This window comes from Nostoc sp. DedQUE05 (genome assembly GCF_034530955.1).
GTDB lineage: Bacteria > Cyanobacteriota > Cyanobacteriia > Cyanobacteriales > Nostocaceae > Nostoc.
The window spans coordinates 1-115,343 of the sequence record NZ_JAVRCB010000018.1 but is presented as its reverse complement, the minus strand read 5'-3'; the positions used below and the strand labels follow the sequence as shown (position 1 = coordinate 115,343).

Annotated in this window: 124 protein-coding genes and 2 tRNA genes (1 of these 126 running past the window's edge); 46 read left to right on the top strand and 80 right to left on the bottom strand. The window is 42.1% G+C overall.

What is annotated here, in order from left to right:
- Together RMZ42_RS15850 and RMZ42_RS15845 are read left to right on the top strand one after the other, a co-directional pair.
- Positions 1–526, top strand: partial view of a hypothetical protein gene (locus RMZ42_RS15850; protein WP_322672273.1) — the 3' end only. 1,019 nt of this gene lie to the left of the window's left edge; only the last 526 of its 1,545 coding nucleotides appear in the window; the start codon falls outside the window, past its left edge; the stop codon is at positions 524–526.
- Between the two features lie 320 nt (positions 527–846).
- On the top strand, positions 847–1,038 hold the full coding sequence (locus tag RMZ42_RS15845; protein WP_292774856.1) for a hypothetical protein: 192 nt from the start codon (positions 847–849) through the stop codon (positions 1,036–1,038).
- A gap of 186 nt (positions 1,039–1,224) precedes the next feature.
- Here RMZ42_RS15845 and RMZ42_RS15840 read toward each other — a convergent pair whose 3' ends face one another.
- The 6 genes from RMZ42_RS15840 to RMZ42_RS15815 form a co-directional block, all read right to left on the bottom strand.
- Entirely contained in the window at positions 1,225–1,629 is a 405-nt protein-coding gene (locus RMZ42_RS15840) for a hypothetical protein (RefSeq protein WP_322672272.1), read from the bottom strand.
- Positions 1,630–2,170: 541 nt separating this feature from the next.
- Positions 2,171–2,944, bottom strand: coding sequence for a 1-(5-phosphoribosyl)-5-[(5-phosphoribosylamino)methylideneamino]imidazole-4-carboxamide isomerase (gene hisA / locus RMZ42_RS15835; RefSeq protein ID WP_322672271.1), 774 nt, complete (start codon positions 2,942–2,944; stop codon positions 2,171–2,173).
- Between the two features lie 47 nt (positions 2,945–2,991).
- A complete protein-coding gene (locus RMZ42_RS15830; protein WP_322672270.1) occupies positions 2,992–3,291 on the bottom strand; it encodes a DUF3593 domain-containing protein in 300 nt (99 codons plus the stop codon).
- Complete coding sequence (locus RMZ42_RS15825; protein WP_322672269.1) at positions 3,288–3,623, bottom strand: DUF2499 domain-containing protein; 336 nt, start codon at positions 3,621–3,623, stop codon at positions 3,288–3,290. Before RMZ42_RS15825 ends, RMZ42_RS15830 begins: the two co-directional genes overlap by 4 nt.
- A gap of 124 nt (positions 3,624–3,747) precedes the next feature.
- Positions 3,748–4,746, bottom strand: a complete 999-nt coding sequence (locus tag RMZ42_RS15820) for a glycosyltransferase family 2 protein (protein ID WP_322672268.1) — start codon at positions 4,744–4,746, stop codon at positions 3,748–3,750.
- Positions 4,747–4,859: 113 nt separating this feature from the next.
- Positions 4,860–5,570, bottom strand: coding sequence for a TVP38/TMEM64 family protein (locus RMZ42_RS15815; RefSeq protein ID WP_322672267.1), 711 nt, complete (start codon positions 5,568–5,570; stop codon positions 4,860–4,862).
- Between the two features lie 457 nt (positions 5,571–6,027).
- Between RMZ42_RS15815 and csaB the strand changes: the two genes are divergently transcribed.
- Both csaB and RMZ42_RS15805 read left to right on the top strand, forming a co-directional pair.
- Entirely contained in the window at positions 6,028–7,074 is a 1,047-nt protein-coding gene (gene csaB / locus RMZ42_RS15810; RefSeq protein WP_322672266.1) for a polysaccharide pyruvyl transferase CsaB, read from the top strand.
- Positions 7,075–7,099: 25 nt separating this feature from the next.
- The gene (locus tag RMZ42_RS15805; RefSeq protein WP_322672265.1) at positions 7,100–7,552 is read left to right on the top strand and encodes a retroviral-like aspartic protease family protein; all 453 of its coding nucleotides are present in this window, start codon (positions 7,100–7,102) and stop codon (positions 7,550–7,552) included.
- Between the two features lies 1 nt (position 7,553).
- On the opposite strand, the gene pgeF is transcribed toward RMZ42_RS15805, so the two are convergent.
- Positions 7,554–8,339: a peptidoglycan editing factor PgeF gene (gene pgeF, locus RMZ42_RS15800; protein WP_322672264.1), complete on the bottom strand. Its 786-nt coding sequence runs from the start codon at positions 8,337–8,339 to the stop codon at positions 7,554–7,556.
- Between the two features lie 78 nt (positions 8,340–8,417).
- On the opposite strand from pgeF, the gene RMZ42_RS15795 reads away from it, so the two are divergent.
- Together RMZ42_RS15795 and RMZ42_RS15790 are read left to right on the top strand one after the other, a co-directional pair.
- Positions 8,418–9,236, top strand: a complete 819-nt coding sequence (locus RMZ42_RS15795; RefSeq protein WP_322672263.1) for a biotin--[acetyl-CoA-carboxylase] ligase — start codon at positions 8,418–8,420, stop codon at positions 9,234–9,236.
- A 90-nt stretch (positions 9,237–9,326) separates the two neighbouring features.
- Positions 9,327–10,919 (top strand): M23 family metallopeptidase, encoded by a 1,593-nt coding sequence (locus RMZ42_RS15790; RefSeq protein ID WP_322672262.1) that lies wholly within the window; start codon positions 9,327–9,329, stop codon positions 10,917–10,919.
- Positions 10,920–11,040: 121 nt separating this feature from the next.
- On the opposite strand, the gene RMZ42_RS15785 is transcribed toward RMZ42_RS15790, so the two are convergent.
- Positions 11,041–11,721, bottom strand: a complete 681-nt coding sequence (locus RMZ42_RS15785; RefSeq protein ID WP_322672261.1) for a riboflavin synthase — start codon at positions 11,719–11,721, stop codon at positions 11,041–11,043.
- 340 nt (positions 11,722–12,061) lie between these two features.
- On the opposite strand from RMZ42_RS15785, the gene RMZ42_RS15780 reads away from it, so the two are divergent.
- The 4 genes from RMZ42_RS15780 (at position 12,062) to RMZ42_RS15765 (ending at position 16,666) form a co-directional block, all read left to right on the top strand.
- Positions 12,062–12,559: a bifunctional nuclease family protein gene (locus tag RMZ42_RS15780; protein ID WP_322672260.1), complete on the top strand. Its 498-nt coding sequence runs from the start codon at positions 12,062–12,064 to the stop codon at positions 12,557–12,559.
- Between the two features lie 174 nt (positions 12,560–12,733).
- Positions 12,734–13,864 (top strand): aldo/keto reductase, encoded by a 1,131-nt coding sequence (locus RMZ42_RS15775; RefSeq protein ID WP_322672259.1) that lies wholly within the window; start codon positions 12,734–12,736, stop codon positions 13,862–13,864.
- A 296-nt stretch (positions 13,865–14,160) separates the two neighbouring features.
- Positions 14,161–15,864, top strand: a complete 1,704-nt coding sequence (locus RMZ42_RS15770; RefSeq protein ID WP_322672258.1) for an ABC transporter ATP-binding protein — start codon at positions 14,161–14,163, stop codon at positions 15,862–15,864.
- Positions 15,865–16,048: 184 nt separating this feature from the next.
- Positions 16,049–16,666 (top strand): Uma2 family endonuclease, encoded by a 618-nt coding sequence (locus tag RMZ42_RS15765; protein ID WP_322672257.1) that lies wholly within the window; start codon positions 16,049–16,051, stop codon positions 16,664–16,666.
- A gap of 28 nt (positions 16,667–16,694) precedes the next feature.
- Here RMZ42_RS15765 and RMZ42_RS15760 read toward each other — a convergent pair whose 3' ends face one another.
- Entirely contained in the window at positions 16,695–16,925 is a 231-nt protein-coding gene (locus RMZ42_RS15760; protein WP_109012102.1) for a type II toxin-antitoxin system HicB family antitoxin, read from the bottom strand.
- The gene (locus RMZ42_RS15755) at positions 16,925–17,137 is read right to left on the bottom strand and encodes a type II toxin-antitoxin system HicA family toxin (RefSeq protein ID WP_322672256.1); all 213 of its coding nucleotides are present in this window, start codon (positions 17,135–17,137) and stop codon (positions 16,925–16,927) included. The genes RMZ42_RS15760 and RMZ42_RS15755 overlap by 1 nt, the downstream gene beginning before the upstream one ends.
- Before the next feature lie 95 nt (positions 17,138–17,232).
- Between RMZ42_RS15755 and RMZ42_RS15750 the strand changes: the two genes are divergently transcribed.
- The gene (locus tag RMZ42_RS15750; protein ID WP_322672255.1) at positions 17,233–17,835 is read left to right on the top strand and encodes a hypothetical protein; all 603 of its coding nucleotides are present in this window, start codon (positions 17,233–17,235) and stop codon (positions 17,833–17,835) included.
- Positions 17,836–17,970: 135 nt separating this feature from the next.
- On the opposite strand, the gene RMZ42_RS15745 is transcribed toward RMZ42_RS15750, so the two are convergent.
- The gene (locus RMZ42_RS15745; RefSeq protein ID WP_322672254.1) at positions 17,971–18,852 is read right to left on the bottom strand and encodes a LysR family transcriptional regulator; all 882 of its coding nucleotides are present in this window, start codon (positions 18,850–18,852) and stop codon (positions 17,971–17,973) included.
- 688 nt (positions 18,853–19,540) lie between these two features.
- On the opposite strand from RMZ42_RS15745, the gene RMZ42_RS15740 reads away from it, so the two are divergent.
- On the top strand, positions 19,541–20,098 hold the full coding sequence (locus RMZ42_RS15740) for a hypothetical protein (RefSeq protein ID WP_094349133.1): 558 nt from the start codon (positions 19,541–19,543) through the stop codon (positions 20,096–20,098).
- Between the two features lie 77 nt (positions 20,099–20,175).
- The gene (locus RMZ42_RS15735; protein ID WP_292729213.1) at positions 20,176–20,820 is read left to right on the top strand and encodes a DUF3318 domain-containing protein; all 645 of its coding nucleotides are present in this window, start codon (positions 20,176–20,178) and stop codon (positions 20,818–20,820) included.
- A gap of 143 nt (positions 20,821–20,963) precedes the next feature.
- Here RMZ42_RS15735 and RMZ42_RS15730 read toward each other — a convergent pair whose 3' ends face one another.
- The gene (locus RMZ42_RS15730; RefSeq protein WP_322672253.1) at positions 20,964–21,761 is read right to left on the bottom strand and encodes a 7-carboxy-7-deazaguanine synthase QueE; all 798 of its coding nucleotides are present in this window, start codon (positions 21,759–21,761) and stop codon (positions 20,964–20,966) included.
- A gap of 198 nt (positions 21,762–21,959) precedes the next feature.
- Here RMZ42_RS15730 and RMZ42_RS15725 point away from each other — a divergent pair, with 198 nt between their 5' ends.
- A complete protein-coding gene (locus RMZ42_RS15725; protein ID WP_322672252.1) occupies positions 21,960–23,009 on the top strand; it encodes a sugar transferase in 1,050 nt (349 codons plus the stop codon).
- Positions 23,010–23,292: 283 nt separating this feature from the next.
- Here the strand turns inward: RMZ42_RS15725 and RMZ42_RS15720 are convergent, their stop codons facing one another.
- From RMZ42_RS15720 to RMZ42_RS15695, 6 genes are all read right to left on the bottom strand, one after another.
- Positions 23,293–24,747: a YcjF family protein gene (locus RMZ42_RS15720; RefSeq protein ID WP_322672251.1), complete on the bottom strand. Its 1,455-nt coding sequence runs from the start codon at positions 24,745–24,747 to the stop codon at positions 23,293–23,295.
- Positions 24,748–24,859: 112 nt separating this feature from the next.
- A tRNA-Met gene (locus RMZ42_RS15715) sits at positions 24,860–24,936 on the bottom strand.
- Positions 24,937–24,982: 46 nt separating this feature from the next.
- On the bottom strand, positions 24,983–25,936 hold the full coding sequence (locus RMZ42_RS15710; RefSeq protein WP_322667280.1) for an asparaginase: 954 nt from the start codon (positions 25,934–25,936) through the stop codon (positions 24,983–24,985).
- A 151-nt stretch (positions 25,937–26,087) separates the two neighbouring features.
- On the bottom strand, positions 26,088–26,588 hold the full coding sequence (locus tag RMZ42_RS15705; protein ID WP_322672250.1) for a CGLD27 family protein: 501 nt from the start codon (positions 26,586–26,588) through the stop codon (positions 26,088–26,090).
- A complete protein-coding gene (gene rsfS, locus RMZ42_RS15700; RefSeq protein ID WP_181928677.1) occupies positions 26,585–27,043 on the bottom strand; it encodes a ribosome silencing factor in 459 nt (152 codons plus the stop codon). The genes RMZ42_RS15705 and rsfS overlap by 4 nt, the downstream gene beginning before the upstream one ends.
- Positions 27,044–27,780: 737 nt before the next feature.
- Positions 27,781–29,055, bottom strand: coding sequence for a glycosyltransferase family 4 protein (locus RMZ42_RS15695; RefSeq protein WP_322672249.1), 1,275 nt, complete (start codon positions 29,053–29,055; stop codon positions 27,781–27,783).
- Positions 29,056–29,415: 360 nt separating this feature from the next.
- Between RMZ42_RS15695 and RMZ42_RS15690 the strand changes: the two genes are divergently transcribed.
- From RMZ42_RS15690 to RMZ42_RS15665, 6 genes are all read left to right on the top strand, one after another.
- Complete coding sequence (locus RMZ42_RS15690; RefSeq protein ID WP_322672248.1) at positions 29,416–30,594, top strand: DNA cytosine methyltransferase; 1,179 nt, start codon at positions 29,416–29,418, stop codon at positions 30,592–30,594.
- A 170-nt stretch (positions 30,595–30,764) separates the two neighbouring features.
- Positions 30,765–31,445 (top strand): deoxyribose-phosphate aldolase, encoded by a 681-nt coding sequence (deoC, locus tag RMZ42_RS15685; RefSeq protein WP_322672247.1) that lies wholly within the window; start codon positions 30,765–30,767, stop codon positions 31,443–31,445.
- 90 nt (positions 31,446–31,535) lie between these two features.
- A complete protein-coding gene (gene recO / locus RMZ42_RS15680; protein WP_322672246.1) occupies positions 31,536–32,480 on the top strand; it encodes a DNA repair protein RecO in 945 nt (314 codons plus the stop codon).
- Positions 32,467–34,107 carry an MFS transporter gene (locus RMZ42_RS15675; RefSeq protein ID WP_322672304.1) on the top strand — a complete coding sequence of 547 codons (1,641 nt, stop codon included), beginning with the start codon at positions 32,467–32,469 and terminating at the stop codon, positions 34,105–34,107. Before recO ends, RMZ42_RS15675 begins: the two co-directional genes overlap by 14 nt.
- Positions 34,108–34,463: 356 nt before the next feature.
- Positions 34,464–35,612, top strand: coding sequence for a glycosyltransferase family 4 protein (locus RMZ42_RS15670; RefSeq protein ID WP_322672245.1), 1,149 nt, complete (start codon positions 34,464–34,466; stop codon positions 35,610–35,612).
- Positions 35,613–35,823: 211 nt separating this feature from the next.
- Positions 35,824–36,159 carry a hypothetical protein gene (locus tag RMZ42_RS15665; RefSeq protein ID WP_322672244.1) on the top strand — a complete coding sequence of 112 codons (336 nt, stop codon included), beginning with the start codon at positions 35,824–35,826 and terminating at the stop codon, positions 36,157–36,159.
- Positions 36,160–36,174: 15 nt separating this feature from the next.
- Here the strand turns inward: RMZ42_RS15665 and RMZ42_RS15660 are convergent, their stop codons facing one another.
- The 6 genes from RMZ42_RS15660 to RMZ42_RS15635 form a co-directional block, all read right to left on the bottom strand.
- A complete protein-coding gene (locus RMZ42_RS15660) occupies positions 36,175–36,984 on the bottom strand; it encodes a peptidase (protein ID WP_322672243.1) in 810 nt (269 codons plus the stop codon).
- Positions 36,985–36,994: 10 nt separating this feature from the next.
- Positions 36,995–37,228 carry a preprotein translocase subunit SecG gene (secG, locus tag RMZ42_RS15655; protein WP_118167599.1) on the bottom strand — a complete coding sequence of 78 codons (234 nt, stop codon included), beginning with the start codon at positions 37,226–37,228 and terminating at the stop codon, positions 36,995–36,997.
- A gap of 121 nt (positions 37,229–37,349) precedes the next feature.
- Positions 37,350–38,948, bottom strand: coding sequence for a 2,3-bisphosphoglycerate-independent phosphoglycerate mutase (gene gpmI, locus RMZ42_RS15650; RefSeq protein ID WP_322672242.1), 1,599 nt, complete (start codon positions 38,946–38,948; stop codon positions 37,350–37,352).
- 224 nt (positions 38,949–39,172) lie between these two features.
- Positions 39,173–40,867 (bottom strand): ABC-F family ATP-binding cassette domain-containing protein, encoded by a 1,695-nt coding sequence (locus RMZ42_RS15645; RefSeq protein ID WP_322672241.1) that lies wholly within the window; start codon positions 40,865–40,867, stop codon positions 39,173–39,175.
- 167 nt (positions 40,868–41,034) lie between these two features.
- Positions 41,035–41,841 carry an Rpn family recombination-promoting nuclease/putative transposase gene (locus RMZ42_RS15640; protein ID WP_322672240.1) on the bottom strand — a complete coding sequence of 269 codons (807 nt, stop codon included), beginning with the start codon at positions 41,839–41,841 and terminating at the stop codon, positions 41,035–41,037.
- A 34-nt stretch (positions 41,842–41,875) separates the two neighbouring features.
- Complete coding sequence (locus RMZ42_RS15635) at positions 41,876–42,373, bottom strand: hypothetical protein (protein WP_322672239.1); 498 nt, start codon at positions 42,371–42,373, stop codon at positions 41,876–41,878.
- Between the two features lie 78 nt (positions 42,374–42,451).
- Between RMZ42_RS15635 and RMZ42_RS15630 the strand changes: the two genes are divergently transcribed.
- Positions 42,452–42,721, top strand: coding sequence for a hypothetical protein (locus RMZ42_RS15630; RefSeq protein ID WP_322672238.1), 270 nt, complete (start codon positions 42,452–42,454; stop codon positions 42,719–42,721).
- Positions 42,651–43,469, top strand: coding sequence for a DUF6745 domain-containing protein (locus RMZ42_RS15625; protein WP_322672237.1), 819 nt, complete (start codon positions 42,651–42,653; stop codon positions 43,467–43,469). The genes RMZ42_RS15630 and RMZ42_RS15625 overlap by 71 nt, the downstream gene beginning before the upstream one ends.
- Before the next feature lie 478 nt (positions 43,470–43,947).
- Here the strand turns inward: RMZ42_RS15625 and RMZ42_RS15620 are convergent, their stop codons facing one another.
- Together RMZ42_RS15620 and RMZ42_RS15615 are read right to left on the bottom strand one after the other, a co-directional pair.
- A complete protein-coding gene (locus RMZ42_RS15620) occupies positions 43,948–44,406 on the bottom strand; it encodes a DUF29 domain-containing protein (RefSeq protein WP_322672236.1) in 459 nt (152 codons plus the stop codon).
- A 203-nt stretch (positions 44,407–44,609) separates the two neighbouring features.
- Positions 44,610–44,972: a helix-turn-helix domain-containing protein gene (locus RMZ42_RS15615; RefSeq protein WP_094328443.1), complete on the bottom strand. Its 363-nt coding sequence runs from the start codon at positions 44,970–44,972 to the stop codon at positions 44,610–44,612.
- Positions 44,973–45,212: 240 nt separating this feature from the next.
- Here RMZ42_RS15615 and RMZ42_RS15610 point away from each other — a divergent pair, with 240 nt between their 5' ends.
- The gene (locus RMZ42_RS15610) at positions 45,213–45,659 is read left to right on the top strand and encodes a hypothetical protein (protein ID WP_322672235.1); all 447 of its coding nucleotides are present in this window, start codon (positions 45,213–45,215) and stop codon (positions 45,657–45,659) included.
- A gap of 9 nt (positions 45,660–45,668) precedes the next feature.
- On the opposite strand, the gene prfA is transcribed toward RMZ42_RS15610, so the two are convergent.
- From prfA to rplC, 31 genes are all read right to left on the bottom strand, one after another.
- Complete coding sequence (prfA, locus tag RMZ42_RS15605) at positions 45,669–46,766, bottom strand: peptide chain release factor 1 (RefSeq protein WP_322672234.1); 1,098 nt, start codon at positions 46,764–46,766, stop codon at positions 45,669–45,671.
- A gap of 103 nt (positions 46,767–46,869) precedes the next feature.
- The gene (gene rpmE, locus RMZ42_RS15600; RefSeq protein WP_109011936.1) at positions 46,870–47,112 is read right to left on the bottom strand and encodes a 50S ribosomal protein L31; all 243 of its coding nucleotides are present in this window, start codon (positions 47,110–47,112) and stop codon (positions 46,870–46,872) included.
- A gap of 183 nt (positions 47,113–47,295) precedes the next feature.
- The gene (gene rpsI, locus RMZ42_RS15595) at positions 47,296–47,712 is read right to left on the bottom strand and encodes a 30S ribosomal protein S9 (RefSeq protein WP_104906415.1); all 417 of its coding nucleotides are present in this window, start codon (positions 47,710–47,712) and stop codon (positions 47,296–47,298) included.
- Positions 47,712–48,167, bottom strand: a complete 456-nt coding sequence (gene rplM / locus RMZ42_RS15590) for a 50S ribosomal protein L13 (protein WP_322672303.1) — start codon at positions 48,165–48,167, stop codon at positions 47,712–47,714. The genes rpsI and rplM overlap by 1 nt, the downstream gene beginning before the upstream one ends.
- Before the next feature lie 135 nt (positions 48,168–48,302).
- Entirely contained in the window at positions 48,303–49,151 is an 849-nt protein-coding gene (gene truA / locus RMZ42_RS15585; RefSeq protein WP_322672302.1) for a tRNA pseudouridine(38-40) synthase TruA, read from the bottom strand.
- Positions 49,152–49,263: 112 nt separating this feature from the next.
- Positions 49,264–49,614: a 50S ribosomal protein L17 gene (rplQ, locus tag RMZ42_RS15580; RefSeq protein WP_100901254.1), complete on the bottom strand. Its 351-nt coding sequence runs from the start codon at positions 49,612–49,614 to the stop codon at positions 49,264–49,266.
- Positions 49,615–49,646: 32 nt separating this feature from the next.
- Entirely contained in the window at positions 49,647–50,594 is a 948-nt protein-coding gene (locus RMZ42_RS15575) for a DNA-directed RNA polymerase subunit alpha (protein ID WP_322672233.1), read from the bottom strand.
- A 402-nt stretch (positions 50,595–50,996) separates the two neighbouring features.
- Entirely contained in the window at positions 50,997–51,392 is a 396-nt protein-coding gene (gene rpsK, locus RMZ42_RS15570; protein WP_069070761.1) for a 30S ribosomal protein S11, read from the bottom strand.
- 54 nt (positions 51,393–51,446) lie between these two features.
- The gene (gene rpsM, locus RMZ42_RS15565; RefSeq protein ID WP_104906411.1) at positions 51,447–51,827 is read right to left on the bottom strand and encodes a 30S ribosomal protein S13; all 381 of its coding nucleotides are present in this window, start codon (positions 51,825–51,827) and stop codon (positions 51,447–51,449) included.
- A gap of 115 nt (positions 51,828–51,942) precedes the next feature.
- Positions 51,943–52,056: a 50S ribosomal protein L36 gene (gene rpmJ / locus RMZ42_RS15560; protein WP_015129703.1), complete on the bottom strand. Its 114-nt coding sequence runs from the start codon at positions 52,054–52,056 to the stop codon at positions 51,943–51,945.
- A 117-nt stretch (positions 52,057–52,173) separates the two neighbouring features.
- The gene (gene infA, locus RMZ42_RS15555; protein WP_006276978.1) at positions 52,174–52,398 is read right to left on the bottom strand and encodes a translation initiation factor IF-1; all 225 of its coding nucleotides are present in this window, start codon (positions 52,396–52,398) and stop codon (positions 52,174–52,176) included.
- Between the two features lie 234 nt (positions 52,399–52,632).
- Positions 52,633–53,187: an adenylate kinase gene (locus RMZ42_RS15550; protein WP_322672232.1), complete on the bottom strand. Its 555-nt coding sequence runs from the start codon at positions 53,185–53,187 to the stop codon at positions 52,633–52,635.
- A 2-nt stretch (positions 53,188–53,189) separates the two neighbouring features.
- Positions 53,190–54,500 (bottom strand): preprotein translocase subunit SecY, encoded by a 1,311-nt coding sequence (secY, locus tag RMZ42_RS15545; RefSeq protein ID WP_104906409.1) that lies wholly within the window; start codon positions 54,498–54,500, stop codon positions 53,190–53,192.
- Positions 54,501–54,574: 74 nt separating this feature from the next.
- Positions 54,575–55,018: a 50S ribosomal protein L15 gene (rplO, locus tag RMZ42_RS15540; RefSeq protein WP_322672231.1), complete on the bottom strand. Its 444-nt coding sequence runs from the start codon at positions 55,016–55,018 to the stop codon at positions 54,575–54,577.
- Between the two features lie 102 nt (positions 55,019–55,120).
- The gene (gene rpsE / locus RMZ42_RS15535; RefSeq protein ID WP_322672230.1) at positions 55,121–55,648 is read right to left on the bottom strand and encodes a 30S ribosomal protein S5; all 528 of its coding nucleotides are present in this window, start codon (positions 55,646–55,648) and stop codon (positions 55,121–55,123) included.
- A 93-nt stretch (positions 55,649–55,741) separates the two neighbouring features.
- On the bottom strand, positions 55,742–56,104 hold the full coding sequence (gene rplR, locus RMZ42_RS15530; protein ID WP_322672229.1) for a 50S ribosomal protein L18: 363 nt from the start codon (positions 56,102–56,104) through the stop codon (positions 55,742–55,744).
- A 2-nt stretch (positions 56,105–56,106) separates the two neighbouring features.
- Positions 56,107–56,655 carry a 50S ribosomal protein L6 gene (gene rplF, locus RMZ42_RS15525; RefSeq protein ID WP_322672228.1) on the bottom strand — a complete coding sequence of 183 codons (549 nt, stop codon included), beginning with the start codon at positions 56,653–56,655 and terminating at the stop codon, positions 56,107–56,109.
- A gap of 100 nt (positions 56,656–56,755) precedes the next feature.
- A complete protein-coding gene (gene rpsH / locus RMZ42_RS15520; protein WP_094349096.1) occupies positions 56,756–57,157 on the bottom strand; it encodes a 30S ribosomal protein S8 in 402 nt (133 codons plus the stop codon).
- Between the two features lie 20 nt (positions 57,158–57,177).
- The gene (rplE, locus tag RMZ42_RS15515) at positions 57,178–57,726 is read right to left on the bottom strand and encodes a 50S ribosomal protein L5 (RefSeq protein WP_104906405.1); all 549 of its coding nucleotides are present in this window, start codon (positions 57,724–57,726) and stop codon (positions 57,178–57,180) included.
- Between the two features lie 103 nt (positions 57,727–57,829).
- Positions 57,830–58,183, bottom strand: a complete 354-nt coding sequence (rplX, locus tag RMZ42_RS15510; protein WP_069070771.1) for a 50S ribosomal protein L24 — start codon at positions 58,181–58,183, stop codon at positions 57,830–57,832.
- Entirely contained in the window at positions 58,183–58,551 is a 369-nt protein-coding gene (rplN, locus tag RMZ42_RS15505) for a 50S ribosomal protein L14 (RefSeq protein WP_099101129.1), read from the bottom strand. Before rplN ends, rplX begins: the two co-directional genes overlap by 1 nt.
- Before the next feature lie 46 nt (positions 58,552–58,597).
- On the bottom strand, positions 58,598–58,846 hold the full coding sequence (rpsQ, locus tag RMZ42_RS15500) for a 30S ribosomal protein S17 (RefSeq protein ID WP_094349093.1): 249 nt from the start codon (positions 58,844–58,846) through the stop codon (positions 58,598–58,600).
- Between the two features lie 6 nt (positions 58,847–58,852).
- Positions 58,853–59,080, bottom strand: a complete 228-nt coding sequence (gene rpmC, locus RMZ42_RS15495) for a 50S ribosomal protein L29 (protein ID WP_094349092.1) — start codon at positions 59,078–59,080, stop codon at positions 58,853–58,855.
- A 3-nt stretch (positions 59,081–59,083) separates the two neighbouring features.
- Positions 59,084–59,509, bottom strand: coding sequence for a 50S ribosomal protein L16 (gene rplP / locus RMZ42_RS15490; protein ID WP_069070775.1), 426 nt, complete (start codon positions 59,507–59,509; stop codon positions 59,084–59,086).
- Between the two features lie 80 nt (positions 59,510–59,589).
- Entirely contained in the window at positions 59,590–60,372 is a 783-nt protein-coding gene (gene rpsC / locus RMZ42_RS15485; protein WP_322672227.1) for a 30S ribosomal protein S3, read from the bottom strand.
- Positions 60,373–60,423: 51 nt separating this feature from the next.
- Positions 60,424–60,780, bottom strand: coding sequence for a 50S ribosomal protein L22 (rplV, locus tag RMZ42_RS15480; RefSeq protein ID WP_069070777.1), 357 nt, complete (start codon positions 60,778–60,780; stop codon positions 60,424–60,426).
- Positions 60,781–60,888: 108 nt separating this feature from the next.
- Positions 60,889–61,167 carry a 30S ribosomal protein S19 gene (gene rpsS, locus RMZ42_RS15475; protein WP_012410721.1) on the bottom strand — a complete coding sequence of 93 codons (279 nt, stop codon included), beginning with the start codon at positions 61,165–61,167 and terminating at the stop codon, positions 60,889–60,891.
- 113 nt (positions 61,168–61,280) lie between these two features.
- Positions 61,281–62,144, bottom strand: coding sequence for a 50S ribosomal protein L2 (gene rplB / locus RMZ42_RS15470; RefSeq protein WP_322672226.1), 864 nt, complete (start codon positions 62,142–62,144; stop codon positions 61,281–61,283).
- A 154-nt stretch (positions 62,145–62,298) separates the two neighbouring features.
- Complete coding sequence (locus RMZ42_RS15465) at positions 62,299–62,613, bottom strand: 50S ribosomal protein L23 (protein ID WP_069070779.1); 315 nt, start codon at positions 62,611–62,613, stop codon at positions 62,299–62,301.
- Positions 62,606–63,244 carry a 50S ribosomal protein L4 gene (rplD, locus tag RMZ42_RS15460; RefSeq protein ID WP_322672225.1) on the bottom strand — a complete coding sequence of 213 codons (639 nt, stop codon included), beginning with the start codon at positions 63,242–63,244 and terminating at the stop codon, positions 62,606–62,608. The genes RMZ42_RS15465 and rplD overlap by 8 nt, the downstream gene beginning before the upstream one ends.
- 82 nt (positions 63,245–63,326) lie before the next feature.
- Positions 63,327–63,959, bottom strand: coding sequence for a 50S ribosomal protein L3 (gene rplC, locus RMZ42_RS15455; protein WP_289799260.1), 633 nt, complete (start codon positions 63,957–63,959; stop codon positions 63,327–63,329).
- Positions 63,960–64,228: 269 nt separating this feature from the next.
- Here rplC and RMZ42_RS15450 point away from each other — a divergent pair, with 269 nt between their 5' ends.
- Positions 64,229–64,396, top strand: coding sequence for a hypothetical protein (locus RMZ42_RS15450; RefSeq protein WP_322672224.1), 168 nt, complete (start codon positions 64,229–64,231; stop codon positions 64,394–64,396).
- 592 nt (positions 64,397–64,988) lie between these two features.
- Positions 64,989–65,465 (top strand): NAD(P)H-quinone oxidoreductase subunit N, encoded by a 477-nt coding sequence (locus tag RMZ42_RS15445; protein WP_322672223.1) that lies wholly within the window; start codon positions 64,989–64,991, stop codon positions 65,463–65,465.
- A gap of 119 nt (positions 65,466–65,584) precedes the next feature.
- Here the strand turns inward: RMZ42_RS15445 and RMZ42_RS15440 are convergent, their stop codons facing one another.
- The 3 genes from RMZ42_RS15440 to RMZ42_RS15430 all read right to left on the bottom strand — a co-directional run bounded on the left by RMZ42_RS15440 (position 65,585) and on the right by RMZ42_RS15430 (position 71,360).
- Positions 65,585–66,058 (bottom strand): GNAT family N-acetyltransferase, encoded by a 474-nt coding sequence (locus RMZ42_RS15440; protein WP_322672222.1) that lies wholly within the window; start codon positions 66,056–66,058, stop codon positions 65,585–65,587.
- Positions 66,059–66,524: 466 nt separating this feature from the next.
- Positions 66,525–69,836 carry an efflux RND transporter permease subunit gene (locus tag RMZ42_RS15435; RefSeq protein ID WP_322672221.1) on the bottom strand — a complete coding sequence of 1,104 codons (3,312 nt, stop codon included), beginning with the start codon at positions 69,834–69,836 and terminating at the stop codon, positions 66,525–66,527.
- A gap of 75 nt (positions 69,837–69,911) precedes the next feature.
- A complete protein-coding gene (locus RMZ42_RS15430) occupies positions 69,912–71,360 on the bottom strand; it encodes an efflux RND transporter periplasmic adaptor subunit (protein ID WP_322672220.1) in 1,449 nt (482 codons plus the stop codon).
- A 626-nt stretch (positions 71,361–71,986) separates the two neighbouring features.
- On the opposite strand from RMZ42_RS15430, the gene RMZ42_RS15425 reads away from it, so the two are divergent.
- On the top strand, positions 71,987–72,298 hold the full coding sequence (locus RMZ42_RS15425) for an RNA-binding protein (RefSeq protein ID WP_322672219.1): 312 nt from the start codon (positions 71,987–71,989) through the stop codon (positions 72,296–72,298).
- A gap of 94 nt (positions 72,299–72,392) precedes the next feature.
- Here RMZ42_RS15425 and RMZ42_RS15420 read toward each other — a convergent pair whose 3' ends face one another.
- From RMZ42_RS15420 to RMZ42_RS15380, 9 genes are all read right to left on the bottom strand, one after another.
- On the bottom strand, positions 72,393–72,794 hold the full coding sequence (locus RMZ42_RS15420; RefSeq protein ID WP_322672218.1) for a DUF4440 domain-containing protein: 402 nt from the start codon (positions 72,792–72,794) through the stop codon (positions 72,393–72,395).
- A gap of 192 nt (positions 72,795–72,986) precedes the next feature.
- Complete coding sequence (locus RMZ42_RS15415) at positions 72,987–73,163, bottom strand: hypothetical protein (RefSeq protein ID WP_322672217.1); 177 nt, start codon at positions 73,161–73,163, stop codon at positions 72,987–72,989.
- A gap of 314 nt (positions 73,164–73,477) precedes the next feature.
- Positions 73,478–74,236 carry a YebC/PmpR family DNA-binding transcriptional regulator gene (locus RMZ42_RS15410; protein ID WP_322672216.1) on the bottom strand — a complete coding sequence of 253 codons (759 nt, stop codon included), beginning with the start codon at positions 74,234–74,236 and terminating at the stop codon, positions 73,478–73,480.
- Positions 74,237–74,621: 385 nt separating this feature from the next.
- Positions 74,622–76,190: a metallophosphoesterase gene (locus RMZ42_RS15405; RefSeq protein WP_322672215.1), complete on the bottom strand. Its 1,569-nt coding sequence runs from the start codon at positions 76,188–76,190 to the stop codon at positions 74,622–74,624.
- Positions 76,191–76,428: 238 nt separating this feature from the next.
- Complete coding sequence (locus RMZ42_RS15400) at positions 76,429–76,854, bottom strand: type II toxin-antitoxin system VapC family toxin (RefSeq protein WP_322672214.1); 426 nt, start codon at positions 76,852–76,854, stop codon at positions 76,429–76,431.
- Between the two features lie 7 nt (positions 76,855–76,861).
- Positions 76,862–77,077: a hypothetical protein gene (locus RMZ42_RS15395; RefSeq protein ID WP_322672213.1), complete on the bottom strand. Its 216-nt coding sequence runs from the start codon at positions 77,075–77,077 to the stop codon at positions 76,862–76,864.
- 127 nt (positions 77,078–77,204) lie between these two features.
- Positions 77,205–78,419 (bottom strand): damage-control phosphatase ARMT1 family protein, encoded by a 1,215-nt coding sequence (locus RMZ42_RS15390; protein ID WP_322672301.1) that lies wholly within the window; start codon positions 78,417–78,419, stop codon positions 77,205–77,207.
- A gap of 203 nt (positions 78,420–78,622) precedes the next feature.
- Positions 78,623–79,024, bottom strand: coding sequence for a hypothetical protein (locus RMZ42_RS15385; protein WP_322672212.1), 402 nt, complete (start codon positions 79,022–79,024; stop codon positions 78,623–78,625).
- Between the two features lie 254 nt (positions 79,025–79,278).
- The gene (locus tag RMZ42_RS15380; RefSeq protein WP_322672211.1) at positions 79,279–79,503 is read right to left on the bottom strand and encodes a hypothetical protein; all 225 of its coding nucleotides are present in this window, start codon (positions 79,501–79,503) and stop codon (positions 79,279–79,281) included.
- 579 nt (positions 79,504–80,082) lie between these two features.
- Between RMZ42_RS15380 and RMZ42_RS15375 the strand changes: the two genes are divergently transcribed.
- Positions 80,083–80,367 carry a DUF427 domain-containing protein gene (locus RMZ42_RS15375; RefSeq protein WP_322672210.1) on the top strand — a complete coding sequence of 95 codons (285 nt, stop codon included), beginning with the start codon at positions 80,083–80,085 and terminating at the stop codon, positions 80,365–80,367.
- Positions 80,368–80,508: 141 nt separating this feature from the next.
- Here the strand turns inward: RMZ42_RS15375 and RMZ42_RS15370 are convergent, their stop codons facing one another.
- A complete protein-coding gene (locus tag RMZ42_RS15370; protein ID WP_322672209.1) occupies positions 80,509–81,438 on the bottom strand; it encodes a hypothetical protein in 930 nt (309 codons plus the stop codon).
- Positions 81,439–81,521: 83 nt separating this feature from the next.
- A complete protein-coding gene (locus tag RMZ42_RS15365) occupies positions 81,522–82,097 on the bottom strand; it encodes a Uma2 family endonuclease (protein ID WP_322672208.1) in 576 nt (191 codons plus the stop codon).
- A gap of 238 nt (positions 82,098–82,335) precedes the next feature.
- Here RMZ42_RS15365 and RMZ42_RS15360 point away from each other — a divergent pair, with 238 nt between their 5' ends.
- Positions 82,336–83,307 carry an ADP-ribosylglycohydrolase family protein gene (locus RMZ42_RS15360; RefSeq protein ID WP_322672207.1) on the top strand — a complete coding sequence of 324 codons (972 nt, stop codon included), beginning with the start codon at positions 82,336–82,338 and terminating at the stop codon, positions 83,305–83,307.
- Between the two features lie 167 nt (positions 83,308–83,474).
- Here the strand turns inward: RMZ42_RS15360 and RMZ42_RS15355 are convergent, their stop codons facing one another.
- The 7 genes from RMZ42_RS15355 to alr all read right to left on the bottom strand — a co-directional run bounded on the left by RMZ42_RS15355 (position 83,475) and on the right by alr (position 93,870).
- Positions 83,475–86,495, bottom strand: a complete 3,021-nt coding sequence (locus RMZ42_RS15355) for a hybrid sensor histidine kinase/response regulator (protein ID WP_322672206.1) — start codon at positions 86,493–86,495, stop codon at positions 83,475–83,477.
- Positions 86,496–86,733: 238 nt separating this feature from the next.
- Positions 86,734–89,541, bottom strand: a complete 2,808-nt coding sequence (locus tag RMZ42_RS15350) for a methyl-accepting chemotaxis protein (protein WP_322672205.1) — start codon at positions 89,539–89,541, stop codon at positions 86,734–86,736.
- Between the two features lie 61 nt (positions 89,542–89,602).
- Positions 89,603–90,100, bottom strand: coding sequence for a chemotaxis protein CheW (locus tag RMZ42_RS15345; RefSeq protein WP_322672204.1), 498 nt, complete (start codon positions 90,098–90,100; stop codon positions 89,603–89,605).
- Positions 90,093–90,482, bottom strand: coding sequence for a response regulator (locus RMZ42_RS15340; protein ID WP_322672203.1), 390 nt, complete (start codon positions 90,480–90,482; stop codon positions 90,093–90,095). Before RMZ42_RS15340 ends, RMZ42_RS15345 begins: the two co-directional genes overlap by 8 nt.
- A gap of 62 nt (positions 90,483–90,544) precedes the next feature.
- Entirely contained in the window at positions 90,545–91,612 is a 1,068-nt protein-coding gene (locus RMZ42_RS15335; protein WP_322672202.1) for a response regulator, read from the bottom strand.
- Between the two features lie 882 nt (positions 91,613–92,494).
- A tRNA-Leu gene (locus RMZ42_RS15330) sits at positions 92,495–92,576 on the bottom strand.
- A 106-nt stretch (positions 92,577–92,682) separates the two neighbouring features.
- On the bottom strand, positions 92,683–93,870 hold the full coding sequence (gene alr / locus RMZ42_RS15325) for an alanine racemase (RefSeq protein WP_322672201.1): 1,188 nt from the start codon (positions 93,868–93,870) through the stop codon (positions 92,683–92,685).
- A gap of 417 nt (positions 93,871–94,287) precedes the next feature.
- On the opposite strand from alr, the gene RMZ42_RS15320 reads away from it, so the two are divergent.
- The 13 genes from RMZ42_RS15320 to RMZ42_RS15260 all read left to right on the top strand — a co-directional run bounded on the left by RMZ42_RS15320 (position 94,288) and on the right by RMZ42_RS15260 (position 105,229).
- A complete protein-coding gene (locus RMZ42_RS15320) occupies positions 94,288–94,785 on the top strand; it encodes an HNH endonuclease (RefSeq protein ID WP_094349059.1) in 498 nt (165 codons plus the stop codon).
- Between the two features lie 684 nt (positions 94,786–95,469).
- Positions 95,470–96,753 (top strand): bifunctional oligoribonuclease/PAP phosphatase NrnA, encoded by a 1,284-nt coding sequence (locus RMZ42_RS15315; protein ID WP_322672200.1) that lies wholly within the window; start codon positions 95,470–95,472, stop codon positions 96,751–96,753.
- Positions 96,754–96,991: 238 nt separating this feature from the next.
- Positions 96,992–97,462, top strand: a complete 471-nt coding sequence (locus tag RMZ42_RS15310) for a DUF29 domain-containing protein (protein WP_322672199.1) — start codon at positions 96,992–96,994, stop codon at positions 97,460–97,462.
- Positions 97,463–97,567: 105 nt separating this feature from the next.
- On the top strand, positions 97,568–97,978 hold the full coding sequence (locus tag RMZ42_RS15305; RefSeq protein ID WP_322672198.1) for a RusA family crossover junction endodeoxyribonuclease: 411 nt from the start codon (positions 97,568–97,570) through the stop codon (positions 97,976–97,978).
- A complete protein-coding gene (locus tag RMZ42_RS15300) occupies positions 97,975–99,021 on the top strand; it encodes a hypothetical protein (protein WP_322672197.1) in 1,047 nt (348 codons plus the stop codon). Before RMZ42_RS15305 ends, RMZ42_RS15300 begins: the two co-directional genes overlap by 4 nt.
- Positions 99,018–99,278, top strand: a complete 261-nt coding sequence (locus tag RMZ42_RS15295; protein WP_322672196.1) for a hypothetical protein — start codon at positions 99,018–99,020, stop codon at positions 99,276–99,278. The genes RMZ42_RS15300 and RMZ42_RS15295 overlap by 4 nt, the downstream gene beginning before the upstream one ends.
- A gap of 53 nt (positions 99,279–99,331) precedes the next feature.
- Positions 99,332–99,826: a phosphohistidine phosphatase SixA gene (sixA, locus tag RMZ42_RS15290; protein ID WP_322672195.1), complete on the top strand. Its 495-nt coding sequence runs from the start codon at positions 99,332–99,334 to the stop codon at positions 99,824–99,826.
- Positions 99,827–99,935: 109 nt separating this feature from the next.
- Positions 99,936–101,072: a citrate synthase gene (locus tag RMZ42_RS15285; protein WP_322672194.1), complete on the top strand. Its 1,137-nt coding sequence runs from the start codon at positions 99,936–99,938 to the stop codon at positions 101,070–101,072.
- Positions 101,073–101,404: 332 nt separating this feature from the next.
- Positions 101,405–102,523 (top strand): NADH-quinone oxidoreductase subunit NuoH, encoded by a 1,119-nt coding sequence (nuoH, locus tag RMZ42_RS15280; RefSeq protein WP_194045704.1) that lies wholly within the window; start codon positions 101,405–101,407, stop codon positions 102,521–102,523.
- A gap of 102 nt (positions 102,524–102,625) precedes the next feature.
- Positions 102,626–103,210, top strand: coding sequence for an NAD(P)H-quinone oxidoreductase subunit I (ndhI, locus tag RMZ42_RS15275; protein WP_229462911.1), 585 nt, complete (start codon positions 102,626–102,628; stop codon positions 103,208–103,210).
- 111 nt (positions 103,211–103,321) lie between these two features.
- Positions 103,322–103,936 (top strand): NADH-quinone oxidoreductase subunit J, encoded by a 615-nt coding sequence (locus RMZ42_RS15270; RefSeq protein WP_322672193.1) that lies wholly within the window; start codon positions 103,322–103,324, stop codon positions 103,934–103,936.
- A 60-nt stretch (positions 103,937–103,996) separates the two neighbouring features.
- On the top strand, positions 103,997–104,302 hold the full coding sequence (nuoK, locus tag RMZ42_RS15265) for an NADH-quinone oxidoreductase subunit NuoK (RefSeq protein ID WP_006199065.1): 306 nt from the start codon (positions 103,997–103,999) through the stop codon (positions 104,300–104,302).
- Positions 104,303–104,308: 6 nt separating this feature from the next.
- Positions 104,309–105,229, top strand: coding sequence for an NAD(+) kinase (locus RMZ42_RS15260; protein WP_322672192.1), 921 nt, complete (start codon positions 104,309–104,311; stop codon positions 105,227–105,229).
- A 182-nt stretch (positions 105,230–105,411) separates the two neighbouring features.
- Here RMZ42_RS15260 and RMZ42_RS15255 read toward each other — a convergent pair whose 3' ends face one another.
- The gene (locus RMZ42_RS15255; protein ID WP_322672191.1) at positions 105,412–107,181 is read right to left on the bottom strand and encodes a pentapeptide repeat-containing protein; all 1,770 of its coding nucleotides are present in this window, start codon (positions 107,179–107,181) and stop codon (positions 105,412–105,414) included.
- Positions 107,182–107,725: 544 nt separating this feature from the next.
- Here RMZ42_RS15255 and RMZ42_RS15250 point away from each other — a divergent pair.
- The 3 genes from RMZ42_RS15250 to RMZ42_RS15240 all read left to right on the top strand — a co-directional run bounded on the left by RMZ42_RS15250 (position 107,726) and on the right by RMZ42_RS15240 (position 111,595).
- A complete protein-coding gene (locus RMZ42_RS15250; RefSeq protein WP_322672190.1) occupies positions 107,726–110,746 on the top strand; it encodes a zinc-dependent metalloprotease in 3,021 nt (1,006 codons plus the stop codon).
- A gap of 106 nt (positions 110,747–110,852) precedes the next feature.
- Positions 110,853–111,272, top strand: coding sequence for a XisH family protein (locus RMZ42_RS15245; protein WP_322672189.1), 420 nt, complete (start codon positions 110,853–110,855; stop codon positions 111,270–111,272).
- On the top strand, positions 111,260–111,595 hold the full coding sequence (locus RMZ42_RS15240; protein WP_322672188.1) for a XisI protein: 336 nt from the start codon (positions 111,260–111,262) through the stop codon (positions 111,593–111,595). Before RMZ42_RS15245 ends, RMZ42_RS15240 begins: the two co-directional genes overlap by 13 nt.
- A gap of 185 nt (positions 111,596–111,780) precedes the next feature.
- Here the strand turns inward: RMZ42_RS15240 and RMZ42_RS15235 are convergent, their stop codons facing one another.
- On the bottom strand, positions 111,781–112,515 hold the full coding sequence (locus RMZ42_RS15235) for a DUF1995 family protein (protein ID WP_322672187.1): 735 nt from the start codon (positions 112,513–112,515) through the stop codon (positions 111,781–111,783).
- 296 nt (positions 112,516–112,811) lie between these two features.
- On the opposite strand from RMZ42_RS15235, the gene RMZ42_RS15230 reads away from it, so the two are divergent.
- Positions 112,812–113,624: a DUF2382 domain-containing protein gene (locus RMZ42_RS15230; RefSeq protein WP_322672186.1), complete on the top strand. Its 813-nt coding sequence runs from the start codon at positions 112,812–112,814 to the stop codon at positions 113,622–113,624.
- Between the two features lie 430 nt (positions 113,625–114,054).
- The gene (locus tag RMZ42_RS15225; protein ID WP_322672185.1) at positions 114,055–114,960 is read left to right on the top strand and encodes a DUF2382 domain-containing protein; all 906 of its coding nucleotides are present in this window, start codon (positions 114,055–114,057) and stop codon (positions 114,958–114,960) included.
- Positions 114,961–115,343: the final 383 nt, after the last annotated feature.

Here is a 115,343-nt window from a genome sequence, read left to right as displayed (position 1 = left end):
TCAAAAATCTATAGTTTTACTTAATAAAATTTCTATTATTCCACGTTCAATTACATTTATTCACAAATGGCATTATCTGACTTTGATGCTCATTCTTTATGTCCAGTTTGGGGGAGGAATTTATAGTTTTTCCAGAGATTTAGTTATACCATTTTCTGCTAGTCGCGAAACAGCCCAATATATTTACAAATCTGGATTAGATAATGAGTTTATTGTTGCCAGTCGAGATGCGAATATGGCTCCTTTATCGGGTTATCTGAATCGAAAGTTTTACTATCCAGAAATTGCAAAAATGGGAAGCTTTACTTTATTTAAAAAAGGTCGTCAAGAAGTGGAACAAGCAGAGATATTAAGCCAGGTTAATTCTCTACTTCAAAATCAAGATGAGCGAAAGAAAGTTTTGCTGATTTTAAATAAAAAACTGAATGTCAACCGCAATGATTTGAAAATTGTTCCGATTAAAGATTTTCAGAGAGGCTGGGTGGATAATGAAAGATATTATCTTTATTGGGTAGATGAAGTATAAGAATAATGCGCCACAGAACTTTGTAGTTTAATATGGTATAAACTTTCTTGTACTAAAGGATCGGCATTTACATTTGAATGTGTCGCCAAAATACCTCAAAAATAACGCTTTTGCATCCTTTGACTAGCTTGCCACCCCTGATAACTAGCTGGGATGCGTGAGGCTAATCTACACTGGAATAAGAGAATGTGTGTTTAACTGGCTTATATATCCAAAACTGGGGAGTTTTGTCATACCTTCTCGGTGTTCCTTATGAGGTGATTACCTCGTGTGGTAAAACTTAACTTAAATTCTGTCAGTTACTAACGGAGTTGATGGGAATGAGTACCTTAATTTTTATTGGCTTGATAGGAGTTTACGGAGGCGGCGCTTGGAAATTTTGGAATGGGTTTGGACGGACTAATTTTAATCCAACTTTGACCAATCGGATTGGTTTATCTTTGCTATGGCCAGCTTTGTTTATTACAAATCAGTCTTATCGTCGAAACTTTAGAAAGGCGTTGAAGGGTTAGAGATTACTATTAAGCCTAACGTCATCCAATCCTGACGGTGGTATATATCTCAAATAAATCTAACCTACAACCTCGCTCCCCTTCTAGGGAAGCGAGGTTAGGTTTGCTCCTTTTACGAAAGAGAGCAATTAGGGAGGGATAAGTTCGTTAACCGTTGGAAAATATTTCAGCTGACCAATTTACCAATTATTTACCATTGGTTAATAGATGGATTGCTCCACCTACGGCTGCACCATCAATAGCATTGCCAAGAGTATCTCTTTTATCGCCAGTAATTACACCAGTCAATGCACTAGCGCCTGCACCGACTCCGACATCTTGAGCGGCGTTCCGGTGACGGCGATTGCGAGTATTTCTCAGACCATTTGCACCATTGACGGCTGCACCAGTGACACCACCTTTAACAGCATTCCCTAGTACACTGCCATTTCCCCTAACAGCTCCGGTTACGACGTTGGTAACAGCCCCAATACCTGCATCTCTTAGTACTTGGTCATCAGCAGCAGCGGGTTTGGCGGGAACTAAGGTTACACCAGCTAAACTTGCAGCCATGAGGCTGGGTAAAAGTGCGCGTTTTAGGATTTTATTCATTGTGTTACCTTCTCAAAACATCAAACAATTTTTTAAAAACCAAAGTTACTAGAGTCTGATAAAATTTAAATTTTTATCTCGAATCACAGCAACTATATTGTTTGAGAACACATTCATTATTGCATTTCCAAAGTCATAACTGCATCTACTGAAAGCATTAATATAAATTCAGTCCAGAGAAGGCCTTACTGATTTTTTAAATCATACAAGGGATTACATCTTGACAAAATCAATCAAATATGAAGTTTAGATTTTTCACAATTAACAAGGGATTTGCAATCAGAAATAAGGTAGTGTTTACCTTATCTATCTAAAGATAGTTGTCAAATTAATTAAACTAATATCAATTCAATTAATGATTGCAATACATTCTTGGTTAAAGACGCGACGCCAGTCGCTACAACGGGGGGAACCCCCGCAACGCGCTGGCTCATGAATCGCGTCTCTACAAGATGGTCTATTTGTCGCATCCTTGATTATCTATCCCACCAGCGCAACCAGGGTAATTCTAGATTTTGATAGCGAACTTGCCAAGAAAATGTCAAGCAAAGGTAGAAAAACCGAGATTGGGTGGAATATCCTGAATTCGCCCCGGCCCGATCGCTCGTAATGCTTCTTTGAGTAAAATATCCCCAGTATACAAGGCACGTCCGACAATTACGCCAGTCACGCCTTGGGGTTCTAACGCCAACAAACTCAACAAGTCGGTGATAGAACTTACCCCGCCAGAAGCAATTATCGGGATGGAAATTGCGGCTGCAAGTTCTCGCAAAGCTTCTAAATTTGGCCCTGTAAGTGTACCATCTCGGTGGATATCTGTGTAAATGATGGCGGCTGCGCCCAATTCTTGCATTTGTACAGCTAGTTGAGTGGCTAAAACTTCTGAGGTTTCTAACCAGCCGCGAGTTGCGACTCGACCGTTACGGGCATCAATACCGATAATAATCTGTTCGGGAAATTCTTGGCAGAGTTCTTGCACTAACTGGGGTTGTTCTACGGCAATGGTTCCGAGAATTGCCCACTGTATGCCTAGATTAAATACTTGTTGTACACTGGTGCGATCGCGCAATCCTCCACCAATTTCAATGGGTACTGACACTGCTTGAGCGATCGCTTCAATTGCCCCCAGGTTTACTACTTTACCTGCTTTAGCACCATCTAAATCAACTATATGCAATCTAGTAGCACCTTCATCTACCCACTGTTTGGCAACATCAGCGGGATTTTCGCTAAAAACTTGCGAGCGATCATAGTCTCCCTGATACAGTCGCACACAGTGACCTTCTAGTAAATCAATCGCTGGAATTACGTCCATTTAACTCTTCCTCATTGCAATCAAAACGCTATCTATAGCTGAATTTACTATTTTTCATTTTTCATTTGTAATTGCCTTACAGCTTGCCCAAAACCTAGCACAAGCAAGATGTTAGAAAGCGTCAAAAATACTTCTGCACCACCGTGCAACCAATCTACATTGGCCAAAGACTTACCATAATGCAATACAGCATAAATCCCCGCCGGGATGGTAATGGCAACAAAGACGAGAGTGCCGTAAAATCCATACAACGCCAAACGCGGCATTTGCGGACTGCGGCTGATAAACCACAAGAAACCCAAATAGGGAAACAGTGAAAGTGCAAACAGGGTTTCTTTAGAAATCATTGCTCTGATTTGATAGGGTTTGGTTCAACAGTGTTAACAGATTTGGTAGAACGCCAAATCAAATACGCTGCCGCCCAAAGTGTAAAATTACCAACTAAAGTCATGGTAGCTTGAAGCGTTACCAGCCATTCCAGAGATTCGGCATTGTCGAAATAATGCCAGGTACAAGCACACATAGCGCTGACTAAAGCTGGTAACATCGCCAGGGATAATCCCCACCAGCTGCGGTTATTGGTCAGTTCGCCGTAAGTCCAGATTAACCAAATGGCGACAATCCACTCTATAACGCTAGAAACATGAATAATCCAGGTAGGAATTGAAAGGGTGTGCATAAGTAAAGTTAGGAGTTGGGAGTTAGAGATTTGGAGTGGAGAGTAGCACTGTCAAGGTGATATGTAGCTTGAATTTTATATTTGTTTAAACAAACCTTTATTATGCAACGCCAAATAAAGATTTTTATTTGTAAGCGTCTTCTAAATTATCTAGTTTGTCAGAATTGCTCGTTGAGTTGGAGGATTTGCGCGCAAAACCACCTACCTCTGTCAAAGTATAGAGGGGTCTGGCTTTCACTTCTTCGTAGATGCGCCCTATATATTCACCTAAGATGCCAACACTAACTAACTGCACAGATCCGAGGAAGAAAATTGCCATCAAAATAATCGTAAACCCAGTTAAAGGGGAATGGGGGACGAAAAGACGCCAATACAAGACTAATAAAGCCATGAAGATGGCCGCTGCCGCTGCTATTAAGCCTAAGTAGGTTGATAACCGCAGTGGCACTATTGAAAAAGACACTAAACCATTGATCGCAAGGGCTAAGGATTTGCTAAAAGTGTATTTAACTTCCCCAGCAAAGCGGGGGTTGCGCTCGAACCGAATTGCTGTTTGCTGAAAGCCAACCCAAGAACGCAAACCACGAATATAGCGGTTACGTTCTGGCATAGAATTGAGAATATCTACAATCTGCCGATCCATTAGACAAAAATCACCACTATCAGTAGGAATCTCTACATCTGCAAGCTTCTTAAGGATTCGATAAAAGAAATAGGCAGTAAAACGCTTAAACCATCCTTCTTTAAGGCGTTGAGTGCGTTGAGCGTAGACGACTTGATAGCCCTGTCGCCATTTTTCAACCATGTCGGGGATTAGTTCTGGTGGGTCTTGTAAGTCAGCATCAAGGATAACAATAACTTGACCCCGGACAAAATTAAGACCAGCAGTTACGGCAATTTGATGACCAAAGTTACGAGCAAAGCTCAGATAGCAAATGCGCGGGTCTTTTTGATGAAGTTCTCGTAGTAATTGTAGAGAGCGATCGCGGCTACCATCATTGATTAAAATTAATTCGACAAGCCCATCCATCCGATTCATTACTGCACTCAGTCTGCGGTATAGTTCTGGAATAATTTCTTCTTCGTTATAAATTGGAACAATGAATGAATACTTTGGTAACATCTAAAAATATTGTTTAATTTTTTTTTACAGCCAAGATAACAGGCTGCCTGCGATCGAAAAGGTGTGGTTCACAGTATACCTAGCAACACTTAAGTTTCATTCTTATACTTTATTTATTTATTCTTCGGATTTATGTTATCTGAAGAGTCTGATTTTTTCAGCCTTTCTACAGCTTTTTTGGGAAAAGTTCGACGATGGCGATACCAAGTAGACCCTGCTACCAGGGTTCCAGTTAAGCCTAATGCAAGTATTAGCGGCAAAAAATCGCCTGTATTCACTGCCTTCAGACCAGAACTACCTAGTAGTACAAAAGGTAAAACACTAGGAACAGTACCAAGTGTTGTACCTAGAACATAATCTTTAAAACCGATTGAAGTCAGTCCTGCGGCAAAGTTGACCAAGCCATAGGGCATGATTGGTACTAATCGGATGGCAAACATATAAAAAAGCCCTCCACGACGCACCTCAGCATCCATAGCTTGCCAGCGTCCTGCTAATCGTTTTGCAACTGCTTTGCGTCCAATAGTTCGAGTAAAAACAAAGGCAATTATAGCCGCAACGACTGCTCCAACACTAGTCCAGACAGTACCCAGCCAAGGGCCAAAAATAGCACCTCCAGTCAAATTTAGTACCGTTGAGGGCAAAACTAACATGGTTGCCACAACGTACAAAGCAATATAAATAATAGGTGCCCAGATACCAGAAGATTTCAGCAAAGCTTGAATTTGTACTGGTTCAATGCCGCTAAAAAGATATACGGTTATACCAGTTGCAATTATGCAACTCAGCGTGAGTAGCATAATACCAGTTTTCAAGTTCCACATTAGAACTCTACTCCTACTTTTTGTGTAACAAAACCCATCTTTTGAAAATTTAAATCCTTGTAGAGACGCGAAATTTCGAGTTTCTACAAGGATTTTTCACTAGATGTCTATTGTATTAGCTAGTTTTAAAAAGAAGCGATCGCAACCTTGATTCAAGTATAAAAGTATCTAAGCACAAATCGAGAAACTGCAAGGTAGAAAGACTTTTGTCGATGAAACCGGAAATGAACACTTCGGAATCGAAAAAATGTAAGTAATCATAGCGGCTTATCCTGCTTAGGACAAGTCTGCTATGGATAGCTGTGACAGTAATTCTCTGACGATTTACCAATGAATATCCTAAGTTGTTTAACCACTGCTATAGAACTTGGGAATGAGTTTACCATCTATATGAGGGGCAGAGATTCATTTAACAATAGCTATTAATTAATCCAAAATCCAAAATCTAAAATCTAAAATGGTCAACATACGGGCATTATTGTCTGGATATTACGGTAAAGGTAATGGTGGTGACGAAGCTTTATTGGCAACGCTTTTGCAAATGTTGCCATCTCACGTAACGCCTGTGGTGCTTTCTGGTAATCCAGAAGAAACCCGCGATCGCTACAATGTAGAAACTTGCGATCGCATGGCTCCCTTAGCTGTACTACAAGCTTTACGCTCAAGTGATGCCTTAATTTGGGGCGGTGGGAGTCTGATTCAAGATGTTACCAGTACCATCAGCCCATTTTATTATGGCGGACTGATGGCATTAGCGCAGAAAATGGGTTTGAAAACTGTTGCTTGGGCGCAGGGTATTGGCCCTTTGGTGCGTCCACAAACTCGTTGGTTGGCACGGCAAACCTTTAGTAATTGTACCAAAGTTAGTGTACGCGATCGCGCCAGTGCCGCTTTATTATCTGATTGGCAAATTCCTTGTATTATAGCTCCTGACCCGGTTTGGGCGTTGGAATCTCAACCAGTACCAGGACTTTGGGATTTACCTGCGCCAAGAGTTGCGGTAACGTTGCGATCGCATCCCGAACTTACAGAAACACGTCTAGCAAACTTAACTCGTGCTTTGGTTGACTTTCAAAAAGCTACGCAGGCTTTTATTTTATTACTGCCGTTTCAAAAAAGTGAAGATTTAAGTATTGCCGAAGCCATTCAACCACATCTTAAAGATGTCAGCCAGATTTTGTGTCTAGAAGATCCGCAACTTTTAAAAGGTGTGTTTCGCGGCGTTGAAATGGCGATTGGGATGCGTTTGCACAGTTTAATTATGGCTGCGGCTGTTGGTTGTCGCTGTTTTGCTCTCAGTTATGACCCCAAAGTAAATCGTCTCATGGAAGACTTAGAAATGCCTGGTTGGGATTTAGCGAGTTTACCCGATGACCCCAATTTAATTGGTCTGACTTGGATGGAGCATTACGCCAATGGCGATCCTTTATCATCAGAGAAAATCCAATCTTTGGTGGATGGCGCTTTAATGCACTGCGAGTTGTTGAGTGAAGCTTTGAGTTAAAGAATTTCCCAAAATTATACAGATTATGGTAAATCTCAATCGTGCAAATTCTGCCAGCAATCAACCTATGGGTGCAGTTCGCGTCAAAATCAAGCTCACCAATGCCATTGATGAAGCGCTTGTCAGCCGAGGAATGCTCAATCAAAATATGCTGCGGGTGTATGAAACAGAAGCATTAGTGGATACTGGGGCAGTACGTACTGTACTACCCATGTCTATTGTCCAGCAACTTGGTTTGAGAATTCGAGGACAGCAGATTGCTCAATACGTCAATGGTAGTGAAGAATCTATAGGAGTAACTGAACCCGTAATTATTGAATTGGCAGGACGGGAAACTACCGAAGCCACATTAGTTACAGGGAATATAGTTCTGCTTGGACAGACGGTTTTAGAAACGCTGGATTTACTGGTGGACTGTAGAAATCAACGACTTATCCCGAATCCTGAACATCCTAACTATCCTGTAATGAGAATATAGGCTAGTCACTCGTTTTCTTGCTAACAATCCCTGACCACTGTACTTTTTTCTCTTTCTCCCGGCGGTAAGAAAAGAAATGCTCTGGAGTTTGGAAAGTACAATAAGGTGCGATCGCAATTTGTTCTGCACTAATTCCCATATTTTCCAGTTGTAAGGTATTCACTCGCCGCACATCTAGCCGTACCTTGCCAGGATTAGGATCTTCTAGTAAAGGTGAATTTGGTAATTCATGTAATGCAGTTACAATTTTTTCTTCGTCATTATGTGATATAATGCTAGCCCCGATTTCGGCAGCCACTTCAATCGAGACTTGGTAAACCTCACCAGCGATCGCTGGGCCCATCGCAATCCTCAAATCATCAAGTTTGCTGCCTTGAGATTGTAATCGAGCGATCGCCAAGGGAACAATCTTTTTAGCAGTCCCCCGCCAGCCTGCGTGTAATGCCGCCACCCGTCCAGTTTGCACATCCCCAATCAACACGGGTGTACAATCTGCGCTAGCTACCCAAACCGCTTGTAGAGGTTGTTCGCTGATTAAACCATCTGCCGATGCGAAATCTTCCTGTGCAGAGTTTAAGAAGCTTTCAACTTCTTGGGGGGTGAGAACAGTATTGCCATGAACCTGCTTTAAGCGATAGACTGATGCCTCTGGTTGCAATACTTCTGTGATAACTTGTGGCGATCGCGGCCAAAACTGCTGGGTAAAGAAGCCGTGGTGCCAACGTTCCAGAATACTACAAGTTAGATAGGGGAGTCCTTCCCAATTGTGCCAGTGCCAAGTGTGCATCTTCAACCAAACCTAAACGGAAAATCACTCATCAGCCAATCAATGCTAACTTGAACAACGGAATTTGGGTTAACTGCTGTGGGATTTAATCTGCAAAACTTGGAAGCAGCCTTGCAAACAGGGCGTAAGCATACATATTTACCATTTTCTCTTCACTTTTTTGAAAGCGTCTCCTCAACTAACGAAACCCTCTGGAACTTACTCAACCAAGGGGCTATTTCAGGGACAGTAGTAATCGCAACTGAGCAATCTGCTGGGCGGGGACAATGGGGCCGCCAGTGGATTTCTCCGGCTGGGGGATTATATATTTCCGTGGCGATTTCTTTCGACCACAAAATAGAAGCTACTGACAGCTATCAGCTAACTTTCGCTACTGCTTGGGGAATTGCGTTGCAATTACGCCAATGCGGTATAGATGTTGGGATAAAATGGCCTAACGATTTAGTTTTAAATGGTCGCAAACTAGGCGGCATTTTGACAGAAACCAAAGTAAACAAAGGACAAATTACCCAAGCAGTAATTGGTGTTGGTATTAACTGGACGAACCCAGTACCAGAAACTGGAATCAATCTGGAATCGTGGCAAGCTTCCCAAGATTTCAGACCAATTTCGTGTCTGGAAATGCTCACCTCTAAAGTCTTGCTGGGAATAGAATCCGGTATAGAGTGCCTTTTTCAAGAAGGAGTAAATATACTCTTGTCTGGCTATCTAGACTTGCTTACAAACATGGGCGATCGGGTGTACGTCAATAATCTTTTAGGTACTGTAGTTGGGGTGACATCTCAAGGAAATTTACGAATTGATTTAGAAACACATGATACAAAGGAACTAAATACACCGGAAATTTATATTGAACCCGGTACAATCAGTTTGGGGTACCATAAATCTTCCGTTTAAATTTGAGGTTTGTTCAAAATTTCGCTCTTTGGGCAAGACAAACCACTAGCATCATCTCTTTAGGCTAATTACACACAACTGAGAGAACAAATGACGCAGCGCAAAAATTCTGCCCATCATCGTTTGCATTACTTATGGCAGCAAGGTCTAACAAAAAAACGTTTTGCCTCAACACTACCAGCCCAGAGTCTCTGCTGGCTGAGTAGCGTTAGCCTCCTTAGCGGTGGCTTCGTGTTTGCCCAAACGGAAGCACAAATAGACAACATCGTTCCCACTGTTGAAAGTTCTCAACCAACAGCAGTTACAAATCCAGTTAACACTGAGCGAAGTCGAAGTGTTAAAAAACAGGCTGTTGCGTCGCCGGAAGCTGCTCAAGCGCAACCAGAATTTTCCCAACGGCGAGCCAGACTCAGACAGAGATTAGGCAAGCCAGACGTTGCTCAATCAAAAGAGCCAGTTAGGCAGTCTACACCCAAAATCGAAGCAGCTGAACCTGTTGTGATTATCAGACAATCAAAGCCCAAGGTAGAAGCCTCCCAGGTTACTCCTTTAAGGGTGAGACAGGAAAAACCCAATACCCCTGCCCGCTATGCACCGGAAAAACTTCCAGTAGTTGCTCAACCATCAAATAACTCTAACAGCCCTGTCAGTGCAACGGCGGAGAAAACCAAGGATTATAATAACGCTTATATCGATCCTAATAGTTATGACAGTGGTGCAACAGGTACTTATCAAGCACCAAACTCTGTAATTCTTACAGAACGCTCCAGTGGTTGTCGAGCCATTTTGCCGTCAGGGCAAAGTGTATTAGGCGGCGTTTGCGCCAAAGTACCTCAAAGGAGTGTAGCTGATTCTAATAGTAAACCAGCACCTAATTGGCTCAGAAGAAGTCAAAACGCTCAATTACCAGTAGTTCCACCTGTACGGCAGATTGCATCTTCTACTGGCAACACCAGCAGATGGCGTGCTACTCCAACTCAAAGTGATTCTAGCGGTGTCACTAAGAGCGCATTTCGCTCGAATCGGTTTATCCCGACTCCCGCTGAATTCAGTCCTACAAGAGTTAGTGCAACTCCCATTGCACCGAGTGGTGGTACTTTACCGTTACCAATGGCAGATGGTAACATTGCACCCCGCCCCAGCAAGGTGGCTTACGACTTCTCACTGGCATCAGTATTGCCACAAATCCCCTATATGGGGACAGTCGCCTATAGTGGTACGGGAATGATGTATCCACTATCTATTCCCGCTCCTATTACTTCTTTGTTTGGTTGGCGAATTCATCCAATCACAGGTAATCAACGCTTCCATGCTGGTACAGACTTGGGTGCGCCTACGGGAACACCAGTTTTGGCTGCTGCTGCGGGTCAAGTGGAAACTGCTAACTGGGTGGGTGGTTATGGTTTAACCGTTATCCTGAATCACAAATCTGCTGAACAAACTCTCTACGGTCACATGTCAGAAATCCTCGTTCAACCCGGTCAGTGGGTACAACCTGGAACTGTCATCGGGCGAGTTGGCAGCACTGGGAACTCCACAGGCCCTCACTTGCACTTTGAAGTCCGCCACCTGACACAAGATGGGTGGGTTGCTTCTGACCCAGGCGTGGAATTACAAAGTGCCCTCAGTCAGTTAGTGCGAGGCTTGCAAACCGCTCAGGTAAGCCGAGAACCAGGCAGCTAGAAGAAGCTGAGGGGCAGGGGAGCAGGGGAGCAGGGGAGCAGGGGAGCAGGGGGAGGAATAACTAATGCTCTATACCCCATTCTTAATACCCTACTCACCACTCTCTATCCCCATTCCTAAATTACAAATACCCGTGTTCTGCTAGGAATGCGGGTGTAATGCCATCTATACTATTGTCATCATTAGCTCTGGTGTGGGGGTTGCCAGAATAAAGGAATTTTTCGACGTATTTGCCGAGAATATCCCCTTCTAGATTCACTAAACTCCCAGAAACCAAATAGCGAAGATTTGTCTCGCTGTATGTCAGGGGAATTACCGCTACTTTGAATTGGGAGAGTTCTGGCTCATAATCGGCGACTGTGAGGCTGATGCCATTGACGGCAATGCTACCTTTGGGGACAATGTACCGTGCGATCGCAACGGAAGCAATAAAGGTCATTTCCCAAGAACTAGCCGTTTGTTCTGCCACTAGCAATCGACCGATGCCGTCTACATGACCCATCACAAAATGACCCCCAACTTTGCTGCCTACCTTTAGCGACGCTTCTAAATTGACATATCTCCTTTGGGTTTGCTCACCTCCCAACGTTGTCCGGCGTAGAGTTTCCGGTGAAGCCGTGGCAATAAACCCGTCTTTTAAAACTTGTTCCACTGTCAGGCAAACACCATCTACAGCAACACTGTCACCATAAGCCAAATCTTGCATAATTACTTCACCCGACTGGCTTACACAAGTAATTTGCCAAGAATCGCCCCCCAAGGGTTCCATCGTTCCTAATGCCTGGATTAATCCTGTAAACACGGCTTTTTTGTTAAACTAACTCTATTTATTGCCTAATTTTGCCTGAAATCAATTGGTAATTATCACAGAAATCTTGAACATCCAAGTATATTTTCTGACTTTTTTTCGCATAGGAATATTAACACATTAGCATCCTTCACAGGGCATACTTGGGTAAGAAGGTTATTCTCTAAGAAGACCAATTTGACTTACTCTGGTTTTCACCACAAGTTCGGAGTTTAATAGAAGCAATTATAGAGAACGAATGCTTATGTTTATTACTGTCACCAAACCGCCTAAAAATGGGTGCTATTTATTACACGGCATCCAAGACTCTCAAAGCATTGTAGAGGCTTAGGCAATGATTGAAATGAAAGTCGCTGGCATAGCATTAGATGCCATAACCCGCAGCCCGATCGTCCTTTTGAAAGATTCTTCAGATCGGCGGGCTTTGCCAATTTACATTGGTCAGGAACAGGCTAGGGCAATTATGGGCGCACTGGAGAATCAGAAGCCTCCCAGACCCTTAACTCATGACCTGATTGTGAATCTTCTAGAGACTTGGAACATGACTCTAGAAAAGGTGATCATTCATTCCCTGCAAAAGGATACATTTTATGCAGCTTTAATTGTCCAGCAAGGCGAAATCAAAAAAGAAATTGATGCGCGTCCTAGCGATGCGATCGCCATTGCCCTCCGTACAAATACTCCCATTTGGGTAATGGAAGAAGTCATTGCCGATGCTTCTATCCCTGTAGATCGCGATGCAGATGAAGCCGAACAGCAAGCCTTTCGTGAATTTATTTCTAATCTCCGTCCTGAAGATTTGATCAAGCGCTTTGGTAATGACGACAGCTAAATTAAAGTTATGAGTTAGGAGTTAGGAGTTATGAGTTATTTTGCTTCAACTCTTAACTCGTAAGCAAAAAAAGTTAGGAGCAGAGCCGGAGACGCTCCGCCTCCGGTTAAGAGTTATGATTTACTTCTTTCAACTCCTAACTTATAACTCCTAACTCCTAACTCTTTGTTAAAAATGCAATACCGACGCTTTGGAAAAACGAATCTGCGCCTCTCGGTTTTTTCCTTGGGAACGATGCGCTACCTGGCTGATTTTGAAAATGCTCACCAGACCATCGAACAAGCCTTAGCGCTAGGAATTAATCATCTAGAAACCGCCAGAGGTTATGGCAAAAGTGAGGAGTATCTTGGTAGGGCGTTAAAAGCTGGGTTGTCAGTACCCCGAACGAAGCTTTATGTCACTACCAAAATCTCAGCCACAGCAGATGCTGACACCATGCGTCGGTGCATCGACGAATCTCTAGAACGATTACAGCTTGATTATTTAGATTGCTTGGGCGTTCATGGTTTGAACACTTGGCAACATTTGGAGTGGGTGCAAGCCAAAAATGGCTGTATGCAAGCAGTAGAGGAAGCTGTTGCTGATGGTCGGGTGCGACACGTTGGTTTTTCCAGCCACGGGTCATTAGAGGTAATTCAGGCAGCAATCAATACAGATTTATTTGAATTTGTCAATCTGCATTATTACTATTTTTTTCAACGGCACGCACCAGCAATTCAACTAGCTGCCGAAAAGGATATGGGCATTTTCATTATTTCCCCTGCTGATAAGGGAGGACGCCTCTACACGCCACCACAAACTCTAAAAGACCTATGTTACCCGTATTCACCCTTAGAACTGAGTTATCGTTTTTTACTTGTTGATGACCGTATTACTACTTTGAGTATAGGGCCAGCTAACCCAGAGGAATTAAGAGAACCTTTGCAAATCGCTGACCATGATGGAGAGTTAACATCAGCAGAAATTTCCGCTTTCCAACGGTTAGAAAATCATCAAAAAATTGCTTTGGAAACTGATAATTGTAGCCAGTGTTATGCTTGTTTGCCTTGTCCAGAAAATATCAATATTCCAGAGATATTGCGGTTACGTAATCTTGCCGTAGCATACGAAATGAAAGACTATGGCCAATATCGTTACGGAATGTTTGAAAATGCAGGTCACTGGTTCCCTGGAATGAAAGGCAACCGTTGTACAGAATGCGGTGACTGTTTGCCTCGCTGTCCAGAAAAGTTAGATATTCCAACTTTGTTAAAAGATACTCACCAAAAATTAAATGGGAAAGCAGGTAGGAGATTGTGGGGATAAAAATGTAAACAGGAGTCAGAATATCCGTTAACTTCAGCATGGTATTCACCACCCAGTCGCATACTCGTCATTCTAGCTCCTGAGTTCTGAGTTCTTTATTGTTAAAATTATATAAAGATTAATAGAGTCAGGAAGATCCGCCCAAGCTGGGGTGTCTCACCAAAAAAGATGAAAATTAAAAAAAAAGAAATATCCTACGCCAATCACTGACGGTTTTCCGCTACAGTGGACGGGCTGTAAGCCTAGTATGGACTACTAGCCGATCGCTTACTATTTTTCTGGCTAGTTTAACTTTAATGGCTGGTCTTTTACCGGCGGCGATATCCTACATTAGTAAGTTAATTGTTGATGCAGTGGTATTTGCATCTCAAGTGAACTCACAAAGCAATGGTTCTGTCAATATTTATCCTTCACTATTTTATGTAGGATTAGAAGCGATCGCTGTAATTTTACTAGCAGGTAGTCAGCGGGGAATCACCATTTGTCAGTCGTTATTACGGGCGCTAATGGGTCAGCGAGTAAATGTACTCATCTTAGAAAAGGCGCTGACACTCGATCTTAGGCAGTTTGAAGACTCAGAATTTTATGACAAATTGACCAATGCCCGACGAGAAGCATCGGTTCGTCCCCTTTCTTTAGTAAACCGCACCTTTGGGTTGGTGCAAAATGCCCTTTCCCTAATTACCTATGGGATTTTGCTAGTAAATTTCTCAGTTTGGGCAGTGGTGGTACTGATTTTGGCAGCTATGCCTGTATTTATTGCTGAAACAAAATTTGCTGGAGAAGCCTTTCGCTTATTTAGTTGGCGTGCGGCAGAAACCCGACAACAGCACTACTTAGAAAATCTATTAGCAAGAGAAGATTTTGTCACAGAAGTCAAACTCTACCAGTTGGGAGAAATGCTGCTAGGACGTTATCGCAGCCTGTTCGATCAACTATATGGCGAAGACCGCGATTTAACTCTGCGGCGAGGACTTTGGGGATATCTCTTGAGTTTGGTCAGTACAGGTGCTTTTTACCTAGCTTATGCTTGGATTGTGCTGGAAACAGTGTTAGGTAAGATTTCTTTGGGAGATATGACAATGTATCTCACTGTGTTTCGCCAAGGACAGTCTACTTTCTCCAATGCCCTCACTTCTATTGGAGGGATGTATGAGGACAACCTATATCTATCAAATCTCTACGATTTTCTGGAAGAAGAAGTACCAAAATCTTGGGGTAAGGCAACTATTGGTTTAAATTCCCAAGATGGTATCCGTTTTGAGAATGTCTCATTTACTTATCCGGGAAGTTCCAAGCCAGCATTGAGAAATATTTCGCTGCATCTCAAACCCAGAGAAAAACTGGCAATTGTGGGTGAAAACGGTTCCGGTAAAACTACCTTAATTAAACTACTTACCCGACTTTACACCCCGGACTCAGGGCGAATTTTCTTAGATGGCTTGGATTTGCAGGAATGGGATGTGGATGTGCTGCGGCGTCGCATTGGTGTGATTTTTCAGAACTTTGTCCGTTACCAGTTCACTGTGGGGGAGAATATTGGCGTGGGCGATGTAGAACATCTCGAAAACAAAACACAGTGGAAAACTGCTGCTGAAAAAGGCATGGCCCAATCTTTTATTGACCAATTACCCCAAAGCTTTCAGACTCAACTTGGTCGTTGGTTTAAGGGAGGACAAGAACTTTCTGGGGGACAGTGGCAGAAGATTGCTTTGTCTCGTGCTTTTATGCGATCGCAAGCAGATATCTTGGTGTTAGATGAACCAACATCGGCAATAGATGCCCAAGCTGAATTTGAGATTTTCAATCATTTTCGCGCGATTACTCAAAATCAGATGGTACTTTTGATTTCCCATCGCTTCTCAACGGTAAGAATGGCTGACAAAATTCTAGTTATAGAAAACGGCGAAGTTATAGAACAAGGAACTCACGAAGAATTGTTACAGCTAGGAGGACGTTATGCCAAGTTGTTTCTCTTACAAGCTGCTGGTTATCAATAGGAAAAGAAGTTAAAAGACTATGTGAATTGAGATAGCGATGCCTACAGTCGGCTGCGCCTACGCTCACTTTGTAAAAAGCACATAAAACCTCTATCTAACCTGTTAACCAGTTCGGTCAACATGGATAAAATATCTTTAGTGCCTAGACGATCCGTATTGTTAAACATTGTTACCCGATAAAATTATGCAAATAACAAAACAGCGATACTATACCCCAGAGGAATATTTAGAGCTAGAAGAAGCTGCTGACTACAAAAGTGAATACATTGACGGGCAAATAATTCCTATGGCGGGTGGAACAGTAAATCACAATCAAATAGCACTTAACTTAAGTACTGAGTTGAATTTTGCTTTTAAAAAGCAGAATTACCGCGTTTTCATGGGTGATGTTCGTCTGTGGATACTCCAAAAGCGTACCTACACCTATCCAGACGTGATGATTCTGGCGGGTGAACCGGAGTATTTCAACAACCGAAAGGATATAATTGTCAACCCACAGGTCATTGTGGAGGTTTTATCAAAATCTACCAAAGGCTACGATCGCGAAGATAAATTTCAGGCTTACCGAACTATTTCCACTTTCCAAGAATATCTATTAATTGACCAAACACGAATTCATGTAGATCAATTTTCCAAAACCGGGAAAAAGCAATGGGCGCTTCGTGAATATGATGAAGAAGATAAAGCGATCGCACTTGTAACCATACCATTTGAAATTTCTCTACAAGATTTATACAACAAGGTGAAGTTTGAGCCTGTTGAGCCGGAAGCTGAAAGGATTGATATTGAGGGATTGAGGTAAAGTGCGATGCACTGTATCTTAAAAATATTTAAGCCACTTTTAACGGTTTTTGAGGAAAAGTAATTGGCTCTGGCAAAGGTTTTCCTTGCTCTTCATACCATTCAATCAGAGATTCAATTACCTCTTGCCCATGTTTAGCAGCTTCTTCATAACTCTTACCATGAGTGTGGAATTGCTGCCAAGGAAATTCCGGTAAGTGTACTAAGTAGCAATTATCCTCATCTGACCATTGAATTACCATACTATAGCGATCGCTCATTATTCTTCCTCTATTTCTCTTAGTTGCTTCAAAACACGATTAACTTGTTTTTCTAAGTATCGAGGTGCATCGTCTCCATCTTTCCCAGCAATAGTAACTGGTTCATCAGGTATCAATAGGTGAGTCCAGAACGTATGACTACCTTTAGCAGAACGGTAGACAAACCCAGCCCTCAACAAAATAGTTTTTAACTCTCTGATTTTTTTGGGCATCTACCCTCAATTTAAATAACTATGTTATTATCTTTTTAGTACATAAATACTATATAAATAACTCAAATTTTTACTAAATATTTTTGAGGTCAAACTTGTCTCTATCAGAAGCCATTAAGCTTAAAATTTATGAAATTGTAGAGCAAAATCAAGATTGGTTTCCAATATGCTTTACTTTCTACAAAAATGCAAGTAATTACTTAATTGATGAAGGGCATCCCAGTCAAATCTCTTATAAAGACTTGTTTCTCCAAGAATATGTAAGCGGAGATGCCTTAACTTCTGGTTACATTATAGGTCAATTTCATGCTCTAATAGCGTCTCAAAAGGCAGCATTTATTGCTATTGCAGTACCCGATGTACCTTTGGCAAATTCACAGAGGGAACATAACAATTCTATTTTGCAAGGGATAGCTCAACCATTTAAAGCAGAATTTGATGGTACATCATGGGGTGAAGACGGAATCATTGAATGGGATGCTCAAGATACTTTTGCACCAACTCATCCAGAGCTTACTTTAAATAGGGATATTTGGAGGTTCCCTCTGGAAGTAGGTACGTGTTCACCAACAACTTTATGGGTTCGCTTTATGGATTGGGGTGGTTGGGCGAGATGGCCTTATCATTCTCAATATATCTATTTATTTGCAGCCCCAAAGCAGCTTATGAGAATGAAGGACTCTTTACTAAAATTTTAGTGAGTAGTAAAAATTGGGTTGAGTAAGTAGCATCTATTATTAATTTTTTACTTAAAAAAACTATATTTTTAAATACAAAGTTTAAATGTTTTGTTATTTTGCATAGCATCTTTGCCAGAAGAAGATCGTCATTTCTCAACAGATACTTCTGACAACTTGTAAAAATTCCCTTAGTACAGGTGTCATATCTTCTTCCCGCCACACTATAGCCGTTTCTACTAATGGTGTTTTCTCCTCTAGAGTACGATAAACTACACCAGTTCTCTGAAGATTTTGCAATGAAGACGGTGCGATCGCAATCCCCATTCCTGCTGAAACCAATCCGATAATCGTCTGCATCTGAATCGCTTCTTGAGTCACTTTTGGGCTGAAGTCTCCTTGCTGACAAAGATTTACGATTTGATCGTAAAGCCCGGGCCCCAAATGGCGAGGGAACATGATAAAGTTTTCGTTTACTAGCGATCGCACTGAAATCTTTTCTTGTTCAGCTAAAGAATGAGTTTCCAACATAGCGACAATTAACGCTTCTTGCTGAATGCACTCTTGATTGAGTGTCTTGTCTTCTAAGGGCGGATGGGCAAAACCTACATGAATGTGCCGATTCTGTAGCGCTTGCTCCTGCTGAGCTGTGGTTAATTCTTGCAATACTAACTCTACTTCTGGAAACTGTTCTCTAAACCGCCGCAAAATCACAGGAAGCAAATCATAAGTTGCCAAACTGGTAAACCCAATTCGCAGTAGTCCCTTTTCACCTCTTCCCGTTTTTTGGGTTAGCTCAATTCCTTTTTGGAGTTGAGTTAAAACTTGATACGCTTCTTGCAAAAAAACTTGTCCTGCTTCTGTTAGTTGCACCTGTCGTTTGGTTTTACGGTGAAACAGTTCTACCCCCAATTGCGCCTCTAATTGCTGAATTTGCTGGCTTAAGGGCGGTTGAGCGATGTGCAGTCGCTCGGCGGCTCTACTGAAGTGCAGTTCTTCAGCTACAGCAATAAAGTAGCGCAGGTGTCGCAATTCCATTTTCGTGATATTTTATAAGTTTTAATTTTCTATAGATATATAAACGCAAAGAGGCACAAAGTAGCGCAGAGGTTTTAGAAAATTTATAACAAAAACTAGAGGTGCGATCGCTATCATTAATGCTGATTTATGCATAATATTTCTTGATATTCATAATCCAAAAAGTGTTGCTAGCTACAATCATTATGTGAAAAAGATTGTTAATTCTAATATAAAATTGTATTAATTATCATGCTATATTATTCAACTTTAAAAGTAGTATTTGAGGCTTTTACGTATATTTTCAAAAAATTTAGATGCTATGTATAAATTATTTAAACTTTGCTTTATATTTCAATTTGATTACAAATCCTGCCACCATGCTTGCTCTAGCAAGACATTCATTCAAATTATAAAAAAATTAAAATTTAAGGGAGTTAGGACTATATGCTTTATTAGCTAAAATTTGAAAAACAGTAATGATTACTTCTTTAAGAATCAGCAAAAGTCATCCAAAAAATATCATTCATAGGGACGACCGAACGTCTATTTTTCTTATCTTCAATGCCCCATACCCCATAACCCATCCCCAATACCTTAATTGCATACTTATATGCGATCGGAAGTATCCACACCAACCCAAACAACTGCCCCTAGCAGGTTAAACTAGGTCTGGTAACAACTGCTCCACGTTCCTTATGAGGCTTTTATGGGAGCTAACCTCAAACAGATTGCCAACTATTTAGACAACCTTGGTTGGGACTACCGTTTTGATGATGAAGAAGACCGGATTATAACAGGTGTAGAGGCTGATAATCTAGAAGATTTCCTAATAGTTGTCCAACTGGATGAAGAAGGAAAATTTTTCCGGGTATTTGCCCCTCAAGTTCTGGGAGGAATCCAAGACCATCCTCACAAGGCAGCTATCCTCCAAACAATGCTTGCAATTTCCTGGGAAACCAAAATGTTGCAATGGGAGTATGACCCATCCGATGGTGAAATTCGTGCGATTATTGAGTTTCCTTTAGAAGACTCAATTCTTACAGAAAAACAATTTCACCGTTGCCTGAGTGGATTAATTCAGATTGTGGATGGCATAGCAATACCTCGCTTGACAGAAGTGATGGCAACAGGTCTCGATCCGGGGAATATAGAACTTGGGGAAAGACTATTACTCAGTATCCAAGAAGAAGCCCCAGGATTGTTAGATTTACTAGAAAAAGCAATGGAAGCACGAAAAAAGCGAGGAACTTTTCCTAGTGAGTGAGACGGATCGTTACTTAAATAGCTATACTCCAAAGTGATACCCTCACTATATACTGAAATTTTCTGGGGCTGGATATTATGACATCCTATGCAACCTCCTCTGCCAAAGCGGAAATGAGCGAACTCCGGCGGTTGAAAGCTTTACTACCACCAGAACTGCAAAGCTGGGTCACGGTTGAAGGCACAACTGAGGTCAATCCACCCCTGGTTCGCTGCGAAGAAATTGGTAAAGACCAGGTAGAAATTCAAATTGATTTGGTGAAATGGGATGCCCTCGCAATGGATCAGCGTAATCTGCTGTTCTGGCATGAGGTTGCTCGCGTTCAAAATGACACAATTCCTAAAGATGGTTGGGAAATGGCAGCACTGGCCATTGGTTTAGGTGGTGCTGTAGGAGAATTGTGGGTACAAGATGGATTGCTGCTGGTGTTAGCTTTGTCGCTTTGTGGCGTGTCAGGCTGGCGACTGTACCAAAAGAATAATGGGGAAAAGCAACTAAGAGAATTGCTCAATGCTGATGAGAAAGCGATCGCTTTAGCAACTCGTTTTGGTTATAGCCTCCCCAATGCCTACAAGAGTCTTGGTAGCGCCTTGAAAACCCTGATTGATAATACTCCTAGTAAGCGCCAACGATCGAGATACGAAGCAAGACTCTCTGCCCTAAAACGCAGTGCCAATAAGGCAAAAGCTAAATCCAAAGCTCCAGATGAGGGCGCACTATAGCAACTTCTATTTGAAATGGAATAAATCAGCCCTGCTGCTAGTAATTGGGCTGCTGCCTTCCTAATTCATGAGAGGCAACAGCCCGATTACCATTTCATAAAATCTTACTTTTTTCTTGACTACATCTTTATCAAACTAAAATTTTACAACTGGTTCAGCATTTTATGGGTCTGGGGGATCACGCGCACGTGCTTGAGAAACCCCTTCATCAAACCTTGCCACATCAAAACTCGATCGCTGGAAGGCGCAAGTACAGGCACTGGAGAAAATTGTTCTGATACTGCTAAAGGCGTGACAGGTTGTAAAAATACTGGGATATCTGGACTAACCTCTGCCACCAACAAAGCTGAACGTTCCAACTCGGCGGGATCTGTGTCTTGAGACACAATTATCTTGACAAAAACATTTAAATATGAGTCATGACATAACTGGAGAAATTTACTATGTTCTTGCCAATAACTTTCGCCGCTAACACTGGGCAGTTTTAAATCCATACCTACAGAGTCTAAGTATGGGATAATCATTGCTAGTTGTTCTGGGCGATGTCCGCCAGTTTCTAAGTATATAGGTAGACCAGTTATGGCTCGCACTTGGGGTAGAAACTGCGTTAAAAATGAAGCATGAAGAAGTGGTTCGCCGCCAGTTAAGCTAATGCTATCGTGTAGACAAGGTAGATTTTGCTGTTCCACCCATTCGAGTAATATGGGTAATGAGACGGGGTTAGAGTGAATTTCAAAGTCGCGCAATCCAGGCGATCGCTCTATCCGACAAGTTGTAGGTGCACTCCAAGTGTGAGCACTATCACAAAAGTGACAGCGCAAATCACACAAAGCAAAACGAATAAATATCTGACGTGTCCCGACATTCAGTCCTTCCCCTTGAATGGCAGAAAAGACCTCAATCAGGCGTGCGGTAGGTGTAACCGTATTTTTAGCAATCATTTGATCAGAGCAACGCGATCGCGCTGCGTCGGCACAACAGCAAGGATGTTTTTTGGCTTCTTGTTCTATTGTGAATCGTCGCTAGCGATCTCCAATCTCAGCCCCGGTAAATAGCAGTTAGTCCTGATTACCACTAATTCCGATATTAGGTTAAGTAATTTTGTAGGACAAAGTAATGTTTGGCATATTACATTATACATGGCAACGAAAGTGCAGAGCTTCATGACTAGCCAACCGACAGAGGTCGATTTTCCAGTTAATTCCCTAAACGACATGGCTATAGTGCAGGTGCCGACGCGGTTGAGCGTGCTGGAGGCTTTAGGCTTTAAGCAAACCTGCCAAGGCTTAATTGGGCCCAATTCACATCCTAAGCAAATCATCATTGACTTTCACCAAACTACTTTTATCGATAGTAGTGGTTTAGGTGCCCTGGTAAGTAATTTTAAATACGCTCAGACTAAGGGGATTACATTAACACTGCGGAATGTAACACCTCAAGTCATGGCAGTCCTAAAACTCACAGGGTTGGATCAGGTTTTTGCTTTAGAGCTTCTGGGGGATGGGTCGTTAATAGAACAAGATGACGTAGTAGATAATCGGAAGACAACTTCCCGTAAAGTAGAGCAGTTACCCACTACTCACCCTTCTATGGCATCTTGGATGAAACGGTTCTTAGATATTGTCGGGTCAGTGATTGGTTTATTAATTACAGGAATTTTGTTTATTCCAATTGCGATCGCGATTCAAATTAACGATCCCGGGCCCATTTTCTTTAGTCAAATTCGTTGTGGTTGGATGGGTAAGCGGTTTAAAATTTGGAAATTCCGCTCTATGTGTGTGGATGCAGAAGCGAAGAAATCTGAAGTTAAAAACCAAGTGCAAGGTGCTTTTTTCAAAAATGAGAATGATCCCAGAATTACTAAGGTAGGGCGCTTTTTACGGCGAACTAGTCTTGATGAATTACCCCAATTTTGGAACGTCCTCAAAGGAGAGATGAGTTTAGTAGGCACTCGACCACCTACACCCGATGAAGTGGAACGCTATGAAGTACCTGAGTGGCAACGTTTAGATGTAAAACCCGGCATGACTGGCGAATGGCAAGTAAATGGACGTTCTACAGTCCGTAGTTTTGAAGATGTAATTCGTCTGGATTTGCAGTATCAAAAAAATTGGAGTTTAGTGTACGATTTAAAGCTAATTTTCAAAACTATAGCTATTCTGTTTAATAGAAACAGTGGTGCTGTTTAGCTAATTATCCTTATTCACAATTTTTTGAGAACTAGCAATCACGATATTCTTAAATACACCCAAGCCTATTTTAGGCTTGGGTAAATTTTAGGTTTACTAACAGCAGCACACAAGTGTCAGCCAATTTTGGTTTTGAGATTTTAGACTGATTTATTAAAAGAAAGATGTTTATGTATTTTTATCCTCTATTAAAATTATGGGTTGAAAAAAATTTTGGATTTTGAATCATTAAATCCAAAATCCAAAATCCAAAATCTAAAATTTAGCGATCCTGTGTATAAGATTATCCCATTGCCTTCTGAACATTAACTACTTCAACAGGCTGCACTTCTGGTAACAAACGCTTCATGCCTTGCTTAACAAACCCCTGCAAAAAACCAATCTGCTGATTTTGCTGAAATACCTTTTGCAAGGTTTGCCGCAAATTCTCCAAATTCAAACCAGTTCCAGAATCTATCGCTATTTCCTGCTGTTGGAAATACTCAACTAGACTTAACCCTGCGACTCTAGTCAGATAAGCTGCACTTACTCCTTGCACTACGCCACCAGCAACAAAGGTAACGGCATTACTTTTCAGAACAGTACTAATAGCCTTTGTAGAAAGTTCAACTAAACCCAATTTCAGCATCAAACTTCCCATTGTTCCAGCTACGGTTTGTGCCTGTTCTAGGGAAAATTTTTGCTGATAGATATTACCCAAATCCATTACCATTTGAGCATTAATTGCCGCAGTTGCCAGAATATCAAAGGCTGGTACTGGGTTAGCAAAGGCAGCAGCAGCAGCTATCCACTGATATTGTTCAATAATTGGGGTGGCGCGATCGCGTCTGGTTCCATTCAGCCAATTTTTCGCCTCAGCTTTCAACAACCCAGCTTTCCTCATGGTTGTCACCCAAACTAGCCGTTGTCCTTGCTGTGCCAAAACTTCACCCAACTGGTGCGTTAATTGCTGAATATCTGCTGCTGGTTGCTCCATCCACTCTTGCACAGAACCATCAGCCTCATGCTTTCGGACTTTGATGGCAATGGGAGAGGCCGCAGTTGCAACTACATTTCCCTGCATCCGCTGTTTCAATTGACTAAAGATGTTGGCGCTTTCATCAGTTAAATACTGGTCTTGTTTGTTGAAAACCAGCATATTAGGCTGATTTGCTGCCTTTAGCTGCTGTAAGGTTTGAAATTCTGAATCTGTCAAATCACCGTTTGTCAGAAATAGCACAAAATCAGATTTTGCTACTTCTGCCAAAATAGCTGCATCTGAATTTTCACCTGTTTCTCTAAACAAAGGTGCTGTCTCTTGTAAAAACACGGAATTTTGTGTCTCTAAATTTTGTAGCACTTGAATTAAAGTGCTTTTACCCACGGATTTCCCGCCAGTCACAGCAACTTTAATTTCTTGTCTGTCTAATTCCAGCAACAATTGGGCAACTTGTTCTCTGAGTGTCTCTAAGGCTGAATGGTTTTCTGTTTCTTGTGCTAGTTGGTTAATTACAGTTTCAGATTTAGCGATCGCACTTTCCACAGTCGCTCGGTCAACCACCATACCATCTAGCTGCTTTAAACTGTCTTTGGGGCGCTTTTGCTGGAATAACCACAAACCACCACCTACAGCTAAGGCACTCAACAAACCGAACTCACCCACCTGCAATATAGAATCGTGCCAACTGTCCAACATCCACAGGGAAAAGGAAAGTCCCAATCCTCCCACTAAAATTGGTCGCTGCAACTTCACAACCATGATTCTCCGCGCTTTTTGGATGGCTATTTCTTCCAGAATAGATCAAAATAAAACAAAACCCTGCAATCTTTACTGATTGTAGGGTTTTGTTTTATTTTTCTTATTTTTTATGTGGTGGCGGGAAGTGGATTTGAACCACTGACCTTCGGGTTATGAGCCCGACGAGCTACCAGGCTGCTCTATCCCGCGTCGCTCTTAACTTTTATAGCATAACCTATAGTCAAGAGTTTGGCAACTACAAAAATGATAATTCTCCAATTACTTCTAAACGCTTGTATTTTCCCAAGGTGACAAACTTTTCTGAGAGACTTTCGGCGGCGCTGGGACTAATCCACCCCATTTGCTGAAGTAAATGAATAGCAACGGCATACTTTGCTCGTTTTGCCCCATCCATGACTTTGATTGCCAATCCCAAGCCTTCACCGAGTCTACCAATGCACTGCACTCCTTCGGCACCAGTTTTACTGACTAGTTCTCCTGGAGTTAAGCGCATCAGTTCCGTATCAAATTCTCCATCTCCTGCGACCATCGCGGGGTGATGAGTCATAGCACGGACAATCCGCTCCATATCCAAGTTGGTACTAGAGGCTAGCAGTGCATATAAAGATGCCATGTGACCGAGTTGCATTAGATAAGTTGGTGCGCCACAATCATCATGAGCGCTGATAAATTCTGCGGCTGGCATTCGCAGCAACTCTGCTACTTTGCCCAAAATCAACTGCTGTATTGGGTGCTTGCGATCCAAGTAGTTATTCAAGGGCCAATGGCGTTGCTGACAAACGGCTAACATTCCGGCATGTTTTCCAGAGCAATTGTATTCCAGAGGACTCCGTTTGCCTTCAGGAATTGGACACTGGAGTGTAGTCGGGTCGAGATCGGCTCGCCAAAGGATGTTAAATACCTGTCGGACTTGATCTACTTTTCCTTTATGAGAACTTGTGATAATTGCTAAGTCGCGATCGCTGAGTTGATAGCGTTCCAGTGTACCTGTGGTGGTGACAGCAAGTGCCTGAAACGGTTTGAGGGCTGAACGGATAAATGCAGCAGTTTCAGAATTTCCGGCAACGGTTAGAACCCGTCCTCGTTCGTCGCAGACAACAGCTTGGACTATATGCCTGGATTCAATAATACCTTCCCGCAGCAACCGGACTTCCAGTGCTGTGGCTTGAGTTCGTTTTCCCATTGTCATGGGTTTATATTTATCACCTTTTTTAATTAAATTAGTCATTGGTTATTAGTCCTTTGTCCTTTGTCCTACCCTGCGGGAAGCCGCTGGCGCGTCTATGTCTTTTGTTTATTTACTAATGACCAATGACTAATGACTAATGACTAATGACTCTTTAAAACAAATGCCAACCTATAGTACCAATAACGTACATTCCCGCCAACCCAGCGAAGGTAAATTGTAACCGTCGCAGAATGGGTTTGATCTCGTATGCAACAATTAAGCGATCGCGGTTAAGGACTTCCTGTGGTTTAGTCCAAGTTTGACCGTCGTACCAGCCGGACTCTTCATAAAATACTGTGGGACTACAAAGGCGATCGCACACGTAGTACCAGCCTAAGTATAACCTTACCAGTATCAGCACTAACCCGACACTGGCTCCTGCTGCACCACAGAGAATAAAATGTGCAATATACTTGTGAGGAGGAAAACTTGCCGCAGCTATAGGCCCTGCAAAGAGCCAAGATAAACCCCAAATCCAAACAAGTTTCGTGATATACTCGCGCCAATGTAAAGTGGTATCACGAAACAGCCAGGAAGTTTTTAACTCTTCGTATTCATTGAGTGGTTGTTGGTCTGTAGGAACTGGGCAATTAGAAACCGAAGACCTAATCATGTTGGCTTACCCTCACCTTCATCAGATTCTGGAAGGGAAATACGTTCTGCATGAATCCAGAACGCTTCTAAATTATAAAACTCCCGTTCCTTGGGCATCATGATATGAACGATCACATCACCGTAATCTTGTAGTACCCAACTGCCCTCGACTTTTCCTTCTGTCCTTAAAGGACGGCGTTGCAACTCAGTTTCGACTTTTCCTTCAATTGCTTGAGCGATCGCCCTTACCTGTACCTTAGAATAGCCAGTCATCATCACAAAGTAATCCGCCAAGTAAGATACCTCTGCTACTTTGAGCAATAGAATCTCACCTGCTTTGCGATCTGATGCCGCAACAGCGATCGTTGCAGCTAATTTTTCGCTCGCCTCTTCGGTTTGGCCGTGGCTTATTACCGCACTCTTCGTCAGTGGGACAGATTGCAATGGGAAATTTCCTTGGAAATAATCAGTCATTAAACCTCAGGTGCTTTCTTCCTTTTGAAACAATTGTTGACATTTACTTACAAACAACGAACAATTGATCTGACAAATATGCCAATAGGTTTTTTTGAATACTAACAAAAAAACAGGTGTCTATGGGATTAGTTTGATAATTGGCTGTTTAGATTTCGATATCCGCAACAGCTGAAAAGCTGATGGTTATTGTGCAGCGATAAATCAACCAATAGCTTTGCAGCAGGAATTGACAGCGAAAATAATTGCAGATTAATCAAACAGCATAATATGTAATCTAAAGCTAGTAATTTGCAAGTAACTACACATCTACGCTTTATACTGTCTGCTAAAAATTACGATACAACACAGCATACTAATTACTGGTCTAGCAAAAGTCTGATTTATTATACACATATAAATTTAAGTATTTATATATACTTTGTACTCGGGTAATCACGGGTTAAACTTCTTGCATAAATCAAAAATAAAGAACCCCACCCCGCATTTTAGTAAAGCAAATGCTCCTCTTTCCGATGCTTTGGGGAGGGGTTGGGGGTGGGGTGTTAAGGACTTTTGCAAGAGGTCTATTGAATGAAGTGAGCCACGAGATTTTTAGTTCAACAATCCACCTGACAACCTGCTTGTCTATTGTTATATTTTTATTAGTAAAATTCGCTACCTTAAAAATTCCTAATATTTAGGCATGAGGGTATAATCGTAATTTCTACAGATGTAACATAACTTTGCAGCAAAGATTAAACTTCTTGTTTCGTAACTATGCCTGTAGATTGAATTGCTCTGCGTTCTGCTGTCAATGAGTAACACAAGGACTCATACTGATTTAAAGCTTGCTCAAAAGCATATTGCTCAACGGCATATTGGCGACTTTTATAACCCAGAGTTTTGACTTTTTCGGGGTTTTGGTACAAATTTAAAATTGCCATCGCTAAAGCTTGGGGATCTTCTGGAGGAACGATAACTCCGCCGCCACTTTGCCTAATGGCTCTTGCTGCCGTACCATTGTCGGGTACAGAAGCAACTAAGGCCCCTCCACTAGCAAGTAACACTTGAATTTTTGACGGCATATTGAAGGATACAACATTTTTCTTTTGTACCACTAAACCAACATCCGCAGCTGCTAACATCTGTGGTAAATCTTTGCGGGGTTGAAATGGCAGTAACATCACATTATCTGCGCCGCAGTCTAGACATTCCTGTTGCAATCGCTGTAGACCTTTTGCCTCTCCAACAATGACAAAGACAATATCTGGGATATGGCGCAAGGCAGAAGCAGCTTTGACGACGCTTTCTAAGCCTTGGGTTAGGGCAATGTTACCAGAATACAGTACTACAAATTTGCCGTTTAGACTATGTGCTGTACGGAAAGGGTTATCCTCTTTAGGTAAAGGGCGGATAAAATTTACATCAACCCAGTTGGGAATTTGCACAATTTTGTCAGCTTCTACGCCTTTAGATCGCAAATTTTCCACAAACCCATCGGCAATGACGCTAATTTTAGTGGCAGTGCGGTAAGCAAATTTTTCCAATAATGTAAACAACCGAATAAGTAATTTATTTTTCAATAGACCGACATGGACGGCTGCTTCTGGTAAAATATCTTGTAGATTTAAAATTACAGGACAAGCACGTAACCATCCTAAAAGAGCAACTGGTACACAGCTTGGCAAGGATGGCGATGTTGAGAGAATCACATCTGGGCGCCAACCGATGAGGGCGGGTACAAAGCTAGTGACGACGAAACTAGCATCTAATAACACCCTATCTAATAGGTTGGGTTGTGGACGAATCCAAACGTAACTGCGTTGAATTTGAACGCCATTTTTGTATTCGTTGACATACCATTTACCCCGATATTCCTGGTAAATTTGCCGCTCAGGGTAATTGGGCATAGCGGTAACTACACGCACTTCATGCCCGCGTTTCACTAGTCCCTCTGCTAATTCAGTCATTAGTGGGGCAATACCAATCGGTTCTGGATAGTAGTTGTAGGAGTAAATTAAAATCCGCATAAAATTTAGTCCGAAGTACCCCGGCTTTTTATTTAATGACAAATATTTGTCTGAAATATCATTTGGGCTTGGAAACCCCTATATTTAATTGTGACTCCAGACTCTTTTTCTGTCAGGTATTTTCCTTAAAGATTGAGTAAACTTTAAGATGTAATACTTAGGGAAACTGTAAATTTTTTTGACTATTTAAGCAGTTTTTTAATTGTTATTTTTTGATTGGTACTTACGTAGAAACCCTAAGTATATTAGTTTTTGCCAATCCTTAAATCAAATTTGGGATAGTTAGTATAAGTTACGTACATAAACCATTTTCCGAGAATCTGAATATTAATAATAATTTTTGATCGTACTAGTAATTCAATGAGCGATCGCCCTTGTATTTTCTCTTTTTTTGCTGGCTCAGGTTTCCTCGATTTAGGTTTTGAAACCAGCGGTTTTAATATTGTTTATGTCAATGAAATCTTCGCCCCATTTATCACCGCCTATCGCCATTCACGGGAAGTTCTAAAAATGCGATCGCCTGAATATGGATATCATCACGGTGAAGCAGCAGATGTAACAAAATTTATTATCGGAAAAGAAGCACAACACCTTCAAGAATTAGTCAAGGACTGCCGCAAATCTCATAATATAATTGGTTTCATCGGTGGGCCTCCCTGCCCTGATTTTTCTATGGGTGGAAAAAATAGAGGAAGTTTAGGAGATAATGGCAAGCTTTCTGCTTCATATATTGAATTAATTTGCCGAAATATTCCCGACTTCTTTTTATTTGAAAATGTTAAAGGTTTGTGGAAAACGACAAAACACCGTTTATTTTTTGAATCCCTCAAGCAAAAATTGCAGGAATCAGGATATATATTAACAGAGCGGTTAATTAATGCTATCGAATATGGCGTACCCCAGGATAGAGAAAGAATTATTCTAATTGGTTTCAAAAATAATTTTCTTCAAGATATAGGAATCAAAATCGGTAGTGAAAAGCTACTAAATGAGGGATATTTTCCTTGGAATAATTATATTTTATATCCTCAAGAAAAAGTTTTTGCTTACCACTGGTGTAAGAGTGAACCATTCCAAGAAAATTCTCTAATACCTTGTCCTGATGGCATACCTGAAGAATTAACAGTTGAATACTGGTTTAGAAAAAATAATGTTCTGAAACATTCCAATACTAAAAACTGTTTTCAACCAAGGGCAGGTATCACAAAATTTGCTGCTATTAATGAAGGAGATGATTCTAAAAAGTCTTTCAAACGTCTGCATAGATGGCGTTACTCTCCGACAGCTTGCTATGGAAATAATGAAGTACATTTACATCCTTACAAAGTCCGGCGGATTTCTGTAGCAGAAGCTTTAGCTATCCAATCTTTGCCTGGAAATTTTGTACTTCCAGAAAATATGTCACTCACTAATATGTTTAAAACTATTGGTAATGGTGTCCCATATTTGGCATCGCAGGCATTGGCTCAAAGTATTATTAACTTCTTAGGAAATAGTGCAAAAAAACCTCTTGATATTCCTAGTATTACTACTACTTAGCGTTAACTTAAACACTTGTAGTAATCCTGGGATATCTGTAAAGCCAATATTAAAGACAATTCAGCAACTTGTTTTCAGGATAAACTCGTAATAAATGTGGTTTAATATATATATAAGAAATGTTTTAATTTTTTATAAAGTTTAATAATCAATCACTGGCAGAAGACACGATGGCAGCAGACTATCCAGACATTGATATTGCGCCATTTATCGATCACTCCCTGTTAATGCCAACGGCTACTCCAGAGCAGGTTGAGCAATGGTGTGAAGAAGCATATAGATTCAACTTTGCGGCGGTTTGTCTGTTCCCCGCTAATGTCAAGCAAGCAGTCGAACTCCTCCACGGTAAAAACCCGAAAGTTTGTACAGTGATAGGCTTTCCTTCTGGTGCAACGACTTCAGCAGTGAAACTGTATGAAGCTCAAGAAGCGGTGGATAGTGGGGCCACTGAGTTGGATATGGTGATGAACTTAGGCTGGTTAAAAGCTGGCAAAACTGAAAAAGTCCACCGAGAGATTGCCGAAATTTGTGAAGAGACTGGGCAAACGGTCAAGGTAATTTTGGAAACTAACCTGTTGACAGATGCGGAGAAAAAAATAGCTGCTGAAATAGCTATGGAGGCAGGAGCAGCATTCTTAAAAACTAGTACAGGTTGGAATGGTGGTGCAACTGTGGCAGATGTGCGATTTTTGCAAGAATTGGCAAAAGAAAGGGTAGGAATTAAAGCTTCAGGTGGTATTCACACTATCAATCAAGCCCTAGACTTAATCGTAGCGGGTGCTACTAGATTAGGCACATCTCGCGGTATGGATTTGATCCGCCAGCGCGATAACTTGGGAAAGGGTGAATAGTCATTTGTCCTTTGTCATTTGTCATTTGTCCTAAGCTAATGACCCTTGAGCAATGATTAATAACTACTAATGACTAGTGACTAATGACTAATGAGTAGAACCTACAAAGCAACTGGTATTAATCTTAAAACCCAGGCGCTAGGAGAATCGGATAAAATAGTGACGATTTTGACACGAGAATTCGGTCTAATTCGAGCCGTGGCTCCAGGGTCGCGTAAGCACAACTCCAGCCTGGGTGGTAGGAGTGGAATGTTTGTTGTGAATGAACTATTGATTGCTAAAGGGCGATCGCTTGATAAAATTACTCAAGCACAGACGTTAAAAACTTATCCTGGTTTAGCTAAAGATTTAGGAAAACTGGCTGCCAGTCAATATTTAGCAGAAATAGTTCTGTGTGAAGCTTTGAGCGAACAACCCCAAGAAGAACTTTATGATTTGTTCAATGAACATCTCCATCGCTTAGAGGCGGTGTCTAGTACAAATTCATTTGGTGTTTTAGCTCATCTGGCTCATGGTGTATTTCACCTTTTAGCCTTAGCAGGACTGACGCCACAAGTGCAAATCTGCTGCCTATCTCAACGTTCCCTTAAGCCAGACTTCACAGACCCCAACTGGCAGGTAGGATTTAGCATCCCTGCGGGTGGAACGGTTTCCTTAGAAGCTAGGGAACGTTTACGAAAAGAAGGGGAAAAGGAGATAAGGGCGCAACAAAGGAGCAGGGGAGCAGGGGAGGAGGGAATTAATAACCAATACCCAATGCCCAATGCTCCATCCGCAATGCTCAATGCCCAAACAGTTGTTGTGCATCGGCAAGAAATACCTGTGATTTCTAGTCGTTTGGGTGCTATGGAACTAGCTTTGCTTCAACAGCTGTCACAACCAGAGATAATGCAAATTGATAGTGCTAGAGATTATGACTGGTTATCTGTTGAGCAGATTTTGCGCCAGTATGCTCAGTATCAATTAGGTCGTCCTATTCGCTCTGCTACCTTGATCGACTCTTATTTTGCTGCCAACCATGATGCAACCTTCTGATTTGGATAAAAAAATCCTACCTTTGTCACCAAGCCTCGCCAAAAAACAGAATAGGGTATCAGATTCTACACTCAGGAATCACTTGAGTGCTGTTCCCAAGTGTACACCTAGTCAAATAAATGGCCAAGAAATGTCCCCAAAAGATATTTCTAAAAACGATCAAAATTGTCCAAAAACCGATCTTCCAAGCCAATCAGAAACACAATCTGAGGACAAATTAACCACTGCTGAGGTAGATAGCAATGGCGTTCGTAATGGGCAAAATTTGCCAATAGCCACTATTCCAGAAAAAGAATTACCGACATTAGATGCCTCTAGTTCAGATGGAGAAGCTATTGCAGGGAATGTAAAACAGCTAGGATTTTTACCTGTATTAAAAAATCCTAATTTCTTGGCTCTTTGGGGCGGTCAAGTTTTTTCCCAACTAGCAGATAAAGTTTATTTGGTGTTGATGATTGCTTTGATTAATACTCAGTTTCAAGGAAGCAATCAGAGTATTAGTGGTTGGGTATCAGTCTTGATGATGGCTTTTACTATTCCAGCCGTATTGTTTGGTTCTGTTGCTGGTGTGTTTGTCGATCGCTGGTCGAAAAAGGCTGTGCTGGTGGCAACAAATATTTGGCGTGGCATCCTGGTTTTGTCAATTCCCTTCCTGTTGTGGTTGACTCATGATTGGAAACCCATAGGAGTGCTGCCAGTGGGTTTTTTGATCATTCTGGGTGTGACTTTTTTAGTTTCGACTTTGACGCAGTTTTTTGCACCAGCGGAACAGGCGGCAATTCCTTTAATCGTAGAAGAACAGGATTTACTCTCAGCAAATTCGCTTTATACGACAACGATGATGGCATCGGTGATTGTTGGGTTTGCTGTTGGAGAACCATTGTTAGCGATCGCCGATGGACTTTGGCTGCAAATTGGTGGTAGTGGTAATTTGGGTAAGGAACTTTTAGTTGGTGGCAGTTATGCGATCGCTGGACTAATTTTGTTCCTCCTGGCAACTAAGGAAAAACACCACCACCCCGATACAGAATTCCCTCACGTATTCTCTGACTTGCGAGACGGTTTTGCCTATCTCAAAGCAAATCATCGCGTCCGCAATGCTTTGCTGCAACTGATTATCTTGTTTTCTGTTTTTGCAGCATTAACTGTTCTAGCCGTTCGGATGGCGGAAATAATTCCCAACATGAAAGCTTCCCAGTTCGGCTTTTTACTAGCAGCTGGCGGTGTTGGTATCGCTGGTGGAGCAACAATTCTCGGTCAATTTGGTCAACGCTTCTCCTATACTCAGCTAAGTCTGTGTGGTTGTATAGGTATGGCAGCATCCCTGATTGGTCTGTCAGTATTTACAACTCAACTGTGGCTTGTCTTGTTACTGGTGATGCTTGTGGGTATTTTTGGGGCACTAGTAGGAATTCCCATGCAAACTGCAATCCAAACAGAAACACCTCCAGAAATGCGTGGTAAAGTTTTTGGCTTGCAGAACAATGTCATTAATATTGCCCTCTCCTTACCTTTAGCATTAGCTGGTGTCGCAGAAACCTTTCTGGGATTACAGATAGTTTTTTTGGGATTAGCTGCGATCGTCTTTTCAGGAGGTATATTAACCTGGTATAACTCACACAAGTAGTTATCAGCTAACAGTAGTTATTATTCATTACCTTGACGTAATTAATAATTTACTTAAAGCTTTTGTGTTCATGGTAAACTGTTGCCAGTGAAAATTTATCACATACTTGCCGGATATGAATCTGACATTAGTCAGAATAAGTTGTTTAAATATCAGAAATTAACAACTTATAACTAAAATGAATAAAGCCATCAATCAACTGGTTTAATTAGCTGACAATAAGCTTTTAAACTAGTAGAAAGTTATGGGAATTTTTAATAAATAAAAAAACCAGCAAGTATAGCTAGATAAAATAAAAATCACAAAGGACACATAATTAATAGATTAAACCCGCTTTTCTTACAGCTAAATAAAGAATGCGTATAGCCTGGATTGGAAAAAAATCACCCTTTTGCGGCAATGTCACCTACAGTCGAGAAATTACAAATGCCTTGCTAGATAGGGGACATCAAGTTAGCTTTCTTCACTTCGCCCAGGAAGAGTCTGAACCTGATAATTGGCCAAATCTTCGAGAGGTCTCTTTACCTTTCATTTACAAGTCCCAGGTTTACACAATTCCTACTTTTAAAGCCACCAAAGTTTTAACCGATTCACTGCGGGAAATCAAACCAGATGTAGTCCATGCTTCCTTGACCTTATCTCCTCTAGACTTTTTTCTACCGGAAATCTGTGAGGAACTGAGGTTGCCCCTAGTTGCCACTTTTCACACGCCATTTGCTGGCAAGGGTGCAAAACTGGTATCAGGAACACAACTTTTGGCTTATCAGCTCTACGCGCCTTTTTTAGTTAACTACGATCGCGTGATTGTATTTTCCCAAATTCAGCGAGAATTATTGGCAGGGATGGGTGTAAGAGAAGAAAATATTGCCGTAATTCCCAATGGTGTTGATACTGCTAAGTATTCTCCAGGATTTTCTCAAATTAAAGCAGAATTTAAAGCCGAACGTTTATTTGTCTATCAGGGTCGCATAGCACCAGAGAAAAATGTCGAGGCTCTTCTCCGCGCTTGGAAGCAGTCGGCAATGAGTCCTGGTACGAAGTTGCTAATTGTTGGCGACGGCCCTTTAAAGTCTTCCTTAGAGCCTTTTTATGGTTCAGAATACGGCATTATCTGGTTGGGATTTGTTGCTGATGAAGACCGACGCATTGAAATTTTGCGGGGCGCAGATGTATTTGTTTTGCCTTCATTGGTAGAGGGTTTGTCCTTATCTCTGTTAGAAGGAATGTCATGTGGGTTGGCTTGTTTAGCAACAGATGTGGGTGCAGATGGAGAAGTCTTGGAAAAGGGTGCAGGTGTAGTTATTAGTACCAAAACGGCGCGATCGCAATTGAGAACCCTCTTGCCAGTGCTGCAAGACCATCCAGAGTTAACAACCCTACTGGGGCAAAAAGCTAGAGTGCGTGTATTAGACCGCTATACCCTTAGTAAAAATATTAGTCTGCTGGAAGAACTATATAAAGGAGTTTTAGCACAGCGACCTCTACCACTAAGTCGTAGAGCGTAAGGAAAAGGAAAAAGTGCGATCGCACTGGAAATTCTAAGATGCTAATGAGTGCGATCGAGCAACAATGTTAGCCAGCATTGGCTAGTATTCTAATCATACAATTATTTGTGATTTATGAATACAGATACCTGACTAAAGAAAGTTAACGAAATGAAGTATGATGCAAGTCAGATAAAGTTGATAAATATCCCTGACTTAGAGCAGCTAGAAGATGGAAAGTGCTGCCGAACATACGTCTATATCCTTCACAACTCCGTTGCCGGAGCAAAACGTTATCGATCAAATTGCAAATAGTTTGGAGAAGAGATTCACCTTTTCAAAAGAAGTATATGAGATTCCTGAAGATGTTGAAATTTATGCATCTATTTTCATGGAGCGTTTACAAAATAACGAAGCCAGAGTTCGTGTTTTGACACATCAACCAGAAGAAGATTGCGTTTACATCTTTGGGATATACACTCTGCCACGCAAAATTGAGGAAAGGTTTGGAATGGTACAGTCGATTCAGGGACAACAGCGAGAGGCTTGGATTACTGACAGACGTTAGGGTATTACTTATCAATCAATTAATCTTTGAATTATCCACTAAAGACCATCCTAAACTGGTTGGCTGTTCATAAACCCGCTTTAGAGTATTTACATCTCTGGCAGAAATAGGTGACGGGTTACGAACTTGAGAAAAGTATAAAGCATCAGTTTGTAGCGGACTATGACCCCAAATTCCCAATGCATGACCGAATTCGTGGCGGGTAGCTGCAATGAGATACTCACCTGTTTGACTAGGGCTTAACAAGATGGTGAAGCGGTGGGATAAAATTTTGTTGCTGGTGTATAACTCGTAAGTCGTTTGTGCCGATCGCGCACGGGGTATATTACTACCAGGCGAAGTTTGTAGAGGTGGCGCTTTTCGGACAATCGTAATATCAGCAACTTCTGGCTGTTCGACTACTGTTAAAGGTAAATAAGTACTCCACTCCTGTACACCCTGCAAGACACCATTAACCCATGCTTGAGCTTGTTTTTCGCTGACAGATTTTGGTGGTTCTACGTAAACTCGAATAGGAAATTGTGACCAGACTAAATAACCAACTTGGGTTGTTGTGATTTGGGAAAAGTAGTCACCACTGTTAGTGTTATCTTGCCACTGCGCCAGTGTGGGCGGTAAGGGATGGGGTTTTGAGGAAGTGGGGAGAGAAATTATTAAATCTGAATGTATATATTCTGGTACTATTGCAAACCCATTACTCAACTGGATATTAGTAAAAATGACTAACAGCCCTGTGCCAATCAACAAGGCAAGAGCTGTAATTAACCGTCGTGAAATTAAATTTATTAGGGTGTTAAGTATCGGGTGTTGGGTTCTTTTCCCCATTTACCTATCCTTATTTAGGCAGCCAACCAGCACTTAAAACTACTGTTAAACCGAGAAAAATTACTGTCAATGCCCAAGTAATTCGGTTTAAGGTGTTTTCTGCACTTTTGGTGCTGCTAAATAATTGGGCTTGTCCACCAATGGCACCAATGCCATCACCTTTGGGACTATGCAGTAAAACCAAGATAATCAAACCAGTGGCGGAAAATGCCCAAATGCCTTGCACGATATTACTAACTGTCATGGTAGGAATCTCATTTATAACAAGTTTTCAAACAGGGAGTTAGGAGTTAGGAGTTAGGAGTTAAGAAAGTTTTAATTCATCACCTTGACTATTAACTCTTAACTCCTCACTATTAACTGTTTTACAGCCCTACTTGCACGGGAGTGCGAGTACGTTGCAGCTCGTATTCTGCTGTTTTCAGCAGCGATCGCCCGGTCATTTCTAGTGGCTGAGGCAGCTGTAAAATCTCTAGAATCGTGGGAGCGATGTCGGATAGCTTGCCATCGCTTCGCAATTCGACATTTGTACCATATCCAGGGATTTTGACTTTCTCTCCTTCCACCAAGATGAAGGGGACTGGGTTAGTGGTATGAGCCGTCCAGGGATTACCCCCTTCATCTAGCATATACTCAGCGTTGCCGTGATCGGCAGTAATAATTGTTGTACCACCAGCTTTGATAACGCTCTCTAACAAACGTCCCAAACAGCGATCGACTGTTTCAATTGCTGTAATGGTAGCGTCTATTTGACCCGTATGCCCTACCATGTCTGGGTTAGCATAGTTAATCACAACTAGGGAATATATACCCTTTTGAATCGCAGCGATCGCAACATCTGTAACTGCTGCTGCTGACATTGCTGGGGCGTGGTCGTAAGTTGCTACCATCGGGCTACTTACTAGTTCCCGATCTTCTCCGGGAAAAGGTTCCTCCAGACCCCCATTAAAGAAATAGGTGACGTGGGCGTATTTCTCTGTTTCGGAGGTGCGGAACTGATTCAAACTATGATTGGCTATAACTTCTCCCAGAATGTTACTGAGATTCTGAGGCTCAAAGGCTACAGCCACGGGTAAGTCTGGATCGTACTGCGTAAAAGTGACAAAAGACAGTGGTGTGATTTGCTGCCTTTCAAAACCATTAAACGTGGGACTGACTAAAGCTTGAGTCAGTTGTCTGGAGCGATCGGGGCGGAAGTTGAAAAATATCACCCCATCCCCTGGTTCTATTGCGCCTGGTGCAATTCGGATTGGGTTGATAAATTCATCTTTTACCCCTTCGGCATAGGATGCTTGCAAGATTTCTACAGCCGTGCGATTATCACCTGCACCATCTTGGGTCATCACGTCGTAGGCGCGTTTGACTCGATCCCAGCGGCGATCGCGATCCATCGCGTAGTAGCGACCGCTGAGGGTGACTATGCGCCCAATTCCTGTGCGGTCTATATAATTTTGCAGTAGCGCGATCGCTCTTACACCGTCAGTTGGGGCGGTGTCACGACCATCGGTGATAGCGTGAATACAAATTTCTGGAATTTGCTGATCTTTGGCTAGGTCAAGTAGTCCGAATAGATGGGTGATATGCGAATGTACCCCTCCTTCAGAACAAAGCCCGACTAGATGCAGCTTGCTATTCCGAGAACGAACTTCCTGGCAAATTTTGACAAGTGCTGGTTTTAAGGCAATAGAACCGTCTTCGACTGCATCGGAGATGCGTACAAGTTCTTGCGGTACCACTCGTCCAGCACCAATGTTCAAATGACCAACTTCCGAGTTGCCCATTTGACCTTCTGGCAACCCTACGGCTTTTCCTGATGTGTGGATGAGGGTATGCGGGTAAGCTGCCCATAGACTGTCCACAATGGGAGTTTTAGCCGCAATAATGGCGTTTCCTCGCGTTTGGTCGCAGTAGCCCCATCCGTCTAAAATGACTAGCACCACAGGAGCAACAGGTGCTTTGGTCATAGTAAAATTGCCCTTTACTTTTTGTAATACCCGAATGATACCACTGCTAATCCACGCCGCAAGTGAATTTTTGCTTATTAACTTCTTTTACGAAGGACTTGCGGTTTTTGGAAATATTTTTTAAATTTTAGTAATTTTCCTGTGATGTTTTAGAACTCTTATAACGAGTGATTACTTAGTAATAGCGCTAAAACGCTGCTACTACTAAGCCATTTTTTAGTTTCTCATTTCCTTTTCGTGGAAGCTTTAGCTGCTTTAGCCGCTTTTTTCGCTGCTTTTTCGGCTTCTATTGCAGCTAATTTTGCCTGTTCTTTTTCTTCGGCAATTTTTTGGAGATAGTAATGATAATCTCCTAAATAGACGCGGAATTCGCCATCACGAATTTCGACGATTTTATTTGCTACTTGAGAAATAAAGTAGCGGTCATGAGAGACTACAATTGCTGTGCCATCATAGTTTTGGAGCGCCTCTTCCAGCATTTCTTTAGCTGGAATATCTAGGTGGTTTGTCGGCTCATCTAAAATTAGTAGGTTAGCAGGACGTAAGAGCATTTTTGCCAATGCCAAACGAGCTTTTTCTCCTCCACTTAATGCCCCAACCGGTTTAAATACTGTGTCACCGGTAAATAAGAAGCGTCCCAAAAGCGTGCGGACTTCTTGATTATCCCAGTCGGGAACTTCATCATGGATAGTTTCCATGACAGTTTTCTTTAAGTCCAAGGCTTCAGCTTGATTTTGCTCAAAGTAACCGGGGATAACGTTATGATCGCCTAATTTAACGATACCTTCTGTGGGTGGTTCCATACCCATAATTACGCGCAGAAGGGTAGATTTTCCAGCACCGTTGGGGCCAAGAAATGCAATGCGATCGCCTCTTTCAATCAGGAGGTTTGCTGCCAAGAACAGGATTTTATCACCATAAAGATGAGTTAAATCTTGAATTTCCACTACTTCGCGTCCACTGCGAGGTGCAGGTGGAAAACGGAAATGTAGAGTTCTTACTCCAGCAATGGGTGCTTCAATACGCTCGATTTTTTCGAGTTGCTTTTCCCGGCTTTTTGCCTGAGTACTGCGGGTAGCACTGGCGCGGAATCTATCAACAAAGGTTTGCTGTTTCTCTAATTCTTTCTGTTGGCGTTCGTAGGCACTAAGTTGTGCTGATTGACTTTCAGCTTTTTGTGACAAATATGCTGAGTAGTTACCGAGGTAGGTACTAGAAACGCCACGTTCAGTTTCCACAATTTGAGTGCAGAGGCGGTCAAGGAACTCCCGGTCATGGGAGACTATTACCATCGGCGTAACCAGTCCTCTGAGGTAATTTTCCAACCACTCAATGGTTTCTAAATCTAGGTGGTTAGTCGGTTCATCCAGTAGCAACAAGTCGGGTTTTTGCAGCAGAATTTTACCTAAACTCATCCGCATTTGCCAACCACCACTGAAGGCACTGACGAGGCGATCGCCATCTTCTAGCCCAAACCCCATCTCTGGTAAAATTTTCCCGATGCGTGCATCTAAGTTGTAACCATCCAAGGCTTCAAATTTGCGCTGCAAGCGATCCAACTTGTCGATCAGCCGATCCAGTTCGTCTGGGCTAGCGGTTTCCATCTCTTGTGGCACATGCGCCAGAGATAACTGTACTTCGTTAGCTTCTTTGAAGACAGTCCAAAATTCTTCTCTAACGGTGCGGGTGGGGTCTACTTCAAATTCTTGGTTGAGGTAAGCTATGTGTAAGCTATTAGGACGGATAATTTCGCCTGCGGTGGGTTCAATTTCCCCAGAGATGATTTTGAGTTGAGTAGATTTTCCAGCACCGTTGACACCGACTAAGCCAATGCGATCGCCTGGTTTAACTTCCCAGTTGATATCTTTGAGAACTTCGCCTGTGGGATAAATTTTACTTATATGTTCTAGTCGCAGCATTAAGTTTCTCTCAGGTAGGGAGTGGGTGGTTGAGGACGAAGTACTAACACCGCCTCTAATATTAACAAAAATTAACTATAAATTCGTCGCGATCGAGTCGGGGAGGCGCAAACAAAATTTGACTTGAGTCACGGATAAAATTTACCACATCTATCTTAAGACTGGCTTTATATTATTTGTCCAACTTCTTCAACACTCAAATCTAACGCCTCTGCTACTTGTTCTACAGTCAACCCTGCTGCCAACATTGCTGGTACTGCTTTTAGTTTCCCTTTAATCTCACCTCTAACCTCACCTTGTTCAATGCCTTGTTCAACCCCTTCCTGAAAGGCTTCCTGATAAAATCTGGTTTGCTTTAACTCACTTAAGCCAAACATTTCTTCCATCTCCTCCCTACTCATTGCAGGAAATTTGTAAGCCAAAATAGTCTCTATAAATTGTAATAATTGCTGCTGTTTTGATGGTGAGTTTATCTCGGACTTGGTTCTGTCTATCAACTCCCTTGCTTGTGCGATCGCAATGTCTTCGGTTGCAATTACTAATTTAGCAGTTGCAATGCCAATTGGAAGCGATCCACCTTCACCTAATTCATCCAAATAAATGCGCCTGACGCGCCCACTTGTGAAAAACTCACGGTAATGTTTGATATCTCCTGTATCTACATTCCTGTTTGGGTATAAAACCACAGCACCCCAGTCATTTGATGGTTGATTTTGACGGAGGTATAAACATATTTCTGCAATTAGCCGTGAATAAATTTCCCCATCAGCTTGAAATTGCACTTCAACAAAGTAAATCTGGTTCTCGCTTCCTTGTGTAGGCAAAAACACACCATCGATTCTGAAGGCTGTTTGTTTGATTTCAACTGATGAAAATTGATAAAGGCTAGCTGATTCTGGAGGATTACCAAGTAGTTCAAAAAAGATATCAGGGAATTCTTGAAACAGCCGATAAAAGATGATGTCTGTTTTCACAATTTTATATCATTTGAATATTTTGATTTGCTGTTCATGTGTTACTTGTTTCTCCAGAACCATCTCGCACTTTCAGCAATTGCTCTTTTGCCATCCCTAATATCCGTGAAAGGGGCGCTAATAAACTATCATCAAATGCTTCTCCAGCATAAATATTATTCAGTTCAGTTGGAGATAATTTAAAGGTGTCGCAGAATTTAGCAAACTCCTGATTACTCAAGTCAAGCTCTTTTTGCCTATCTTGAAGTAAAACTGCGATCGCTCTAGTTCCATACTTTGGACGTTCACTAGTTTTTACATATTTTTCCATTAAATAATATACTTTCCTGGTATCGCCTCCCAGTTTTTTAATTAAATCAGTACAAGCCATTTTTAGTGCTTTTTTTAAAACTTCTTCTTCATTTAAAAACTTAATAATTTCGCCAGCATATTCTGGTTTAAAAAATCCCACTAAATCACCTTTATGGTAAACTGGGATATAAGGCTCATTTGATTCAAAATGCCAATCTAATGGTTCGTTGCGTAGTGACATAGCTGCACCCCTAAATATTTTAAGATTGCACCATTTTAAAACCATTTATTCCTTAACTGCCAGTAAAATACTCTAGCTTTGGCGATTAGAAATCGCAGCTATACAGACAAAACACACCTCTGTGGGTTCCAACTTGCTGGAACCCATGCAGACGGACTTAGTTTGTACAGCCATTACGTATTTCTACCAGAACCTTTAACTCAGCCAAAATTAGCGATGCGATCGCCTCGCTCATTACCAAGGTTCCAAGCGATTGTGTTCTACAAAATAATTATCGATGATTACAAAACTGACATCTCAACAAGAAGAATCCATCGCATCTTATCAGCAAAAATGGAGAGCGATTAATTTATCTATAGAGCGTATAAATCGCAATAGAGTATTGGCTGTACTAGAAGATGTATACAATTTTTATGCTGAAAGTTTTACAATGCCTGAAATCACTTTTTTTGAGAGTCCGTATGCTGCTTTTAGTGCTGAGTTAAGACTTGCAACAGCTAACTTCAACGGTCTTAGTGATGATGAAATTATTAATCAGGTAGCTAGCTTACAAACTATTTGTGGCGAAGGTAAACCAAGAACTCATTTATGGTGGGATTTAAATACGGAATTATATCCAAGCGGACTGAATCCTCAAATCAGTCTAGAAATTTGGAAAGTTTTAGATGAAAATCTTACGGATAAAGTAGGTAGTAGAATTCATACGCAATTATGGAATGTTTTATGGGATTGGCTTTGCGAAAGGTTAAGTAGTGAGTTGAAAGACTGTCCTGATGCTTTTGGTCGTTTTTACGATAACTTTATTTATCCTAATTCTGAATGGGCAAGCTACGCTGGACTATTCGACTATTGCATCAATGAACTAGGTTGCCAGCATAACCAGGAGCAATGGCAGGTTTACAAAGATTTATGTACTGAGTGTGGTTGGTGGTTTATACCAATGCCTATACATTACATAATTTGTGATAGACCTACAAAATTACTGCTTGATAATTACGGCAAACTCCATGCTGATGGAGAAACTGCAATTCAGTTTGCTGATGGTTTCGGTTTATACGCTCATCACGGTAAAGTTGATTCAATTTGTTTTCCCTAAAGTTATTTACTCTGTCTTGTCGTCAAAGGTCAGGCTCAAACCCAACGAACTAAGCATCCCGTTGTCAAGAAACTGTCAAAATCAACACCAATAAACAAAAAGCAGCGTAAATTTTCTTAGGCTTTAAGAATTTAACTCAGTTTGTAAAATAACTGCGGTAATTTATGATGCCTAGTTTTTTATTCACCCAAAATTTACGCTAACACTTATTTTTTGTCCAAAGTTTAATAATCGGGGGAACAATATTGAGTTTCGCAATGTTCCTTTTCCAAATTGAGGAAGTTTGACTAAGTAGGTGTGTGCAATTAACTTTTAGTAGCTTTTCAATCAGTACAACGTTTTCATGTCAATCTATTTATATATTTAATTCAGCTTTAATTCAGCCCACCTACTTACTTACAAATATTGGGCATCATCTGTTAGATCAAGGGATAACGTGTCTCTAAATAACAAATGAGCGTTAGAAAAATGGTAGGAATTATCCTTCCCATTCTTGACGAGTATCGCACAGAAAATTGTCTGCGATCGCATCATCAAATAAATAGGGGCAATGCTCTGGAAAAGTTCGTAATGGTAAGTTAGTTTCTCGTAGCGCCAAATCGACTCCCGCTTCAAAGCCATCTAACAAGGCTTCTTCTGTTCGAGACTTTAAACTGGGGTTCTGTCGTAAATGCCTATGGATGGCGCGGCGCTGTTCTCGAATTGTTAAAAACCAACTGCGAGAGCGTTGTTCGGGTTGATACTCCCACTTCAAGAGATGACCGAGTAATACACTCAGACGGCTCACGAGTTCCCGATACTCCTGTCTCCCTAAAGCTTGAATTTCCTCTTGCAGGTGTTGCCAGTCCAGTTCCATAACTAGCCTCTGCTCTAACGCTTTAGCCTGCTGCTGTGTCCAGCCATAGAAGTCTTGGTCATACAAAAAAGGTTTGTCCATAGAGTTAAGAAACGAGAGCTATAGCGCTTCTGGGTTCAGTCCAATACAGACCTAACCCCCAGCCCCTTCCCTACTAGCGTTGGGGAGTAAAATTCAAAGCCTCTCTCCTTTTAGGAGAGAGGTTTGGAGAGAGGTCAGAGTATACTGCATACAAACGAGAAACGTTATATTTTAATGATTTCAATTCAATTCTGAACAAATATTCAACTAGCCTTCGCCTCATCCCCGGATGCTTCAGCCACAGCCGCCAATCTCTCCGCCGCAGCTTGGACAATTTGAGCCACTTGGGCCAAAGGCATGTGCTGGATTTGTCTAAGAATCAGACTCAAATCTGAGGTTTCTGGAATTGGCTTGCCATCAATGCAGCTAATTAACTCTTCCATTGTGTAGCCTGCTTTCGATGCGATTCGAGCCAAATTTTCTGTATCTGGAACCTTCACACCTTTTTCCCACATCTGAACAGCAGTAGCAGATACCCCCAAAAGCTTACCAAATGCTCGCTGACTCATTGAACCGCGAGCTAGTTTAATGATTTCAATCAGTTTTTGTTTGCTTTCGATCTTCACTGCTTATATAGCTAGCCAACTGTATTTACAAGTCTACTTTCAATATTACAAGTTTACTTTTATATTGACAGCCTTGTGTTTTAGTACTAAACTATATCTTTGGTTGTAAATCGGCAACTACAGTCATCAAGCTAGTAGACTAACCCATCTATCTTTAATCAACCCAAAAAACTTAGTTTGCTACGGCAGTTGTGCTAGTAGCTAGACTTTGCTGCGAAGAAATAATATCGAAGGTGCATCATGTTTCGCAAGCCACGCAAAATTAACCAATATCGCCGCAAAGGTAAAAATCTTATAGCCACTAATAAAATTAAACCAGAACAGTGGAACATTTCTGAGGCAGAAACCAAAGAAGCTTTAAAAGTTAAAGGCTACGATGTTAAGCAAATCAAAAAAATCCACCTTTTGAAGCATCAAGTGTGTATTTCTTATTGGGATGCAAAAGGCAATATATGCAGCAGCTTTTTTAGCTACCGGATTTTTGCACGTTGGCAAGAAGAAGCCCAAAAGTTAATTTATACCTGTCAAACCCTGAAGGAATGGGCAAAGCTAAATTACGTCATGAAGTACGAATTTGCCTATTACCATTATCCCAGTGAAATGGAAGATGCACTCCACACGATACTAGAAAACCACCTGTGTGTGTTAAAAGCAACAGTACAACAAGTGGTTTTACAGGAATCTTAATAGCAAAAATTAGTTAGCGGCAGAAGTCGCTAACTCCGCGAGACGTTCTTGTTGGTCTAGAGATATACAAGATTGGATAAGCGTTTCTAAATCACCATCCAAAACAGGGTTAAGAGAATAATTCTGACCTAAGCGGTGATCGGTAGCGCGGTTATCTTTATAATTATAGGTGCGAATTTTTTCCGATCGCGATCCAGTACCAACCTGCGATCGCCGCATGGAAGTAACAGCTTCTTGTTGTTCGCTTAACTTGATTTCATACAACTTCGCCCGCAGAATTTGCATCGCCCGTTCTTTGTTTTGCAACTGGCTGCGTTCTTCTGTACAGAAAATGCGTATTCCCGTTGGTTTGTGCATCAAGTCAACGGCTGTTTCCACCTTGTTGACGTTTTGTCCACCAGCACCACCAGAACGAGCTGTGGTCATTTCAATATCTTTCGGGTCAATGTGAATTTCCACATCATCGACCTCTGGCATAATCGCCACGGTAGCTGTAGAAGTATGAACCCGTCCACCAGACTCAGTTGCCGGCACGCGCTGCACGCGATGCACTCCAGCTTCAAACTTTAGCTGGCTGTAAACATCATTACCTTTAATTTCGAGAATGACCTCTTTCCAGCCACCCATTTCTCCGCGAGATTCGCTCACTAGAGAAACTTTCCAACCTTGAGTCTGGGCATAGCGGGTGTACATCTGCATCAAATCGCCAGCCCAAATACTTGCTTCATCGCCACCAGTACCAGCGCGAATTTCCAACATGATATTCTTTTCATCATTGGGGTCGCGTGGTAACAGTAAGACTTTCAAGCGAGACTCTAAATGTTCTATTTTCTCTTCAAGTTCTTTGACTTCCAGTGATGCCATTTCTTGCAACTCTGGGTCACTTGCAGATTCTTTGTAAACCTGACGCGCTCCGATTAAATCTTCTTGGGCTGTTTTCCAAATTTCATAAGTATTAACGACCTCTTCCAAAGAAGAACGAGACTTAGCAATTTCTTGATACTCATCAGGATTGCTAGCGGTATCGGGGTCGCCAAGACGACGTGTTAATTCATTAAAAGTTTGTTCAACGGATTTTAGTTTGTCCAGTAAGTATGATTCAGCCATGACGATTGCGATCGCTCCTTAAAAAATAACAAATTGGCTCGAGCATATAAATGAAAATCGACCCAGCTGATGCAGGGCCGTCGTTAACAGCAGAGCCAACCCGCTACTTTTTGTTTTGATCGTCGCCAGATGTTTGAGTGCTGCTCATACCGTACTTGCGGAGGAAGCGCTCTACTCGACCTTCAGTGTCAATAATCTTCTGAGTGCCGGTGTAAAATGGGTGATTTCCAGACCAAACATCTACATGCAATTCTGGCTTTGTAGAGCCAATAGTCATAACGACTTGACCGTTGCAGTAAACTTTAGCATCTGGATACCACTTGGGGTGAATATCAGCTTTAGCCATTGTTCCTTTTGTGATGAATCTATCTTTATCAATTATAACTTTCAGGTTTCAATTGGAGCTAGGGATTAGGGACTGGGGACTAGGGATTGGGGACTGGGAAAGATGTAAATAAACAACGGACTTTTCACAATACTCAATTCTCAATACCTAATCTCCAATACCCAGTACCCAGTCCCCAATCGCTTATCGCTTAGAGTACTGAGGCGCTTTCCGAGCTTTATGTAAACCATATTTCTTCCGCTCTTTTGCTCTGGGATCGCGAGTCAAATAACCTTCGGTTTTCAAAGGTGGGCGGTTGTCTGGGTCTAGTTGGCACAAAGCACGAGCAACTCCCAAGCGAACAGAATCAGCCTGTCCGGTCAAGCCGCCGCCTTCTGCTTTTACCAAAATGTCATATTCGTTTTCTAATCCTAGAGTTTCCAGGGGTGCTTTAATCACTCCCAGGTAGTTGGGGTTGAATTGGAAATACAAGGTTCCATCTTTACCGTTCACAATCAGTTGACCGGTGCCTGGAACCAAGCGTACCCGTGCTACTGCGTTCTTACGACGGCCAGTACCCCAGTATACGGCGCGACCGCTATTAGCATCTGCTACTACCATTAATTTTCTTCTCCAGGAATTGTACTAACTTTTAGTTCTTTAGGTTTTTGAGCATCATGGGGATGCGTAGGCCCAGCGTAAACTTTCAGCTTGGTGAACAACTGCTTACCGAGGCTATTTTTAGGTAGCATACCTTTAACAGCTTGTTCTAAAATCCGCTCTGGTATGCGCTCTTGCAGTTTAGCGAAAGTTTCGGTTTTCATCCCACCGGGGCGACCAGAATGGCGGCGGTAAAGCTTTTGAGTGCGCTTTTTGCCTGTAACTGCTACTTTCTCGGCATTGATGACGATTACGAAGTCACCTGTATCTAAATGAGGCGTATATTCGGGTTTCTTTTTGCCTCTTAATACCTGAGCGATTTCGCTGGCGAGGCGACCGAGACGTTTATCGGTGGCATCTACTATGTACCACTCACGCTCAAGGGTTGCTTGAGAAGGAAGGTATGTTTTAACTATTGTCATTTGTCATTTGTCCTTTGTCATTTTTAATTTGTCATTAGTCATTTGTCCTTTGTCATTTGTTATTTGTCCTTTGCCCTTTGTCAGTTGTCCTTAGTTATTCACTAATGACCAATGACTAATGACCAATGACTAATGACCAATGACTAATGACTCTTGACTAGTGACGAACTTTGGCAAGGTGTCGTACCAAATCTCTTTTGGAAAGGGAAAATCGGGATAGCCGACTCGCAACAAGCACAAGCCTTGAGGCGGTGCGGCATATTTCACTTCTTCCCGACGTTCTTGTTTCCAGAGTTCGGTGAAGCTAGAAAGTGTTCGTTCTCCAGAACCTACTTGTACCAGCATCCCTACCAACAGCCGTACCATGCCATACAAAAATCCATCTGCCTGTATTTCAATATGGATAAATGGCCCACTGCGACGACACTCTGCTGCTTGCACCTCTACCCAGGAATGCGATCGCTTTGAGCCTGCACGGTGGAAAGCAGCTAAGTGATGCTTTCCCAAGAGAGGTTTCAAGGCAGCTTGGATTAAAGATTCATCCAGGGGTGCATAATAATAATGCCAACTGAAGGGTCTTACAAACAAGTTAAGCCGATCTTCAGTATATATTGTGTAGCGATACCGTCGATAGGCTGCACTAAAGCGAGCGTGCCAACGGTTATCGACACTAGCTGAAGCCCTGATTAATATATCTGGCGGCAGGTAGCTGTTGAGGATTGTTGCCCACTTGTGAGGCGGAATAAAACCTGTTGCTTCAAAATGGGCTACTTGAGCAGCAGCGTGAACTCCTGAATCGGTTCGCCCAGCCCCATGTAGTGTTACATGATGCCCAAGAATAGTCGCGATCGCAATTTCGATCTCTTCTTGGACTGTCCGGTGTTGTTTTTGCCTTTGCCAGCCATGAAAATGAGTGCCCAGGTATTGGATTACCAAGGCTACTCGATGAGTTTGTGTCGGCTGGTGGCTTTCTAACATACAGATTTTGTCCTTTGTCATTTGTCTTTTGTCAGTTGTCCTTTGTTATTCACTAATACTTCGACTTCGCTCAGTACAAGTGATCAATGACTAATGACGAATGACTAATGACTTAAACCAATTCAATTATTGCCATTTTTGCATTATCGCCCCGACGCGGTACGGTATGCAGGATGCGGGTATAACCGCCCTGGCGATCGCCATATCGAGTAGGAGCTTGCTCAAATAGAGCGTGAACCAGTTGTTTGTCGAAGATATAGCCAAGGGCTTCACGGCGTGCCGCCAAGGAGCCATTTTTAGCTAGGGTAATCATTTTTTCCACTTCACTGCGGAGAACTTTCGCTCTAATTAAAGTGGTGGTGATCTTACCATGACGGATCAGCTCGGTGGCGAGCGATCGCAGTAAAGCACGGCGTTGATCGGCTGGTTTACTGAGTTTTTTGACGCGACAACGGTGACGCATAATTATGCACTATGAATTATGAACGGTTTTTCTTAAGGGTGTTTAGAGCCTCTTTCCATTGGCAGGGTGATGCCCAAGCGTCGCTGCAAAGCTTCCACGACTTCTTCTGCTGACTTCTGCCCAAAGTTCTTAATTTCTAAGAGGTCTTCTTGGGTATAATCCAACAAATCTGCCACAGAGTTAACTTGTGCTCGTTTGAGACAGTTATATGCCCGCACAGAAAGTTGCAACTCTTCGATGGGTATCTGGGCAGTTGGGTCGTCTGGAATATCCGAACCTGTGTCTGTTGGTTCTAGGGAGATGTCCTTCAACGGGTTGAATAAATCTACCAAGATCGCAGCAGCAGAAGATAGTGCTTCTTGAGGAGAAACACTGCCATTTGTCCAAACTTCCAACAGTAGTCGGTCTTTTGGAATCAAGCCTTCCCCACGAGATTCTTCAACACTGTAGTTGACTTTTCGCACTGGCATAAATATCGAGTCGATTTGAAGAAAATCCAACGATGTGGCTTCTTCACGTCCTCGCTCTACAGTGCGATAGCCTTTGCCTTTCTCGATCCGAAATTCCATTTCCAGCTTTCCACCCTCAGCGATGGTGGCTACATACTGGGTCGGATCGATGATTTCTACTTCACTAGGCAAATCAAAATGCGCCGCAGTGATTGTTGTTGGACCGGTAACGAGTAATCTCCCAATCTGAGGCTGCGAAGAATAGTTTTTCAGGATAACTTCCTTCATTCTCATGAGGATTTCCAGCACATCTTCCCGCACGCCCGGAACTGTGGCGAACTCATGTGAAACGCCCGCAATCCGCACTGCTGTAACTGCTGTACCTTCTAAATTAGACAGTAAAACCCGCCGCAGTGCGTTGCCAACAGTTGTTCCTTGACCGCGTTCTAGAGGTTCCAATACAAATTTGCTGTAATGGTTCCGACTTTCTTCGGTATTCGACTCTACACATTCAATTTGAAACTGCGCCACGGATGAGCCTCCCTTTTTCTAAGGTGCTGCTAGCAGACAAATCAATTGCCTCCAGAATTGACTGCCAATTTTCGATTTTGGACTTTGGATTTTGGATTGTGCTTCTTTCGTTCATGCTCCACCTCTTAATTATTGGCGGAACAAATCTTAAATCATCAACTTAAAATCCACGAGGCCCAGCACCCTTATAGTCGGGTTCAATCTAAAATCGCAAACCTAAAATCCAAAATTGATTAATAATATTTTGGGTAGCCCGAAGTTTAACAGCTTTCCTGACGGGAAAATCTGACGTGCTTCTGGTCGCCCAACCTTTAACTCAATGACAGTTTGAACGTTAGACGCTCAAGCGGTCATTGCTGGCTGTAACTTTTCGTCCTCACTGCCCAGCCCAAGTCTTGGTATTTAAACTCGACGGCGCTTGGGTGGACGACAACCATTGTGAGGAATCGGGGTAATATCCCGAATCAGTGTAATTTCCAGTCCTGCTCCTTGAAGTGCCCGAATAGCGGTTTCTCTACCTGCTCCTGGACCACTGACCATTACCTCTATTTGGCGCATTCCTTGATCGATAGCTCGGCGAGCTGCACTTTCAGCTGCGGTTTGCGCTGCAAAGGGAGTTCCCTTTTTTGCTCCCTTAAAACCGCTAGAACCAGCGCTAGCCCAGGATATGACATCTCCATTTTGATCGGTAATGGTGACAATGCTATTGTTGAAAGTAGACTGGATGTATGCCATTCCACTGGGTACATTCCGTTTCTGCTTCTTGCTCCCGGTTTTTTTAGTTGGTTGTCTCGCCATACTTGTTTAGTTGATTTAAGGTAAAACTTGCTCGCATTAGCAAGCGTTGCAAAATTATTTCCCTGGAGCCTTTTTCTTCCCGGCCACTGTCTGCCTTCTGCCTCTACGGGTTCTGGCATTGGTGCGAGTTCTTTGTCCTCTGACTGGTAAGCCCATACGATGACGACGACCTCTGTAGGTACCAATGTCAACTAAGCGCTTGATGTTCAAAGACTCCAAGCGCCGCAAGTCGCCTTCAACTTGATAGTTGGTTTCTATTTCCCCTCGTAGGGCTGTCACATCGGCATCACTTAAGTCCTTAACGCGAGTGTCTGGGTTCACACCAGTAGCCGCTATAATTTCTTGAGAACGTGATAAACCAATTCCATAGATGTAAGTCAGACCGATCTCGACGCGCTTATCGCGTGGAAGGTCTACTCCGGCAATACGTGCCACAATGAACTCTCCCTATTGTTCTCGCAATTACTGTTGGTTGGAAAAACGTGATTAATCGCGTCTTTTCGTTTTAATGATGATATGCGTCCTGCAACTAGCTCTATTGGTAAGAGCGTTATCCTTGACGTTGTTTGTGCTTGGGGTTCACGCAAATCACCATAACGCGACCACGACGTTTGATCACGTTACATTTTTCACAAATTTTCTTGACAGAGGCTCTAACTTTCATGCCTTTTATTTTTTGACTCCAAATATAAAATTATAGCATTTTTAGGAAAATTAATCCAGTTAAATGACTAAGAAACAGTCAAAAAAATGGTTTTATGGTATAATTCTCTACATATAGTTACTTCTTTCGTAGTCGATAGGTGATTCTGCCTTTGGTCAAGTCGTAGGGGGTTAACTCTACCTTGACGCGATCGCCGGGCAAAATCTTGATATAATTTCGGCGAATCTTGCCGGAAATGTGTGCTAGCACATTAAAACCATTGTCCAAGTCAACGCGAAACATCGCATTGGGCAAGGACTCTGTAACCGTGCCTTCCATTTCAATCAAATCTTGCTTAGACAATTTGTTTTTTCCTCAACTCAACAATTTCGTGTTCAGTTGCAGCGCTTCATCTGCAAAGAAACACATTTTAAGAAATATATCAACAGTTTATTAATATATCTTAGCTAAAATTGATCTTTTTTTTGTAGAAGGGCATGGCGCATGGGGCATGGTGCATTGGGCATTGGGAAAGAATTACTGTAGGTAGCTCCTCCCATACTTCCTTGTCTCCCTCATGCCCTCGCCCTTTCTTTTTCAGGAAGCGATTACCTTTTGTAGTTCATTAGTGACATCTTCTTGGGACTGATTGCCATTGACTGTTAGGAGTTTTTTGCGATCGCCATAATAATCAATTAAAGGTGCAGTTTCCGCGCGGTACACTTCTAAACGACGACGAATCACTTCTTCAGTATCATCTTTTCGTCCTCTAGCTAGCAAACGCGCGATGACAATTTCATCTGGTGCATCTAAATTGACTACCTTTTCGCCACCTTGATGTATTGCTTCGAGTAACTTCTCCAAAAAAGCTGCTTGGGTCACTTTTCGGGGAAAGCCATCAAGAATCCAACCATTTTTGGCATCTGGTCGATCGAGGCGTTCCTGTACCAAGTCCTGCACTAGCTGGTCAGGTACTAACTCGCCGCTATCAACATAGCTTTGAGCTTTTATTCCTAAAGGAGTCTGCTCTTTCATGGCTTGTCTTAATATTTCACCAGTAGAAATATGGGGGATATTCAAGTGTTCAGCCAAAGTTTGAGCTTGTGTTCCTTTACCCGCTCCAGGTGGTCCCAAGAAGATTAATCGCGTCACTATTATTTCACCATTCCTTCATAGCGCTGAGAGATGACATAAGTTTGGACTTGTTTGGCTGTCTCAATTGCCACACCAACTAAAATCAACAAAGATGTCGCACCGATGCCCCGGAAAGTTTTTACATTCAAAGCGCTTTCCACGGCTGTGGGGATAATAGCGACGAAGCCCAAAAAGATCGCACCCAAAAAAGTTAGTCGGTTGGACACGCGTTCGATATACTCGCTAGTTGCCTTGCCGGGACGAATTCCAGGAATACTAGAACCCATTTTCTTCAAGTTCTGTGCTACATCTACTGGGTTGAGAATCAACGAAGAATAGAAGTAGCTGAAGAAAACAATGGAAATCATGTAGACCAAGGCATAGACCCAAGAGCTAGAACCGCTTGGACTCAAATAAGTGTTAACTATATTCGCCAAATCGGCATTTTTAGTAAAATTGGCGATCAGCAGTGGCAAACTGAGGATGGCAGCAGCAAAAATAATTGGCATCACACCGCCTTGATTTAGCCGCAGTGGCAAATAGCTACGCTGCTCGGCTAAAACTCTCCGACCTACTTGGCGACGAGCCGAAATAATTGGGATGCGGCGCATTCCTTCCTGAACAATCACAATACCAACAATTGTTGCGAGGAAAACTAAGATCAGGACGATTACGCGACCCACTGCTTCCCGACCGCCGACTTGCACCAAGTCGATGGTATCGCCTAAAGCTTTTGGTAATGACGCAACAATGTTGACAAAAATCAACAAAGATGCTCCGTTTCCAATACCCCGCTCTGTAATTAGTTCTGATGCCCACATGACGAACATAGAACCAGCAGTCAGAGCGATCGCAGTTTCAGCGACAAAGATTGGCCCTGGCTTTAAGGCGAATTGCTGGAGGAATAATGCCGAAAAAGCTGTACTTTGAAGAATTGCCCAACCTACAGTGACATAGCGGGTAATTTGCGATATTTTTCGCCGACCTGCTTCGCCTTCATTTTTCTGTAAATTTTCTAAAGATGGAATCGCCGCAGTAAGCAATTGGATGATAATAGACGCATTAATGAAGGGCAAAATTCCTAAAGCAAAGACTCCCAAAGTCGAAAGTCCTCGCCCGGAAAATATATCCAATAAGCCAAATATGGAATTACTGCCCGATATGGCTTCGGCAAATCTTGGTCTATCAATCCCTGGAACGGGTAAGAAAATACCCAGGCGAACCAAAATTAAAATACCGACGGTGACAAGCAGCCTACCTCTGAGACCAGCTGCCTGCGCCATCTGCATAAAAGTTTCTTGAGCCGTTGGGGCTTTATCTCGACTGATCATAGAGTGCTACCTTTATAGTGAACCAAGCACTGGCAGCGAGTTGGCTTGCATTTAAGTGCGCTGTTCCGGCTCACTCATAAGACTTCACAACTACCACCAGCTGCCTCAATTTTGCTACGAGCTGAACCTGTGAAAGCTGCCGCTTGTACCTTGAGCGGAATGCTCAATTCCCCGTTACCTAAAACTTTCAGTGGCCCCTTGACAGCAGTCAGGATACCTGCGGCTTTCAATGAGGTCAAAGTTACTTCCGTATTCGCGGGAAGGGAAGCTAGCTTCTCTACATTAATCGTAGTGTAAATCCTCTGATTAACAATCGGAAAGCCCTTCAGCTTAGGTAAGCGGCGGTACAATGGCTGTTGACCACCTTCAAAACCTGGTCGAGTCCCGCTACCAGAACGAGATTTTTGACCACGCATACCTAGACCTGCACTAGCACCTTGACCAGCAGAAATACCTCTAGCTACACGGCGCTTACGTTTCTTTGAGCCTTTTTGCGGCTTAACATCATGGAGTCTCATAAGTTATCAAGTTCTCATTTGTCGTTTCTCATTTGTCATTTGTCATTTGTAGTTGGTCATTTGTTCAGAACAAAGGACAACTGACTAAGGACAAATGACTAATTAAATGTAGAGACTTTCAATAGGAATACCGCGATCTTCCGCGACTTCAGAAAGAGTCCGCAATGTAGATAAAGCATTGACTGCTGCTCTAGCATTATTGAGCGGATTGTTGGAACCAAGTTGCTTGGCTAAGATGTTACGAACTCCTGCCAATTCCAACACAGTCCGCACAGCACCACCAGCAATTACCCCAGTACCAGGTGCGGCTGGACGCATAATCACTTTTGCACCGCCACCGACACCATTAATGGGATGGGGGATGGAGTTGGATTTAGTAATTGGGATATCAATGAGGTGTTTTTTGCCGTCAGCTACGCCTTTTTTAACGGCGCCAATTACATCTGAAGCTTTGCCTACTCCGACTCCAACTTGACCGCGTTCGTTACCAACGACAACGATCGCTCGGAAGCTGAGTTTTTTACCACCTTTGACCACTTTACTTACGCGGCGGATTTGGATAACCCGCTCTTGCCAAGTGGTTTCTTCTTTTTTGGCACGCTTTGTTCTACTTTTACGCTCTGTTGCCATAATTTATGCTCTGGTGAACGTCATTTGTCAGTTGTCATTTGTCATTTGTCCTTTGTCATTTGTCCAATAACTAATGACTAATGACCAATGACTTTAGAAATCTAAACCAGCTTCGCGTGCTGCATCAGCTAGTGCTTTGACACGACCATGATATAAGTTACCACCGCGATCGAAGACTACTTTGGTGATGCCTTTTTCTAGCGATCGCACTGCGATCAACTTCCCAACTTGTACCGATGCATCACAGTTTGCACATGACGCTAAACTAGATTTCAACTCTGGTTCTACAGTCGATGCTGCCACGATGGTTTGATGCTGAGTATCATCAATTATCTGGGCATAAATATGCTCATTGGAACGAAATACCGCTAAACGCGGACGTTCTGGGGAGCCAATAACTTTGCCACGAACGCGTCGATGACGACGGTTTTTTGATTCTCTACGAGTAAGTTTCATTTCTACTTCTTACCACCCTTACCAGTCTTACCAGCTTTCCGTCTGACTACTTCACCGGCATAGCGGATGCCTTTACCTTTGTAAGGTTCTGGTGGACGAACAGCACGAATTTTGGCGGCTGTGTTACCGACGATTTCTTTGTCATAGCCGCTAACAATGACGTTAGTGGTACCTTCTACGGCAAACTGAATTCCATCTGGTGGTTCAATTTGCACCTGATGGCTGTAACCCATATTCAAAACTAGGTTACGCCCTTGAATTTGTGCCCTATAACCCACACCTTGAATTTCCAAACGGCGCTGAAAACCTTGGGAAACTCCCTCGACCATGTTGGCAACTAAAGTGCGGCTCAAGCCGTGCAATTGCTTCGATATCCGAGTTTCATCCCGACGATTTACGTGTAATATTTCCCCCTCTTGAGAGAGTGAGACATTATCTCTGAGAGTGCGAGAAAGTTCTCCTTTCGGGCCTTTCACCACAATATTCGTACCATCGATCGCCACTTGAACTTTGGCGGGAATAGTAATTGGACGTTTACCAATACGTGACATGACTTTTTGTCCTTTGTTATTTGTCCTTTGTCCTTTGTCCTTTGTCCTTTGTCTTTCACTAATGACAAATGACTAATGACCAATGACTAATGACTAATGATTACCAAACGTAACAAAGTACTTCGCCACCCAAGTTTTGACGCCGCGCTTCGCGGTCAGTCATAATGCCACTGGATGTAGAAATAATGGCAATGCCAATGCCGCCTAGTACTCTTGGTAATTCTTTTCGATTTGAATAAACACGCAAGCCAGGCTTACTCACTCGCTTTAAGGCGGTGATCAGAGGCTGACGGTTTTTTCCCTTGTATTTCAGGGAAATCACCAGATTGCGTTTTACCCCTTCTTCTGCTTCTTCGATTTCAGCAATAAAGCCTTCCTCCCGTAGCACTTTGGCAATGCTCCGGGTCAATTTTGTCGCTGGCACTTGTGTAGTTTGATGCCGCGCCAGGTTGGCATTGCGGATGCGCGTCAGCATATCTGCAATTGTGTCGTTAGCCGCCATCGTTCCCTCTATAGATGAACTTATTGATCGCGAAAGGGCATTCCTAATTCTTTAAGTAAGGCGCGTCCCTCTTCGTCGTTTTTTGCTGTGGTGATGATGGAAATATCCATCCCACGCACTTGATCGATGCTGTCGTATTCGACTTCTGGAAAAATTAGCTGTTCTCTCACACCTAGGGTGTAGTTACCGCGTCCGTCAAAGCTTTTAGGACTAACGCCGCGAAAATCTCGAATTCTGGGTAGTGACAGGCTAACTAACCGATCGAAAAAGGCATACATCCGTTCGGCTCTGAGAGTAACCATGATCCCCACAGGCATCCCTTGACGAATCTTAAAGCCAGCGATCGCCTTTTTCGCCCGTGTCACCACTGGTTTTTGACCTGTTACCACGGCAATCTCGTTGATAGATGCCTCTAGTGACTTCGCATTTTGAGCTGCTTCACCCAAACCTCGGTTAATCGTAACCTTTACTAACTTCGGTACTTGATGGACGTTGGTATATTGAAACTGATTAATCAGTTTGGGGACGATCGTCTCTTGATATAAGGTTTTGAGTCTTGTTGTCGCCATAGTTTTTTGTCCTGATATCCCTGGGCTTGGTCAGGGAAGCTTTAATTTTTGATTTTAGATTTTTGATTAAATTTAAAATCTAAAATCTCAAGTTGACTAATTCTTATTTATCGAGAATTTCGCCAGTTTTCTTGAGTTTTCTAACCTTTTTGCCTTCTGAGGTAAAGGTGTAACCAACACGACTGGCAACGTTTTGCTTGGTGGAATAAAGCATCACATTGGAGCTATGAATCGGGAATTCTTGGGTAATAATTCGCCCTGATTCCCCTTCTTGCTGGGGTTTAACGTGCTTGGTTTTAATGTTGACACCTTTGACGATGACTTTACTCAGTTGGGGAAGTGCCTGAGTAATTTCGCCAACTTTTCCTTTGTCTTTGCCAGCAATCACTTGTACGGTGTCGCCAGTTTTGACGTGCATTTTGTGGAATACTTTGGGCGTACCCTGTTTGGTTGCCATTAAAGCACCTCCGGAGCCAGAGAAACAATTTTAGTGAAGTTTTTATCGCGCAGTTCCCGTGCAACTGGGCCAAAAACCCGTGTGCCTCTGGGATTACCGTCTTTGTTGATAATTACAGCAGCGTTATCATCAAAGCGAATACTCATGCCGCTGTCACGATTTACAGCTTTCCGAGTCCGAACAATTACTGCTTCTACCACATCAGACTTTTTTACAGCCATGTTGGGTGTAGCATCTTTGACAACTGCGATAATTTTATCGCCAATAAAACCATAACGACGGTTGCCTCCGCCTAAGATGCGGATGCACATCAGTTTGCGGGCGCCGCTATTATCTGCGACATTCAGGTAAGTCTGGGGTTGAATCACAATTATTCTCCCTTGTAATGTTGTTAGTTTCTAACAACGATGAGGTTTAAGTAGGCTTGACGTTCAGGACTTCTGTGATTTTCCAGCGCTTGGTTTTACTCAGGGGTCTAGTTTCCTGAATGCGAACGCGATCGCCTACTTTACACTGATTTTCTTCGTCGTGAACTTTATATCGTTGGGTGTTAACCACAATCTTGCCGTACTTGGGGTGAGGAGCGCGGTTTTCTATGGCGACTACGACAGTTTTTTGCATTTTATCGCTCACTACCAAGCCAACTCGTTCTTTAACTGCCATAATCTCCTACTTCTCTTCTTTAGCCGATTGACTTGCTGCCCGTTTGCGTTCTGTTTCTAGCGTCAGCAATTGGGCTAGGCGGTGGCGCAATTGTCGAAACTGGTGGGGCTTTTCTAATTGTCTGGTGGCTTTTTGCAAGCGCAATTGAAATAGTTGTCTTTTGATCGCGACAATTTCATCAGAGAGCTTCTCGTCGCTTAATTCTCTAGCTTCTGAAATTTTGGGAAGAGGCATAAGCTACTCCTGCTCCTGTGGTTGAGAGCGCACAATAAACTTAGTTTTGATGGGCAGTTTAAATGAAGCCAAACGCATCGCTTCACGAGCGATTTCTTCAGAAACTCCACCGATTTCAAACAAAATTCGTCCTGGCTTGACTACAGCTACCCAAAACTCTGGATTACCTTTACCGGAACCCATCCGGGTTTCAGCAGGACGCATGGTTACAGGTTTATCAGGGAAAATCCGAATCCAGATTTGTCCACCCCGACGGATATAACGAGTCATTGCCCGACGGGAAGCCTCGATTTGACGCGAGGTAATCCAAGCAGGTTCTTGTGCTTGGAGGGCAAAATCACCGAAGTTGAGGGTACTACCACGGCTGGCTAGTCCTTCCATCCGTCCGCGCTGTTGTTTGCGGAATTTAGTTCTTCTAGGGCTTAACATGGTTTGTCATTTGTCATTTGTCATTTGTCATTTGTCATTTGCCATCTGCCATTTACTAATGACTAATGACTAATGACGATTTATCCTTCATTTGAGCGGTCTTCAAATTGCTGGCGACGACGTTGTTGTTGACGACGACGGGGTTCGCGTTCGCGTTCGCGGGGGTCACGTTCGCGATCGCGGTTTGCGGGTGGCAGTGGATCTGGTTCCTGTCCAGGAATAATTTCTCCCTTAAACACCCATACTTTGATACCCAAAATGCCGTAAACAGTTTTTGCTGTGCAATAAGAGTAGTCAATGTCAGCCCGTAAGGTATGTAAAGGTACTCTACCTTCACGAGTCCACTCTGTCCGGGCAATTTCCGCACCGTTGAGGCGACCGCTAACTTGGATTTTAATACCTTGGACGCCAGCGCGTTGGGCACGTTGAATTGACTGTCTTACTACCCGCCGAAAGGAAACGCGGCGTTCCAATTGTTGAGCAATGTATTCGGCAATTAGGTAGGCATCAGCATCAACCCGTTGAACTTCAACTACGTTAATGCGGATTTGACGATTACTACCCAATAATCCTTGGAGTCCGGTACGTAAGGATTCAATACCTTGTCCACCGCGACCCACTACTACGCCAGGTCTAGCTGTGCGTACTTCTAAGTCGATTTGGTCGGCTTTGCGCTCAATCCGTACTTCGGAAATTCCGGCGTTGTTTTGAGCTTGTCTACCCAGCTTTTGTTCTATGTATTGACGGAGTTTGTGGTCTTCTTGGAGAAGTTCTGGATAGCGATCGGGAACAGCAAACCAACGGGATTGATGTTCATGTGTAATACCCAGGCGAAAACCAACTGGATGAATCTTTTGTCCCACAAATGCTTCCTCTAAAATTTCTTACTTTACGCAATTTATTGGTTAACGTGCTTATTTTTCTGGAGCAGCTGCAACAGCTACGGTAATATGACACGTCGGTTTGCGAATTTGGTAAGCTCGACCTTGCGCTCTTGGTTGGAAGCGCTTTAACGGCGGCCCTTGATCGGCATAAGCCTGAGTAATCACTAGTTGAGTCCGATCTAACCCAGCGTTGTGTTCGGCATTGGCAGCAGCGCTTCTGAGAACCTTCAATATGGGTTCAGTGGCGCGATAGGGCATGAATTCTAGGATGATTAACGCTTCTCGGTAAGATCGCCCGCGGATTTGATCGAGTACCCGACGCACCTTGTAAGCCGAGATGCGGATAAAACGAGCGATCGCTTTTACTTCAGTAGTATTAGTAGCCATAATTTTCTCCAATTTTGTCCTTCGTCCTTCGTCCTTTATCCTTTGTCCTTTGTCGAAAGCTAATAACTAATGACCAATAACAAATGACAAATGACCAATGACTAATAACTACCTACCTGCTTTTTTGTCGCTTTTTCCATGACCCCTGTAGGTGCGTGTCGGGGCAAATTCACCCAACTTATGTCCTACCATCTGTTCATTTACAAAAACAGGAACGTGTTGGCGTCCGTTATGAACAGCTATAGTGTGACCTACCATTAGGGGCAAAATTGTCGAAGCTCGTGACCAAGTTTTAATAACTTCTTTTCTGTTGTTATCGTTGAGCTTTTCAATTTTCTTTAGGAGATGATCCGCAACGAAAGGACCTTTTTTTAGAGAACGACCCATAGTTCAATTTTGGATTTAGGATTTAGGAATTACAAGTGAGGAGTGAGGAGTTAGTAATTAGGAGTTAGATTTTACTCTCAACTTATAACTCTTAACTCTTAACTCCTAACTCTTTAAGACTCACGACCACCGCGACCGCGTTTAGAAGACTTACGACGACGACGCACAATCAATTTGCTGCTAAGTTTCTTGCGATTGCGTGTTTTCGCACCCAATGTGGGTTTACCCCAAGGTGTAACAGGCCCCGATCTACCGATAGGCGCTCTACCTTCACCACCACCATGTGGGTGATCCACTGGGTTCATGACGCTACCTCTAACCTTAGGACGGCGACCTTTCCAGCGATTTCGTCCGGCTTTACCTGCACTTAAGTTTCTCGCGTCGGTGTTGCCTACTTGCCCAATGGTGGCGTAGGACTCGCGTCGAATCAAGCGGACTTCTCCTGAAGGCAACTTGAGAGTTACATAATTACCTTCTTTTGCCACAACTTGGGCGCTAGCACCAGCAGCACGGACAATTTGACCACCTTTACCAGGAGTGAGTTCTACGTTGTGAACACTAGTACCCAAGGGAATCTTCGAGAGCGGTAACGCATTACCATCTTCAAAGGGAGCTTCCGGCCCAGAAATAATTATTGTTCCAACTTTCAACCCGTTGGGGTGAAGGATGTAGCGTTTTTCGCCGTCTTGATAATACAAAAGGGCAATTCTGGCGTTACGGTTAGGATCGTATTCAATTGCTGCGACTTTTGCCGGAATATTATGTTTATCCCTTTTAAAGTCGATGATCCGATAAAGCTGTTTGTGTCCACCACCCCGGCGACGACTAGTAATCCGCCCGTGATTATTCCGACCTTTAGCGCGATGCTTCGAGGTAGTTAAGGATTTTTCTGGTTCGCTTCTGGTAATTTCCGCAAAGTCAGAGATTGTAACTTGGCGAGTGCTGGGGGTATAAGGGCGATAAGAACGAGTACCCATAATCTATTTTGGATTTTGGATTTTGGATTTACTTAATTTTGGATTTTGAACTTTGGATTTTGAATTTAATGAGTGTTTAACTAATTGCCACCATTTTCGGTACTTATTCAGTAAACTCCTCAATCTAAAATCTAAAATCTAAAATCTAAAATTTTTAGACTTCTGGGAATAGAACTTGTCTAATCTTGTCTTCATCCCCAGGTGCGACTGTAACAATGGCTCGCTTATATTGGGGTTTATAACCAATAAATTTACCAACGCGCCGCTTTTTGCGCGGTGGTAGAGTGGTGTTGACTTTTACAACCTTGACCTGAAACAAGTCTTCGATCGCAGCCTTGATTTCTGGCTTAGATGCCTTTGGAATTACTTCAAAGGTGTACTTGTTTTGCTCCATCAAGATGGTCGCTTTCTCGGTGACGATTGGGCGACGTACTAAGTCAGCAAGGTCGCGGGGGTCAAAGCTAGGCACTGTAGACCTCCTGAATTTTTTCTAGGGCTGATGCCGTAACTACAATTTTGTCAGCGTGCAGTAAATCAAAAACATTTAGCTGGTCAGCTGCAATTAGTTTTAAATTTTCAATGTTGCGGGCTGATAAATAAACGTTATCTGTATCCGCAATTTCAGACAAAATTAACAGTGCCTTGCTTTCTGGTACTACTCCCCAACGGGCAAGCGCTGCTACTAATTCTTTAGTTTTGGGGCGAGATAGCTCGGTGCTAAATTCTTCTACTACGATCAAGTCGTCAATGCGGCTGACAAATGCTGTCCGCAGTGCTAAACGCCGCTCTTTGCGGTTCAATTTGAGGTTGAAGTCTCTGGGTTTTGGCCCAAATATTACACCACCACCACGCCACAATGGCGAACGAATAGACCCTGCACGAGCGCGACCTGTACCTTTTTGCCGCCAAGGTTTACGACCGCCACCCCTGACTTCCGCACGAGTTTTTGTGCTGGCATTTCCTTGACGAGCATTGGTCAATTGCCGTACTAAGGCGCGGTGCACAATATGAGACGCTGTTTCTTCTTTGGCAGTGCGCAACTCGAAGGTCGTCTCGCCGACCTGTTCTCCTTGCCAATTTTTAACTACGCTTTCAACCATTTTTGTTATTTGTCCTTTGTCATTTGTCAATTGTCTTTTGTCTTTAGCCAATGACTACTGACTAATGACTACTGACTTTTGACTATCCCACTATTTTTGCAGGCACAACACTTACTAGAGCGCCTGGTTTACCAGGAATGGCTCCTTTAATTAGCAATAAGTTGCGTTCTGGGTCAACTCGCACTATGGTCAGTTTGCGGATTGTAATACGTTTTCCACCTAAACGACCTGCCATCCGCTTACCTGGATAGACACGACCGGGTGTTGTACCAGCACCAATAGAACCGGGTGCTCTGTGGTTTTTGGAACCGTGTGACATTGGCCCGCGACCAAAGTTGTTGCGCTTCTGGTTTCCCGCAAAACCGCGACCGATGCTTGTACCGACGACATCGACAATTTGACCAGCGCTAAAAATATCTGCTTTAATCTCTTGACCTAAAGCATAATCACTAGAGCTATCGGTGTGATATTCATTTAAGTGACGCAATGCTGGGGCAGATGATTTAGCCAAATGTCCCAATAATGGTCTATTTAGTGCCTTGGGTTTGACTTCGCCATAACCAACTTGAATGGCAAAGTAACCATCGGTTTCTTTCGTTTTAACTTGTGTAACGGTGCATGGCCCTGCTTGAATGACAGTTACAGGAATAGACACTCCTGCTTCGTCAAATATTTGGGTCATGCCCAGCTTGGTGCCGAGAATACCTACAGACACAGTAACTGGTTCTCCTTCTACTTGCTGACCTTGGAATTGGACTCTAGAGGACACGCTTTGTACGCATCAGTTTAGGCTGGGTTAGCCTGCGAAATTTGGAATGGCTTTAGTAAACCGCTCCAAATGCTTTTGGACACAACAAACCGTGTCCTTACTGCTTGGTAAATCTGTTTAGCTTCACTCATTAGATCGCTAGAACAGCCACAAGTCTCTTCTCGTTGGGAAGGAGTAACTTCTGGAATCAATGCAAGGCGCTACAGCTTTAAGCTGTGTGCAGCAATGCTTTTGTCCAAGCAATTGCTCTGGCACTTTCTGGAGACAGCGCTGTCGGCAGGTTTTCCGATTTGTACACGCCTGATATAGCGGCTTCTTGGAGATTGGCTACTTGCCGTGTTGCAGTTGGACTTAAGCGGTTACTACCGCCCAGTATCCGTTAACTGAGACTGACGTAATGCCATGAAACCAACATTGCTGCTCAGTCTTTACTTCCTTAAACACTTTAAACTATTGTTTAAGCTTTTGCCTGCTTTTTTAGAGGCACAGGAGTAAACGTACCTTGGAGCTTAGGATTAACTTTAGTTATTTTTCCATAAGCTCTAATATTGACCTGAAAGCTTTCTTAGTTTACCAGTCTACGATCGCTCTGAGCTAGATTATCCAATTTGGATTTAAGTCATCAGCTTTTGATGCTAACACTACCTCAGAATGACAGTAAAAAGTTAACCTGATTTGCGTTTTTGGTCACAATCTAATAATATAAATTATTTATTTATGTTTGTCCAGTAATTTATAGAGCTATTTTTAGGGAGTAGGAAAGAAGCAAGGGAGCAGGGCGCAGGGGGCAAGGGGGAGAAATCAATTCAAAATTCAAACATTTTAGAACTCTGCCTCCTGCCTTCTGCATCCTCTTTCCCCTCTGCTCCCAGCTAAGAGCCCCTCTGCCTCTTCTCAATACCGAAAAAAAATGCTTTTAATCTATCGGTTCAGGGTAAATAATAGAAATATCTAAGTGGGATAAGACGAAAATCTATGGCACTAATTACCACTGGCAACGGTTTAATCCGCGATCTGGAAAAGTTTGGCGCTCTGGGAGTGTATGTACCTCTGGAAGGAGGTTATGAAGGTCGATATCAGCGCCGACTACGGGCAGCTGGCTATACTACCCTCCACATTACTGCTAAAGGACTGGGTGATTTAGCTGCGTATCTCACAAGAATTCATGGAGTCAGACCTCCTCATCTTGGAAAAAAAAGCACTGGTAGCGGTGCCGCAGTAGGTCATGTGTACTATTTACCCCCAATTCTCAATTCTCATCTAGAACAGCTACCACCAAAGTCTAAGGGGCTGGTCTTGTGGATTATTGAAGGGCATATTCTTTCTAATGAGGAACTTGAGTATTTGACGAATTTGCCTCAACTAGAACCACGAGTGAGAGTAATCATTGAGAGGGGTGGCGATCGCGCTTTCCGTTGGACTTCTCTAGAAAAAACTCTGTTAGCTAGCTAACACTTACAAAAGTGAGGAGTGAAAACTGCAAAAGTGAGGAGTGAAAAGTGAGGAGTTAAAAATTTAAAACTTCTAACTCCTAACTCCTAACTCCTAACTCCTAACTCCTAACTCATAACTCATAACTCTTTTAGCATTTCAATAATGCTGAATCGAAAACCGCAAGATGCAAATAACCGCCGTGAAGCCTCGTTAGCAATTGCTGTATCTAGCCGAATTTGCTTGACGCCCATCTGATGAAAGCGTTCAATACTTAGCATCACCATCTGCCGCGCAATTCCGTTTTGGCGATATTCCGGCTCGACCCAGATATCATGAATAAAAGCAAATTCCTGTAACCGATAAATTGGTATTTCTCGCTCAACTGTTGCTACCAGAAACCCTACAATTTGCCCTTCATTTTCGGATACTAGAAATATACTGCGTCCATCGCCGCTATTTGCCAAACGCATCAACCATTGCTCATAACGCTGTTCTGGATGCGGTAGAAAACCATATTTGGCGGAATCCCAAGACTCATGCAAAGCACAAATTTTGGCAACCATTGGTAAAACTGTGGGTACGTCAGTTATTGTGGCGGGGCGGATCAGCATAAGCTTTCAAGCACAAAAAGCACAAACAAGAAAGAATGCTTTGGAGTGAGATATTAGTTTTTGTCCACTTACTCAGCCAAGATTATCGTTTTGTTGAACCTGAGCATCATAAACTTTGGAAAACTTTGTTTTTAACGTGAGTTCGATGAACCTCTCCCGGACAACCTCCCTCTTCCACGGTGAAAGGGAGGAGTAACGAGAAATTAGGGTTTTGGCTCCCCTCTGGGTGTCCAAGAGGGGTTGGGGGAGAGGTCAAAAAAGGGCTTGTCGAACTCACGTTGTTTTTAGCATTGGAGAAGGGCTGGCTTGGTTAGAACAGGGCTGATGTCTAAGTGGATGTCTGAAATGGTTATAAGGTTGAGAGACTATGGCAAACAGTTGTCTATTTATAACCACCCAGAAACAAACAGTAAACGCGCGATCGCCAGTAAAATCGGTATTGCGCTATGTGCAACTTAAATGCTCATTAGCTGATAAGTTTTTTCGTAACTCCACGCAATCGGATTAACACTGGCTTTGCCCAATTTCCACCAAGCAAATCGTGCAGCAGAATATAAAAACAAGGGATGATAAATAGTGTCAGCATCGTTGCGATCGCCATCCCAAAGAAAACTACAATTCCTAAAGGCTGCAAAAATTCAGAACCTTCACCAATGCCCAATGCCAAAGGAAAGAGTCCCAAGATAGTAGTGACTGTAGTCATGATAATTGGGCGCAAACGTTGAGGAGCAGCTTTCACGATCGCAATTTGGCGAGTACAACCAACTTCTTCTCGAATTTGATTCGCCAGTTCCACCATCAGAATCCCTGCATTCACCACAATTCCCACCAGCAGGACGACACCAACAATTACAGTTGCGCCAATTGCAGTTTGGGTAATGTAAAGTCCAAAAATTCCCCCAGCTAACGCTAGTGGTACGGTGAACATAATTACCAATGGGTCAATTAGCGAATTGTATTGTACCGCCATGACTACAAAGATTAAGAACGTTGCCAACGCCCCCAAAGTTTTTAAAGCATTCTGAAGTTGCTGATTAGTTTCTTGGGCAGAACTAGGCACAATTGAAACACCATCAGGTAAGTCTACATCCTTGAGTACCTGATTGACTTCTGCGATCGCTTCACCAAGACTTGCTCCCTCGCTGAGATTTCCGGCGACAATAAAAGCTTGGCGCTGATTAATCCGTTGCACTTCACCAGGCGCTTGACCTTCTTGAATGTTCGCAACATCAAAAAGGCGGATTAGTTGATTGTTTTCTGTAAATAGCGGTAATTGCTCTAGCTGGGAAGGACGCCCAATTGCTTCCTTATTTAGCTGCACCCGCACATCAACTAAACGATTACCGCGTTGAATTTGCGTAGGAACTGAACCTTCAATTGCTGTTTGAACTGTTGCACCAATTTGCTCGGCGCTCAACCCTAAAGCTGAAACCCTTTCCCAGTCGGGGCGAATTTGGATTTCCGGTTGTCGGGGGTCGGCATCTGGGCGGAATGTCGCTAATTTTGCCCTTTCCTGCAATGCTTGCAGCACTTGTGCGCCTGCTTGCGTTAAGTTTTCTTCATTCTCACCTTGCAGAATCACGTCAACCTCTGACCCTTGCACTGGAGAATTACTCAAAATTAAACCCCGCACCTGACCAGGATTGAGGCGCAGCAAAATTCCTGCTAAGTTGAGTTTGTTAAATTCCTGAGTTACTTTTTTGACGAAAGCTTCTACATCTGTGCCTGGTTTTAGATTGATCGTACTGCTGGCACGTAAGGGATTTTCTGTAGTACTGCTGCCAAATAAATTACCACCCACAGTTGTGAAAGCAGACTCTGTTTCTGGTTGTTTGAGCAAAATGTCATCGACAATTTGCATAACTTTTTCAGAAGTTGCTAAAGGTGTACCGGGAGGAAACTGCGCTCTCAAGGTAGCTTGTCCGGTACTGATGCGGGGTAAAATTTCTTGGGGAATTTGACCAAACATGAAGAAGCTACTGCCGCCTAAAATTACCAAAGCAGCAGTTACTACGAGGAGCCGATAGCGTAAAACCTTGGTTAAGAAGTTACTGTATCCCCGCGTCGCATCTTCAAATCGGTGATTAAACTGTCTAAGCAGCCAAAATTCACTAATCCGACTAGACCAGCGGATTCCCAAAAGTCGAGAAGACAGCATCGGCACTACTGTAATCGCAACCACAAGAGATGCTGCGACTGCGAAGCTAATTGTCAGAATCAGTTCATTAAATAGCAGTGCAATAAAGCCGCCAATTAAGAGGAATGGCACTACAGAAACTAAGTTGGCACCCGTAGCAGCAACTAAAGCAGATTCTACTTCTTGGGAAGCAGTAGTCGCACTGTCTATAAAGAATTTGGAATTTCTCCCGTTCTCCTCTGCTCCTCTGCTCCTCTGCTCCCCTGCCTCCATCTCTCTTTGATTGGGAGTCATCCCTGTTTTTTCGGAGATGTTCTCCAAAATCACAACCGATGTATCAATTGCTTGACCGACTCCTAGTGTTAGACCTGCCAAACTAAAAACATTCAAAGTCAGGCCAAAGATTTTCATTAAAGCGATCGCTGCTAGAGTACACAGCGGAATCGTCAAACTGATAATAAATGTTTGCCTGAACGATCCCAAAAATAACAATACTGCTGCTGCTGCTAGCAATGCCCCCGAAATCCCCGAAAAGATCACATCATTTAAAGAATTGCGGATGAAGACAGATTCATCTGTGGTGGGACTCAAAGTCATGTCTGCTGGAATTAAACCTGATTGCCGTAATTGTTCGATTCGCCGCTTAACAGCATCTACAACTGCGATCGTGTTGGCCTCTGGCTGCTTTTGGACTGAAAATTTCACCGCAGGCTGACGATTCAGATAAACAAATACTCGCTGTTCTTCTGTATCATCAATTACCTCTGCAAAGTCTCGCAAGTAGACGCGGCGGGAAGGTGCAGGGGAAGTAGTGGAAGCAGGGGAGGTAGGGGAGGCAGGGGAAGCAGGGGAAGCAGGGGAGGAAACTTCCAAGGAAAGGTTTTCAATTTCCTTAGCATTTTGAAAGCGTCCGACAGTCCGAGTCAATGGCTCGGAATTTTGCCCCAGAATCCGGCCTCCAGAAGTGTCTTGGTTACGGGCTGTTAATTCGTTTAAGACATCATTTAACCCGACACCCAAAGCTTGCAATCGCTTTAAGTCAACCAGCACTCGTACTTCTTCTTCTGCACCGCCGGATACGTCAACAGAAGCGACTCCTGGTACTACACTGAGTTCACGCGTTAACTCTTCATCAGCAAATACGCGTAAATCTTTCCCTGGTAATGAGGCAGATGTCAGCGCCAATTCATAAACCGGCAATTGAGAAGGATCGACTTTGAATAAGCGCGGCTCCTCTATCGTATCTGGTAGTTGTCCTCGATTTCGGTTAAAAGCAGCAGTAGCATCGTTTAGGGCTTGGTCAATATCGCCCCCTGGTTGGAAGTATAAATCGAGGCTGACTTGTCCTTCACGGGTGCGGGAAAAAACTTGCACTACATTCTCAGTTGCCCGTAAAGCTTCTTCTAAGGGTCTGGTGATTTCATCTACTGCTACTTCTGGTGAAATACCGGGGGCTTCTAGCCGCACACCAATTCGTGGATAGGTAATTGACGGTAGGAGATCGACTTGGATCGTTGTGAGAAAAAATACCCCAATGACAATTACTGCCACGGTGAGCATGAGTGTGCCAATGTGTTGGCGGATAGCGATCGCACTAAGGCTAAATCCGCCATTGCCATTATTATTATTTGCCTGCTGCATGATCCTAAGTGATAAGTGATAAGTGCTGACTACTGAGTACTTTTTTCTTTGGGATGGTGGTTATTGCTCACCCTACTATTGCTTTTCTGAAAGAATTGAAAGACTCACAGTGTCACCTTCTTTTAACGGCTTACCACTACGAACAACATAGCGCTCTCCTGCTTGTAAGCCGGATAAAATTTCCACTTTGCCATCAGCTTTTTGTCCTAAGGTGACAGCACGCGTCGCTACTTTCGTCTTACCATCTGTGTCTTTCACTACAAATAGTGTTGCCGATGAGTTTTCTTGCTCTTTCTGTGCTGCCTTTGCTGCCCCTGCTTGTTTTTGAATAGCTGTTTGCGGCACTACTACCCGTTGTTGAGTCTGGTTTTGAAAGTTGACTCGCGCCAGTAGTCCGCTGCCAATCTTACCTTGAGTGTTGGGAATCACTACTTCTATAGGTATCAAGCGAGCTGTGGCATCGGCAGCAGGGGAAATGCGCGTAACTCTGCCAATTAATACTTCTTTGGGGAAGGCATCTAAGCGCACTTGTACAGACTGTCCAACCTGAATTTGTGCTAGTTCTAATTCCGAAACTTGGACGACGACTTTGACACGGCTAAAGTCTCCAATTTTCAAGACTTCGTTGCCTGCTTGCAGCAGGTTGCCTGGTTCTGTCACCTTTTCTGTGACTACGCCAGCGATCGGAGATACCAGCCGAGTATAAGACCTGCGTTCTTTGGTTTGAGCAACCAATGCTTGTTGAGCAAGTACTCTACCTTGGGCAGCTGCAACGGCTTGCTGTTCTGTCCGTACTTGTTCTTGGGCTGCCCGGAGTGCTTGGGCGGCTGTTTTTGCCTGGGTACGCGCTTGCTGGGCAGTTTGTTCCGCGATCGCTCCAGCCTTAAACAACCTCTGCTGCCGCTCTGAGTCTGCTTGAGCTTGTACTACTTCTAGGCGCGCCCGTTCAACGTCTGCACGAGCATTGCTTACCTGATTGGTTGCCCTAGCTACTTCTGATTTGAGGGCTGCTAGTTCTGCTTCTGCTTGCTTTAATTCGGTCGAAAGTATGGCATCATCTAACCGCCCGACGTTTTGCCCAAGCTTTACTGCATCGCCGACATCAAGGTTCAAAGCCAACAACCGAGCTTCTACTTGCGATCGCAGTGACACAATTCGGAAGGGTGTTGTATTACCTGTGTATTCTGGCTGTGTTTGCAACGTATCAGTTCGAGCGATCGCCGCATCTACAGCCGTTGCACCACTACGTTGTCCGCTACCAGGACTCTGAGATTGTGCGTCAGCCGCTTCTTCCTTGGGTAGCGCTCCACAATTCGCTGTCAGCAGTCCTATGCCTAACAGACAGGGAATCAATAATTTGGATGCTAAAGGGGAAGACACCTTTGTGTCAAAACTATTTTTTACATCTGCAACAGCCATATCAGTCTTCATAACTGAATTTAACTTGGTATTAATTACCTGGTTAGCGGCTGCCAAAGATGAGATTTTCGCCTGCTTGTGCGGCTTATTTCTGTCCAAAATCATTTATTTTTCTCGTATTTGGTGAGCTTTTTGGGTTAAACAGCCATGCATTACCAAGTAATTTTGAGACATTATGAATAGTGAAAAGCGGCGAGAGTCAATTGGCTATGTTCTTGCAGAATTTTGTATCAAAAATTACTTTTTATTTGAAAAAATTTCTCACCACTTTAACTCATTAAATTGAGTCGCCCGCTTTTTAGCTGACGATGCAATTCTTAACTCAGTATAAATATTTTTAAATTTCTTGCAATCTGCCCTTAGTAGAAGACTTGTATTTACTGAAGATACGGAACTTTCACACCCCTACTTCTAATCTTGGCAGTATTAAGTAACTAGACTTAGGCTGACATAACTAGATCTAATGTAGCAATTTCGTGGGTGCGGTTCACTTAGCCTCACCCGTTTTTAGACTAGCCAGCATCTAGCTATTAACCGCTTATATAACTTTTTATAACAGTTTTTCAAACTTTTACCCAGAAAGTTGGTTGCTATGTCATCATGGCAAGTGAAATGAGAATTAATTCGGCGACAGTGTTTGATTTTAGTATTGACAGGCTTTTTCCTTTTGGTATTACAGACTTCTCTCCGAAATCTAAATCTCTACAAACTTATGATTTTGGAGACATTTGATGTCAATTTACGTTGGTAACCTCTCCTATGATGTTACACAAGATGCGCTGAGTGCTGTATTTGCAGAATATGGTGCTGTAAAGCGTGTTCAACTACCCACTGACCGTGAAACAGGTCGTTTACGCGGCTTTGCTTTTGTGGAAATGAGTTCAGAAGATGAAGAAGCGAAAGCTATTGAAGCTCTTGATGGTGCTGAATGGCTTGGTCGCGACCTCAAAGTAAACAAAGCCAAGCCCAAAGAAGACAGAAGTGGTGGTTCCTTTGGGAATCGTGGTGGCGGCGGCTACAACCGTAGCAACAACCGCTACTAAGGTTAATTGAATTTAGAAAAGGCTCAGGCAGGAATGCTTGAGCTTTTTTTATGCAAAACTTTGATTCTCTTTGATTTTAAATAATTTTGGCCAATCACTCATTATACTGCACTGATGATTCTCTAACTAAAGTGCCCTGATGAAAGATCATTTTCCATCGAGCGTTGTTTAATTTCCAGATGGAACTTCGCAACGAATGAACAGGTTGTTTCCCAGATATATGTCTGACTATACGATAAGTTACTAAAACAACCCCTGTTACTAAAACTAATGTTTTGAATTCTGTTATCAATCTTTGAGTCAGAGGTTGGATGGATTCATTCTGCAAGCTCTCGATAATTTGCTGTTTATTAAAAACACGCCCTGAACTTCCGAATTCAATGAACTCGTCAGCAAGTAAATCCATGATATCTGTCGCTGATTTTCGGACATCGGGTTGAAGCAAACGCTCCTCCAACTCACGAAAAAGTGATTCTTCTAAATAATCTGCTTTCATATATGTTTTGAAGACTAAATTGAATGGTAGCAGATAGGATTAGGCGATCGCACCCTTGAGCAAGTTAATAAAAAAAACCGCTGATTGGTAGGGATTCCAGCGGGGTTAAATAATACAGTTATCTTTTCAGAGAAATCAACACTAAACTTGATTACAGAACTACTAGAAACTTTTACGACTAATAGTAACTATTTATAAGTGTTTATGAACTAGTTTTTTAGCATGATGCTTGTGATGTTTAGTATGATGAACTTTAGCAGATTTTACGCTAGTATGATGGATAGTTTTAGCTTGAGCTTGAGATGCAAAAGCGGTTACAGGTGCAGCAAAAATTAGAGCCAAAAGTAAAGCTTTAGCGAACTTATTCACTTGAAAAATCCTCATTAGGTAATCAACAATTTAACTATCCAATAGAGGTATGTCATAAGTTTGTAATTGAGATGAACCTTTCATGTCTATTTTTACATTCGTCAAATGTAGGATTTACTCGGTTAAAGCAAGAGACGCGATGAATCGCCGTCTCTACAAGCTAGAATTTTCATCAAAAAAGCTTAATTGAATCCTATGGGCTGACATGGAATACTTAGCTAAAAAATACTTGCTGGTATTTCAATCTTAAATGTAACAATCTGGACATCATCCAAATAGCTGTAATTTAGCTATGATACTTGGATTAATTTTGATTAAGAAATGGTAATAGACATCAATTCTTCTGATATTTCAAAGTTAGCTGTGACATTTTGCACGTCATCCAAGCCTTCTAGAGTATCAATTAACTTGAAAAGCGATCGCGCCCGATCGGGATCGGTAACTTCTACACTATTACTAGGAATCCAGCGCAATTCGGCATCAGTTACCTTAAAGCCTTGATTTTTGAGTGTCTGACTAAGAGTTTCTAAATTTCCAATATCAGTAAAAATCTCAGCCATCTCATCTTCAGTCATCTCATAAGACTGGGCACCGCCTTCGAGTGATGCTTCTAAAAGCTGTTCTTCGTCAACTACACCCTGCACAACACAAACGCCTTTTTGTTCAAACATCCAGCTAACGCAACCTGTTTCACCAAGATTGCCACCATTTTTACTAAAAGCTACACGCAAGTCAGCAGCAGTGCGATTGCGATTATCTGTGAGGGCTTCGATTAAAATCGCTACACCACAAGGGCCATAACCTTCGTAGCGAATCGCTTCAAAAGTAGCACTATCGCCGCCAAAAGTGCCTGCACCTTTAGCGATCGCTCGTTCAATATTATCATTGGGAATACTCGCAGCCTTAGCCTTGTCAACTGCTGTTCGCAGTTGAAAATTCAGCGCCGGATCTGGGACGCCGCTTCTAGCCGCAACGATAATCGCCCTGGATAACTGAGTGAAGGTTTTTCCCTTTTTTGCATCTACTAACGCTTTCTGGCGCTTAATATTTGCCCATTTACTATGTCCTGCCATAATTTGAGACGATCGTAACTCTATTCAAGATTAGGATATACCTAGCTTTTATCTGAATGCAAAGGTGCATTTGGTAAAAGTTCGCTAAGATGCAGCACTAAGATTTGATTTTCAAGTGAGATGAAAAATGTGTAGTTCAATAGACCTGCCTTAAAAATAGGGACTGGGGACTGGGGACTGGGGACTGGGAACTGGGAATTGGGGAAGAGATATTTTTATTGTTCCTTGTGAGTTCCACTCATGGAGTCTCTTGCAAAAAAGACTGTTGCAAGAGTTGGGAAAAGGAAAAAGGTTAAAGGGGAAGAGGACAGCACAAAACCTTTACCCTTTCCCCCTTCTCCTTTTCCCGACAAATGCCAAGAAGTCTAATTACTTCGCATCTCGTTTAGATCGCAAAAGGTTCCAGTTCCGTGTCATGCCACTCTTGTTCAAACCGTTCAGTAATCAACGGTCTAATGATAAACTTGGGCGGGCTACCATCTTGAACATCAATCCGCACACATGAATAAGGCAGTCGGTTCTGGAAATTGTAATTATGACGGCCCACAAATAACGTTGAATCAGCAACTTTCCGAGTGGGTTTACCTGAAATCTCAGCAAAAGTTTCCATTAATTCAGTCCCTTCTCGCCGTTGATAGCGGGGACGATGACCGCTCCCACCAGAGATAATACAGTTAATATGCGAGTCTGCAAATCCGGTATCAGTTGTGCAAAGATGCTCCAAACAGTGAGCGTGACCGTTTAAAATCAAATCGACTATGGGACGTTCTTTAATTAGAGTACCAAGAGTTTCTGCTACTTGTTCAAACACCCAGCGCAAACGATGACGAACCGCCAAGGTTTGTGCCTGATTCCACTTGGTAGCTTCTGTGACGTAGGGAGGATGGTGGAAAAAGATTACACGTCCGCGCACTTCGGAGGTGTTCCAAGATTCGATTAGTCTGCTTCGCAACCATTCAAGTTGTTCAAAATCGATCGCAGGCATTTGATGAGATGCTAGTTGTTTTTCAATGTCGATTTTGATTTCGTTTATTTGGTCTAATTTGGCACTGAGGTCATCCAGTTGTTCCGCTTCGGTGGGTTTATCTGGGTTGAGGCGATTATATATTCCCAAAATCTCCAATTCTTCTCGATCTATTTCCTGGCGACGCTTTTGTAATTCCCGACGGTAAATTTCTCCCTCTTGAGTTGCAGGTAATGGTGATGGTGTATTAAAGGTATTAGAATCCAGTGCAAAAAAGTCAATCCCGCCGTAACGAAAGGTGTAATAGCGATTGGGTAAACGGGTAAACTGTCCAGGTTCATAACGCAAACAGCGCCCTGTGTCGGTCTTTGCGGTGTAGTGCCGATCTAAATGACGTTCTAACTCTGGTGGAGACATCGCCTGAGTGTAGTCCATAAATGCTCGTGCATAAGCATTACCTTGATACGATCCATGCCAGCCAATCTCGATATCTTTGTAGCGGAACAGACGACGCAGTGACGATGTTGTGCCAGTAAATAAACGGTACATCAAAGGCACATCGTAGTAATCATGATTACCAAGTACTGGCAAGAACGGCAGGTTAAACACCATACGGTCATAAGGAACGCCTTTCGGGTTGCCACCACCAACAAGAAATTCCCGATAAGGCTCAATAAAGTTTGTTGAATAATATTCTTGGGAACCCACCACATAGATGACATCGCCAGTATGCAACACAAAGCTGCAATCATCGCGGTGAGTTAGCATCAGTTCGGCAACTTTTCGTTGGGGGTGGTGTCGAGAATGAGATTTAGTACCAGAATCGCCGATAACCATAAAGGAAAATTCTGGATTATCCTGCCTGCGATCGTCAATAACTAGACTGGTTTGGTCAATTCCCCGTTGCACAAAACTTGGATGCATCCACCGCACCCGTTCCTTCATCTTTTGAATTTTTACAGGAATGGGTGGATCGGAAATCAATTTCATGGCTAATAACTCTTGAATGCCTAACGCACACGCCGATTGTAACGAAATATTTAATTGTCATTAGTCATTTGTCATTTGTCATTTGTGAATAACCAATGCCCTTAATGAGTGCTGAGTCTTGAGTGCTGTTAGCAGATAGCTATGGTTTAGCGCTTGCTGAGTGGGAATCTCACTTTTTTTACTCGCAACTTGGAACTGTTTTGCCCAATGCCAATGCCCAATGCCCCATGCCCAATCTTTAAGGTAAATTTTCTCGCAATAATGCTCGAAAGCCTGCTTGTTGAAAATGCTCATCGGCAGTTAGTGCTTCAGTGATGCCGCTATATTGCATAACAATAAAAGATACGCAATCGACAAATCCCCATTCTTTCTCTGTTTGTTCGCGATATAGCTGGAAAGCGCGTTCGTAGAGTTCTTGAGAAAGGGGGACAATTTCTACTTTGGAGTCTGCTACTAGAGAATTTAATAATATGATTGCCGCCTGACGATAAGGTTGTTGGGATAAGGCATTGCCAATTTCTAACATTACCGCCTGTGTTGTCACCAAACGAGTTTCTGCTGCTTGTAACATTTTAGCCAGATGTAAGGCTCGGTCATGCAAGCGATCGCTCGGTGCAGATAAGGCAATGGCAAATGATGTATCAAGAAAGACTTCAGAATGCATGAAAAGTTTATTTACTGTACAAATATTTATCTATATTGGCAGACCAATCAGGCGGCCCTTCAAGGTTGAGCGATCGCGCCGTTTGCAAAAATGATACCGTTTCCTGTTCGCTGGGCGGTAAAATTTCAATACTGATTCGCACGTGGGTATTGATTGGCAGTGCGACCGGTTCAGCTGGATAGAACACTTTGCCATTAAATACAGCTGTGATTTTTTCTACCATTTTCCTTAGAAAGTTCTTCTAGTCTATCCTAAGCTGGTTATGGTAATACTGGTAGAGTAAACGACCCTATAAGTAGTGAAGATACGTATACTTGTTTTACAAATTATCTCGATTTTTCAAAAATTGCCTAAACCACCAACTGAATTACACCCCACTGTCCATTTGTCAACCAAGAAGAGTCAGATTTTGCTACTTTCTCAATAACTTCTGGCTTTAAACCAACTGCTACTTCTGATTTTAGGGTGCGTAGAGCTACCATTGGCACGGGTAGGTAGCAGACTATATCTGCAATATCAGTGGTAAATTCCCAATGGCGATCGCCTAATAATCGGCGATAATTGGCATCTCCTTTGACTATAACCAAACTCGCATTGGCTAACTCATTTTTGAGGGAGTTGGGTATTTCCCAAAAGGCTAAAGGCGATGTCCAAAAGTAATCTTCAGATAGTACTAAACGCCCTGATGCAATATTGTCTCGGAGTCTTTGGCTAAAGAATATAAGTTGTTGATTTCCAGTAGCGGCTAAAAAACTTATTGTGTCATGTACATCCTTAATCATGGCATCAGATACAAAAGTCGGATGTGGCTTTAAGTGTAGGTAAATCCGATTAGCCAATCTGCTATTTAATAAAAAATCTACTAAACATAAATCACAAACGAGTTCAAAGCCAGCATTATCTACAACAAAATCAATCCGTCCCCCTTGAGAGTTGATTAATAATTCCGTGACTTGGGAGGCATCATTTACTAAAATGTGAGCTAGTTGGGTTTGAATATCAAAACGACTGCGATCGCTCTCAAATGCTGACCATAAACTCAAGTCAACTCGATTTCCCCACAAAGCAAAATATAACAGCGCTATTAAAGCTGTTTGATTGGATTCTCCCTTCAGTTGAGAATTATTTAACCAATTGTTAGACCGATCGCACAATAGAATAATCGAATCCAAAGATGCTTCTAAACTTTGAGACTTTTGTAACTCAAATGGATCGACACCTTGCCAGACACCAGAGCGAAAATAATTAGTAATTTCTAGAATCAACCGAAAAAAATAAGTTTCAGCAAAAAACCAAGGAACATCTAGCCAACGCTGACCTTTATATAATTCTAAATATGTATTCCAGGCTGAAAAATCTACAGCAGTCTTATCAAAAAGAGGTTGCACATATCCTGCGGGCAATTCTTTTGCCAGATTTTCTAAGCTGGTATTAGTTGCAGACGAGAAATTATTTTCAGCAATAACTTTGCGAGCGATCGCAGGCATTCGTTGAGTAACTGTAAACTCAGTAAAAGAACCAACTTCTGACCCCAAAAGAGACGGTGGTATGGGTAATTTGGGCATGTGGAATATATTCGCCACAAACTTTGATTTTCCTAATCTTTTCAGTTATTCTAACTCCGGATGCGACTTTCTTTCAAATCTAATCAACTCAAAAGCGGCATAAATCGCCGTCAAGACAAAGACTGATTATTGTCTTGACGGCGATTTATCGCGTCTAAAATTATAGTGAGATGCAAAGATTGATTCCAGCACCCCTAAATTGTCTATTGTGAATCATTAGTATCGCCAAATGATTTCATCTGTAACTCGACTGCGTTGACGTAACCTCGATCGTTCAAAACTTCCGCTGGTAACTTATTAGCCCTGATAGCAGCTTGAACCACATCTTTTGCAGTCAAGTATCCGGTTTGGTATCTGAATAACAAAGTGCCCCCACTGGGAATACCCTGCTCTCTTAAATAACCTTGATAAGCGAGAAAGGCAATATTGAAGGGTTGCAGATATTTAGCATCTGTAGGGTTTTTACGTAAAGTATTAGAGTTGACATCTGTATTTATTTGTTCACCGCCATTGTTAGTATTAACTGTTTGAGCGCCAGCAATTCCAGGTATAAAAGCGATAGAAGTAATGATCAGTGCAGAATTGAGCAAAGTTGTGAATTTCATGATTTTATTTTTAGTAGAGATTAATTAGTGTTTTCAATGAAAAAAGTCTTATTTCTTATGATTTTGAAGCTTTTATAATTAACCCATCATACTTGTTGATTTATTACTCACATATTTAAGTAAAATAATTTTCTAAGAATTTTAAAAAATCATTAAGAGAAGTATTACAAGTTAAAAATGGAGTATTTTGGGAACAAAACTGTAATTAATCAAACAATCGAAGCTACATCTCAAAAGCACAGAAGTAACTTAGCTCATTTAAAATTCCCAAAACCCATCATGTAATAGGCAATAGAAGCAGTATCAAAAGGTTTGAGATAATTGACATTTGTGGAATAGCTAAGAGAAATTTCAGAGTTGGCGGCTGTGTTTATTGATGGGCTATTGTGATTCTTGGCTCGATGAAAGCAAGTAATTTTAGGCATAGAATTAATCCAAGCAATAATATGTGCAGATTTTAGCAATTTTGTGAATTTCATAGAGTTATTCTCAATTAGAACCAAGTGTAATTGCAATCAGTATTTTCTAGTAATAGAGTCCACTGTTTTATTAATCTCAATCTTTTAGGTTCAGTTCATCTGATGGGTTAATTTGTTAATTACCCAAACGGATTAGTCAAATTCACCCAACTTGGATAAATTTAACATTCGAGAAAGTTTAGTGAGAACTGAAAAGAACCAAATATATGCTAAATAAAATCCTTAACTGACAAGTATTTATAGAATATGCGTTAGCGTAGTTTGCACTTCGACAAATCGCTTACTCACATATCTATAGATTTTTTAATTGATGCTATCAACCGAAGTCTAATTTTGTTTTGGCTAATAAACTTTCCATACCAATATGCTAGAAAATCTTGATGATGGAAGCAAATGCTTTTAATTCTCAATTTGATAAATAAAAGTGATTGCAATTAATTTCTAGAGGAAAATCCTGTAACTCATTGCCTATTCGTGACTTCTGAACTATTTTGTCAGCGTCACAGGTTCCATAAATTCACTACAAATAAGCTGATAGTGTAAAAATGTTATATGTATCGTTTATTTACAAAGTCATTTATGCCGAAAGCAATTTGGAATGGAGCTACTTTAGCCGAGAGTGATAATACTGTAGTTGTGGAAGGCAACCATTATTTTCCTGTTGACGCCATTAACAAGCAGTACTTTACTGAAAGCAACACCCACACTACTTGTGCTTGGAAAGGTGTTGCCAGTTACTACAGTATCGAAGTTGATGGGCAAGTCAACAAAGATGCTGCTTGGTATTATCCCAGCGCTAAGGAGAAGGCTAAGAATATTGAAGGTCATGTCGCCTTCTGGAAGGGTGTAAAAGTCGAGGCTTAATAAAGGTTCCTGGAAGTATTTTAGTTTCAGGGACATTAATATTACGTCTGGCTAATTGCCCATAAAATACTTAGCCCGCGCAGAGAGAAGTCTAAGCGGGCTTCGTATTTAAACTATTTGCAAATTTATTTTAATACGTAATTATACCTTCGCCTTGCGAAATGCTGCTTGCTTTGTCTTCGCCAGCCAAGCTAGACTACCAGCAAGTATAGTACCAGCGATCGCACTTGGTTCGGATACTGGTTTCGATATAGTAGCACCAGGATTCAATATCAAAGTATCAGAGTTGATAGTTATGTTGCCTGCTGCTCCTGAATTATGGCTACCACTGTTAATTTGCCCAGAATTGCCGTTGACTGTGCTGATAGGAATCGTTACCTGACTACCACTTATTACGACAACGTTATCGGTTGTAACAGTTAAACTACCTGCTGCTTCTGAATTATTGCTACTAGCCTTAATTCGCAGGCTACGAGTAGAGACAGTAAAAGTGCCGCTAGAACTAGTTAAATTGCCGCCGATGGTGATGCTATCAAGAGCTGTTACATTACTATCATCGATTCCCGTTAGTCCACCATCGATCGCCAAATTCTCGCTGTTGATAGTGCTATTGATAAGTGTTAGGTTACTATCTATATTCACATTGTCGCTGCTAATGGTGCTATTGCTAAACGTTAGATTACTAGAATTATAAGCGTTGATATTACCAGCGATCGCAAGCCCAGAAAGTGTAACATTCGCGGCGTTAATGTCAAACACGGGTAAGTGATTATTGCTACTAATGGTAAGTAAGTTAGCACCTGGGCCATTAATAGTGAGATTTTTGGCAATCGCAAGTGCCCCACTTGTCAGGGTAATTGTACTAGGATTACTGCCTAATAAAAACTCTACCACGTCATTGTTACTTGCAATGTCGATCGTATCTCGCAACGAGCCAACGCCACTATCATTGAGATTATTAACCACCAAGGTAGCAGCTTGTGCTGATTCCACTTGCATTATCACCAAACTCAGAGCAACGGCTGTAGAAATAGCTTGAGCAATAGCCTTTTTTTTATTGTTTTTTGTCACCGAAAACCCCTTAGATTAATTTTTCAAAATTCAAAAACTCTGAAATATTAGTCTTACATCTTATAATTGAATACTAATCATCTTTATGAATTAATTTTTGTTGGTTTTAGCCATGCAAAAACCTGCGTAACTGTTAAATTAAGTTGTAAAAATTCAGGTACAGGCAATACTTCGTCTCCAGTCATCTCTATAGGTTGCTGTCCTGGCAAAAATACTAATACTAAGCGTTCATCTGGATCGATCAACCACCCTAATCGAGTGCCATGTTTTAGACAGTGAAGAATATTTATAATTACCTTGGTTGTATTCTGTTCTGGTGAAAGAATTTCAATTGTCCAATCAGGATAAATTCCAAAGGTATTTTCAATTTCTCCATTAACATCAAAGGGAATCCGTTCCCAAGCAAATACACTCACGTCTGGGACAATCGAACGTCCGCCAAACGTACAGCGTAATTCTAGAAAAGCCAAGGCAATTTCTTGTTCTTCAGCAATTTGGTTAATTGCATTACAAAGTTTTAGTTGTAGCCGGGAATGTTTGCCTTGTGGCATTGGTTTCTGGTAGATACGATGACTGTCTATAAATTCACTAGGAGGCTTGGTTTCTGGCAGTTTGAGGAACTCTGCTAAGGAGATTGATTTGTGCAGCGTGGGTGTCATAGCTATGCAAATGCCATATTTTATTGGAATCTTAGCATTTTCTATCTTGGTATTTTAGGGAGCGAGTCTATTCTCCTTGATGTTGCTGCTGCAACATTGCTTAAATTATAGTGTAGAGGATTTTCTTTAAGCTTTGCATGGCACGAATAGCAAAATTATGATGATGCCAAGCTTTAATATTGTACGCAGAATTTAGTTCTTTCTAAACTATATTAATCTTTATTGAAGGAATAATTTTATGGATTCAGTCATTTTTGATAAAATTCATGGTGTAATTTTTGGTCAAGCAATAGGAGATGCTCTGGGTTTTGGAACAGAATGGATACCAAAGTCTCAAGTTCGCAAAGAGTATCCAGATGGATTGAGTAGCTATAGTCAAATTGTTCGCTATCGCAATGTAAGTGGTTGGACACCTGGAGATTGGACAGATGATACTGATCAGATGTTGTGCATCCTCGATAGTTTGTTGGAAAAACAGCGAGTTGACATACTCGATATTGCTGCACGCTTTCATCATTGGGCAGTTACAGATGGCATGGGTATGGGTCAAACTGTGTATTCTGTGGTGTATTCTCCTGATTTTTTGCAAAATCCGCTTGCTACTGCTAAACAGGTTTGGGAAGCATCTGGACAGAAGGCTGCTGCTAACGGTGGTGTGATGAGAACTTCTGTATTAGGTATTTGGGAATATTCCTTTCCTGAAAAAGTTAAACGCAACGCTGAGGAGGTTTGTAAAATTACGCACTACGATTCGCGTTGTGTTGGTTCATGCGTGGCGGTAAGTCTTGCAATCAGCGCTTTATTACGCCAAGAGAGTGATATTAATTCTTTAATAGAATCAATAGCGATCGCTGTACAAGACTACCATCCCTCTATTCAAGAGTATTTTGACAAAGCTGCAACTTTATCCTTAGAAGCACTAGATTTAGATGAAGGTTTAAATCCAGGAGAAAAAGGTGGAACTGGGTACACCCTTAAAACAATGGGGGCTGGATTTTGGGCACTTCAACACGCACAATCTTATGAAGATGGAATTTTACAAATTATTCATGAAGCAGGCGATGCTGACACGAATGCTGCCGTAGCAGGAGCATTGTTAGGAGCGCGTTTTGGATACCAAAACATTCCCCAACAGTGGATAGAAGAATTGGTGTACAAACAAGAATTGGATAACAGAGTTGAGAGGCTGATAAATCTAGTTAAAGGATAGTTGTAGTTTGGGTTGAACGAACGCGAACAGCGTCCCCTAAAGAAGTCAAACCCAACAAATCAGCGTATTGATCCCTAAGGCAGTAGAAGTTAAAATCAATGGTGCGTTAACCTTTGGCATAACGCACCTAAGAAAATATCTAAAACCTAATTATGAATTAACAATTTTTAATTAGAAGCTGCCTGTTCTGCAACCGAATGAATTATTTCCTCCAGCGTTTGCAATAACTCTTGCTCGTTATAAGGTTTAGAAAAGTAAGCCCGCGCCCCCAATTGTATAGCTAGTTGCCGATGTTTATTGCTGCTACGAGAAGTCAGCATTGCCACTGGAATATTTTTTGTATCCACGTCTGAATTTACCTTACCTAAAAAGCCATAACCATCAAGGCGAGGCATTTCAATATCGCAAATTACTGCCTCCACTTTTAATCCACTATGGAGTTTTTCTAAGGCATCTTGACCATCTTTAGCTTGTTCTACTTGATACCCTCCTTTTTCAAGAGTCAGAGCTAAAAAGCGGCGGACATTAATCGAATCATCTACGATTAAAATTGTGCCTTTCTGCTTAATAGATGCTGCTGATATTTTCTCTTCATCAAATATCAGGAACGGTGTTTTTAACCTTGCTGATGGTAATTGAGTTCCTCTCGGTGTCTTTTTATTTGTAGCAATCCAATACAGCAACTCATTAACATTAACTAATGGTACTACTCGACCATCACCGAGAATTGTACAATTGCTGAAGCCTTCAGGTAAGGGTATATTTCCTTCAACTTGGCGAATTGCAACTTCTTGTTCGCCCCAGCAACGATCTATTTGGATTGCGACTGGCTGATTATTACCTTTGACTACTAACACACTGTTAGTACTAATGGCTGCCGGAATTTCTAACTCTGCGCTATCGTAGCGTAGGCAATTAAACTCTAAATAACGAGTTAAGCGAATCAGTGGCAGCATGGTTCCTTGCCAATTTAAAACTTCGCTACCAGCCATTTCAAAAACTCGCTCGTCTTGGAGTAAAGATATTTCTGAAATGACATCTGTGGGAAATGCTAATAGAATTTTGTTGATTTCTACCAGCAAAACTCGCGCAACGGAAAGTGTAAACGGTACTGATAAAGTGAAGGTAGTACCAACTCCTGGTTCTGTATCAACTTTCACATCTCCTCGAATTAGTTTGAGGTTGTTGCGAACCACATCCATACCGACACCGCGGCCAGATAATGCTGTAACTTGCTCGGAGGTGGTAAAACCTGGTTCAAAAATTAGTGATAATAGTTCTTCATCACTAGCATTAGCGAGTAAAGAAGCATCCAATCCCATAGTTAGGGCGCGGGTGCGAATTTTCTCTAGAGAAATGCCCCAACCATCATCACGGATGGTGATGATGGTGCGATTACTGCGATGAGTAGCTGTAATTTCAATTAATCCTTGTTCTGGTTTTCCTAAAAGGCGACGCGTGGCAGAGTCTTCAATACCATGATCGAAAGCGTTCCTTAATAGGTGCATTAAAGGTTCGTTTAAAGCTTCTAAAATGCTGCGTTCAATTAAAGTGTTGCCACCTTCGATTTTTAACTGAACATTTTTGCCATACTCGACATTTAAATCGCGTAAAGCTCTCGGAAAACGTTCGATTAAATCAGACAGCGGTCGCATTCGGATGTGATTTAGCTTTGTTTGTAACTGTTTCGATGTTTTGTTTAGTTTACGAGCAATATGGTCTGTATCATCTACACTGAGTTGCACATCTGTTGTGACTTCTTGTACCTGAACAATGGTTTCCATAACTTCCTGCGATCGCAGGTTTAATTCGTTATAGCGATCCATTTCTAAAGCATCAAATTCTGTGTTTGTACCTTCTAATTGGTGGCCATTTTCAGCTTGTATCTGCGCCCCATTAAACATGGTAGCTTGAGTGGAAATCTTATCGGAGACTATGCGTAATTCCTGGTTTTCGCGGTCGAGAATTTGAACTCGCTGGTTGAGGTTCCGAACGAGTTTGCGTAATCTTTCTAGTTGTGAGTTTAAGCCATTTCGTTGAACAATCAGTTCGCCAAATAAATCATTAATTTGCTCTAACTGTTTGCTAGGAACTCGGACGCTATTTTCATGAGTTTCTCGTTCTTTAGCAACGGCAACTGGCTCTCCTTTACCTTCGCTAAATTTGCCATCTGGGGGATTCTCTTCTTTAGCAAATATTGTATTGTGTTCAGGTACATTGACAGCATTTACATCATCAGCAAATTCTGCATCTACAAATGTAAAATTGGCTGCGATCGCTTCATCTTTCACCCAAGTTTCTGGAGTTATCTCTGCTTGCCAAACAGCTGTTGACGCTACTTCTGTGTCGATGACATCTGTGGGGAGAAGCTGTGGTATCACTTCTGCTGGTAATAGTGGCTGGGATTGCAAACTACTCAAGTCAATAGCTGTAGGTAAGTTATCTAGCTGATTTGTCAGCACCAAAGCTTGCGATCGCCGCCATGCTTGCAATGCTAACTGGGCAACTTCGGGAATGCGTTCTCTATTAACAGTTTCCAAATGCTGCGTTACCGACTCACAAAGCTTGCTAAAAGCTTGCAACTGAAGCATTTCTCCCAAACCGCCTAATTCAGCTGCCAGGATCGCAATATTTTCATGCAATCCGGCTTGTTCGCTATCTGCCAATATAGATTCTAGACGTTGCAAACACTCTTCTACTTCTGTGGCAAATAGCAAAGGAATAACGTCTTGCCCGTCCTCTGGGGATAGCATAGTTGAGGCATCTTCTGGGGTGGGGTCGCCCAAGCGATCGTGCAACTCATCGAAGATGGGATAACAAAAAGTTGCTAACCACTGATCTTCGACAACATTCCCTTCTGCAAGCAATTCTACAATTTGACGCAGCCAGTCAACTCCAGATAGCAATAAACTTTGCAACTGAGTATCGATTTCTAAAGAATTTTTTTTAGTTTTTAAAACTTTAAAAGAATCTTCCAGACGGTGAGATAAATCACTTAGCGATTTAAATCCCATCATTCCCGCACCACCTTTAATAGAATGAGTGGCCCGGAGTGCAGCATTGATTTTATCCAAATCGATGCGGTTACTAGTATCGATTTCCAGCAATACCCCTTCTAAGGTATTTAAGTAATCTGTTGCTTCTTCTAGAAACTGCATCTGGATTTCTAGTTCTTTGTCTTGTAGCATGGTTTTTGTCCTTAGTCATTGGTCATTGGTCATTAGTCATTGGTCATTAGTCATTGGTCATTGGTCATTGGTCATTAGTCATTAGTCATTAGTCATTGGTAAAATGACAAAGGACAAATGACAACGGACAAATAACAAAAGTTATTAGTCATTAGTCATTGGTAAAAGGACAAAGGACAAAGGACAAATGACAAATGACAAATGACAAATAACAAATAACAAATGACAAATGACAAACTTAACTAACTTTGAAAGCCTCGACAGTCTCTTGCAACTGTTGGGAAATATCCACAGTTTGTTGCAGAGATTCAGAAACTTGGCGAGAAGAATCGCTGCTACGTTGTGATATAGCAGCGATATCTTTCATCAATTGGCTAACACTTTGGGATGTTTCAACCTGAGATGCAGTCGCGGTAGAAATCGACTGCACTAAGGAGTCAATTTGAGAAGATACATCCAAAATTTCACTCAGACTTTGTTTAGCTTCCTCCACAATTCGAGTACCTTCTACCACTTGGGTAGTGCCTATTTCCATTGCTTGCACTACTTCACTGGTTTCTCGTTGGATATTTTCAACAATTTGTTCGATTTCTTGGGTTGCGGCGGCACTCCTAACTGCTAGTTCGCCGACTTCTTCAGCCACTACGGCAAAACCTTGACCTTCTTCACCCGCACGCGCTGCTTCAATACCGGCGTTAATGGCAAGCAAGTTGGTTTGAATCGCAATTTGGTTAATCAAGGAAACCACGCGAGAAATTTGTTGCGAAGACTCTCCCAAACGTTTCACTTTCTTGGCAGTTTCACCCACAGTTTCCCGCAAAGAGAGGATGTTTTGTACTGTCAAATCCATTGCGTGTCCACTCTTGGTAGCGGTGTGAGCAGCATGGTTAGCAATGAAGGCAGTTTTTTCGGCACTTTCGGCTACGGCTTTCATAGATTGGGTCATGTGGTCAACAGCATCAAGGGTGCGGTTGATTTCGGCAGCTTGGGTTAGCGCTTCTTCTGCTAGGTGGCGGATGGCTCCTTCGTTAGAGCCAATGGCACTATTTACATGGATGGCAGCTTGTTTAACTTGGGTAACAATATCTCGGAGGCTTTCCACAATGGAGTTGAAGAAGTCGGCAACAGTACCGATTTCCCCAGCAGTTACGTCTGCACGCACTGTTAAATCGCCTCTGGCTGCACCTTCTACGTCGTTGAGTAGTTGTAAAAGTTGTTGTTGCAGTGTTTCGTCTGACCCACTTATAGTTACATTTCTGACTTTTTCTATCTCTTCTAATAACTTAGCTTGTTCTAAAGCATAGCCGACTTGAGTTGCTATCTGTTGAAACAAGTCAATTTCCGGCTGTTGCCAAACACGAGGAGTTTCGCAATGATGAGCAATTAATAAGCCTAAAAGTTTTTCTTGGGCAAGAATCGGTACAATTAAATGACTTTTGACAGCAAATTTTTCCAACAGTTGGATGTAACTGTCGGCATTTTTCAGGCTTTGGTCTTGATGAATATCGGCAACTGCTTGCACGTCTGTGTCGCGATCGCTTTCTAGATAATGTTCCTTAAAATAAGGGTCGTCAATTTGTACTCCCAGCATTTTGGGCCAATTACCAGTTCCCGATTCCGCAACGACGACACCAGTCAAAGTACCTGGATTCAGACTATAAATGATTACCCGGTCTGTTTTGAGGATTTGCTGAACTTCTTTGACTGCTGCGTGATAAATATCTTCAGTTTTGAGAACTTTCCGAATCCGTAGGGTAATATCTGCTAGTAATTTTGTCCCTTCAACGTCTAGTTCCTGCTGCTGTTCTTTAACTAAGACCTGCAATTGTTCGGCCATCAGATTGATATTTGCACTCAATACCCCTAATTCGTCTTCTCTTTCAATTTCCAGACGGGTATTAAATTTACCTTGACCTAACTTTGCTAATGCCGCAGTTGCATTAAGAATTGGTAGTGTAGTCAGTTTAGCTAATCGAGATGCGATCGCACCCACAATCAGTGCTGTCACTGCTGTACCGATGGCTATAGTCCACAACAATTGTCTTTGCGGCTCAAATACAGTTGCAGTATCTGTAGCTAAAAGTACCTGCCAATTTAGATCGGGTAAGCCATCTAAGGTACTAGCTGGTACATAACTGACTAGTTCTTGTTTTTTCTGAGTTTTCGGAACTTCTATAAAACTATTTACCTTTCTAGCTGCTAACAGTTTAGGTAAATTAGAATACTCTGCCTTGGCCTCTTTCCCCAATAATTCCTTTTGGGGACTCAAGAAAACTGTTCCCGCAGCATCAAGCAAATAGTATTGTTGTCCGTTGGCTGCGTAGTTTTTGGTAACTTCCTCTAAAGATTTTACGGGCATACGTGCTTGTACCACGCCAATAGTTTGACCCGTTCTTGTCTCTTTCACAGGTGCGGCTAGATAAATACTCACAACACCAGTATTTGCTGCTTCCGGTTTGCTGATGACAGGAGTATCTTTTTGTAAAGCGTCTTGAAAAAAGGTGCGGTCTTTTTGATTTTCCAGGGGTTCGCCTGTAGACTGGACAATCAAGTTACCTTGGCGATCGAAAACAGCAATACTGTCATAAGCTTTGTAGGCTTCGACAACCCGATCTAAAACTGCTTGCTTTTCTTGAGTACTAATACTAGCTTGAGAATTTGTCAAAAATAGTAAGTTTGATATTACTTGAATATCACCGTAGCGTCCCAGCATGAAGCGGTTAACTTTATCACTCAAGCCAGTGGCTTCGGCTTGTTGAGATTGGGTAATTTGCTTAGTAATGGATTTGTTGGCCAAACCAAAAGCGATCGCACCGATGCCCAAAACTGGTATTGTACCAATTGCGATCGCTAAAATAGTCGCTTTCTTAACCAATCCCAGCCTAGTAAAATAGGCAATCCCCTGATTCCAAGAAGAATTATTAGCACTTTCAGTAGTCAGCTTAGTTGGTAGCTTTACTACAGTTCCAATGGCTTTTTGAGATGAAATCAGCGATGCTCGATTTTGAGCGCTATTACCTTGATTCGTGTTAGTTTTATTAAACATAAAAGTAGTTCTCCTAAGTATGTGAATAAGAACACTAAAAAGCTGTTTTTAGTAGTAAAACCTAATCACTGCGGAGAATAGAAGATTGTACAATCGCCTGTGCATCTAATACCAGTAATATTTCTTCCTGTTGCACAACGCACCCACATAAATAAGGAACTAAACTGGATGTCACTTGTCCGATAGGAGAATGAATATCATCAACTATGAACTTGGTTGTACCTTTTATTTCTTGTACAACTAATCCCAACACCAATGATTCCACTTGGATAACGATCGCATTGTATTGTCGCAGTCGATAATCTAGGGATTCTAAATTGAGCATTCTTGGTAAATCAACTACCCAAATTATCCGACTCCGCCAATTCATTAATCCTAATATGCAGGATGGCATATTCGGTATTGACGTAATAGATTCAACAGGGACAAGAATTGCTTCTTGCGTATGCTTCATTGATAAAACAGCAGTTGTTTGTTGATTTAGCTGAAATTTCAGATAACTATCTGCTAAATTATTTGGCGTTGGTTTTGAAGAAAGAATAATGTTTGTACTAGTCATTGATTAAAATTACCACTGATTTAATAGTACGTAGGAGATGTTCGCGGGTGTAAGGTTTAGTTATATAGGCATCTGCACCTTGTCTCATCGCCCACAAACGATCAATTTCTTGATTTTTGGAACTACAAACCACAATCGGTACTTTTGCAGTAATTGGATTTCTTCTCAGAGAACGACACAATTCAAATCCACTCATTTCTGGCATTACTACATCAGTAACGATCGCATCTGGTTTTTCTAACACAGCTTTTTCTAAACCCTCTTTTGCACCACTTGCTTTAATTACGTTATAACCACTCTCTTTAAGATAATGGCTCATTAATTCCAATTCGCTGGGAGAATCTTCTACAATCAAAATTGTGCCAAGCAAAGTCAGGCTCACTATCAAATCTCCTAAAAAAATCAATTAAACATATTTTGTTATTTTTATTTGCCTTATTTCAATCAACCAAGATGCTTAAAAACCATTTTTAGCAATTCGGATTGTGTAAAAGGCTTAGTCAAATATCCTGACGATCTGACCATTTTAGCTTTTGCCCTGTCGATAAATCCTGTTCTACCAGTCACCATAACGATCGGTGTATTTTTAAAAGCTGAATGTTTACGTAATAAGGAACATAGCTCATAGCCATCCAAACTTGGCATTTCAACATCTAGCAAAATCAGATCGGGCTTACTCCGTAGAATTTGCATTAAAGCTTTTACCGGATCGTTGATCGTTACAACTGAAAATGTGTTTTCATCTAAAAAGTGTTTGATAGAATTCAAAACAGTTTGGCTATCATCAATGCAGGCAATTGTATATAGTTTTTTGCCAATAGGTGGCTGAGTAATTGTCTGATTCTCAGGAATATCAAAATTGATTGGTATTGGCAAATTTTGCCCGATCTTGATTTGCAGATGTGGCTGAACTTGAGACGATTGTGTTGTAGAAAAAACTTGCGAACTCCCACCAGCCGGAATTGATGACTGAATATTTTGCCGATTTCGTAACTGTTTTTGGCAGTGTTCAACAAGCAACCTTAAATCCAGGTGACAGAACTTTGGTAGTTCATCCAAAGAGCTTTCTGGACTGAATTCATAGCTACCTTCTTTTAAACACAGAAATGATTCCATTACTTCTTTTGCCAATTCGTCTATCAGGCTTCCTGCTTGCACAGAGGTAATATAGTCCTGATTGACTAACCAACAAATAGCTTGGTAATCCGCATTTGGTATTGATTGATGTTCATTTTTCGTCTCAAACATCAGCCGCATCTGTACGCGAGTGGCACTGTTGAGAGCAGGAATTTGCTGACTCAAACGCCGTAAGTGACTGTCAAGGCGCTCAAATAGTTTATCTGAATAGGAGGCATAAGTAAGTTTACCGTCCTCTAGATAGATTGACCAAGAAACTATCCCGGTAAATACGCTTAAGCAACCCGTAGCACGCCGACTTGTTAATTGTGCCAACAGAGATAGCGGATGTAGTTTCTGGAACAACCTGTAGCTACCTATAGGAGTTGTGCTCATTTTGCTTTTACTTCAGCTAAAATTCGATACGTGTAAGCTAAATTCGTGTAAAGTTATTCCACAATCAAAATCAAGTAAAAAGCATTAAACTTTTGCATTTTAAAGTACATCAGTTTACATCTAGGTTTGTGGTGAAACTCAACGAGAGTAGCGTTATTTTCAGATGAGCAAATCTTAGTAAATTCGTAAATTGTGATTAATCTACTTAGTGTTACTGAGATTTATCAACATCTTTCGAGAAATAAGACATAAAAATGTCAAGACTAGATGAAGCCACTTTCCATTGAGTAACCCCAATCTGACCACAGGAATAATACTGATTTTATTAATGGCGATCTCTTTGAGCTTCTGTATTTACACTTATTTAAAATTTATTTTTTAAACAAGTAAGGACTGAATGAAGCTACTTTGCATCGAGTAACTTCAAATTGACCACAGTAATAACACTTATTTATTGAAAGCAATAAATGTATTTTTTATTATTTGTATTTAATAATTTAGATCAAACAGAATGCAAAACTTATTTTTTGCAGAGTGTTTTACCGCCGAGAATAGGTACTGAAAGTTCTCAGAATGGTACGTTATGTCCCTAACACATCCTACCTACGAAAATTGTAGGTTATTAAATCCACTAGGACTTATGCACTTTTACACATTTACTATCATTTGGAGAACAGACTTATTAAGTTAAAAGTCTTTCCCTGTCTTGTTCACAGGCGCATTTTACCACAAACAAATTTTCAAATATCTTCTTGTATTTGAAGCTATGCTGGCGAAACATATTTTTATTTAAGGGATATTTAAATAGGCTGGTAACTATTCTTGAACTTTTAACTCAAGTATAAGTACCAGCCTAGATAAGGCAATTTAATTTATCAAAAGTGCGGATGAAAGGACTTGAACCTTCACTCCTTTCGGAACTAGAACCTAAATCTAGCGCGTCTGCCAATTCCGCCACATCCGCATCAGTTTATTATCATACCATAAGAAATTATTTTTGGGAATAGGGAATGGGGACTGGCAAGCTGAAAAAGAATAACAATGCCCCATGCCCCATGCCCCATGCCCAATTACATAACTGCAACACGAGGCAGACGATGCTTGAATCCACAGAGAATTTCCCAAGAAATAGTGTTTAATTGTTTTGCCCAGTCATCCGCTGAAATTTGTTCTTTTCCCTGTTCTCCTAATAAGGTGACTACTTCTCCTTCTTGGATATTGGGTATGGCACTTACATCCAGCATTAACTGATCCATTGTAATTGTCCCAATTTGTGACACGCGCTGACCGCGAATTAACACCTGCATTTTGTTGGAAAGACTGCGAGGAACACCGTCAGCATAGCCAATTCCCACAACAGCAAGGCGAAGTTCGCGCGGGGCAATAAATTTATGACCATAGCTAACAGCTGTTCCTGCGGCAATTGTTTTAACTTGGGTAACTCTTGCCTTAAGTTGCAAAACAGGCTTGAGATCGATCGCATTTTGTAAATGCGGTGCTGGATAGAGTCCGTAAACAGCTAAACCTACACGCACCATGTCGTAGTGCAATGCTGGATTTGTAAGTGCGGCGGCTGAGTTTGCCAAGTGCAAGCAAGGCGGTTCAATTCCCATTGCTTTGATTTGAGCGATCGCATCCTCAAATCGTTTATGCTGTTCTTCCATTGCCGTGGTATCGGGATCGTCTGCTGTCGCTAAATGAGAATAAATGCTGGCAATATCAAGATGTGGTAATCGCTGCACTAATTGCACAAATTCGCCAGCTTGCCGCCAATCAGTCCCCAATCTAGACATTCCCGTGTCTAATTTAATATGTACGGGCACTGGAGAACCATGATTCATCGATTCTAAGGTATCAGAAAATACTAAAGCTTGTTTAGGGCTACAGAGTGTAGGCTGAAGTTTCCATTGGGCGATCGCATGAATCTGCTCTAGTGTATGAGTTGCCCCTAAAATCAAAATGGGCGCTTGAATCCCGCCTTCTCGCAATTGAATAGCTTCTGGAACTGTAGCCACTCCCAGGCAACTAGCTCCCGATTGGATGGCAATTTGGGCAACTGTTACTGCTCCATGTCCATAGGCATCAGCTTTTACTACTGCCATTAACTGGGTACGCGGCGATAAAAACTGCACCAGTTGCTTTACATTGTATGACAACGCCTCTAAATCAATTTCTACCCAAGCTCGTTGCGAAAACCATGCGTAGGTATCGCACTGCTGATTAGGAACTATACCAGGGATTTGTTTGCGACTTAACATTTGTACTGACTCCTATCCCGCCACGGCTAAACTTTCAAGTTATCTATCTATACACGCTCCTAAAAGCGAGATCAGATTAAATAGGAAGTTTAACCTTCAGATTGGAACTGATACAAGATGTTACGGCGCTAAAGTAAAAGTTATGAGTTATGAGTTAGAAGTAAATCTTACGGCTCAACTTTTCACTTTGTTCTTGTCTACGAGACGCTGCGCGATTGCGTCAGTCTAAGTAATAATTTTGATGAAGTAATAAATTTGACTTTTCAACTCCTAACTCCTCACTCTTCACTCCTAACTCTTGACCCTTTACTCATAACTTAATTTTCAAATTCTTCCGAAAGTATAATTTCTTCTCATCTCCCTAGCAGGGTGTATTTGTGTTAATATATTGTAAAACTCATACCCTGAGCGCAAATAATGGGGAAGGTTTTAGTCTTAAACGCCTCTTACGAACCTCTCAATATAACGAGTTGGCGTCGTGCTGTAGTTCTTTTAATCAAGGGCAAAGCAGAACGCGTGGAACACAACGGTAAATTTCTGTACACGGATTTCCCGTTGCCGACCGTGATCCGGTTGCGTCATTATGTACGCGTTCCTTATAAAGAAATCCCTTTAACTCGCCGAAATATATTGCACCGTGATGGTCATGCTTGTCAATACTGTGGTTACACAGGGGATGAGTTGACACTAGACCATGTAATACCGCGATCGCGCGGCGGAGGCGATACTTGGGAGAATATTGTTACCGCTTGTGTCCGTTGCAATGTCAAAAAAGGCAGTCGGACTCCCCACGAAGCTCACATGCCTTTGCGTCATCCCCCGCGCCAACCTTATAGCAGTCTCTATTTCGAGGTCAGCAAACATCTTAAGAGTGGACTGCATACAGAGTGGCAAAAGTATGTTATAGGTCTTTGAGCAAAAAACAGAGGAGCAAAGAAAAAAGGAGAAATACCCTCTTTCTTTAGTAGATAACCAATAACTAAAGTTATTGGAGTTTTAAAAAATTGGTAGCTATAGGCTTGCAACAAAGATGATTGCATCAACTATCAAGCTTTGAAATTTGTTGTATGTATTTTGTTGTATGTATATAGAGTTTCCCTTTTGCTCTTTACTCCCCCTGTCTTTTGCCCTTTTCCATTGGACTTTACTCTAAATTTGCAGAAGCAGAATTTTAAAAGGGGATACAAAACAGACGTTATTCATCAAAAATAATTGTTAATTGCTCAATAGTCACAATAATGAGAATATTAAGCATAAGAATATTTCAAATATCAAGGACTAATTCTAAAGGATAAGATAGGAAGTATACCCTAAGTTAGATAAAAATCTCCCTGATTGAATTTACGAAAGAGAACAAAACTTCTAAAACATATTTATGCTGCCAGATACAGCCTGATATCCTAAACTTCCTTGCTGTATGCCCTTTAGTGGAAGTTAGTTGATGTTGAGCGGTGTTACTGACAAGAAATATACTTAGATGTATAGTGCAATGTCTTGATATTTTTGCGAAGATCGTAATTAATGTGGCTAAATTCAGTGAATTGCTGCTCGTAAGTATTTCTGAATTAAAGGAGCCTCACACTTTAAAAAAAGTTCCCTATGTACTTTAATTCTCCCGTTACTCAGTTTGAAAGTTTGTCATTGACCACAGAGCCAAACCCAGAGGAACCTGAAATCGAGAAAGCGCCAGTGGAAGTTGCATTTAAGAGTCCGTCATTACCGCCATCGGTAGGTGATGGAGCTATATATCTCAGTAACCGTGGTAACTCTCTGGCACAACAAAAGTCAGAAGAACTGCAAAGAACCCTTTTGGCACACCGACACGATCGCCAACTGGTAATTCTGCAAGATTTTCCTGACCCTGATGCCCTTTCCTGCGCTTGGGCTTATCAGTTAATTGCCCAGCAATATGATATCAAATGTGAAATCATTTATGCTGGTGCATTGAGCCATCAAGAAAATATTGCCTTGGTAAGACTGACTAATTTACCTATCCAACGCTGGACAACGCAGACCTTGAAAACTAAAGATTTGTCATCTTATCAAGGTTTTGTATTAATTGACAACCAGGGAACCACTTCACAGCTACTGTCAGCAGTGCAGCAGGCTGGAATTCCTTTAGTGGTACTAGTCGACCATCACAGCATCCAAGGCGATCTGCAATCAGAGTTTGAAGATATCCGTCCTTACGTAAGAGCGACGGCAACAATTTTTACTCAATACCTCCAAACAGGATTATTAGCATTAGATAGCAGCATAAATCAACACGTCAAATGCGCTACTGCTTTGATGCATGGCTTGCGATCGGATACAGATCGGTTAATGCAAGCCCAAGAAGAAGATTTTATGGCAGCGGCGTATTTAAGCCGATTTTATGACGCTCAACTGCTAAATGCCATTTTACAGGCGAACCGTTCCAAGCGGGTAATGGATGTGATCGAGCGATCGCTGAAAAACCGCATCGTCCAAAATAACTTTTCCATTGCTGGTGTTGGCTACTTACGCTACGAAGACCGTGACGCCATCCCCCAAGCGGCTGATTTTCTCGTTACCGAAGAAAACGTCCACACCGCCGTAGTTTACGGCATTGTTCACGATGAAGACGAAGAACTGGAAATAGTCATCGGCTCCCTGAGAACTAGCAAACTTACCCTTGACCCTGATGAATTCATCAAAGAAGCTTTTGGGCAAGATAGCACAGGGCGCTTTTTCGGCGGTGGAAGGACAAGCGCAGGCGGCTTTGAAATTCCAATGGGCTTCTTATCTGGCAGCAACGAAAATTCCGCTTATGCGAAAATGAAATGGGAAGTATTCGATGCTCAAATTAAGCAAAAACTGTTGAGGTTAGTTAATCCTAGAGACAACCCGATCCAGTCGGAGTAGGGAGAAAAGGAGATGGGGAAAACTCCTAACTCATGCAGCAGTGAAAGGGTTTGGTTAGATAGTATCTGTAAATCATTCGTGATAAACATATTTCCCGACTTTTCTAAAAAGTCGGGAATTTTGGTCTTTTCACAGACGCTGAACTGATTGAGGATGTAGTTCGTGCTTAATGTTAAGTAGGTAGGCACAAATAAAATTAACTCGCGCCTACCTATTTTATTTACGAACAAGGAGCGCCATGAAGTCTATAGAACTGCAAATGTTACAAACTCTGTATGAACAAGATTTTTGTGCGTGGGTAGAGCGGACAGCAGAGCTTTTGCGATCGCACCAGTGGGACACGCTGGATTTAGAACACTTAATTGAGGAAGTGGTGGACTTGGGTAAAAGTCAACAACGGGCGTTGCAAAGTACGTTGCGGTTGGTGTTATCACATTTGCTGAAGTGGAAGTATCAACCTGAACGCCGCAGTCGCAGTTGGCAAGTGACCATTACCCGTGAGCGACTAAATATAGATGAATTACTGCAAGAAAGTCCTAGCTTGCAGCGTTTTTTAAATGATGCCGAGTGGATTAATACTATTTATCAAAGAGCGCGGCGAGAGGCAATGGTGGAAACTGGTTTATCAGAAGATAATTTTGCGATCGCTTGTCCCTTTTCTGTCGATGAGATTTTAGACTTAGACTTTTATCCTAACGCTGACAAATAACCATGTAGAATTTTTGTATAAATGTAGATATGTTCAATATGATGAGTAATCATCTGTGAAAATTGCTGTAACTTTGTTAACTAATTATAAAGATATGCACTTGGGATGCGAATAATACCTTTTGAATTTCTCATTCCCAGACGACCTGTTTCGTTACAGACAAAGAAAAAAGAAAACCTTCAGGCATGGAAAAATTTTGTACGCGTTGAAGCTCAAAAACTTTGGAAAGATCGCAGCGTCATTAAACAAGGTGATCTACAACTAACGCTAGTTTACCTTTGTGATGAGTTCCCGGCTGACACTGATAACATTATCAAGCCAATTCAGGATGCACTTGTAAACTTAGTTTTTGAAGATGATAATTTAGTATCAGATGTAGATAGTCATCGTAGATTTATATCTGACCCGATTGATATTAGAAATCTACCTTCATTATTACAGCGTGCTGTAATCACAGGTAAAGAGTGTGTTTATGTAAAAGTGAGTGAATCTCAACCCCTGGAAAAATACTTATGATTAACAATACTAAAACTCTATATGATGAAAAAGTAAAATCTTTGGCAGAGAAGTACGAAAGCCAAGGATTTCGTGTTTCCATTGAACCTAAAACAGATGAATTACCATTCGAGTTGGGTAACTACCAGCCAGATATGATTGCTATTAAAGACGACTCAGGTTTGGTAATTGAAGTAAAAACCAGCCTCAGCCGAATGTCAGTTGATCGTTTACAGGCTTTAGCAGAGGAAGTGAGTAAACATCCAGGCTGGCGTTTTTTATTGCTAACACTTGAAGACATAGAAGCTAAGTCATTACCTGGAACATCCGAACAATTTCCTTCATGGCGAGAGCTAACCCATCGGCTTATCCAAGCACATAAGCTTATTGAAAATGATGAAATTGAGCCTGCTTTTCTTTTGATGTGGAGTATATTTGAGGGGGCTTTAAGAAAGCGAGCAGTCGATGTTTCAATTCCTATTGAACGTTTCCCAGTTATAGGATTACTAAGACATCTGTACTCTTTGGGAGAGTTATCAATCTCTCAATTCGAGCTTGCTCAAGCTTGTTTTGAAGTTTGGAATCGGCTTGCTCACGGATATATTGAAAACCTAAATTTGCCAGTTGTACATAATTTTGACAATTTGGTTCGTGAATTATCAGGAAAATGGACAGTCGAACTCGCTATTAGTCAACTTTCATCAGAGGAGCTAGCTGCTTTTCGTGCCTGGTTTGCAGAATTCGATGCAGCATCCTTGGATAAACGAGAAGAATTAAGGAGAAATTTAATCAATCAGACAAGCCTTCTTTTAGCGCAAGAATTAATAATAAATGAGAAACTAAAGAAAGAATTAAACGTAAACGACGAAGAGGTTATAAACGTCGAATTCGCTGTTAGTCTACTTTCACCAGAGGATCTCGCCGCATTTCGTACCTGGTTTGCAGAATTCGATGCAGCATCCTGGGATAAACAGATTGAAGAAGATGTCGCTGCTGGTCGGTTAGATGCATTGGCAAAAAAAGCACTCAAACATCTCCGAGAAGGGCGTTGCACCGATCTGTGAAACATCGAGCAACCCCTGATTTTTGGTATTACTATCGCCAGTTACCAATTGATATCCAACAGCTTGCTGACCGATGTTATGAGTTGCTTCGGGAAGATCCTAAGTATCCATCATTGCATTTCAAAAAAGTCGGTCAGTTTTGGTCAGTGCGTATTGGTATATATTATCGGGCGCTTGCTGTAAAAGAAGATGAAAATTTTGTATGGTTTTGGATTGGATCGCATCCAGAGTATGACAGATTGCTAAGTGGTGGATAGCGTTCTAACATTAGCCTAAGAGCAGCCTAACTGAATCGCTCACAATACAAAGTATGGAACTATACTTAATTCGTCATGGCATCGCCGAAGACAAGGGATTAGGCATCAAAGATGAGGAGCGCAACCTAACCAAAGAAGGAAGGCAAAAAACTGAGAAAGTTGCCCAGAAACTTGTTAAATTAGGTTTAAACTTTGATTTAATTCTCACCAGTCCCTTAGTGCGGGCGCGCCAAACGGCTGAAATCCTCATAGCAGAAAAACTAAGCTCCCAGTTAGAGGAATCTAGCCACCTCGCCCACGACGGTCAAATTTCTAGTTGGCTAAAAGAGTGGTTAGAGCCAAGAAATTATTCCCAAAATACACAACTGGCGCTGGTTGGACACGAACCTGATTTAACCAATTGGGCAGAAATTCTCCTGTGGGGAGAAGTCAAAGAAAGTTTTGTCTTGAAAAAAGCAGGTATGATTGGGATAAAACTACCAGAAACAGGTTCTCCTCTGGGTCGGAGTCAGATGTTTTGGTTGACACCACCCAAGTACCTGCTGTAACAGTTTTTCAACATTTTCGATTGTTGTTAGAACGGCTACTGTTATGGCGACAATAAATTTCTGGTAATGTTACCTCCAGCAGATATTTCAAAAAGCAAATGGTGTTGCCATGATGGTGTGCGAATACAAGCCTGGTCTAGAAGGCATTCCCGCCGCTCAATCAAGTATCAGCTATGTTGATGGGCAAAAGGGAATACTAGAATATCGTGGCATTAGGATTGAGGAATTAGCAGAAAAAAGTACATTCCTAGAAACTGCTTATCTCTTAATCTGGGGTAAACTGCCAAGCAAAGAAGAACTGGAAACATTTGAGCATGAAGTTCGTTACCACCGGCGGATAAAGTACCGCATTCGGGACATGATGAAATGCTTTCCAGAAAGCGGCCACCCAATGGATGCCTTGCAAGCCTCCGCTGCGGCTTTAGGCTTGTTTTATTCGCTTCGGGATTTACATAATCCTGTCTACATTCGAGATTCAGTAGTGCGCCTGATAGCAACCATTCCCACAATGGTGGCGGCGTTCCAACTGATGCGAAAAGGCAACGATCCCGTGCGTCCCCGTGATGACTTAGACTACTCCGCCAACTTTCTATACATGCTTGATGAGAAAGAACCCGATCCTCTGATGGCGCGAGTTTTTGATATCTGCTTGATACTTCAAGTTGAGCATACAATGAATGCTTCTACTTTCAGTGCCAGGGTGACAGCTTCCACCTTAACCGATCCTTACGCTGTAGTTGCTAGTGCTGTGGGAACTTTGGGCGGGCCTCTGCATGGTGGAGCCAATGAAGAAGTAATTCAGATGTTGGAAAAAATTGGCTCTGTGGAAAATGTCCGTCCTTACATAGAGCATTGTCTGGAAACTAAATCTAAGATTATGGGCTTTGGACATCGTGTGTATAAAGTGAAAGACCCGCGAGCCATAATTTTACAAGGACTAGCAGAGCAATTGTTTGAGAAGTTTGGGCATGACAAGTTCTATGACATTGCTCAAGAAATGGAACGAGTGGTAGAGGAAAAACTCGGTAGCAAAGGGATTTATCCAAATATTGACTTTTATTCTGGTTTGGTATATAGGAAGATGGGGATTCCTACCGACTTGTTTACACCAATATTTGCGATCGCTCGCGTTGCCGGTTGGCTAGCCCATTGGAAAGAACAACTAGCAGAAAACCGGATTTTCCGTCCTACCCAGGTTTACAACGGTCTGCACGAAGTTACTTATACTCCCATTGAGCAACGGTAAATGGGCATTGGGCATGGGGCATTGGGCATTGGGCATGGGGCATTGCATTGGTAATAATCAATAAATACTTCTTCCCCTGCCTCCCCTGCCTCCTCTGCCTCCCCTTGTCCCTGTGCTCTCTGAATAGCCAATCTTAATGCCAACCATAAGTAGAATTCTCATCTCGCTTCAGGGTGGTCAAACCATCCAACGATATACTAGGCATGGGAATTGGCAACAAATCTTCAATCGGGCGTCATTACAGCAAAAATTAAAAATGGGTGGATTTACAGGTATTAATTTAACTAATAGTTGTAACTCACCATGACTCTATGTCTTAAAGAGCACCAAACATGAATTCAGGAATTGACCTCCAAGGAACTTTTATTGAATCCCTCCGGGATTTAGGTATACCAGCAGGAACAGCCAAAGCGATTTGGATGCCGCTGCCAATGATACTGATGCTGATTGGGGCAACAGTGGGGGTATTAGTTGCTACTTGGCTAGAACGGAAAATTTCTGCCTCCGCACAGCAGCGAATTGGGCCAGAATACCAGGGGCCTTTTGGGTTGCTGGTGCCTGTAGCGGATGGTCTGAAGCTGGTATTTAAAGAAGATATAGTACCAGCCAAGTCTGACCCCTGGCTATTTACCCTCGGCCCCATTATTGTTGTAATTCCGGTGTTTCTGTCGTTCCTGATTGTGCCCTTTGGACAGAATATCGTAATTAGCAATGTGGGCATGGGCGTATTCTTGTGGATTGCCCTATCAAGCATTCAACCCATTGGCTTGCTGATGGCTGGCTACGCATCTAATAACAAATACTCCCTCTTAGGGGGGTTGCGGGCAGCAGCGCAATCTATTAGTTATGAAATTCCTTTGGCGCTGGCGGTATTAGCGATCGCTATGATGTCTAATAGCCTCGACACCGTTGATATTGTCAATCAGCAGTCTGGCTACGGCATTCTCGGCTGGAACATTTGGCGACAACCAATTGGTTTTCTGATCTTTTGGATAGCTGCCCTCGCTGAATGCGAACGATTACCCTTTGACTTACCTGAAGCGGAAGAAGAAATCGTTGCAGGCTATCAGACTGAATACTCAGGCATGAAATTTGGTCTGTTCTACCTGGGTTCATACGTTAACTTAATCCTTTCTTCCTTACTAGTAGCAATTCTCTACCTGGGCGGTTGGGACTTTCCTATTCCCCTCAACCTCATCGCTGGTTGGCTGGGAGTTAGTGAATTAAATCCCGTGTTCCAGATAGTAACTGCGGCTTTGGGTATCACCATGACTGTGTTCAAAGCTTATTTACTAGTGTTTGTCGCCATCCTGTTGCGCTGGACAGTGCCACGGGTAAGGATTGACCAACTGTTAGATTTAGGATGGAAGTTTTTGTTACCAGTTGGTTTGGTTAATCTTCTATTAACGGCCGCCCTGAAACTAGCCTTTCCCTTCGCTTTTGGTGGTTAGTCATTAGTCATTAGCATACACAAATGACTAATGACAAAAGACCAAGGACGAAGGACAAGGGACAAATAACGCTGATGGCTTAAAAAGAGAGAGTGAAGCACAATGCTAAAGTTCCTAAAACAAGTTGGCGATTACGCCAAAGAAACAGTACAAGCTGCGCGTTACATAGGTCAGGGTCTTTCTGTTACCTTCGACCACATGCGGCGGCGTCCAATTACTGTACAGTACCCTTACGAAAAACTAATTCCTGGCGAACGGTTTCGCGGTAGGATTCATTTTGAATTTGATAAGTGCATCGCTTGCGAAGTTTGCGTTCGCGTTTGTCCAATTAACCTACCTGTAGTAGATTGGGAATTCGACAAAGCCAGCAAAAAGAAAAAACTCAACCACTACAGCATTGACTTTGGAGTTTGTATCTTTTGCGGTAATTGTGTGGAATTTTGCCCCACTAACTGTCTATCGATGACAGAAGAATATGAGCTTTCCACTTACGATCGCCATGAATTGAACTATGACAACGTAGCGCTAGGTCGTCTGCCGTATAAAGTAACAGATGACCCAATGGTGACACCACTGCGCGAACTAGTTTACCTACCCAAAGGCGTCCTCGAACCACATGGACTGCCCGCAGATGCGCCACGTGCAGGTGCGCGTCCAGAAGACTTGGTAGAACAAACAGAAAAATAAATGTCATTTGTCCATTGTCATTTGTCCTTTGTTATTTGACTAATAACTAATGACCAATGACTAATGACCAATGACCAATGACCAATGACAATTGACTAAGGACAAAAAACAGTGAATCTAGCAGAAGGAGTACAGTTAGTATCACTTGGCATACTGGGCGTGATGATGATTGGGGCAGCCATTGGTGTGGTGCTGTTCTCCAACATCGTCTATTCTGCCTTTTTGCTGGGGGGTGTGTTTATCAGCATAGCGGGAATGTACCTGTTGCTAAATGCTGATTTTGTTGCGGCTGCACAAATACTAATTTACGTTGGGGCGGTTAACGTACTGATTTTGTTTGCCATTATGTTGGTGAACAAACGGCAGAATTTTGTAGCATTTCCCAACTCTTGGGTGCGGAAAGCACTTACGGGTGTAGTCAGTGTAGGATTGTTTGGTCTTTTAAGTACGATGGTGCTGGCTACTCCTTGGGCTTACTCAGCTGCTCCTGTGGCAGGTGGCGAAAGTTCTATAGTTTTAATTGGAGAACATTTCTTCACTGACTTTTTACTACCTTTTGAACTAGCTTCCATTTTGCTGCTGATAGCAATGGTAGGAGCAATTATTTTGGCACGCCGCGAGTATTTGCCAGACCTGTTGACACCATCCAAACTGGGGCAAACTGTTTTGACTTTGCAAGAACGCCCCAGAGAACTAGTATCAACAACTAGCGAAACAAAAGAGTAATATTTGCAACCTGAGCCGCAGATAAACAGCCAGATTTTTTCAGGAGGGATACCCAGATTCATGCAACTCCAGTACTTTTTATTACTAGCAGCAGCTTTATTCTGCATTGGCATCTACGGTTTAATTACTAGCCGCAACGCTGTGCGGGTGCTGATGTCAATTGAATTACTGCTCAATGCTGTTAATCTGAATTTAATGGCATTTTCCAACTTCCTCGACTCAACATTAATTAAGGGTCAGGTTTTCACAGTATTTGTGATTACCGTGGCCGCAGCCGAGGCGGCGGTGGGTTTAGCGATCGTGCTGGCCATTTATCGCAACCGCGATACCGTCGATATGGAGCAGTTTAATCTCCTGAAGTGGTAATTGTGCGTGCAACTCAAGCAGGTAATCATTGCTTATAAAGCGCGGGATGCCCGGAGTAAACAATGGGCAGAAATCTGTGCGAAACAACTAGAAAGCCGCGAGTGCCATGTGTTGATGGGGCCTAGCGGGCCGAAAGACAACCCCTATCCAGTCTTTTTGGCTTCAGCAGCTCAACCAATCGATCTCGCTTTGGTACTCGGTGGCGATGGTACTGTTTTAACTGGTGCCAGACATTTAGCCCCAGCTGGCATCCCAATTCTGGGAGTGAATGTAGGAGGCCATCTGGGGTTTTTAACTGAGTCAGTGGAAGAGTTTCAGGATACGGAGAAAGTTTGGGATCGGCTGTTTGAGGATCGCTATGCTATCCAACGACGGATGATGTTACAAGCTGCTGTGTATGAGGGTCATGGATCTAATTTGGAACCAGTGAGCGAACGTTACCTGGCTTTGAATGAATTCTGTGTCAAACCCGCCTCCGCTGACCGAATGATCACCTCAATTCTGGAAATGGAAATCGATGGTGAGGTAGTCGATCAATACGTCGGGGATGGGTTGATTATTTCCACTCCTACAGGTTCTACTGGTTATACGGTTTCTGCTAATGGACCGATTATGCATGATGGTATGGAGGCGCTTACCATCACTCCCATTTGTGCAATGAGCCTTTCTAGTCGTCCTCTCGTTTTACCCCCTGGTTCTGTGGTGAGTATTTGGCCTTTGGGGGATTACGATTTGAGTACTAAGCTGTGGACAGATGGGGTTTTGGGAACTTCAATTTGGCCTGGACACCGTGTTGATGTGCGGATGGCAGAGTGTCGGGCTAAATTTATTATTTTGCGCGAGAACAATTCCTACTATCAGACGCTACGGGAGAAGTTGCTTTGGGCTGGTACAAGGGTTCACTACAGCAATAATCACCGTAATTAATTAAGTATTTTAGAGTGCATTTACCGCAGATTGCGATCGCCTATTGTTGTTATGCGATCGCAACCAAAATTACCCAAGCCCCTGGATTCATCTAGGGGCTTTCTAGTGGGGGCGAGAAACTTATACATACCTATAGATAAATGTATTGGCTCTTTAAAGTTTAGTATAAAATCTTGCTCATCTCAATTTAGTCCCAGTTCTTCCTTCAACGCCTTTGGTATATTAACTGCTGTCTCTAATCCCCGCACACCTTCCCACTGCTGCTTTTTACCCCAGATCATCTCTTCTAAATTGGCATCGCTAAGGTCTGCACCACCCAGAATGGCATAACTGAGGTTGCTATGGCTGAGATCCGCACCGTTGAGAATAGCACCACTGAGGTTACTACCACTGAGGTTAGCACTGTTAAGGTTGGCATAGCTGAAGTCTGTGCCAAACAGGATCGCGTCGGTGAGGTCAGCACCACTGAGGTCGGCGTCGTTGAGAATCACGCCGCTAAGGTCAGCTTCATTGAGAATCACCCGACTCAGGTCTACACCGCTGAGGTCGGCACCTAAGAACATTGCACCGTTAAGTCTGGCATTGTTAAGTTTGGCACCATTAAGTTTGGCATAGCTGAGGTCTGCGGCAACCAGGATAGCATTGCTGAGGTTGGTACTGAAAAGAATTGTGTCACTCAGGTTAGTACCGTTGAGGATGGCGTGACTCAAATCAGCACCACTGAGGTCGGCGCGGCAAAGGTCGGCATGGCTAAGGCTGACGCTATTAAGGTTGGCTTCACTCAGATTTGCACCGAAAAGGATGGCGTTATTTAGGTCAGCATGGCTGAGGTTAGTGCTGCTAAGGTCGGCGCGGTTGAGGTCGGCGCGGCTAAGGTCGGCGCGGCTAAGGTTGGTATTGCTAAGGTCGGCGCGGTTGAGGTCGGCGCTGTTAAGATTGGCACAGCTAAGGTTAGCACCACTGAGGTTGGTGCTACTGAGGTCGGCACCGCTGAGGTTGGCACCGCTGAGGTTGGCACCGCTGAGGTTGGCATCGCCGAGGTTGGCACCGCTAAGGTTGGCACCGCTAAAGTTTACGCCAGTTAAGTTGGCATCGCCGAGATAAGCAAGGCTAAGGTCGGCACCGCTAAAGTCTGCCCCGGTAAGGTTGGCATCGCCGAGGTAAGCACCCCTAAAGTTGCCGCCTTTGAGGAATTGTCCAACTATACTGCTAAAGTTGCCAATTTCCAGGGCATCGCTATAATTGATAATCCGTAGCAGTTGGGATGTGAAAAAATTGTCTGTGTCCGGTTGGGCAGATGGGTAGAATTTGATTTTTTGTTTGAGTTCATCTTGCCCTTGGGCGTAACGGTGTAACTCTAGTAATAAAATCAGTACGTTCAGCCCTGTATATATGTCTACCTGTCTCAACCCGATCGCAATATTTTGTGCCGCTAGCTTTAACTTTGTTTTCTGAGGCAGGTTATCATCTGGTGTGCCATCGATAAATTCTCCCTGACACCAGCGACGATAAAAATCTTCTAGCCGCCCAAAAAGCAATTCTGGACGAATTTTTTGACCAGTCACAACCAATTCCATTAGTTGCTTGACTATCTCAGGTTTCAGGGCAGCATTGCCCAATAAATCATAAATCTCTTCATGCATCTGGCGATCGCATACTTTAAAGCAAAACTCAGTGGATAAAGTGCCCAATGTGCGATCGTCCATCTGAGAAGTCAAACCGTGCTTTGGTACTGTCCATTTTTCTAAGCTTTTTTGCAGTCTTGGAGAGTATAAATATTCCTGCAAATTATCTTGAGCTAATCTAACACTTTTGTCTGGTTCTTTAATATTTTTTCCTAGAGGTAAAACTGCTTCAGTTTCTAGGGATGTGGCCTTTGGCATCTCTTGTAAGCTTGTACCCCTAACATAATTTCTCAGCAGCTGCCAAACTTGAGATAAATATGTTGACATTTTTGTTTCCGTTGTTACATTTAAATAACTGTTTTTGATAATCCTGAATTAAAAACTTTTCTATGCCAGTTTGCTTTGCATTCCCAATAATCAATAGTATAAATAAATACTATAGTAAAAAAATCATGAGTTGACGATATTTAGGGCAGGCTACTTCTGATGAATTTGCCAACGGCGTTTCTGGATGGCGACTTCTTGCTCACCTGTAGTAGCCTTAAGCTTCCTCTCATAATGTAAATGAAGTGTTAACTTCAAAATTCTTTCCCAGTTCAACTAATTCTATGATTTAGCTAATTTGTGATACTTTTTCTCCAAGAAATTTCCTAGTCTGATGTAAAAATCATACTTACTGTTTGTAGAAGATGCAATTGTTAGAAAAAATCCTACATTAAAACAGCACAACAAAGCTAAAAAATGGCAATTAAAATTTAAGCTGAAAGTTTATTGCTTAATATAAAGCAGCTAAGATAATCGCCATAGGGCGGCTATATGGCTTTGCAAAAGTTAAAAAATAACGAGAGATAGTTATCAGGTAATGAATGCGATGAACAGATTAACCTTTTACATGATTTTGTTACATAGTTTATTTTTAGGGATAGCGACAGCTAGCGCTAAGTCACCGTTTGTTAACAATGTTGATACAGCCAAGCAGATTGTTGAAGAAAATGTGGTTACAGTCAGAAGTGGAGAGAAGTTCAATAGTCAGTTATCTACAGAAGCTTCTTCAACGAAAATCTCAGCCTTATCATCAAATAATATTAATATTCCTCAGAAACAGAGGCTACCGTCAAATCAAGTTTGGGTAGTTAATCAAAATAAACACGCACAGCCTCAACCGTTTATTTGGATAGTAAAAAACCTAAAACAAGCAAGTCAGCAACCATTTTTACAAGTTGCAAACCCCGCAGAGAAAGCAAATGCAAAGCCTAGTACTACCGCAAAACCAGCAGCAAAGGATGATTTAGAGCCATTTAACGAAGTAATTAAAAACACCCAAAAATCTGGGGGGTTGTTCACCCTTTATCGTAATAAAGAAAAGAATAAGATTTATCTAGAAATTAAGCCAGAACAACTTAATAAAAATTACCTAGCTACGGCAACCCTAGAATCGGGTATTGGCGAACGAGGTATTTACAGTGGTATGCCTCTGCAAGATTTTTTATTTTATTTCAAACGGGTAGATGATAAATTACACTTTGTCATCCGCAATGTGAATTTTCGCACTCGTGAGGGAGATCCCCAAGTGCGATCGCTGACGCGATCGTTTAGTGATTCTGTTCTCTACACCATTCCCATTAAAAGCATTCATCCAGAACGCAAAACTATTCTCATTGACTTAGAAGATTTGTTACTCACAGACTTAGCTGGATTATCTGTAGGTTTAGGAGTTCCAAAAAGCACAAGCCAGTCCTATTTTGGTACTGCTAAAGCCTTTCCTCAAAACTTAGAAGTCGAATCAATTTTGAATTACTCTGATAGTGCTGAATCCAACAGTGAAGCGGCAAACTTTGGGTCGCTAGCTGACAGCCGTGGCTTTACCCTGCGCGTTCACTACAGCCTTTCCCAACTACCCGATCTAGATTATCGACCGCGCCTTGCTGACGATCGCGTTGGCTATTTCATCACCGCCTATCAAGATTTATCCAAAGACGACGATCGCGGCGATTCTTTTGTCCGCTACATCAATCGCTGGCATTTAGAAAAACAAGACCCGAAAGCAGTCATTTCTCATCCCAAAAAACCGATTGTTTTCTGGATTGATAACGCTGTACCCTTAGAATACCGCGATGCCATGAAAGAAGGCGTTCTTATGTGGAACAAAGCCTTTCTCAAAGCCGGATTCAAGGATGCAATTGAAGTCCGCCAAATGCCAGATGATGCTACCTGGGACCCGGCAGATATTCGTTACAACACGATTCGCTGGATTAATACAGTCGATGGCTACTTTGCAATGGGGCCATCTCGCGTTAACCCATTGACAGGGGAAATTTTGGATGCAGACATTCTCGTAGATGCTAGCTTTATCCGGGCACTCAAGGGTGAATATCGCAAAATTGTCCAACCCAGCCAAACAGAAAATCGCACGACTTTATCAGCTTTGATGCAAAATCGTTTACTTTGTGCCAATGGTTTAGATGGGAAAAACAATGGTGTCCCCCAGAAGATGCAAGGACAACAGGGGTTGTTGAATCGTTTATCGAAAATGGCAGGCGAGTACGATTTATGCTATGGCATGGAAGCTGCTAACCAGTTTGCCTTTGGTTCACTGGCAATGTCTCTGCTGCCTGATACTATGGCTACTCCAGACAAGGTAAAAGCATATATTAATCAATATTTACGTTTAATCATCGCTCACGAAGTTGGACATACTCTTGGTTTACGTCATAACTTCCGTGGTAGTACGCTGCTACCACCACAGGAGATGAATAATACGGAAATTACCAAAAATAAAGGTCTGACAACTTCTGTCATGGACTATATTCCCCCAAATATTGCCCCTCAAGGTACAAAACAAGGAGATTATTTTCCGAGTATGGTGGGGCCTTATGATGAATGGGCAATTAAGTACGGCTACACAACAATTCAAACATCAACTCCTCTAGCAGAAAAGCCAATTTTGGAGGAAATTGCTGCACAATCTTATAAGCCAGAATTGAGTTATTCCACAGATGAAGATGTGTATGACCTTGACCCCACAGCTGATGCTTGGGATAACAGCGGTAATGTACTACTTTATTCTCAGTGGCAGTTAAATAATTCGCGGGTGATGTGGGAACGTCTGGATAAACGTTTTCCAATGGCTGGTGATAGTTACAGCGATGTCAGCGAACGTTTTAGTACAGTATTGGGTAACTATTTTCAGCAAATATATTACACTACAAAATACATCGGGGGACAATCTTTCTATCGCATTCACCCCAGTGAGATACCTGCCGAGAAAGTCTCTGGAGTCACCCAACACCGTTTACCATTTGTACCAGTACCCGTTGAAGAACAACGGCAAGCTTTAGAAACGCTACAAAAATATGTATTTGCAGAAGATGCCCTCAATTTTTCACCAGAATTACTGAATAAATTAGCACCTTCTCGTTGGCGACATTGGGGTAGTTCTCCACAAGTTGGTCGTTTGGATTTTCCCATTCATGACTTGGTGCTACTAATGCAGGGTTCTGTGTTGCGAGATTTACTCTCAAGCGATCGCCTCTCTCGTCTTAAGGATATTGAACTCAAAACTCCCGAAGGAAAAGCACTGACTCTACCAGAACTATTTGACACTTTACAATCAGATATTTGGACGGAAGTCATCAAACCAAAAGGTAAACCGATGAAGATTACCAGTTTGCGGCGAGGCTTGCAGCGTCAGTATTTGGACATTTTGACTAGTATGGTATTGCGAAAAGAAAATGTTCCAGAAGATGCTCGTACTTTAGCATGGTATAAATTAAAACAGCTTGATGAAAAGCTAAAGGGGGTTAATTCTGAGGATGAATACACCAAAGCGCACTTATTAGAAACACGCGATCGCATCGATAAAGTCTTGAATGCGCCGTTGCAGACGAATTAAAAAAGATAGAAGTAAGGAATTAATACTAAAATTCCTCACTTCTCTTCTTTTCCCTAATTTTGGCAAAATATATTTAGAATGCTCATACAGGCTGAAAAAATAGTTTATGTCAGCTAGAGATAAATTTCACCATGTTGTGAAATCGGCATTACAAAAGGACGGATGGCGAATTACTCATGACCCTTTGCTAATTCGCATAGAAAATGTTACCGATATGTACATCGATTTGGGAGCAGAGAGAATTATTGCGGCAGAAAGAGAAGGACAAATAATAGCGGTTGAAGTTAAAAGTTTCATCGGCACTTCAACTATTTCTGAGTTTCATACTGCGGTGGGACAGTTTATTAATTATCGATATGCATTAGAAGAGATAGATTCAGAGCGAGTTTTATATTTAGCAGTGCCCTTAAACACTTATAACGATTTTTTAAATAAACCATTTATCAAAAGTATTATCCAGCGAAGTCAAATCAATCTGATAGTTTATGATGTGGAAACGGAGGAAATTATCCGATGGCAGATTTAGATAAATATCGAGAGTGTATTCGGCAATTACTTACAGAATATGCTCAACGCGCCTCCTGTAATAATGAAATTGAAGCTCAAACAATTTTTGACGTAGAACAAGACCATTACCAACTGATATATATTGGTTGGCAAAATAGACGTAGGGTTTTTGGCCCTGTAATGCATTTTGATATCAAAAACAGCAAAATTTGGATTCAGTGGAATGGTACAGAAGAGGATGTAGGTGAGCAACTTACAGCAATGGGAATACCAAAACACGATATTGTCGTTGGGTTTCACCCGCCTTATATACGGCAGTATACAGATTATGCTGTGAGTTAAAGGCTTGTTGCTAAACTACTTGTAAAAATATCATTTGCTCTACGTGTGTTGCACCCTTGATAAACTGTACGCAATACATATCTGGATTGCTCAGTTTTTTCCATTCAGCATAACGAATGCGATGTATAAAAACTCAAAATGAGGCAGCAGATAAGAAAGTTTCCTTCTGCTACCTCTGCATTATCTTAACTACTCAATGCTTTTAAAAATCGTTGCAAACTCTTAAATACACTGGGCTTTCTCGCAGGTGTCGCATCTGTTGTTGTTTGCGGTTGTCCTTTTAAAACAATGAGATCCAAATCATCACCAGATGGTTTTGTAGGTAATTCGGCAATTCTTTGATATTCGCCGTCAGTTTCTAGCCAAACTTCCCATTGTCCTGGGTAGCAGCGATATAGGGCACTTTCATCGTCTATGGGGCGCACGTAATACGCGGATTCAATGGTACTGATAAAGCGATCGCGAATTTTTCTCGCTGTATAACCAATGCCCACGGTTCCAGCATCTTCTAAGCGAGGATTTAACAAGACTAAAGGGCGATCGCCTATTACTTCACACAGCTTTTCCAACTGCGGCACTTCTACGGATGTGGGGGCGATGAATAAGAAAATTTCATCCTCTGGCTGAATTTTTGTCTGCAAAGAAGCAGCCCTACCCGTACCAATATCCAAAATTTGAAATGGGGAATCTACCCAATCACGTCGGGCTAGGGCCGCAGCCCCAGCGTCAGCAAAGAAAATTTTCAAACGGGAATCATAATCTGTAAATGCCGGCAGAAATTGTTCCGCCACTGGCATAAACTTCAGTTCTGGGAACAGGAAGTCAACTTGTAAGCGAGTACAGCCATCTGCAAGGGCAGCTTGAACGGCTGTACGAGATTGGGCGATCGCATCTTCAAGACTATTTGGAAGTTCACTCATAATCTGCATGGTTCTGTAGTGTCTATTCCCATTGTTTCAGTATTGGCTCTTAATTAACGTGAGTTCGACGAGTGCTATTTTGACCTCTCCCCCAGCCCCTCTCCTACGTCCCTTGCGCGTCTCGAACGCGAGTGCGTCTCTGAAACAGAAGAGAAAAGAAGGGCGGCAAGTAAATAAATTAGACTTTTCAAACAACCTCAAATATCTCCATTGAACTCAGTCGCCAGCAGGAGGATACTTAGCTCAATATTTTTTACCCTAGTACATAGACCTTATAAACAATTTAGGAATAGTGTATGCCTCTTCATAAACTTGAACATTTTGACCAAAATTATCGAGATACTTTTGGTGGAGACGATCTCAAAGCGTTGGATCTCTATACTGAGGGTGGGGACAGAGTTGGCTCAGTTGCTGACGTTTTAGTTGATGATGATGGTCATTTCCGCTATTTAATTATTGATATAAGCTTAGATTTTGTTAGCAAGAAAATCTTACTACCAACTGGTCTTTGCCGGATCAGTTATCTAGAAAAACGCGTCTATGTTGATGGGTTAAGCAGACAGCAAATAGAAGGTTTACCCGATCATACAGAAGACGCGATCGTTAATAATGATTACGAAGAAAAGGTACGTAGTGTATTTCGTTCTCCAACTAGCGGTGTGACTTCCGATCGCGATACATACAATTACCAAGAAAATCCCGATTTCTATGGGTTGAATGAGCAATCTCATCAAACTTTTAAACTCTATGAAGAACGATTAATTGCCAATAAACAACGCATCAAAACCGGAGAAGTAACGGTTGGTAAGCATATTGAAACAGAAACTGTAAGCGTTACAGTACCCGTTCAAAAAGAACGAGTTTTGATTGAGCGAGTTACGCCAACAGAAGCAGGAAAGGTTGTAAATCCCAATGAACTTAAGTTTCAAGAAGGAGAAGTAGCACGCATAGAAGTGTACGAAGAAACGCCTGAGATACAGAAAGAAGCGTTTGTGCGTGAAGAAGTCCGGGTGAAAAAAATAGTAGAGCAGGACATTGTGGAAGCACAAGACACCATTCGTCGAGAAGAATTAGATATTGATACTGCGGGTAATTTAGATGTGCAATAATCTGGTGTTACTGCATATAAAGCTATTTAATTAGCTGGTTTAGAAATTTGTTTGATAGATTTCTCTAAAAATTATCATACAGGCAAAGTTAATTTTATCTTTGCCTGTATTTTTTATTCAATAACCAGACTCTCAACTTTCTCAAAAGTAGGGAATCTTAATATTCAAAAAATTATATTTTGAGAAATCATCTACAGATCCAAGGATACAAAATACAAAACTTTGCATTTAAAATAGACATATCTTTACAAGAGTCAAGTGAGATGCTCCTAATTTCATGTCTCTAGTTAGCCATATCGCTCAAAATTATCTATAACTTTCGATTATTTAACTATGAAAATAATTCATTCGGCAGAAGGATGTACAAAAATAAATAAATGTCTACTTTAGTCATTAAGAGATGACAAAAAAATATTTGAGGTTAAACATAATGGTTCTTTACAAATTAGAAGATTTTGAGCCTAGCTATCAAGATAGTTTTGATGGTCATGACCTGAAAGGGCTGGGTGTCTATACACAGGGAACTGATGAAAAAGTTGGTACTGTGAGCGATGTTTTAGTTGATGAAGAAGGTCATTTTCGCTATCTAGTTGTTGACTTAGGCTTCTGGATTTTTGGTAAAAAAGTATTACTACCAATTGCCCGCGCCCGTATCGACTATAACGTCGATCGCGTTTACACAATTGGTTTAACTAGAGAGCAAGCTGAAGATTTGCCTGAGTTCGACGAACGTCAAACCCTTGATTACGACTATGAAGAACGGGTGCGTGGAGTATATCGCCAACCCACAGACTACAACCCTCGTGTAGAAGCTGCAACACCATTAGACCCTTTAGCAGGATTAGATCCTTTAGGAACGCCTGTACCACCATTGGGTACAACTCCCACTTACGCCCGTGATAGCTACACTTACGAAAATGAGCCTGCTTTATACGGTTTAAACGAGCAAGATCATCAAACTCTGAGATTGTACGAAGAACGGCTAATTGCCAGCAAACGACGCCAAAAAACTGGAGAAGTAACGATTGGCAAGCATGTTGAAACTGATACCGCACGGATTGCAGTGCCAGTAGAAAGAGAACGAGTCGTTATTGAACGTGTAACTCCAGCAGATGCGGGTACGGCTGTTTCTGGGCGCGAAGCAGACTTCCGTGAAGGCGAAGTTGCTCGCATTGAAATCCATGAAGAAACTCCTGATGTTCGCAAAGAAGCATTTTTGCGTGAAGAAGTCAGAGTTAGAAAAGTGGTCGATCAAGACACAGTTGAAACTCAAGAAACTGTGCGTCGCGAAGAGTTAGATGTGAATTCTGGTAATCTTCCGATTGAAGAACGCTAACTATAGATAGTCATTAGTTACTAGCTAATGACTAATAATTAATTCTACACAGTACAGGTGAAGCAGTTGAATTGGCTTTACCTGTCCTTACGCTGATACCACTTATAATACTTTTCGGATAAACCTAACAATCTCTCTTTTGGCCTGGGGAAAGGTTAAAGGGAAAGGGGTAAAGGTAAATTAAAATCGTCACCCTTTCCCTTTTCCCGCTTAAGCGAAAAGTATTGATACTACTTAGGATTTTTGATTGCAAATATTACTCTGGATATGAGTTGGATAAATCCATCGATCGCAAATACTTTCTAAATGGTATCCAGATGATTAATACATTTGGCGTTGCATAAATGCGGGATGAATCATGGAAACACGGGTATTTCTCTATA

Coding starts and splice junctions, on each gene's coding strand:
- RMZ42_RS15315 (WP_322672200.1), top strand. CDS start 95,470: ATGTACTTTAATTCTCCCGTTACTCAGTTTGAAAGTTTGTCATTGACC.
- RMZ42_RS15230 (WP_322672186.1), top strand. CDS start 112,812: ATGCCTCTTCATAAACTTGAACATTTTGACCAAAATTATCGAGATACT.
- RMZ42_RS15730 (WP_322672253.1), bottom strand. CDS start 21,761: ATGATTGCTAAAAATACGGTTACACCTACCGCACGCCTGATTGAGGTC.
- RMZ42_RS15645 (WP_322672241.1), bottom strand. CDS start 40,867: ATGCTGCGACTAGAACATATAAGTAAAATTTATCCCACAGGCGAAGTT.
- RMZ42_RS15375 (WP_322672210.1), top strand. CDS start 80,083: ATGCCGAAAGCAATTTGGAATGGAGCTACTTTAGCCGAGAGTGATAAT.
- rplE (WP_104906405.1), bottom strand. CDS start 57,726: ATGGCGACAACAAGACTCAAAACCTTATATCAAGAGACGATCGTCCCC.
- rplR (WP_322672229.1), bottom strand. CDS start 56,104: ATGAAACTTACTCGTAGAGAATCAAAAAACCGTCGTCATCGACGCGTT.
- nuoH (WP_194045704.1), top strand. CDS start 101,405: ATGAATTCAGGAATTGACCTCCAAGGAACTTTTATTGAATCCCTCCGG.
- RMZ42_RS15740 (WP_094349133.1), top strand. CDS start 19,541: ATGGGAGCTAACCTCAAACAGATTGCCAACTATTTAGACAACCTTGGT.
- RMZ42_RS15345 (WP_322672204.1), bottom strand. CDS start 90,100: ATGACTAGTACAAACATTATTCTTTCTTCAAAACCAACGCCAAATAAT.
- hisA (WP_322672271.1), bottom strand. CDS start 2,944: ATGGACGTAATTCCAGCGATTGATTTACTAGAAGGTCACTGTGTGCGA.
- RMZ42_RS15755 (WP_322672256.1), bottom strand. CDS start 17,137: ATGCCCAAAAAAATCAGAGAGTTAAAAACTATTTTGTTGAGGGCTGGG.
- RMZ42_RS15235 (WP_322672187.1), bottom strand. CDS start 112,515: ATGAGTGAACTTCCAAATAGTCTTGAAGATGCGATCGCCCAATCTCGT.
- RMZ42_RS15310 (WP_322672199.1), top strand. CDS start 96,992: ATGAAGTCTATAGAACTGCAAATGTTACAAACTCTGTATGAACAAGAT.
- truA (WP_322672302.1), bottom strand. CDS start 49,151: ATGTTAGAAAGCCACCAGCCGACACAAACTCATCGAGTAGCCTTGGTA.
- rpsE (WP_322672230.1), bottom strand. CDS start 55,648: ATGGCAACAGAGCGTAAAAGTAGAACAAAGCGTGCCAAAAAAGAAGAA.
- rsfS (WP_181928677.1), bottom strand. CDS start 27,043: ATGACTGATTATTTCCAAGGAAATTTCCCATTGCAATCTGTCCCACTG.
- prfA (WP_322672234.1), bottom strand. CDS start 46,766: ATGGCTGAATCATACTTACTGGACAAACTAAAATCCGTTGAACAAACT.
- RMZ42_RS15410 (WP_322672216.1), bottom strand. CDS start 74,236: ATGGCAGGACATAGTAAATGGGCAAATATTAAGCGCCAGAAAGCGTTA.
- RMZ42_RS15245 (WP_322672189.1), top strand. CDS start 110,853: ATGTCAGCTAGAGATAAATTTCACCATGTTGTGAAATCGGCATTACAA.
- secG (WP_118167599.1), bottom strand. CDS start 37,228: ATGACAGTTAGTAATATCGTGCAAGGCATTTGGGCATTTTCCGCCACT.
- RMZ42_RS15765 (WP_322672257.1), top strand. CDS start 16,049: ATGCAAATAACAAAACAGCGATACTATACCCCAGAGGAATATTTAGAG.
- rplD (WP_322672225.1), bottom strand. CDS start 63,244: ATGGTTGAAAGCGTAGTTAAAAATTGGCAAGGAGAACAGGTCGGCGAG.
- RMZ42_RS15225 (WP_322672185.1), top strand. CDS start 114,055: ATGGTTCTTTACAAATTAGAAGATTTTGAGCCTAGCTATCAAGATAGT.
- rplX (WP_069070771.1), bottom strand. CDS start 58,183: ATGGCAACCAAACAGGGTACGCCCAAAGTATTCCACAAAATGCACGTC.
- rplB (WP_322672226.1), bottom strand. CDS start 62,144: ATGGGTACTCGTTCTTATCGCCCTTATACCCCCAGCACTCGCCAAGTT.
- RMZ42_RS15840 (WP_322672272.1), bottom strand. CDS start 1,629: ATGAATAAAATCCTAAAACGCGCACTTTTACCCAGCCTCATGGCTGCA.
- RMZ42_RS15610 (WP_322672235.1), top strand. CDS start 45,213: ATGTTTCGCAAGCCACGCAAAATTAACCAATATCGCCGCAAAGGTAAA.
- recO (WP_322672246.1), top strand. CDS start 31,536: ATGAGTAGAACCTACAAAGCAACTGGTATTAATCTTAAAACCCAGGCG.
- RMZ42_RS15635 (WP_322672239.1), bottom strand. CDS start 42,373: ATGTCACTACGCAACGAACCATTAGATTGGCATTTTGAATCAAATGAG.
- alr (WP_322672201.1), bottom strand. CDS start 93,870: ATGTTAAGTCGCAAACAAATCCCTGGTATAGTTCCTAATCAGCAGTGC.
- RMZ42_RS15830 (WP_322672270.1), bottom strand. CDS start 3,291: ATGATTTCTAAAGAAACCCTGTTTGCACTTTCACTGTTTCCCTATTTG.
- RMZ42_RS15675 (WP_322672304.1), top strand. CDS start 32,467: ATGCAACCTTCTGATTTGGATAAAAAAATCCTACCTTTGTCACCAAGC.
- RMZ42_RS15255 (WP_322672191.1), bottom strand. CDS start 107,181: ATGTCAACATATTTATCTCAAGTTTGGCAGCTGCTGAGAAATTATGTT.
- deoC (WP_322672247.1), top strand. CDS start 30,765: ATGGCAGCAGACTATCCAGACATTGATATTGCGCCATTTATCGATCAC.
- gpmI (WP_322672242.1), bottom strand. CDS start 38,948: ATGACCAAAGCACCTGTTGCTCCTGTGGTGCTAGTCATTTTAGACGGA.
- RMZ42_RS15825 (WP_322672269.1), bottom strand. CDS start 3,623: ATGCACACCCTTTCAATTCCTACCTGGATTATTCATGTTTCTAGCGTT.
- nuoK (WP_006199065.1), top strand. CDS start 103,997: ATGCAACTCCAGTACTTTTTATTACTAGCAGCAGCTTTATTCTGCATT.
- RMZ42_RS15695 (WP_322672249.1), bottom strand. CDS start 29,055: ATGCGGATTTTAATTTACTCCTACAACTACTATCCAGAACCGATTGGT.
- ndhI (WP_229462911.1), top strand. CDS start 102,626: ATGCTAAAGTTCCTAAAACAAGTTGGCGATTACGCCAAAGAAACAGTA.
- RMZ42_RS15305 (WP_322672198.1), top strand. CDS start 97,568: ATGCGAATAATACCTTTTGAATTTCTCATTCCCAGACGACCTGTTTCG.
- RMZ42_RS15440 (WP_322672222.1), bottom strand. CDS start 66,058: ATGCTGATCCGCCCCGCCACAATAACTGACGTACCCACAGTTTTACCA.
- RMZ42_RS15240 (WP_322672188.1), top strand. CDS start 111,260: ATGGCAGATTTAGATAAATATCGAGAGTGTATTCGGCAATTACTTACA.
- rplP (WP_069070775.1), bottom strand. CDS start 59,509: ATGTTAAGCCCTAGAAGAACTAAATTCCGCAAACAACAGCGCGGACGG.
- RMZ42_RS15790 (WP_322672262.1), top strand. CDS start 9,327: ATGACGCAGCGCAAAAATTCTGCCCATCATCGTTTGCATTACTTATGG.
- RMZ42_RS15430 (WP_322672220.1), bottom strand. CDS start 71,360: ATGATTTTGGACAGAAATAAGCCGCACAAGCAGGCGAAAATCTCATCT.
- rpmE (WP_109011936.1), bottom strand. CDS start 47,112: ATGGCTAAAGCTGATATTCACCCCAAGTGGTATCCAGATGCTAAAGTT.
- RMZ42_RS15665 (WP_322672244.1), top strand. CDS start 35,824: ATGGAAAGTGCTGCCGAACATACGTCTATATCCTTCACAACTCCGTTG.
- RMZ42_RS15335 (WP_322672202.1), bottom strand. CDS start 91,612: ATGAGCACAACTCCTATAGGTAGCTACAGGTTGTTCCAGAAACTACAT.
- RMZ42_RS15845 (WP_292774856.1), top strand. CDS start 847: ATGAGTACCTTAATTTTTATTGGCTTGATAGGAGTTTACGGAGGCGGC.
- RMZ42_RS15775 (WP_322672259.1), top strand. CDS start 12,734: ATGCAATACCGACGCTTTGGAAAAACGAATCTGCGCCTCTCGGTTTTT.
- rplF (WP_322672228.1), bottom strand. CDS start 56,655: ATGTCACGTATTGGTAAACGTCCAATTACTATTCCCGCCAAAGTTCAA.
- RMZ42_RS15815 (WP_322672267.1), bottom strand. CDS start 5,570: ATGTGGAACTTGAAAACTGGTATTATGCTACTCACGCTGAGTTGCATA.
- RMZ42_RS15820 (WP_322672268.1), bottom strand. CDS start 4,746: ATGTTACCAAAGTATTCATTCATTGTTCCAATTTATAACGAAGAAGAA.
- RMZ42_RS15420 (WP_322672218.1), bottom strand. CDS start 72,794: ATGAAAGCAGATTATTTAGAAGAATCACTTTTTCGTGAGTTGGAGGAG.
- RMZ42_RS15350 (WP_322672205.1), bottom strand. CDS start 89,541: ATGTTTAATAAAACTAACACGAATCAAGGTAATAGCGCTCAAAATCGA.
- rpsH (WP_094349096.1), bottom strand. CDS start 57,157: ATGGCGGCTAACGACACAATTGCAGATATGCTGACGCGCATCCGCAAT.
- RMZ42_RS15620 (WP_322672236.1), bottom strand. CDS start 44,406: ATGGACAAACCTTTTTTGTATGACCAAGACTTCTATGGCTGGACACAG.
- RMZ42_RS15380 (WP_322672211.1), bottom strand. CDS start 79,503: ATGAAATTCACAAAATTGCTAAAATCTGCACATATTATTGCTTGGATT.
- RMZ42_RS15660 (WP_322672243.1), bottom strand. CDS start 36,984: ATGGGGAAAAGAACCCAACACCCGATACTTAACACCCTAATAAATTTA.
- rpsS (WP_012410721.1), bottom strand. CDS start 61,167: ATGGGTCGTTCTCTAAAAAAAGGTCCTTTCGTTGCGGATCATCTCCTA.
- RMZ42_RS15360 (WP_322672207.1), top strand. CDS start 82,336: ATGGATTCAGTCATTTTTGATAAAATTCATGGTGTAATTTTTGGTCAA.
- RMZ42_RS15355 (WP_322672206.1), bottom strand. CDS start 86,495: ATGCTACAAGACAAAGAACTAGAAATCCAGATGCAGTTTCTAGAAGAA.
- RMZ42_RS15320 (WP_094349059.1), top strand. CDS start 94,288: ATGGGGAAGGTTTTAGTCTTAAACGCCTCTTACGAACCTCTCAATATA.
- rplO (WP_322672231.1), bottom strand. CDS start 55,018: ATGAGACTCCATGATGTTAAGCCGCAAAAAGGCTCAAAGAAACGTAAG.
- rpmJ (WP_015129703.1), bottom strand. CDS start 52,056: ATGAAAGTTAGAGCCTCTGTCAAGAAAATTTGTGAAAAATGTAACGTG.
- secY (WP_104906409.1), bottom strand. CDS start 54,500: ATGATCAGTCGAGATAAAGCCCCAACGGCTCAAGAAACTTTTATGCAG.
- RMZ42_RS15435 (WP_322672221.1), bottom strand. CDS start 69,836: ATGCAGCAGGCAAATAATAATAATGGCAATGGCGGATTTAGCCTTAGT.
- RMZ42_RS15670 (WP_322672245.1), top strand. CDS start 34,464: ATGCGTATAGCCTGGATTGGAAAAAAATCACCCTTTTGCGGCAATGTC.
- RMZ42_RS15385 (WP_322672212.1), bottom strand. CDS start 79,024: ATGAAATTCACAACTTTGCTCAATTCTGCACTGATCATTACTTCTATC.
- rpmC (WP_094349092.1), bottom strand. CDS start 59,080: ATGCCTCTTCCCAAAATTTCAGAAGCTAGAGAATTAAGCGACGAGAAG.
- RMZ42_RS15690 (WP_322672248.1), top strand. CDS start 29,416: ATGAGCGATCGCCCTTGTATTTTCTCTTTTTTTGCTGGCTCAGGTTTC.
- sixA (WP_322672195.1), top strand. CDS start 99,332: ATGGAACTATACTTAATTCGTCATGGCATCGCCGAAGACAAGGGATTA.
- RMZ42_RS15405 (WP_322672215.1), bottom strand. CDS start 76,190: ATGAAATTGATTTCCGATCCACCCATTCCTGTAAAAATTCAAAAGATG.
- RMZ42_RS15625 (WP_322672237.1), top strand. CDS start 42,651: ATGATTACAAAACTGACATCTCAACAAGAAGAATCCATCGCATCTTAT.
- RMZ42_RS15365 (WP_322672208.1), bottom strand. CDS start 82,097: ATGACACCCACGCTGCACAAATCAATCTCCTTAGCAGAGTTCCTCAAA.
- RMZ42_RS15395 (WP_322672213.1), bottom strand. CDS start 77,077: ATGGTAGAAAAAATCACAGCTGTATTTAATGGCAAAGTGTTCTATCCA.
- RMZ42_RS15725 (WP_322672252.1), top strand. CDS start 21,960: ATGGCAACGAAAGTGCAGAGCTTCATGACTAGCCAACCGACAGAGGTC.
- RMZ42_RS15300 (WP_322672197.1), top strand. CDS start 97,975: ATGATTAACAATACTAAAACTCTATATGATGAAAAAGTAAAATCTTTG.
- RMZ42_RS15710 (WP_322667280.1), bottom strand. CDS start 25,936: ATGACAATGGGAAAACGAACTCAAGCCACAGCACTGGAAGTCCGGTTG.
- rplV (WP_069070777.1), bottom strand. CDS start 60,780: ATGGCTACTAATACTACTGAAGTAAAAGCGATCGCTCGTTTTATCCGC.
- RMZ42_RS15250 (WP_322672190.1), top strand. CDS start 107,726: ATGAACAGATTAACCTTTTACATGATTTTGTTACATAGTTTATTTTTA.
- RMZ42_RS15390 (WP_322672301.1), bottom strand. CDS start 78,419: ATGCCCAAATTACCCATACCACCGTCTCTTTTGGGGTCAGAAGTTGGT.
- RMZ42_RS15445 (WP_322672223.1), top strand. CDS start 64,989: ATGGCACTAATTACCACTGGCAACGGTTTAATCCGCGATCTGGAAAAG.
- RMZ42_RS15400 (WP_322672214.1), bottom strand. CDS start 76,854: ATGCATTCTGAAGTCTTTCTTGATACATCATTTGCCATTGCCTTATCT.
- RMZ42_RS15805 (WP_322672265.1), top strand. CDS start 7,100: ATGGTAAATCTCAATCGTGCAAATTCTGCCAGCAATCAACCTATGGGT.
- RMZ42_RS15745 (WP_322672254.1), bottom strand. CDS start 18,852: ATGGAATTGCGACACCTGCGCTACTTTATTGCTGTAGCTGAAGAACTG.
- rpsK (WP_069070761.1), bottom strand. CDS start 51,392: ATGGCGAGACAACCAACTAAAAAAACCGGGAGCAAGAAGCAGAAACGG.
- pgeF (WP_322672264.1), bottom strand. CDS start 8,339: ATGCACACTTGGCACTGGCACAATTGGGAAGGACTCCCCTATCTAACT.
- RMZ42_RS15770 (WP_322672258.1), top strand. CDS start 14,161: ATGGCTGGTCTTTTACCGGCGGCGATATCCTACATTAGTAAGTTAATT.
- RMZ42_RS15285 (WP_322672194.1), top strand. CDS start 99,936: ATGATGGTGTGCGAATACAAGCCTGGTCTAGAAGGCATTCCCGCCGCT.
- rpsQ (WP_094349093.1), bottom strand. CDS start 58,846: ATGGCAGTTAAAGAACGAGTTGGCTTGGTAGTGAGCGATAAAATGCAA.
- RMZ42_RS15780 (WP_322672260.1), top strand. CDS start 12,062: ATGATTGAAATGAAAGTCGCTGGCATAGCATTAGATGCCATAACCCGC.
- RMZ42_RS15705 (WP_322672250.1), bottom strand. CDS start 26,588: ATGATTAGGTCTTCGGTTTCTAATTGCCCAGTTCCTACAGACCAACAA.
- RMZ42_RS15720 (WP_322672251.1), bottom strand. CDS start 24,747: ATGGTTGTGAAGTTGCAGCGACCAATTTTAGTGGGAGGATTGGGACTT.
- RMZ42_RS15735 (WP_292729213.1), top strand. CDS start 20,176: ATGACATCCTATGCAACCTCCTCTGCCAAAGCGGAAATGAGCGAACTC.
- RMZ42_RS15425 (WP_322672219.1), top strand. CDS start 71,987: ATGTCAATTTACGTTGGTAACCTCTCCTATGATGTTACACAAGATGCG.
- rpsI (WP_104906415.1), bottom strand. CDS start 47,712: ATGGTAGTAGCAGATGCTAATAGCGGTCGCGCCGTATACTGGGGTACT.
- csaB (WP_322672266.1), top strand. CDS start 6,028: ATGGTCAACATACGGGCATTATTGTCTGGATATTACGGTAAAGGTAAT.
- rplQ (WP_100901254.1), bottom strand. CDS start 49,614: ATGCGTCACCGTTGTCGCGTCAAAAAACTCAGTAAACCAGCCGATCAA.
- RMZ42_RS15760 (WP_109012102.1), bottom strand. CDS start 16,925: ATGAGCGATCGCTATAGTATGGTAATTCAATGGTCAGATGAGGATAAT.